108 protein-coding genes and 4 pseudogenes (1 of these 112 running past the window's edge) are annotated in these 115,343 nt (G+C 40.7%); 75 read left to right on the top strand and 37 right to left on the bottom strand.

Features of this window, described 5'->3' with window-relative positions; all coding sequences use genetic code 11:
* From ACMN7X_RS11880 to ACMN7X_RS11870, 3 genes are all read left to right on the top strand, one after another.
* Nucleotides 1–552 carry the 3' portion of a response regulator transcription factor gene (locus ACMN7X_RS11880; protein ID WP_418747678.1) on the top strand. Its footprint begins 117 nt before the window's first position, so only the last 552 of its 669 coding nucleotides appear in the window; its start codon lies beyond the left edge, outside the window; it ends in the stop codon at nt 550–552.
* 2 nt (nt 553–554) lie between these two features.
* Nucleotides 555–1,979, top strand: a complete 1,425-nt coding sequence (locus ACMN7X_RS11875; RefSeq protein ID WP_418747677.1) for an ATP-binding protein — start codon at nt 555–557, stop codon at nt 1,977–1,979.
* 210 nt (nt 1,980–2,189) lie between these two features.
* Nucleotides 2,190–3,356 carry a cation diffusion facilitator family transporter gene (locus ACMN7X_RS11870; protein WP_418747676.1) on the top strand — a complete coding sequence of 389 codons (1,167 nt, stop codon included), beginning with the start codon at nt 2,190–2,192 and terminating at the stop codon, nt 3,354–3,356.
* Nucleotides 3,357–3,422: 66 nt separating this feature from the next.
* Here the strand turns inward: ACMN7X_RS11870 and ACMN7X_RS11865 are convergent, their stop codons facing one another.
* Both ACMN7X_RS11865 and ACMN7X_RS11860 read right to left on the bottom strand, forming a co-directional pair.
* Nucleotides 3,423–4,229 carry an ABC transporter permease gene (locus tag ACMN7X_RS11865; RefSeq protein ID WP_418747675.1) on the bottom strand — a complete coding sequence of 269 codons (807 nt, stop codon included), beginning with the start codon at nt 4,227–4,229 and terminating at the stop codon, nt 3,423–3,425.
* Complete coding sequence (locus ACMN7X_RS11860) at nt 4,222–4,983, bottom strand: ABC transporter ATP-binding protein (protein ID WP_418747674.1); 762 nt, start codon at nt 4,981–4,983, stop codon at nt 4,222–4,224. The genes ACMN7X_RS11865 and ACMN7X_RS11860 overlap by 8 nt, the downstream gene beginning before the upstream one ends.
* Before the next feature lie 97 nt (nt 4,984–5,080).
* Between ACMN7X_RS11860 and ACMN7X_RS11855 the strand changes: the two genes are divergently transcribed.
* From ACMN7X_RS11855 to ACMN7X_RS11810, 10 genes are all read left to right on the top strand, one after another.
* On the top strand, nt 5,081–5,842 hold the full coding sequence (locus tag ACMN7X_RS11855) for a SurA N-terminal domain-containing protein (protein ID WP_418747673.1): 762 nt from the start codon (nt 5,081–5,083) through the stop codon (nt 5,840–5,842).
* A 4-nt stretch (nt 5,843–5,846) separates the two neighbouring features.
* Nucleotides 5,847–6,530, top strand: a complete 684-nt coding sequence (gene sfsA, locus ACMN7X_RS11850; protein ID WP_418747672.1) for a DNA/RNA nuclease SfsA — start codon at nt 5,847–5,849, stop codon at nt 6,528–6,530.
* A gap of 28 nt (nt 6,531–6,558) precedes the next feature.
* Entirely contained in the window at nt 6,559–7,599 is a 1,041-nt protein-coding gene (locus ACMN7X_RS11845; protein ID WP_418747671.1) for an SPFH domain-containing protein, read from the top strand.
* Between the two features lie 14 nt (nt 7,600–7,613).
* Nucleotides 7,614–9,827 (top strand): DNA helicase PcrA, encoded by a 2,214-nt coding sequence (gene pcrA, locus ACMN7X_RS11840; RefSeq protein WP_418747670.1) that lies wholly within the window; start codon nt 7,614–7,616, stop codon nt 9,825–9,827.
* 91 nt (nt 9,828–9,918) lie between these two features.
* Nucleotides 9,919–10,260: a DUF4366 domain-containing protein gene (locus ACMN7X_RS11835; protein ID WP_418747669.1), complete on the top strand. Its 342-nt coding sequence runs from the start codon at nt 9,919–9,921 to the stop codon at nt 10,258–10,260.
* Between the two features lie 91 nt (nt 10,261–10,351).
* A complete protein-coding gene (rlmD, locus tag ACMN7X_RS11830) occupies nt 10,352–11,770 on the top strand; it encodes a 23S rRNA (uracil(1939)-C(5))-methyltransferase RlmD (protein ID WP_418747668.1) in 1,419 nt (472 codons plus the stop codon).
* A gap of 338 nt (nt 11,771–12,108) precedes the next feature.
* The gene (locus ACMN7X_RS11825; RefSeq protein WP_418747667.1) at nt 12,109–12,927 is read left to right on the top strand and encodes a MerR family transcriptional regulator; all 819 of its coding nucleotides are present in this window, start codon (nt 12,109–12,111) and stop codon (nt 12,925–12,927) included.
* Between the two features lie 47 nt (nt 12,928–12,974).
* On the top strand, nt 12,975–13,946 hold the full coding sequence (locus tag ACMN7X_RS11820; RefSeq protein WP_418747666.1) for a serine hydrolase domain-containing protein: 972 nt from the start codon (nt 12,975–12,977) through the stop codon (nt 13,944–13,946).
* Between the two features lie 128 nt (nt 13,947–14,074).
* Nucleotides 14,075–14,893: a MerR family transcriptional regulator gene (locus tag ACMN7X_RS11815; RefSeq protein WP_418747665.1), complete on the top strand. Its 819-nt coding sequence runs from the start codon at nt 14,075–14,077 to the stop codon at nt 14,891–14,893.
* 80 nt (nt 14,894–14,973) lie between these two features.
* Nucleotides 14,974–15,582 (top strand): BtrH N-terminal domain-containing protein, encoded by a 609-nt coding sequence (locus ACMN7X_RS11810; RefSeq protein WP_418747664.1) that lies wholly within the window; start codon nt 14,974–14,976, stop codon nt 15,580–15,582.
* Between the two features lie 51 nt (nt 15,583–15,633).
* Here ACMN7X_RS11810 and ACMN7X_RS11805 read toward each other — a convergent pair whose 3' ends face one another.
* Together ACMN7X_RS11805 and ACMN7X_RS11800 are read right to left on the bottom strand one after the other, a co-directional pair.
* Nucleotides 15,634–15,966: a type II toxin-antitoxin system RelE/ParE family toxin gene (locus tag ACMN7X_RS11805; RefSeq protein ID WP_418747663.1), complete on the bottom strand. Its 333-nt coding sequence runs from the start codon at nt 15,964–15,966 to the stop codon at nt 15,634–15,636.
* Complete coding sequence (locus tag ACMN7X_RS11800) at nt 15,963–16,268, bottom strand: type II toxin-antitoxin system RelB/DinJ family antitoxin (protein ID WP_418747662.1); 306 nt, start codon at nt 16,266–16,268, stop codon at nt 15,963–15,965. Before ACMN7X_RS11800 ends, ACMN7X_RS11805 begins: the two co-directional genes overlap by 4 nt.
* 47 nt (nt 16,269–16,315) lie before the next feature.
* On the opposite strand from ACMN7X_RS11800, the gene ACMN7X_RS11795 reads away from it, so the two are divergent.
* The 18 genes and pseudogenes from ACMN7X_RS11795 to ACMN7X_RS11710 all read left to right on the top strand — a co-directional run bounded on the left by ACMN7X_RS11795 (nt 16,316) and on the right by ACMN7X_RS11710 (nt 32,654).
* Nucleotides 16,316–16,438, top strand: coding sequence for a hypothetical protein (locus ACMN7X_RS11795; RefSeq protein ID WP_418747661.1), 123 nt, complete (start codon nt 16,316–16,318; stop codon nt 16,436–16,438).
* A gap of 24 nt (nt 16,439–16,462) precedes the next feature.
* Nucleotides 16,463–16,639 carry a hypothetical protein gene (locus tag ACMN7X_RS11790; protein WP_418747660.1) on the top strand — a complete coding sequence of 59 codons (177 nt, stop codon included), beginning with the start codon at nt 16,463–16,465 and terminating at the stop codon, nt 16,637–16,639.
* A complete protein-coding gene (locus ACMN7X_RS11785) occupies nt 16,627–16,788 on the top strand; it encodes a hypothetical protein (protein ID WP_418747659.1) in 162 nt (53 codons plus the stop codon). The genes ACMN7X_RS11790 and ACMN7X_RS11785 overlap by 13 nt, the downstream gene beginning before the upstream one ends.
* Complete coding sequence (locus ACMN7X_RS11780) at nt 16,789–17,220, top strand: recombinase family protein (RefSeq protein WP_418747658.1); 432 nt, start codon at nt 16,789–16,791, stop codon at nt 17,218–17,220.
* A pseudogene (locus ACMN7X_RS11775) lies at nt 17,207–18,778 on the top strand (recombinase family protein). The gene ACMN7X_RS11780 and the pseudogene ACMN7X_RS11775 overlap by 14 nt, the downstream one beginning before the upstream one ends.
* Before the next feature lie 137 nt (nt 18,779–18,915).
* Nucleotides 18,916–19,137 (top strand): helix-turn-helix domain-containing protein, encoded by a 222-nt coding sequence (locus ACMN7X_RS11770; protein ID WP_418747657.1) that lies wholly within the window; start codon nt 18,916–18,918, stop codon nt 19,135–19,137.
* 39 nt (nt 19,138–19,176) lie between these two features.
* Nucleotides 19,177–19,593 (top strand): hypothetical protein, encoded by a 417-nt coding sequence (locus ACMN7X_RS11765; protein WP_418747656.1) that lies wholly within the window; start codon nt 19,177–19,179, stop codon nt 19,591–19,593.
* Between the two features lie 11 nt (nt 19,594–19,604).
* Nucleotides 19,605–20,222 (top strand): hypothetical protein, encoded by a 618-nt coding sequence (locus tag ACMN7X_RS11760; RefSeq protein ID WP_418747655.1) that lies wholly within the window; start codon nt 19,605–19,607, stop codon nt 20,220–20,222.
* Between the two features lie 92 nt (nt 20,223–20,314).
* A complete protein-coding gene (locus tag ACMN7X_RS11755) occupies nt 20,315–22,306 on the top strand; it encodes an ATP-dependent nuclease (RefSeq protein WP_418747654.1) in 1,992 nt (663 codons plus the stop codon).
* 1 nt (nt 22,307) lies between these two features.
* Complete coding sequence (locus ACMN7X_RS11750) at nt 22,308–24,074, top strand: UvrD-helicase domain-containing protein (RefSeq protein WP_418747653.1); 1,767 nt, start codon at nt 22,308–22,310, stop codon at nt 24,072–24,074.
* A gap of 146 nt (nt 24,075–24,220) precedes the next feature.
* Nucleotides 24,221–24,458 (top strand): annotated as a pseudogene (locus tag ACMN7X_RS11745) (23S rRNA (uracil-5-)-methyltransferase RumA); the annotation flags it as partial.
* A gap of 144 nt (nt 24,459–24,602) precedes the next feature.
* The gene (locus tag ACMN7X_RS11740; protein WP_418747652.1) at nt 24,603–25,679 is read left to right on the top strand and encodes a PDDEXK nuclease domain-containing protein; all 1,077 of its coding nucleotides are present in this window, start codon (nt 24,603–24,605) and stop codon (nt 25,677–25,679) included.
* Nucleotides 25,676–25,954, top strand: coding sequence for a RhuM family protein (gene rhuM / locus ACMN7X_RS11735; protein ID WP_418747651.1), 279 nt, complete (start codon nt 25,676–25,678; stop codon nt 25,952–25,954). Before ACMN7X_RS11740 ends, rhuM (ACMN7X_RS11735) begins: the two co-directional genes overlap by 4 nt.
* A 39-nt stretch (nt 25,955–25,993) precedes the next feature.
* The gene (locus tag ACMN7X_RS11730) at nt 25,994–26,194 is read left to right on the top strand and encodes a hypothetical protein (RefSeq protein WP_418747650.1); all 201 of its coding nucleotides are present in this window, start codon (nt 25,994–25,996) and stop codon (nt 26,192–26,194) included.
* A gap of 32 nt (nt 26,195–26,226) precedes the next feature.
* Nucleotides 26,227–26,613 (top strand): annotated as a pseudogene (locus ACMN7X_RS11725) (KilA-N domain-containing protein); the annotation flags it as partial.
* Nucleotide 26,614: 1 nt separating this feature from the next.
* Nucleotides 26,615–26,926 (top strand): annotated as a pseudogene (gene rhuM, locus ACMN7X_RS11720) (RhuM family protein); the annotation flags it as partial.
* A gap of 120 nt (nt 26,927–27,046) precedes the next feature.
* Nucleotides 27,047–27,466, top strand: a complete 420-nt coding sequence (locus ACMN7X_RS11715) for a hypothetical protein (protein WP_418747649.1) — start codon at nt 27,047–27,049, stop codon at nt 27,464–27,466.
* Between the two features lies 1 nt (nt 27,467).
* Nucleotides 27,468–32,654 (top strand): DUF4132 domain-containing protein, encoded by a 5,187-nt coding sequence (locus ACMN7X_RS11710; protein ID WP_418747648.1) that lies wholly within the window; start codon nt 27,468–27,470, stop codon nt 32,652–32,654.
* Between the two features lie 50 nt (nt 32,655–32,704).
* Here the strand turns inward: ACMN7X_RS11710 and ACMN7X_RS11705 are convergent, their stop codons facing one another.
* Genes ACMN7X_RS11705 through ACMN7X_RS11695 form a run of 3 tightly spaced genes read right to left on the bottom strand, consistent with a single transcriptional unit; the run spans nt 32,705 to nt 35,907 of the window.
* Nucleotides 32,705–33,853 (bottom strand): ABC transporter permease, encoded by a 1,149-nt coding sequence (locus ACMN7X_RS11705; protein ID WP_418747647.1) that lies wholly within the window; start codon nt 33,851–33,853, stop codon nt 32,705–32,707.
* Nucleotides 33,840–34,964: an ABC transporter permease gene (locus tag ACMN7X_RS11700; RefSeq protein ID WP_418747646.1), complete on the bottom strand. Its 1,125-nt coding sequence runs from the start codon at nt 34,962–34,964 to the stop codon at nt 33,840–33,842. The genes ACMN7X_RS11705 and ACMN7X_RS11700 overlap by 14 nt, the downstream gene beginning before the upstream one ends.
* Before the next feature lie 13 nt (nt 34,965–34,977).
* Nucleotides 34,978–35,907, bottom strand: coding sequence for an ATP-binding cassette domain-containing protein (locus tag ACMN7X_RS11695; RefSeq protein ID WP_418747645.1), 930 nt, complete (start codon nt 35,905–35,907; stop codon nt 34,978–34,980).
* A 209-nt stretch (nt 35,908–36,116) separates the two neighbouring features.
* On the opposite strand from ACMN7X_RS11695, the gene ACMN7X_RS11690 reads away from it, so the two are divergent.
* The 5 genes from ACMN7X_RS11690 (at nt 36,117) to tsf (ending at nt 40,741) form a co-directional block, all read left to right on the top strand.
* On the top strand, nt 36,117–37,223 hold the full coding sequence (locus ACMN7X_RS11690; protein ID WP_418747644.1) for a sensor histidine kinase: 1,107 nt from the start codon (nt 36,117–36,119) through the stop codon (nt 37,221–37,223).
* Between the two features lie 13 nt (nt 37,224–37,236).
* Complete coding sequence (locus tag ACMN7X_RS11685; protein ID WP_418747643.1) at nt 37,237–37,857, top strand: response regulator; 621 nt, start codon at nt 37,237–37,239, stop codon at nt 37,855–37,857.
* A 146-nt stretch (nt 37,858–38,003) separates the two neighbouring features.
* Nucleotides 38,004–38,774, top strand: coding sequence for a GTP-sensing pleiotropic transcriptional regulator CodY (codY, locus tag ACMN7X_RS11680; protein ID WP_418747642.1), 771 nt, complete (start codon nt 38,004–38,006; stop codon nt 38,772–38,774).
* A 169-nt stretch (nt 38,775–38,943) separates the two neighbouring features.
* Nucleotides 38,944–39,672, top strand: a complete 729-nt coding sequence (gene rpsB, locus ACMN7X_RS11675) for a 30S ribosomal protein S2 (RefSeq protein WP_418747641.1) — start codon at nt 38,944–38,946, stop codon at nt 39,670–39,672.
* A 127-nt stretch (nt 39,673–39,799) separates the two neighbouring features.
* On the top strand, nt 39,800–40,741 hold the full coding sequence (tsf, locus tag ACMN7X_RS11670; RefSeq protein WP_418747640.1) for a translation elongation factor Ts: 942 nt from the start codon (nt 39,800–39,802) through the stop codon (nt 40,739–40,741).
* 139 nt (nt 40,742–40,880) lie between these two features.
* On the opposite strand, the gene ACMN7X_RS11665 is transcribed toward tsf, so the two are convergent.
* From ACMN7X_RS11665 to ACMN7X_RS11655, 3 genes are read right to left on the bottom strand one after another with little or no spacing between them, the layout of a single operon-like run.
* Nucleotides 40,881–42,206, bottom strand: coding sequence for a GHKL domain-containing protein (locus ACMN7X_RS11665; RefSeq protein ID WP_418747639.1), 1,326 nt, complete (start codon nt 42,204–42,206; stop codon nt 40,881–40,883).
* Nucleotides 42,203–42,484: a LytTR family transcriptional regulator DNA-binding domain-containing protein gene (locus ACMN7X_RS11660; protein WP_418747638.1), complete on the bottom strand. Its 282-nt coding sequence runs from the start codon at nt 42,482–42,484 to the stop codon at nt 42,203–42,205. Before ACMN7X_RS11660 ends, ACMN7X_RS11665 begins: the two co-directional genes overlap by 4 nt.
* Nucleotides 42,474–42,872 (bottom strand): LytR/AlgR family response regulator transcription factor, encoded by a 399-nt coding sequence (locus tag ACMN7X_RS11655; protein ID WP_418747637.1) that lies wholly within the window; start codon nt 42,870–42,872, stop codon nt 42,474–42,476. Before ACMN7X_RS11655 ends, ACMN7X_RS11660 begins: the two co-directional genes overlap by 11 nt.
* A gap of 227 nt (nt 42,873–43,099) precedes the next feature.
* On the opposite strand from ACMN7X_RS11655, the gene ACMN7X_RS11650 reads away from it, so the two are divergent.
* Together ACMN7X_RS11650 and bsh are read left to right on the top strand one after the other, a co-directional pair.
* Nucleotides 43,100–44,086, top strand: a complete 987-nt coding sequence (locus ACMN7X_RS11650) for a diaminopimelate dehydrogenase (RefSeq protein ID WP_418747636.1) — start codon at nt 43,100–43,102, stop codon at nt 44,084–44,086.
* A gap of 13 nt (nt 44,087–44,099) precedes the next feature.
* Complete coding sequence (gene bsh, locus ACMN7X_RS11645) at nt 44,100–45,074, top strand: choloylglycine hydrolase (protein ID WP_418747635.1); 975 nt, start codon at nt 44,100–44,102, stop codon at nt 45,072–45,074.
* Between the two features lie 93 nt (nt 45,075–45,167).
* On the opposite strand, the gene ACMN7X_RS11640 is transcribed toward bsh, so the two are convergent.
* Nucleotides 45,168–46,589 carry an amidophosphoribosyltransferase gene (locus tag ACMN7X_RS11640; RefSeq protein WP_418747634.1) on the bottom strand — a complete coding sequence of 474 codons (1,422 nt, stop codon included), beginning with the start codon at nt 46,587–46,589 and terminating at the stop codon, nt 45,168–45,170.
* A 250-nt stretch (nt 46,590–46,839) separates the two neighbouring features.
* Here ACMN7X_RS11640 and ACMN7X_RS11635 point away from each other — a divergent pair, with 250 nt between their 5' ends.
* The 37 genes from ACMN7X_RS11635 (at nt 46,840) to ACMN7X_RS11455 (ending at nt 84,015) form a co-directional block, all read left to right on the top strand.
* Nucleotides 46,840–47,259 carry a hypothetical protein gene (locus tag ACMN7X_RS11635; protein WP_418747633.1) on the top strand — a complete coding sequence of 140 codons (420 nt, stop codon included), beginning with the start codon at nt 46,840–46,842 and terminating at the stop codon, nt 47,257–47,259.
* Complete coding sequence (locus ACMN7X_RS11630) at nt 47,259–48,395, top strand: hypothetical protein (RefSeq protein ID WP_418747632.1); 1,137 nt, start codon at nt 47,259–47,261, stop codon at nt 48,393–48,395. The genes ACMN7X_RS11635 and ACMN7X_RS11630 overlap by 1 nt, the downstream gene beginning before the upstream one ends.
* A 39-nt stretch (nt 48,396–48,434) precedes the next feature.
* Complete coding sequence (cdaA, locus tag ACMN7X_RS11625; RefSeq protein ID WP_418747631.1) at nt 48,435–49,316, top strand: diadenylate cyclase CdaA; 882 nt, start codon at nt 48,435–48,437, stop codon at nt 49,314–49,316.
* Nucleotides 49,294–50,523 carry a YbbR-like domain-containing protein gene (locus ACMN7X_RS11620; protein ID WP_418747630.1) on the top strand — a complete coding sequence of 410 codons (1,230 nt, stop codon included), beginning with the start codon at nt 49,294–49,296 and terminating at the stop codon, nt 50,521–50,523. Before cdaA ends, ACMN7X_RS11620 begins: the two co-directional genes overlap by 23 nt.
* A gap of 96 nt (nt 50,524–50,619) precedes the next feature.
* Nucleotides 50,620–50,883: an HPr family phosphocarrier protein gene (locus ACMN7X_RS11615; RefSeq protein ID WP_418747629.1), complete on the top strand. Its 264-nt coding sequence runs from the start codon at nt 50,620–50,622 to the stop codon at nt 50,881–50,883.
* Between the two features lie 114 nt (nt 50,884–50,997).
* The gene (gene leuA, locus ACMN7X_RS11610) at nt 50,998–52,674 is read left to right on the top strand and encodes a 2-isopropylmalate synthase (RefSeq protein ID WP_418747628.1); all 1,677 of its coding nucleotides are present in this window, start codon (nt 50,998–51,000) and stop codon (nt 52,672–52,674) included.
* 3 nt (nt 52,675–52,677) lie between these two features.
* On the top strand, nt 52,678–53,208 hold the full coding sequence (locus ACMN7X_RS11605) for a GNAT family N-acetyltransferase (protein WP_418747627.1): 531 nt from the start codon (nt 52,678–52,680) through the stop codon (nt 53,206–53,208).
* Between the two features lie 103 nt (nt 53,209–53,311).
* Entirely contained in the window at nt 53,312–55,474 is a 2,163-nt protein-coding gene (locus ACMN7X_RS11600) for an SH3 domain-containing protein (protein WP_418747626.1), read from the top strand.
* A gap of 203 nt (nt 55,475–55,677) precedes the next feature.
* Nucleotides 55,678–56,412, top strand: coding sequence for a CpsB/CapC family capsule biosynthesis tyrosine phosphatase (locus ACMN7X_RS11595; RefSeq protein WP_418747625.1), 735 nt, complete (start codon nt 55,678–55,680; stop codon nt 56,410–56,412).
* 18 nt (nt 56,413–56,430) lie between these two features.
* Nucleotides 56,431–57,138 carry a CpsD/CapB family tyrosine-protein kinase gene (locus ACMN7X_RS11590; RefSeq protein ID WP_418747624.1) on the top strand — a complete coding sequence of 236 codons (708 nt, stop codon included), beginning with the start codon at nt 56,431–56,433 and terminating at the stop codon, nt 57,136–57,138.
* Between the two features lie 14 nt (nt 57,139–57,152).
* Complete coding sequence (locus tag ACMN7X_RS11585; protein WP_418747623.1) at nt 57,153–57,881, top strand: YveK family protein; 729 nt, start codon at nt 57,153–57,155, stop codon at nt 57,879–57,881.
* Nucleotides 57,882–58,655, top strand: a complete 774-nt coding sequence (gene srtB / locus ACMN7X_RS11580) for a class B sortase (protein ID WP_418747622.1) — start codon at nt 57,882–57,884, stop codon at nt 58,653–58,655.
* Complete coding sequence (locus ACMN7X_RS11575; RefSeq protein WP_418747621.1) at nt 58,645–59,652, top strand: LCP family protein; 1,008 nt, start codon at nt 58,645–58,647, stop codon at nt 59,650–59,652. Before srtB ends, ACMN7X_RS11575 begins: the two co-directional genes overlap by 11 nt.
* Before the next feature lie 66 nt (nt 59,653–59,718).
* The gene (locus ACMN7X_RS11570) at nt 59,719–60,315 is read left to right on the top strand and encodes a hypothetical protein (protein ID WP_418747620.1); all 597 of its coding nucleotides are present in this window, start codon (nt 59,719–59,721) and stop codon (nt 60,313–60,315) included.
* A gap of 92 nt (nt 60,316–60,407) precedes the next feature.
* Nucleotides 60,408–61,859, top strand: coding sequence for a sugar transferase (locus ACMN7X_RS11565; protein WP_418747619.1), 1,452 nt, complete (start codon nt 60,408–60,410; stop codon nt 61,857–61,859).
* Between the two features lie 150 nt (nt 61,860–62,009).
* A complete protein-coding gene (locus ACMN7X_RS11560; protein ID WP_418747618.1) occupies nt 62,010–63,260 on the top strand; it encodes a nucleotide sugar dehydrogenase in 1,251 nt (416 codons plus the stop codon).
* A 16-nt stretch (nt 63,261–63,276) separates the two neighbouring features.
* Nucleotides 63,277–64,065, top strand: a complete 789-nt coding sequence (locus ACMN7X_RS11555; protein WP_418747617.1) for a WecB/TagA/CpsF family glycosyltransferase — start codon at nt 63,277–63,279, stop codon at nt 64,063–64,065.
* Between the two features lie 12 nt (nt 64,066–64,077).
* The gene (locus ACMN7X_RS11550; RefSeq protein ID WP_418747616.1) at nt 64,078–64,755 is read left to right on the top strand and encodes a glycosyltransferase; all 678 of its coding nucleotides are present in this window, start codon (nt 64,078–64,080) and stop codon (nt 64,753–64,755) included.
* A gap of 248 nt (nt 64,756–65,003) precedes the next feature.
* Nucleotides 65,004–65,270, top strand: coding sequence for a hypothetical protein (locus ACMN7X_RS11545; RefSeq protein WP_418747615.1), 267 nt, complete (start codon nt 65,004–65,006; stop codon nt 65,268–65,270).
* 15 nt (nt 65,271–65,285) lie between these two features.
* A complete protein-coding gene (locus tag ACMN7X_RS11540) occupies nt 65,286–65,804 on the top strand; it encodes a glycosyltransferase (RefSeq protein WP_418747614.1) in 519 nt (172 codons plus the stop codon).
* Nucleotides 65,805–65,817: 13 nt separating this feature from the next.
* The gene (locus ACMN7X_RS11535) at nt 65,818–66,723 is read left to right on the top strand and encodes a hypothetical protein (RefSeq protein ID WP_418747613.1); all 906 of its coding nucleotides are present in this window, start codon (nt 65,818–65,820) and stop codon (nt 66,721–66,723) included.
* A gap of 14 nt (nt 66,724–66,737) precedes the next feature.
* On the top strand, nt 66,738–68,090 hold the full coding sequence (locus ACMN7X_RS11530; protein WP_418747612.1) for a hypothetical protein: 1,353 nt from the start codon (nt 66,738–66,740) through the stop codon (nt 68,088–68,090).
* Complete coding sequence (locus ACMN7X_RS11525) at nt 68,087–69,331, top strand: glycosyltransferase family 4 protein (protein ID WP_418747611.1); 1,245 nt, start codon at nt 68,087–68,089, stop codon at nt 69,329–69,331. The genes ACMN7X_RS11530 and ACMN7X_RS11525 overlap by 4 nt, the downstream gene beginning before the upstream one ends.
* Before the next feature lie 1,173 nt (nt 69,332–70,504).
* On the top strand, nt 70,505–71,626 hold the full coding sequence (locus tag ACMN7X_RS11520) for a glycosyltransferase family 4 protein (protein ID WP_418747610.1): 1,122 nt from the start codon (nt 70,505–70,507) through the stop codon (nt 71,624–71,626).
* Nucleotides 71,619–72,458, top strand: a complete 840-nt coding sequence (locus tag ACMN7X_RS11515) for a glycosyltransferase family 2 protein (RefSeq protein WP_418747609.1) — start codon at nt 71,619–71,621, stop codon at nt 72,456–72,458. The genes ACMN7X_RS11520 and ACMN7X_RS11515 overlap by 8 nt, the downstream gene beginning before the upstream one ends.
* A gap of 11 nt (nt 72,459–72,469) precedes the next feature.
* Nucleotides 72,470–73,048, top strand: coding sequence for an acyltransferase (locus tag ACMN7X_RS11510; protein WP_418747608.1), 579 nt, complete (start codon nt 72,470–72,472; stop codon nt 73,046–73,048).
* A 103-nt stretch (nt 73,049–73,151) separates the two neighbouring features.
* On the top strand, nt 73,152–74,396 hold the full coding sequence (locus ACMN7X_RS11505; RefSeq protein WP_418747607.1) for a hypothetical protein: 1,245 nt from the start codon (nt 73,152–73,154) through the stop codon (nt 74,394–74,396).
* 14 nt (nt 74,397–74,410) lie between these two features.
* On the top strand, nt 74,411–75,376 hold the full coding sequence (locus ACMN7X_RS11500; RefSeq protein WP_418747606.1) for a hypothetical protein: 966 nt from the start codon (nt 74,411–74,413) through the stop codon (nt 75,374–75,376).
* Between the two features lie 35 nt (nt 75,377–75,411).
* Nucleotides 75,412–76,908, top strand: coding sequence for a polysaccharide biosynthesis C-terminal domain-containing protein (locus tag ACMN7X_RS11495; protein WP_418747605.1), 1,497 nt, complete (start codon nt 75,412–75,414; stop codon nt 76,906–76,908).
* An 845-nt stretch (nt 76,909–77,753) separates the two neighbouring features.
* Nucleotides 77,754–78,623: a hypothetical protein gene (locus ACMN7X_RS11490; protein WP_418747604.1), complete on the top strand. Its 870-nt coding sequence runs from the start codon at nt 77,754–77,756 to the stop codon at nt 78,621–78,623.
* Between the two features lie 137 nt (nt 78,624–78,760).
* Complete coding sequence (locus tag ACMN7X_RS11485; RefSeq protein WP_418747603.1) at nt 78,761–79,120, top strand: transposase; 360 nt, start codon at nt 78,761–78,763, stop codon at nt 79,118–79,120.
* Between the two features lie 282 nt (nt 79,121–79,402).
* Complete coding sequence (locus ACMN7X_RS11480) at nt 79,403–80,317, top strand: hypothetical protein (RefSeq protein WP_418747602.1); 915 nt, start codon at nt 79,403–79,405, stop codon at nt 80,315–80,317.
* An 18-nt stretch (nt 80,318–80,335) separates the two neighbouring features.
* The gene (locus ACMN7X_RS11475; protein WP_418747601.1) at nt 80,336–81,358 is read left to right on the top strand and encodes a hypothetical protein; all 1,023 of its coding nucleotides are present in this window, start codon (nt 80,336–80,338) and stop codon (nt 81,356–81,358) included.
* 104 nt (nt 81,359–81,462) lie between these two features.
* Nucleotides 81,463–82,182 (top strand): hypothetical protein, encoded by a 720-nt coding sequence (locus ACMN7X_RS11470; RefSeq protein ID WP_418747600.1) that lies wholly within the window; start codon nt 81,463–81,465, stop codon nt 82,180–82,182.
* 635 nt (nt 82,183–82,817) lie between these two features.
* On the top strand, nt 82,818–83,669 hold the full coding sequence (locus tag ACMN7X_RS11465; RefSeq protein WP_418747599.1) for a DUF2806 domain-containing protein: 852 nt from the start codon (nt 82,818–82,820) through the stop codon (nt 83,667–83,669).
* A gap of 32 nt (nt 83,670–83,701) precedes the next feature.
* Nucleotides 83,702–83,923, top strand: a complete 222-nt coding sequence (locus ACMN7X_RS11460; protein ID WP_418747685.1) for a hypothetical protein — start codon at nt 83,702–83,704, stop codon at nt 83,921–83,923.
* A complete protein-coding gene (locus ACMN7X_RS11455) occupies nt 83,869–84,015 on the top strand; it encodes a cupin domain-containing protein (RefSeq protein WP_418747598.1) in 147 nt (48 codons plus the stop codon). The genes ACMN7X_RS11460 and ACMN7X_RS11455 overlap by 55 nt, the downstream gene beginning before the upstream one ends.
* A gap of 132 nt (nt 84,016–84,147) precedes the next feature.
* Here ACMN7X_RS11455 and istB read toward each other — a convergent pair whose 3' ends face one another.
* From istB to ACMN7X_RS11325, 26 genes are all read right to left on the bottom strand, one after another.
* Nucleotides 84,148–84,969 (bottom strand): IS21-like element helper ATPase IstB, encoded by an 822-nt coding sequence (gene istB / locus ACMN7X_RS11450; protein WP_418747597.1) that lies wholly within the window; start codon nt 84,967–84,969, stop codon nt 84,148–84,150.
* On the bottom strand, nt 84,966–85,430 hold the full coding sequence (locus ACMN7X_RS11445; protein WP_418747596.1) for a hypothetical protein: 465 nt from the start codon (nt 85,428–85,430) through the stop codon (nt 84,966–84,968). Before ACMN7X_RS11445 ends, istB begins: the two co-directional genes overlap by 4 nt.
* A 90-nt stretch (nt 85,431–85,520) precedes the next feature.
* A complete protein-coding gene (gene tnpC / locus ACMN7X_RS11440) occupies nt 85,521–87,131 on the bottom strand; it encodes an IS66 family transposase (protein ID WP_418747595.1) in 1,611 nt (536 codons plus the stop codon).
* A gap of 278 nt (nt 87,132–87,409) precedes the next feature.
* The gene (tnpB, locus tag ACMN7X_RS11435; protein ID WP_418747594.1) at nt 87,410–87,769 is read right to left on the bottom strand and encodes an IS66 family insertion sequence element accessory protein TnpB; all 360 of its coding nucleotides are present in this window, start codon (nt 87,767–87,769) and stop codon (nt 87,410–87,412) included.
* Complete coding sequence (gene tnpA, locus ACMN7X_RS11430) at nt 87,759–88,127, bottom strand: IS66 family insertion sequence element accessory protein TnpA (RefSeq protein WP_418747593.1); 369 nt, start codon at nt 88,125–88,127, stop codon at nt 87,759–87,761. Before tnpA ends, tnpB begins: the two co-directional genes overlap by 11 nt.
* A gap of 453 nt (nt 88,128–88,580) precedes the next feature.
* Nucleotides 88,581–90,014 carry a hypothetical protein gene (locus tag ACMN7X_RS11425; protein WP_418747592.1) on the bottom strand — a complete coding sequence of 478 codons (1,434 nt, stop codon included), beginning with the start codon at nt 90,012–90,014 and terminating at the stop codon, nt 88,581–88,583.
* A gap of 25 nt (nt 90,015–90,039) precedes the next feature.
* A complete protein-coding gene (locus ACMN7X_RS11420) occupies nt 90,040–91,299 on the bottom strand; it encodes a lipopolysaccharide biosynthesis protein (protein WP_418747591.1) in 1,260 nt (419 codons plus the stop codon).
* 16 nt (nt 91,300–91,315) lie between these two features.
* Nucleotides 91,316–93,364, bottom strand: coding sequence for a hypothetical protein (locus tag ACMN7X_RS11415; RefSeq protein WP_418747590.1), 2,049 nt, complete (start codon nt 93,362–93,364; stop codon nt 91,316–91,318).
* Nucleotides 93,351–94,292, bottom strand: a complete 942-nt coding sequence (locus tag ACMN7X_RS11410; protein ID WP_418747589.1) for a glycosyltransferase family 2 protein — start codon at nt 94,290–94,292, stop codon at nt 93,351–93,353. The genes ACMN7X_RS11415 and ACMN7X_RS11410 overlap by 14 nt, the downstream gene beginning before the upstream one ends.
* Before the next feature lie 12 nt (nt 94,293–94,304).
* On the bottom strand, nt 94,305–95,546 hold the full coding sequence (locus ACMN7X_RS11405) for a polysaccharide pyruvyl transferase family protein (RefSeq protein ID WP_418747588.1): 1,242 nt from the start codon (nt 95,544–95,546) through the stop codon (nt 94,305–94,307).
* Between the two features lie 26 nt (nt 95,547–95,572).
* Nucleotides 95,573–96,637, bottom strand: a complete 1,065-nt coding sequence (locus tag ACMN7X_RS11400) for an N-acetylneuraminate synthase family protein (protein WP_418747587.1) — start codon at nt 96,635–96,637, stop codon at nt 95,573–95,575.
* 3 nt (nt 96,638–96,640) lie between these two features.
* Nucleotides 96,641–98,290, bottom strand: a complete 1,650-nt coding sequence (locus tag ACMN7X_RS11395) for a cytidylyltransferase domain-containing protein (RefSeq protein ID WP_418747586.1) — start codon at nt 98,288–98,290, stop codon at nt 96,641–96,643.
* A gap of 8 nt (nt 98,291–98,298) precedes the next feature.
* The gene (locus ACMN7X_RS11390; RefSeq protein WP_418747585.1) at nt 98,299–100,065 is read right to left on the bottom strand and encodes a thiamine pyrophosphate-binding protein; all 1,767 of its coding nucleotides are present in this window, start codon (nt 100,063–100,065) and stop codon (nt 98,299–98,301) included.
* A 15-nt stretch (nt 100,066–100,080) separates the two neighbouring features.
* Nucleotides 100,081–100,950, bottom strand: coding sequence for an NAD-dependent epimerase/dehydratase family protein (locus tag ACMN7X_RS11385; protein ID WP_418747584.1), 870 nt, complete (start codon nt 100,948–100,950; stop codon nt 100,081–100,083).
* Between the two features lie 2 nt (nt 100,951–100,952).
* Nucleotides 100,953–102,290 carry a lipopolysaccharide biosynthesis protein RfbH gene (rfbH, locus tag ACMN7X_RS11380; RefSeq protein WP_418747583.1) on the bottom strand — a complete coding sequence of 446 codons (1,338 nt, stop codon included), beginning with the start codon at nt 102,288–102,290 and terminating at the stop codon, nt 100,953–100,955.
* A complete protein-coding gene (gene rfbG, locus ACMN7X_RS11375) occupies nt 102,283–103,377 on the bottom strand; it encodes a CDP-glucose 4,6-dehydratase (RefSeq protein WP_418747582.1) in 1,095 nt (364 codons plus the stop codon). The genes rfbH and rfbG overlap by 8 nt, the downstream gene beginning before the upstream one ends.
* Nucleotides 103,352–104,131 (bottom strand): glucose-1-phosphate cytidylyltransferase, encoded by a 780-nt coding sequence (gene rfbF, locus ACMN7X_RS11370; protein ID WP_418462917.1) that lies wholly within the window; start codon nt 104,129–104,131, stop codon nt 103,352–103,354. The genes rfbG and rfbF overlap by 26 nt, the downstream gene beginning before the upstream one ends.
* A 30-nt stretch (nt 104,132–104,161) precedes the next feature.
* Nucleotides 104,162–107,014 carry a GBS Bsp-like repeat-containing protein gene (locus ACMN7X_RS11365; RefSeq protein WP_418747581.1) on the bottom strand — a complete coding sequence of 951 codons (2,853 nt, stop codon included), beginning with the start codon at nt 107,012–107,014 and terminating at the stop codon, nt 104,162–104,164.
* A 25-nt stretch (nt 107,015–107,039) separates the two neighbouring features.
* On the bottom strand, nt 107,040–107,882 hold the full coding sequence (gene rfbD, locus ACMN7X_RS11360) for a dTDP-4-dehydrorhamnose reductase (protein WP_418747580.1): 843 nt from the start codon (nt 107,880–107,882) through the stop codon (nt 107,040–107,042).
* Nucleotides 107,879–108,901 (bottom strand): dTDP-glucose 4,6-dehydratase, encoded by a 1,023-nt coding sequence (gene rfbB / locus ACMN7X_RS11355; protein ID WP_418747579.1) that lies wholly within the window; start codon nt 108,899–108,901, stop codon nt 107,879–107,881. The genes rfbD and rfbB overlap by 4 nt, the downstream gene beginning before the upstream one ends.
* A gap of 3 nt (nt 108,902–108,904) precedes the next feature.
* The gene (gene rfbC / locus ACMN7X_RS11350; protein WP_418747578.1) at nt 108,905–109,480 is read right to left on the bottom strand and encodes a dTDP-4-dehydrorhamnose 3,5-epimerase; all 576 of its coding nucleotides are present in this window, start codon (nt 109,478–109,480) and stop codon (nt 108,905–108,907) included.
* Entirely contained in the window at nt 109,461–110,372 is a 912-nt protein-coding gene (rfbA, locus tag ACMN7X_RS11345; protein ID WP_418747577.1) for a glucose-1-phosphate thymidylyltransferase RfbA, read from the bottom strand. Before rfbA ends, rfbC begins: the two co-directional genes overlap by 20 nt.
* 37 nt (nt 110,373–110,409) lie before the next feature.
* A complete protein-coding gene (locus ACMN7X_RS11340) occupies nt 110,410–112,011 on the bottom strand; it encodes a glycosyltransferase family 2 protein (protein WP_418747576.1) in 1,602 nt (533 codons plus the stop codon).
* Nucleotides 112,012–112,027: 16 nt separating this feature from the next.
* Complete coding sequence (locus ACMN7X_RS11335) at nt 112,028–112,966, bottom strand: glycosyltransferase family 2 protein (RefSeq protein WP_418747575.1); 939 nt, start codon at nt 112,964–112,966, stop codon at nt 112,028–112,030.
* 3 nt (nt 112,967–112,969) lie between these two features.
* A complete protein-coding gene (locus ACMN7X_RS11330; protein ID WP_418747574.1) occupies nt 112,970–113,731 on the bottom strand; it encodes a glycosyltransferase family 2 protein in 762 nt (253 codons plus the stop codon).
* A 20-nt stretch (nt 113,732–113,751) separates the two neighbouring features.
* Complete coding sequence (locus ACMN7X_RS11325) at nt 113,752–115,155, bottom strand: sugar transferase (protein ID WP_418747573.1); 1,404 nt, start codon at nt 115,153–115,155, stop codon at nt 113,752–113,754.
* Nucleotides 115,156–115,343 lie beyond the last annotated feature (188 nt).

Raw genomic sequence — 115,343 nt, 5'->3', positions numbered from 1 at the left:
TCCGAAGAAAAGCCGGATTTGATATTGTTGGATATTATGCTGCCGAAGGAAAATGGTCTTTCAATTTTGAAAAAATTGAAGGATTCCATGGTCACAAAAGATATCCCGGTCATTATGGTGACGGCCAGGGGGTCGGAATTTGATAAAGTAACAGGGCTTGATATGGGAGCGGATGATTATATTGCGAAACCTTTCGGCATGATGGAATTTGTTGCCAGAGTCCGGGCCGTATTGCGGCGGAGTCGTCAAAAAGAAAGCCATTCTGAGCTTTTATATAAAAATCTGAAGATTTGTACGGAAAGACATCAGGTCTTTCTGAATGAAAAAGAGATCCTATTGACGTTAAAAGAATATGAGCTTTTGAAATATTTAATAGAGAACAGGGACATTGTTGTGACGAGAGATCAGATTCTCAGCCGGGTATGGGGATATGATTTTGACGGTGAAACTCGGACAGTGGATGTGCATATACGGACACTCCGGCTGAAACTGGGGGATTGGGGCAAATATATTGAAACAGTCCGCGGCGTCGGCTATCGCATCGGAGGCTGAAAATGAAGAAAAAAATCATTCGAAATACCGTGGCTATTGTTTCGGCGGCGGTTATCTTGACATTTTTGGCGGTCACTTTTCTGATGTATACCCATTCGGTGAAATTGTTGAAGTTTGGGACGGAAAATGAAGCCGAAACATTAAAGGCGGCGATTGATGCGGAGGGAATGGATTTTATGGAAAATGAAACATTTTCTCAAAACGGCCGCCGGATCACGATTGTTGACCGGGATGGCGAGGTGCTGTATGATTCGGCGGCCGATGCCGGCTCTATGGGGAATCATAAGGAACGCCCGGAAATATCTCAGGCACTTTATCAGTCAACAGGGGCGTCTCTTCGGGATTCGGATACATTGGATAAAAAGGTTTACTATTATGCGGTAACCCTGAAGGACGGAAATATTCTCCGTGTCAGCAGTTCCATGGACAGTATTTATCAGCTGATGTTTTCCATGGCGCCGTTTATGCTGTTGCTTGTGGCAGCGATTATCGGTATCTCCATCGCTGTTATATATATTGAAACAGAGAGAATGGTTCGGCCGATTAACGAAATTAATCTGGATAAACCAATGGATGAACCAATCTATGAAGAATTTATACCATTGCTTACCCGGATGGACCATCAGAATGAGCGGATTCGAATCCAACTGGAGGAATTAAAGCAGGCTGAGGGAATCCGCCGGGAATTTTCGGCCAATGTTTCCCATGAATTGAAAACACCGCTTATGGCCATTTCCGGGTATGCGGAGATCATCAGCCATAATATGGTAAAAAAAGAAGATATCCCGGAATTTGCGGGCCGTATATATAAAGAAGCAACCCGAATGACGACTTTAATTGAAGATATTATTAAACTGTCCCGGTTGGATGAACAGTCAGAAATCATGCCTTTTGAAGAAGTAGATTTAAACCGGGTGACAAAAGAGGTGGCGGACAGCCTTCAGACAGTGGCGCGCCGGAGAAAAATAAGCATGACCATTGACGGGGATGTGCCGGAGATCCAGGGCGTCCGACAGGTCATTTATGAAATGATTTATAACCTCTGTGATAATGCCCTGAAATATAACCGGGACGGCGGTTCCGTTCATATACTTTTGGAGCCGTCGCCGAGGGAAGGATACAGCGTCCGATGGTCGATTCGGGACACGGGAATCGGCGTGCCGGAAGAGGAAAAAGAGCGCATATTTGAGCGCTTTTACCGGGTGGATAAGAGCCATTCCAGAGAAACCGGCGGCACCGGCCTTGGCCTGGCTATCGTTAAACACGGCGCTAACCTTCATCATGCGCTGGTGACCGTGGACAGCAAGCTTGGCGAGGGCACCTGTATTATGGTGGAGTTTTCCAATAACCTTCCGGGCCTGACCAATAACCGCCGGCCTGTTTCTGTGGCAGATGGTAGGAAGATTTTCGGAAATTTACGAGCATAGCGGCTGCTGCGGAGCACTGTTTGAGCGCAGCGAGTTTGCGGAGCAGCTGCCAATAGGCGGCGGAGTAAATTTCCGAAAATCGACGTATCTGTATAGAAACAGGCGGGCAGCGCATAGAAACAGGCCCGCGATGCATAGTTAGCTTTGACTTTTGCATAAGATATAGAGTATAATCGATCGTATATATACGGATGCGGGAGGGACCTGTAGTTGACGGAATTATTGGTAAAATGGTTTATCAGGGATAAAGAGAATGTTAATGATGTGAAGGTCCGACAATCCTATGGCAGATTGTCGGGCCTTGTCGGCATTTGCTGCAATGTGATTTTGTTTGCGTTGAAGTTATTTGCCGGGCTGGCCACGGGGGCTGTGTCCATCATGGCGGATGCCTTTAATAATCTGTCGGATGCGGCGTCCTCCGTTGTGACGCTGATCGGATTTTATATGGCGGGGAAACCGGCGGATTTGGATCATCCTTACGGCCACGGGCGGATTGAATATTTGTCCGGGCTGTTTATTGCGGCGGCCATTTTAATGACCGGGGTGGAATTGATGAAATCCTCCATAGAAAAGATTCTCCATCCGGAGGCGCCGGATTTCAGTGTCGTATCTATTATTATTTTGATCGTTTCAATCCTGGTGAAAATGTGGATGTCCCGCTTTAATCGGAAGCTTGGAAAGCGGATTCAGTCTGAGGCGATGAAGGCGACGGCAGCGGACAGTCTGAGCGATTGCATTTCCACCTCTGCCGTACTCATCGGTGTGTTCATTGCCATGGCCACAGGAAAAAATCCGGATGGCTGGATTGGCGCGCTGGTTGCCCTGTTTGTATGTTTTGCCGGTTTCAGCGCGGCAAGAGATACGATACAGCCATTGCTTGGGCAGGCGCCGGACCCGGAGCTGGTGAAAAAGATCAGAGAGAGGGTGCTGCGGGAGGGGAAAATTCTCGGCGTCCATGATCTGGTTGTCCATGATTACGGCCCGGGGCGGCGGATGATTTCGCTTCATGCGGAGGTATCTTATAAGGAAGATATTCTGGAGGCCCATGATTTGATTGATAACATCGAGAGAGATCTGATGAAGGAATTTCAGTGCAGCGCTACGATTCATATGGACCCGGTGGTGACCGATGATGAGGAAATGAATCAGATTAAGAAAATGGTGGAGGATATGGTGACGGCTGAAAATGCGGACTGGAAAATCCATGATTTTCGGATGGTTCGGGGAAATTCCCACACAAATCTTATTTTTGATCTTGTTGTAATGCCGGAGGATCTGAAGCGAAAGCAGGAGATTGAACGGCGCATGAAAGAAAAAATCCATGATGCCGATGCCAGACTTTATGCCGTTGTTACTGTTGAGCAGAGCTTTATATAACAGATAGGCAATGATAATTTACTTTTTTACCGCATCACTGCTATGCAGACAGTGATGCGGTCTTTTTTATTCTGTATGATGTTTTAAATAAATCTTCTGAATTAAATTCAGCAGTCCGTAGAGGGCGGTGGCAATGATGCATAAAAGCACGATAGACATCAGTACCCAGTCCAGCTTGAATACCTGGCTGCCATAGACGATCAGATATCCGAGTCCGGCGTTTGCGGAGAGAAATTCTCCGATGATAACGCCAACCAGACAGAGGCCGATGTTTACCTTCATGTTGCTTATGATATCCGGAATACTTCCGGGGATGATGACCTTTCGAAGCATATCTTTCCGGCCGCCGCCGAGGGTTTTTATGAGCAGCAGTTTATCCGGATCCATTTGGATGAAACTGGTTGTCAGGTTGATCACTGTACCGAAGATTGCCAGTGAAACGGCACAGACAATGATGGTCTTCATATTGTTGCCCAGCCATACAATAAAAATGGGCGCCAGGGCTGTTTTCGGCAGACTGTTCAATGTGATCAAATAAGGCTCGAGAACCGATGAAATGCTTCGGTTCCACCACAGAAGGACAGAGAGTAAAATACCGGCTGTCAGGACAATAAAAAAACTTAAAAATGTCTCAAACAGGGTGATGCCGATGTGATAGAATACAGTTCCGTCGGCAGCCATAAGAATAAAGGTTTTTATAATTCTTGAAGGGCTGCTGAATATAAAATCGTTGAGAATACCCAGATGGGTGGTTCCCTCCCAGAGGGCGACAAAGGCAGTGCATATAAAGATCTGCCAAAAAATAATATGGCGTTTCCGGCGTTTAAAATCTTCAATGAAAGCCTGCTGCAGAGCGCTGGTGGATTCAGGCATTTAAATCACCCCACAATCGATTAAAATAATCCTGAAATTCTTTGGCGGATCGGGCTTTCAGAGGTGTTTTTTCGTCAACTGACAGGTGAATCGGCACAATTTCCCGGACAGCTGCGGGCCTGTCGGTCAGAACGACAATCCGGTCGCAGAAGCTGATGGCTTCGGAGATATCATGGGTCACAAGGATGGCGCTTTTATGCTTTTTCCTTAAAATGGTATAGATATCTTCGGATACATTCAGCCGTGTCTGATAATCCAGCGCGGAAAATGGTTCATCCAACAGCAAAAGGCCCGGATTCAGAGCAAGCGTCCGGATCAGTGCGGCGCGCTGGCGCATACCGCCCGACAACTGGGAAGGTCTGGCGTCCTTAAAATGTTCAAGCCCGTAATCTTTAAACATCTGGTGCACAGCTTTGATACGGGCCGGAGAAAGTTGATGATTAATTTCAAGTCCCAGCATGGCATTTTCATAGATGGTCCGCCATTCCAGAAGGTGGTCTTTTTGCAGCATATAACCAATGGGCATGGAGTGATCCCTGCATAATGCGTCGTGAACTTTGATCTCTCCGGATTCCGGTGAGATTAATCCGAAAATCAGAGAGAGAATTGTTGACTTTCCGCATCCGCTTGGACCGATAATACCCAGAAATTCGTTAAAATCAACCTGGAAGGACAGACCGTCCAATGCCTTTGTTTCACCGGATAGTGTGTGGTAAGAATAACTTACATTGCGTACATCCAGCAAAGGTTTCATAGAATCCTCCTTCAAAATAAAGGTATATTCTTATAGTATGCAGGATTGAAAAAATGTGGTATACTGTTAAAGAATGTAAATTAGAAAGGAGACAAACATGGCTAAAAATAAGAAAAAAAGCAATACAGGTTTAATCGTATTACTTATTATATGCGGAATTGTTATTGGTGTGATCGCAGCTGTGATTGTGATGACACTGCTGAATAAGAATAATGTTGGGACGAAGGAGACGGAGCCGTCCACAAAGCTGGAAACAGTGGCGGAAACTCAACCGGCAGGCGAAACCTTTGATGATTCGACGCCGAATGATCCAATCCCGACAGATGAGATGAATATTGCCGTTATTAAGGTGAACGATCAGGAGGTCACTATGAAAGAGGTGAATATTTATCTCTATCAGTTGAGAGATTTCTATACATCCCAGTATGGTGAGTCTCCGTGGAATACGGAGATGGAGGATGGAAGAAAGCTTCATGAGTATGCCAAAGAAGAGCTTTATAACGGGCTGGTTCGGACGGAGATTCTGAACAGTAAGGCCGGAGAATACGGTGTATCCTTGACGGATGAAGAAAAACAGCAATGCGCGGATGAGGCGAAGGCTTATATTGAGGAACTGGGAGCAGCCATTTCCCAGGATTTTGCTCTGACTGAAGAGGGCGTTCGGATCATGAAGGAAAAACAGGCGCTTTCAACCAAAGTATATAATGCGGCGCTGGAAAGAATTGCCGAGACGGCTGAGGATACTTCGGATGAAGCTTTGGCCAGAAGCTTTGAAGAGATGTATGAATCATGGAAAGGTGAATATACCATTATAAATGACCCGATTTGGGACAATATCGTGATCGGTTCGGTTGGTTAAGACGATGAAGTATGAAGCGATGACAGAAGGACGGTTTGTCCGCCGCCGCAATCGATTTATTGCGGAGGTTATGATAAACGGCATGACGGAGGCCGTCCATGTGCGGAATACAGGCCGGTTGAGAGAGTTATTTATAACGGATGCGAGAGTATTGTTAGAACCGGCGTCGAACCCGGAGCGCAAGACCCGGTATTCTCTTGTATGCGTTGAAAAAAACGGGCAGTGGGTGAATGTGGACTCAACTGCGCCAAATCAGATTGTTGAGGAGATGGTCCGGGCGGGCCGTCTCTTTTCTGATATTACTTATGTGAAGCGGGAAAAGACTTTTGGAAAATCCAGGTTTGATCTGTATGTGGAACACGGCGGACAGAAGCATTATATAGAAGTTAAGGGAGTGACCCTGGAGGTTGACGGTGCAGCCCGGTTTCCGGATGCTCCAACGGAGAGGGGAATAAAACATATCCATGAGCTGATGGAAGCGCGGAGACAGGGATATCTGGCCAGTATTATTTTTATCATTCAGATGAAAGGGATTAAGGTATTTGAACCGAATCGGGCGACGCATCCGGCTTTTGCCGAAGCGCTTTTAGAAGCCGCCGGGGCGGGTGTGGAGATTCTGGCTTTTGACTGTATGGTTACCGAAAATTCTCTGGAGGGGGATTTGCCTGTGCCGGTACGGTTAGAATAATTCAATAAAAAAAGATAAGGAGAACGCTATGGGACTGGGAAAATTATTTAAGGGACAGTGTTTATCAAGTATTAATTATCGGGCGACGGAAGCCTGGGAACTTGCGCAGGTATTTGACCGGGAAGGCCGCCGGATCATGCATGAATCTGTGCTGACGGTGCAGCCGGGGCAGGAGGCAGTGCTTGTCAATGAAGGGGTATTGACGGATATTTTTGAACCGGGCAGATATGAACTTTCAACAGAAAATATGCCGATTACCACGTCGTTAAAAGAGTGGAAATACGGTTTTGATGAAACATTTGTTGTGGAGACTATTTTTGTCAATAAAAATGATATTGTGGATATTCCATGGGGGACCAGCGGAAAGCTGACGATCCCGGATCAGACATTCGGCATGGTGAATCTGGGGGCCAACGGAAAGTATTCTTTTGCCATCACAGATTCGGCGGCATTTATCAATAAATTAATGGGGACCAAACGCCGCTATACGGTAGAGGACCTGAAAGGCTTTCTCACCTCCCATATTTCCATGATATTCAAGGAGATCGTAACCGGGATGCCGATGAATTTCTTTGATATTCAGGGATACTGCGGAGAGGCGTCAGAGCTTATGAAACAGAAGCTCGGTGAATTTTTGGCAGACTACGGCATTACGGTGAAGGCTATGAATGTTCAGATCGCTTTGCCGGAGGCCGTTTTGAAAGCAATTGATGAGCGGGCCACCATGGGGGCTATGGGCGGTATGCAGGCTTACGCGTTTAAAAAGCAGGTGGATGCCCAGACAGAAGCAATGGTTTCTATGGCAAAGAATCCAAACGGCGGTATGAACAGTATGGCCGGAATGGGGATGCAGATGGCTGCCGGCATGGCAATGGCCGGACAGATGGGTAATATGATGAATTCCATGGGACAGGTTCCTATGGGAAATATGGCTCAGGCCGGGGCAAATGCAGCTCAGCCGGGAGCACAGGCTGGCGGTGCTGCACGGCCGAAATTCTGCTCTCAGTGCGGCAGCCCGATTTCTGCGAATGATAAGTTTTGTTCCAATTGCGGCGCAAAACTGGGATAGGAAGGTTATTTTAAATGAGTATTTATGAAACATTAAATCCAATGCAGCAGGAGGCCGTTTATCACACGGAGGGACCTTTGCTTATACTGGCCGGCGCCGGTTCAGGGAAAACCCGTGTGCTGACCCATCGTATTGCCTATTTAATTGATGAAAAAAAAGTAAATCCGTGGAATATTCTGGCAATCACCTTTACAAATAAGGCCGCCGGGGAAATGCGGGAGAGGGTGGACGATATTGTCGGTTTCGGCTCCGAGCAGATTTGGGTGAGTACCTTCCATTCGGCCTGTGTGCGTATACTGCGGCGTTTTGCCGACCATTTAGGCTATGAACGCAATTTCGTTATTTACGATACGGATGATCAGAAAAGTGTAGTTAAGGAAATTTGCAAGCGTCTGAATATTGACACGAAGATTTATAAAGAGCGGACGATCATGTCCGCGATTTCTTCCGCTAAAAATGAAATGATCAATGCGAAGGAATATGCCATGAATTCGGCCGGAGATTTTGCTAAAAAAAGAATTGCCGATGTGTATGACGAGTATGAGAAGGTTCTCTATAAAAATAATGCGATGGATTTTGATGACCTGCTTGTAAAGACGGTGGAAGTTCTTAGAAATAATGAAGATGTCCTGAATTATTATCAGGAGCGGTTCAAATACATAATGGTGGATGAGTATCAGGATACAAACACGGTTCAGTTCCGCCTGGTTAGTCTGCTGGCAGGAAAATATCGGAATCTCTGCGTTGTCGGGGATGACGACCAGTCTATTTATAAGTTTCGCGGGGCCAATATTTATAATATCCTGAATTTTGAGAAGGAGTTTCCGGATGCAAAAGTTATTAAACTGGAGCAGAATTACCGCTCAACTCAGACAATCCTGGATGCGGCCAACTCGGTGATCCGCCACAATAAGGGGCGTAAGGAGAAAACCCTTTGGACGGCCAATGAAGTCGGCGAGAAAATTGCCTTTCATCAATATCTGAATGAATATGACGAGGCTTATCAGGTGGTGGATGAGATTGCGCGGAATGTATCCCGGGGTAAGGCCCATTATAATGACTATGCGATTCTTTATCGAACCAATGCCCAGTCCCGTGTGCTGGAAGAAAAATTTGTGGCCCGGAGTATTCCTTATAAGATCGTGGGCGGCGTCAACTTCTATCAGCGCCGGGAGATCAAAGACATTCTGGCCTATTTGAAAACGATTGATAATGGCCGGGATGATCTGGCTGTTCGAAGGATCATCAATGTGCCGAAACGGGGGATTGGTCTGACCACGATGAATCGCGCTCTGGAATATGGTGAGGCGAGGGAAATGAGCCTTTTTGACGCCCTGGAATGTTGCGAGGATATACCGAAAATCGGGAAGGCTGCGGAGAAGATCAAGGGCTTTGTGAATATGATTGAAGTGTTCCGGGCCCAGAGTGAATATATCACCCTTGCGGAGCTTTTGACGAATATTCTGGAAGAGACGGGGTATATTAAGGAACTGGAAGCGGAAGACTCGGAGGTAGCCCAGGGGCGTATCGAGAATATCGATGAATTGATGAACAAAATTGTCGCCTATGAGGAGGAGGAAGAAGAACCGACATTGAGCGGTTTCCTTGAAAATGTGGCCCTTGTTTCAGATATCGACAGTTTAAATGAAGCGGAAGATTATGTGATGCTGATGACGCTCCACAGCGCCAAGGGCCTGGAATTCCCTTATGTTTATATGTGCGGTATGGAGGACGGATTATTTCCGAGCTATATGACGATCGTCAATGATGACCCGGAGGAGATCGAGGAGGAACGGCGTCTCTGCTATGTGGGAATTACCAGGGCTAAAAAGAAACTGACCATGACATTTGCAAAAAGCCGTATGGTTCGGGGGTCTACCCAGTTTAATATGATCTCGCGTTTTGTTCGGGAAATCACGCCGGAACTTTTTGATTTGGGCGCTAAGCCGGAAAAAAAGAAACAGGAGTCGCATATTCAGCGGCCTTCGGATTTTTCCAGGAAACAGGCGGCAAAGAAAGTAACTTCTTACGGAAAAGCCTTTGAGGTGAATAAAGCGTCCGCGCTGGATTATACGGTGGGAGATATGGTGCGGCATGTGAAATTTGGCGTTGGAACAGTCATCAACATTGTGGATGGCGGCAGGGATTATGAAGTGACAGTGGACTTTGAAAAATCCGGTGTTAAAAAAATGTTCGCCAGTTTTGCAAAGTTAAAATTGATGGATTAAACGGACTAAATTTACCAAATTTATGATGGTAATTTCAGAGGAATAGTGGTATACTATATGTAAATATTTTTTTGAAAGGACGGAATGGAAAATGAATCGTATAGAAGACATTGTAAGTGCAGTTAAACTTGAAGAATTAAAGAATATGGTAAAGGTTGGCGATCTTCTCCAGAAAAAAGAGGAAGAAGAAAAGAAAAAATGTATCTGCAAATGGGGGATCGCTCTGATCGGAGCAGTTATTCTCGCAGTGGTTGCTTTTGCAGTGTATAAATATCTCTCCAAAGACAACATGGATGATTTTGATGACTTTGATGATTTCGATGATGACTTTGAAGATGATTTCGAAGATTTTGAGGACGAGGCCGAAGACTTTGTCGATGAAGAAGAAAAGGCTGAAGAACCTGTTGAAGAAGCGGCAGAGGATGCAGAATAATAATTAATTGATACCAGCAAAATGGGGGATGTTGAATCCAGATTCAGCATCCCTTTTTTACTTCATAAATTAAAAAAGGATATGTGAAATCATGAAAAAGGGTGAGATTTTCGAAGGGATCATTGAAAATATTGAATTCCCGAATAAGGGAATTGTGTGGGTGAAAGACGAAGCAGCGGAGGAAATGGTTCGAGTTATCGTTAAAAACGGTATGCCGGGACAGAGAGTTCGGTTTCAGATTAATAAAAAGAGGAAAAATCGCTGCGAAGGGCGGCTTTTAGAAGTGCTTCAAAAATCGGAAAAAGAAACACGGCAGCCGGTGTGCGAAGAATTTCCGGCCTGCGGCGGCTGTATGTATCAGACAATGTCCTATAAAGATCAGCTTGCGATGAAGGCCGGACAGGTTCGTGCCCTGATTGAGGACGCATTGATCCAGGGCGGACAGGTGAAGCCGGATGCTCCAAATGAGGCGGATTATATATTTGAAGGGATACAGGGCAGCCCCCTGGAATTTGGTTATCGCAACAAAATGGAATTTTCCTTTGGGGATGCCGTCAAGGATGGACCGTTAACACTCGGATTGCATAAAAAGGGCAGTACCTATGATGTATTGACGACGGCGGACTGCAAAATTGTCCATGAAGATTTTACAAAAATTCTTACCTGTGTTCTGGAATACTGTCAGGAAAACAACCTCAGTTATTATCGGAAAATGAGCCATCAGGGTTATCTTCGGCATTTGCTCGTGCGCCGGGCCCAGACAACGGGGGAAATCCTTGTCAATCTGGTGACCTCCGGTCAGACGGAGCATGAATTTGGCGAGCTGGTTCATCGCCTTTTAAACCTGGATTTGGAGGGTCATATCACAGGAATCCTTCATATTATCAATGATTCCCTTGCCGATGTGGTTCAGAGCGATGAAACCCGAATTCTCTATGGAAAAGATTATTTTTATGAGACGATTCTCGGATTAAAATTTAAGATCACGCCCTTTTCCTTCTTTCAAACTAATTCCCTCGGCGCGGAAGTCCTTTATTCGGCGGCACGAAATTACATTGGCAGCACAAAGGATATGACCGTGTTTGATCTGTACAGCGGCACCGGGACAATTGCCCAGATTCTTGCGGATGTGTCTAAAAAAGTCATTGGCGTGGAAATTGTTGAGGAGGCCGTGGAGGCCGCCAGAGAAAACGCCGTGCTCAATCATCTGGATAACTGCGAATTTATTGCCGGTGATGTTCTGAAAGTTCTTGATGATGTGGAAGAAAAACCGGATTTCATTGTCCTTGACCCGCCAAGAGACGGTATCCATCCGAAAGCGCTGGAGAAAATTATTCATTATCAGGTGCCCAAGATGGTCTATATTTCCTGCAAGCCGTCCAGCCTTGCCAGAGATCTGGAGGCTTTGCTCGCCGGCGGTTACCGGGTGGAGCGGGTGCAGTGCGTGGACATGTTCCCGGCGACCGTTCATGTTGAGACGGTCGTGTTGATGTCACGGGTAGAGAAATAAAGAACTGAAAAAGTGTAGAAAACAAGGGATTTCCGGGAGTTGGGACTGTTTGGATGGCAGTTTCAATTCCCGGATTTTTTGCGTTTGGGAAGTCTGTGGGAACTGGTCTACTGTAAAAAATGGCGGAGAGTTGTGGAGACAGGATAGATATCGGGTATGTTGTGGAGACAAGATTGATAAAAGGGGTGTCGAGTTGACAGGATTGTTAAATCAGATAAAGCTTGCAATTCTTTTTATATTCGATTAATATGCTACTACCTTGAAACTAAGCATGAAAAGTGCCGTTGACTTTTCCCCTGGGGCAAAGTTTATACTGGTACCAGAAGGAGGTCTGTTATATGTTGACGATTGGAGAATTTTCGAGTATATGCCGGGTATCTACAAAAACGCTTCGATACTACGCGGAAATAGGATTGATACTTCCAGAAGAAACTAATCCGGAAAATGGTTATCGGTATTATTCTATTAAACAGTTGGAGACGATGCTGTTTATTAATCGGCTGAAAGCATATCATTTTTCTTTGGAAGAGATTAAGGCAATTCTTGAGCCGGAGGAGGTAATGGATGACAAGCTATATGCGGCTCTTAATAAAAAGAAAAAAGAGATTTCAATGCAAGTGATGATGTATAGAAATACGTTGGAGCAGATAGATGCTGATATGTCTGCCTTAAGAAAGGGAAAGTCGATCATGTCGTATATGGAGGATATTGGCATAGAACTGGTGGAGGTGCCAAAGATGTATCTTCTGTCCATCCGAAAGATGATTCAGGAACAGGATTTTCCTGATGAGTATGGGTATTGTTTTGGGAAGCTGTTTAAGAAAATGAAGGAAAAGTGCCTTACAGAATCTGCTCCGCCAATGGTTTTGTTCCATAGTGATGAATATAGTCCATTTGGGTTGGATACAGAATTTGCTGTTCCAGTCAAAGAGTATGCAACGGGAACAAGGGACTTTTCTCCCGGACTTTGTCTGAAAACCGTTGTGCATGGTTCCTATTCGCAGCTCTCTTCTGTTTATGCGAAGCAAATTGAGTGGGCAGAAAAAGAAGGGTACGAAAATTGTAATGCACTTTATGAAGTTTATGTAACAAGTCTTTCGGAGGTTTTGCAGGAGAGCGAACTCATTACAGAGGTTTACTATCCAGTAAAAAAATAAGAAGGAAATAAATGCGTTCGCAAATTTACTAAAGTAAAGGAGATACTATGGATCAGAAAAGCATTAGGGAACTTGAACATAAGATCAACACTGATTATGGAAATACCACAGGTGTGGTGGTATTAAAAGAAGGAAAATTGGTATATGAAAAATATTTCAAGGGATGTACAAGAGAAAGCCAGGTTCATGTTTATTCTGTAACGAAAAGTATTATTTCAATACTGATTGGGATTGCAGTAGATAAAGGTTATATCCAAAGTATTGATCAGAAAGTGCTGGATTTTTTCCCGGAATACATAGTAAAGAAGAGAGAAAATACTATTCAAAATATCACAGTCAAGGATATGCTGACAATGACAGCGCCTTATAAGTATCGTTTTTTTCCTCCGTATGTGAAATATTTCACTAGTGAGGATTGGGTGAAATTCTCTCTGGACCTGCTAGGGGGCCGGGGAAAGATCGGAACATTTCGATACGCGCCTCTGATTGGTCCGGATATTCTTTCAGGAATATTAGTAAAAGCAACAGGGCAGTCGGTATTTGAGTTTGCAGATGAAAATTTATTTTCCCCATTAGAAATTCATATAAAAGGGGATTTGGTGTTCGAAAACAAGGAAGAACAACTGGCATTTAATGAATCTATAGATACCAGTGGATGGGTCAGAGATTCCTTGGGGATTCATACAGCAGGCTGGGGACTTACGCTTTCCCCTATGGATATGGCAAAAATTGGTCAGCTATATTTGAATAAAGGTCTATGGAGCGGAAAACAAATTGTATCAGAAAAGTGGGTGGAAGAAAGTACGAGAGAGCATAGCCGATGGAAGAACCATGATTTACCGTATGGATATTTATGGTGGGTGAATGAAGGTGGTTATGCAGCGATGGGGGATGGAGGAAATATCATTTATGTGAATACAAGAGATAAAATAGTTGTGGCATCCGCTGCACTTTTTATTCCAAAGGCGAAGGATAGGATAGATTTAGTCAAAACAGATATAGAGCCAATATTTAGATAGCCTGAATGCGGAATTTCCAGTTGACTTTATGCCAACGGCGGATTTATAGTGTCACCTACCAAAGTACGGGAGCCGCTTGACTCTCGTATAATGTGAAGGTTTATAATGAAGAACAGGAGGTGGTTCCTTTGTTGAAAATAGGAGAATTTTCAGTCCTGTCTCAAATCAGCATCTATATGTTGAGGCATTATGATGAAATTGGCCTGTTGATTCCAGAGCAGGTAGATGAGTTTACGGGGTACAGATATTACAGTGAACGGCAATTGCCAATTGCAGGGAAGATACAGGCATTGAAAAGCATGGGCCTGAGTCTGAATTTGATTAAGGAGATATTAACAAAATATGCGGACAACGCAGGGTTAAAAACCTATCTTGAGCTTCAGGCCATAGAGCAGAAAGAAAAGATAGAGCATATGCAGAAGCAATTGAATCTGCTTGAAACAACGATAGCCAATCTGAACCATGCTTCGGATATCCCGCTGTATAGCGTAGCACTCAAAAGAATCCCTGCTCATTATGTGATCAGTGTGAGGGGAATTATCGAAACGCCTGACAAGGAAGCAGGGCTTTGGGAAAGGCTGGCGCAGGAAAGAAAAAGACAAAAAATCCAATTTGCGAATCCGGCGTGGAATATCGCAGTTTTCCATGATGAGGGATTTCAGGAGAAGGATTTAGATGTAGAGATTCAACAAGCGGTCATTGGAAAATACTGTGATACAGATATTATGAAGTACAAAAAGGTTGAAGAAATCACTGACGCATCACTCACATTCAAAGGAAGGTATGAGTTACTGCCGCAGGCAAATGAGGAAATCATTCGCTGGATTGGGGATAACCGGTATAAGTTGGATGGAAACCATTTTAATATATACCATATATCGCCGGAGACAGAGCAGTTGGAAGATGAGATGGTTACAGAGGTATGTTTCCCGGTCCGCCTAATTTGATACCGGAATTTTTCTGGATAGGCTCTTGACTCTCAGACTATGCGAGGGCTTATAGTGGAGGTCGCAAAGGAGGCTGGAGAATGAAAAGATTGGAATTACCGCATCAAATGGCTGACTATTTATGTCCGGTGAATGGATTATGCGATGTTTACGAATGGAAAACCGGAAGCCGGATACCGGAAGAACTTATTTTTTATGCAAAGGCAGGTTTTCAGATGATCTCCCAGAAACGGGCTGATGTACCTAAAATGATTTTCTTAGGCCAGGGCAGCATTGGAAAACGGGAATATGAATTCTGGAAAGAGCTTATCGGATATGAAATAATATCTGGAGAGGGGAAATGCTTCCGTACAACCTGGAGCGAAATATGTGAGTTGTTGGATCAGGAGATACCGACAATACTTTTTGGCCTTGATATGTTTTATCTGCCGTATCAACAGAAATTTTATCAGAAACAGCACATACCGGGACACGTAGTTTTGATGGTTGGGTACGATGATAAGAATGCATATATCCACGATAATTCCAAAGAAGGAATTCAGGCGGTTCCGGTTTCAAATCTTGAACAGGCATGGGCAAAAAGTTATATTGGCATCAGCAGGAAAAATACATATTTTGGAATTAAGATGAAATCACCGGAAACAAACATTTCGCGGATTGTACAAAAGGGAATGGCAAAATTTCGATAAATTTTAGCACAGAAAAGGAACAGCGGTGAATGGCTGTTCCTTTTCTGTGAGTTAGTCTGTTTCGGCATTTATGATTCCCTCTACATCCCGGCTACCGTAAAAAATACGGATTACGGTGACTATGAGGGTGTCGTCATCAACGGTGTAATAAACAACGAAATTGTCTACGGGGAGACGGTGCATTTTCATGCTCCGCCACGGCTCCCATTCTACACGAGCATACCGCGAGGGCATGAAATCAAGCGAACGTATTTCTTTTCGTATGCGGTTAACTTGCCCTTCAGCGGTTTCTGGTACGAGAAGGGTAAAGGCAATGTAGGCGTAGAGTTCTCTCAGGTCATCAAGCGCCGCTGGAGAATAAATGACGGAATAAGTGGCGCTCATATGCCAAACTCCCGTGCAAGCTCAGCGTCCACTTCATCTGCTGTGTAGGTTTTGCCAGACTGTATGGATTCTACGCCTTTCATCAGTTCAGCATCTAACTGCGCACGGCTCATGCCGCCGATGGCGGTTGGTTTCTCTGATGGGAGACGGAGGTCAAAAGGAATTCCTTTCTTTAGTACGATCTGACTGTAGAGCATTTGAATCGCACTGGATGGGGAAATGCCGAGCTGGGAAAGGATGCTTTCCGCATTCTCTTTTAGGCCTGTATCAATACGGGCATAAACGGCTGATGTATTTGCCATGTGTATCACTCTCCTTTTTTCTTTATTATACCCAGAAGGAGAGATAAATGCAAGCGATTGCAAGCAAAAAGAGAAAATTTTTAATAAAACAATTGGAGGTGAGGGATTCCTATCCTCCGTTCGGATATGATAATGTGGATGGGAAGATGGTCATTGTGCCGGAACAGTAGCTGGAGACGCAGATTGAAAAGAACATGGAGCAGAGGCAGGTGCTGACAAACCTTATGGCAGGCGACTATCTGGAACCTGCTCTTTTTAATAAGGAAAATAATGCCCTGGCTGCGGAAGTCGAAACACTGCGGCAGGAAAAAGACAGCCTGATCCGTTCCGTCAATGGAGATATGCAAAGGCAGAGGAATTGCAGAAGCTGATCCGCTTTGTATCGAAGGGAACCATGCTGACAGAATTTGATGATGGAGCTTTCCTCGAATATGTGGATAAGGTTATGGCCCTTTCAAGGAATGAGGCTGTCTTTGAATTGGAATGCGGGCTGTGCCTGAGGGAAAGGCTGGTGGACTAAATGAGACACATACTATACGGATACAAAATCGAGAATGGCATAGCTGTTATAGATGAGGAAGAAGCGGCAATGGTACGGAAATTCTTTGACTATTATATTTCCGGTCTGGCGCTTATGTCAGCGGCGAAAAAGGTGAGACTGAATCTTTATCATGGCAGCGCCAGGCGGATACTGCGGAATGAAAAATATCTCGGAGATGATTATTATCCGGCAATCATTGACCGGGAGACTTTTGATAAGGCAGAGGAAGTGCGGATGAGCCGTGCAAAGGCGCTTGGACGTGTAAGAGAACTGGAAACAAAAACGGAAGCAGAATTTCCGACAAGGTTTGCCATTCCTGCAGTAAAACAAATCTATGATGATCCTTTTGAACAGGCAGCTTATGCTTACAGCCTGATAGAGAGTGAGGTGGGAACAGATGGAGCTAAGTAAGAATATTACAGTAATCCCTGCGCGGAAAAGGGTGGGCAACACGGTGACGGCCGAAGCAAAGCCCAAATTGAAGGTAGCCGCCTACTGCCGTGTTTCCACGGACAGCGATGAACAGGCAAGCAGCTATGAGGTCCAGGTGGAGCATTACACGCAGTTTATTCAGAAAAATCCGGAGTGGGAGTTGGCAGGCATATTCGCAGATGATGGAATCAGTGGCTGTAATACGAAAAAGCGCAGTGAATTTAATCGCATGATTGAGGACTACATGGCGGGAAAGATCGATATGATCATTACGAAATCTATCAGCCGTTTTGCAAGAAACACGCTGGACTGCCTGAAATATATACGGGAATTGAAGGAAAAGAACATTCCGGTTTTCTTTGAGAAAGAGAACATCAACACGATGGATTCCAAAGGCGAGGTGCTGCTGACCATCATGGCGAGCCTTGCCCAACAGGAAAGCCAGTCATTAAGTCAGAACATCAAGCTGGGCTTGCAGTACCGATACCAGAATGGAGAGGTGCAGGTGAATCATAATTGCTTCCTCGGATACACGAAGGATGAGGAAGGGCATCTGATTATTGAACCGACCGAGGCGGAGGTGGTAAAGTGAATTTACCGGGAGTATTTGGAAGGTGGCAGTCTGCTCCAGATTGCGTGAGGACTTGAGGCAGACGGTATCCTGACGGCGGCGGGCAAAGCAAAATGGCGTCCGACCACTCTGCAAAAAATCCTGCGGAATGAGAAGTACATCGGGGATGCGCTTTTATAGAAAACCTATACGGTGGATTTCCTCAATAAAAAGCGGGTACAGAATAACGGTATTGTTCCACAGTATTATGTGGAGAACAGCCATGAGCCTATCATTTCCCGTGACCTTTATATGCAGGTGCAGGAGGAGATGGTGCGGCGGGCAAATCTCCACAGCGGGGCGAAACGAAAGAAGCGGGTGTACAGCAGTAAGTACGCTTTATCCAGTATTGTCTATTGCCCAAAGTGCGGTGACATTTACCGGAGAATTGCATGGAATAATCGCGGAAAGCATTCCACAGTTTGGCGATGCTGTACCCGTGTGGAGCATGGCCCTGGAAGGTGCGATGCGCCGACCATCCAGGAATCAGACCTGCAGGCGGCAGTGGTAAAAGCCATCAACCTTGCACTTGGCAATCGGGACAGCATGATGACAGCACTGCAGGGAAATATTGAGGCGGTCATCCGGCAGGAAGATGAAACCTCGGCGGAGGGAATCAATGCCAGGTTGGAGGAACTGCAAAAGGAGCTGCTGAGATTGGCAAATTCCAAAAAGGATTATAACAGCGTGGCAGATGAGATAGACCGCCTGCGGGAACTGAAACAGAAGGCACTGACAGAGAGTGCTGAGCGGGAAGGATTGAAAAAGCGGATTGCTGAGATGCGGGAATTTTTAACCAGTCAGACTACGGAGGTGTCAGAATATGACGAGCAACTTGTGCGGAAGTTGATTGAAAAGGTCATGGTCTACGATCAGAGATTTGAGGTGGAATTCAAATCAGGGATGACGGTAGATGTGGAAAAATAGGTGTGTGTTGGTATCCTGCGAGTTCAAACGAACTTGTAGGATGTATTTTTTGTGGGGAAATATATATAGAATAAAGGAATGATAGATTGTATTTAGCAACCATGTGGTTTATAATGGAAATGTATGGAGGAGTGAAAATGACAACATCTGATATGATTCGGGAACTTTGTGAAAAAATGAATATCAGTATTTCAGAACTTGCCCGGAGAATTGGGCAGTCACCACAGAATTTTAATAAGAAGTTACAGCGTGGGACTGTCAGTGTGGAGGAAATGATCGCTATTGCAGATGTACTTGGGGTTACGTTTGAGCAGAGTTTTACATTAGCAAATGGATACAAGATATATCTGGAAAATTGAAATGATGTGTGCAAATGAAGTGTTTAAAGGAGAACAGATATGCAACGGAGGAAAAAGAAAAAATATTATAGCAAGACAAGATCTATGAAGTTGAATTCAAATAAATATATAAACAAAAGAAAAACCTGTTACTTAGAAATACAAGTTCCGGAAATACAGGGGAATACAATAACTTGTACAGCATCCGTTGTTGAGATTGGAGTTCCAAAAAGAATAAACGGGAAATGCGTGAGAAAGATTGGCGCATATAGAATTATTAGTAAAAGCAAGGCTCCAGAATGGGAGGTAGTAAGAATAACTTCTCCCTTTAAAACACCGAATAGTTTGATTAACTCAAAAATATTAGTTACAGATGGCAAAAAAGTTGTAAGGGGAACGATTGTAAAGGCAAGTATAGTTGGAGGAGGAGCTACAAGTCCTGCAACTGGAGATGGATTGCCACCCGTAGATGAGTGAAAGGAGTTATCATGGTGGAAATTGTTAAAGAAGTTCTTGAATTGTTAGAACAGTATTTTGTGTATATTTATCCAGGTTTTGTTACTATCCTGACACATCATTTTGCCAAGGCCAGAGGAACTAAATTAAATAAGTCAACACTTGGTATTAGCGTGGTTGTCAGTTATGTATATATATTGCTATATAAATTCTTTTTCAAAACAGCTGTATCTCAATTTTCAAATAAAGACTATGTAATCTTACTGATAGTTTCTATTTTACTACCGGTTATATGGCATTGGATTAGTAGATCATATTTTGCGGAAAAGGTATTAAATAAAATAGGATTTAATACAACTTTGGAGGATACGGTATGGGATTATATACAATACAGAGATAAAGAAAAAAAGGGTATAGTACTGAAGGTGTTTTTAGACGATAAAGATATTATGTATGAAGGCAGTCTAAGATATCGGGAATCTGATCCGGAAAAAGAACAAGCGATATGTTTAAGTGGATATAGAAGATATGTCAAGGAAAATGGAAGATATATTCCAAAGCAGGATTATAATAATGATAATTCCAGATGGGTTTTAATAAATGTAAAAGAAATTACTCGCTCAGAAATAAAGTATGCATCAGAAAAATAAAGGGAGATAGTACGTTGATACTTTGACAATATTTATAGAGCGATATTATGAATGCGCAATCAATTATTTGAATTATAGGTAGGGAGAACGGTATGTATCTAAAGAAACTTATAATTAAAAATTTCAGAATCTTTGATGAAACAGGTATAGAACTTATTTTTAATAAGGGCGTGAATGCAATTATTGGAGAAAATAATTCTGGTAAATCCTCTGTAATAGATGTACTTAGGATTGTTTATTCAACCGTGACATACAGAAAAGATATATTTTTTTCAAAGTCGGATTTTCATGTTAGTGAAGATGGAACAGTGGCGGATTACGCTCAATTTGATATGTATTTGGAAGATGTACCTCGTAGAATGATAGAAATATGGAATCCGCAAAGTGAGAGTGGGGTGGGAGGGGATTTTCATATTAAGTTCGAAAAATATATCGCTCCCAATGGAGCTGAAAAGGTTCGGTCAGTTTATTGGGGATTTGGGACAGAAGGAAATCAATTATCTTCAGATACATTTGAGGCAATAGATGTAGTTTTCTTGGGGGCACTACGAGATTCGGAAAGTGAGATGAAACCTTCAAGAAACAGTAAACTGGCACAATTACTTAGAAATTTGGTTCCGGAAGAAGCGGTCAGGGCAGAATTAGTTCAGATTTTGAATAATGCTAATAATGACTTATTGGAAAAAGAACAGCTAAAAAAGACGAGAAATACAATAAATCAAAATCTTGCAAGAATTGAACAGGAGTTTTTAAATCAGCAGATTGATATTGGCTTAGTAGAACCGAGATTTGATTCAATCGCATCTTCCTTACGTGCATGGGTTAAACCTAAATGGATATTAATAAATAAGGAAGATTCCGTTTATGAAAAAGCACATTCATATTTTCAAAGCCACATGGATTTGAAGAAAATACAAGATAGCGCAAAAGGTGTATATTTTGAAATTTCTATTTTGGACAGCGAAACTGAGATTGACACGGAAGTAGCAAATAGAGTTCGTGAAATTGCGAATAAATCTTTTGAACTATATCAGAATGGTTTGGGATATAATAATTTGTTATTTATGTCAGCAGTACTGGGTGATATGGCTATTGAGAAGGGGGGAGTTTATCAGAATCTTCTGTTAGTTGAGGAACCAGAAGCTCATCTTCATCCGCAACTACAGGAATTGGTACATAATTTTTTATCAGATGCGAATAAAAATGATGGAAATATCCAGATTATTTACACATCGCATTCTCCCACGCTGGCCTCCAAAATGGATATAGAAAATATTAATTTGTTATACGATTATGGACATAAGAAATATTGCCTTCCCTTCTCTCAAACAAACTTAACAGAGGAGAATAAAAAATATTTACAGAGGTACTTAGATGTCACAAAGTCACAAATGTTTTTTGCACGAGGAATTTTATTTGTAGAAGGAATTAGCGAAGCAATTTTACTTCCTGCGATGGCAAAGGCATTGGATCGGCCTCTTGAAAAGTATGCAGTAGAATTGGTCAATGTAGATAGTGTTGCATTTACACCATTTGTCAAGCTTTTATCATCTGATAAAGTAAAGACCTGTTTTTCAAAAGTGTCTATTGTTACGGATGATGACAGATGCGCTAAAAAGAATGAAGAAGATTATATTGACAAAAATTTTGATTATGATGATATCAGTAGTACAGTTGTCGTAAATCTGCAAAATGGAAAACCTTCGGATAGATGTAACGATTTGACGGCATTATGCACTGGCGCGGGGATTAACATATTTACAGCATTTAAAACATTAGAGTATGCATTATGCTGTAGTGAGGATAATGTTTATCATATGATAGAAGCGTTAAAAACATGTTATACTGATCTGGGACCCAAGCTGGAAACAAAGGTTGGATCGTTGTCCCAATTAAGCGAAAAAGCAGCATGTGTGTGGTTATTTATAAGAACTAGAGATAAATGTAAAGGAGCAGTTGCACAATATATAAGTCAAGTAATTAATGATCAACATGAATTAAGAAAAAAAGGAGAACAAATTCAGAGGGAGTTCATTATCCCGGATTATTTGAAAAATGCAATTTATAGTGTGACGGAGCAATAGCATGGTAGAAAAAATAACGGAAGAGCAAAAAGAATTCTTGGACGCGGAGGGTAGGGTGGTAATAAAGGCTTGCCCAGGGAGCGGGAAGACATATACTGTTGCGCAGAAATTATTGTCTTATGTGGATCACTGGAAGGATTACCACAGCGGTGTTGCAGTATTATCATTTACGAATGTAGCAAGTAATGAAATATTTGAAAAAGTACAATCAATTCACGGTAGTTTGGGTAAACTAGGATATCCGCATTTTATTGGGACAGTGGATAGCTTTATTGATGAATTTATCGTGCTGCGTTATGGTCATTTACATACTGTTGGTAAAGTGCGTCCAAGAATTGCACTGTCTGATAATTGGAAGATACCGTACAAATATTGGCGGTCAGAATGTCATAAGAATGGGTGTGTAGATAATATAGAACAATTTTATTATGGAGTTGATAAAAATCTTTATAAAGGAAACGAGCAGGTAAATTGTGACCGAAGAAAAGCGAGGATGCTTCCATGCCAGCAATATAAGAAGATGTTGTCAGACAGGGGGATTGTTTTTCAGAATGAGACTGCATTATTCGCATATCAGATATTAAAGAAGTATCCGGAAGTAGCAGCTGCTATAGCGGAAAGGTTTCCGGTAATTATTATTGACGAAGTTCAAGATACATCGATAAATCAGATGGCAGTTTTTGAATTGCTAAGTGATGCAAGAATGAAATCAATGTTTTTAGTGGGAGATCCAGATCAGTCGATATATGAATGGAGAAATGCAAATCCAGAGTGTATGCTCCAGAAATTAGACGATCCAAATTGGAAAACTATAGAATTGACGGGGAATTTTAGAAGCTCACAGAATATCTGTAATGTTACTTCATTTTTTTCTGCCAGTTTGCAGGGGAATGGTAGTAATAATGCAATAGGTGATTGGAAGGACGAAACGGAAAAACCAGTTTTGTTATTGACAAGGAAAAATTCAGAGGATGAAATTATCAATTATTTTCTTGATAAGTGCATCAAGATGGGGATAGAGATATTGCCCAAGAACGTTGCGGTTTTAACTAGAGGGAGAATATATTCTGATACAGATATATCAGGTTTATGGAAAAGTAAAGAAATAGAATTATTTGCTAAAGCGGCATATGAGTGGAAGTTTGGATCAAGGAAGAAGGCATACCAAGAGGCATCAAAGGCATCATATAATATGATTTTCAATGAAGATGCAGATGAGTATGTGATGAGCCAGAAAATTCGGGAGTGTACCGATGAAAATACATGGAAAGATTATGTATCAGATATCTTGATAGATATGCCCGATATTGAAACAGAAATTGGAGAGTGGGTAAAAAACTTTTCAGCTGTCTTTTGTTCAGTGTGTGGCAGATATGGTTACGAAATATCAATAGATAAGAAATTGAAGGATATTTTCAAGATAAAGCAGAGTGATAAAAAGTCACCAAATTTTAAACAAATACCATTAAGAAAATATTTTGAGAAGAGAACAGAAGATAAATATACCCGTTCCTCAATTCATGGAGTAAAGGGGGAATCTTATGATGCCGTATTAATTTATGTCAAAAGCCGTACAGGGAGTACAATTACACCAAAATTACTTATGGAAGGGCCTCTTGACCAGGAATTAATGCGTTTGGCATATGTGGCAATGACTAGACCTAGAAGATTGCTTATGCTTGCTATGCCGGAAACCAAGGGAATAAGGAATTGTGGAAGATTTCCAGAGGAATTGTGGAATTATGAAGTTTTAGAAAGCAGTTCATAAACTGTATTTTATTATTTGCATTTGAAAGTTTATAAGATACCACTAGGAATAGATATGTTTCCGCAAACGGACAAAGCACTAAAAATGCCTTTGATGTGTTTCCGAGAACGGACAGAGCATTAGACGTACTTCCTGTCCTCTCGTGCCATGTTGAGACGGTAGTGCTTTTGTCCCAACAAAAACCGGATGACAGGATTATGTGTTAAAGGAGCATGGACTGAAGGCTTCTAATCGATATATTTCACAGGTAAAAAGAAAATGTGGAATAGAGGTTGGGGAGAATTATAATTTGCCGAAGTCGGAAGATAGTAAGCAACCACAATGTCCGGAAGAGAAGGAAAAGCGATACGAGATGCGTTGGAGCATTTTAAAATGATACAGTAAGGAAGGTGTAAACGAAAGATGGCAAATAATATAAATATGCGTCGAGTACAGGTGCGAATTCAAGAAATGTTTCAAGGTGAAATTGACATGACAGACTTTCCAAATGATGCTAACATTGTTGAGAATAGATAAAGGAGAGCATATATGGATAAACGAAAGCACATGGGAAAAGATAAAGAAGGGGTAATTTTACCGGTTGCTCCAAATCTTTCTGAAATGAGTGATAGTTATTTGCAATTTATAGAAGAAATCAAAAAAGAAATTCGGAAACAGAGAGTTTCTGTTGTAATGAATGCCAATACAAGTATGATTTGTCTGTACTGGAATATTGGTAAAGCTGTCTTGGAAAAGCAAGAGAAAGAAGGATGGGGCACAAAGGTTATTGATCGTATGTCAAAGGACTTGAAAACAGCTTTTCCAGAAATGTCCGGTTTTTCTCCACGTAACATTAAGTATATGCGTAAATTTGCTGAGTGTTGGCTGGATTATGAAATTGTGCAACGGGTCGTTGCACAAATACCGTGGCGGACAAATATTACTTTAATGGATAAATTAAAAACTCAAGAAGAACGTATATGGTATGCCAGTAAAACAATAGAGAATGGTTGGAGTAAAACAATACTTGAGTTACAGATACAAAGCAGATTAATGGAACGTACTGGAAAAACAGTCAACAATTTTCCTACGGCACTGCCACCGCTTGATTCTGATATGGCGAACCAAATATTCAAAGATCCTTATCTGTTTGATTTTTTGGGAACTGATATGCCAAGACGTGAAGTGGAAATAGAACAGAAATTAACAGAGCATATTCAAAGCTTCCTGTTAGAATTAGGACAGGGATTTGCATTTGTTGGCCGACAGGTTCATTTAGAGGTTGGAGGGCAGGATTTTTATTTAGATCTTTTGTTTTATCACTTAAAATTACGTTGCTATGTTGTGATAGAGTTGAAAGCCTGCGATTTTGAACCGGGATTTATTAGCCAGTTAAATATGTATCAGAATATAGTAAATGATATATTGTGCCATCCTGATGATAAACCAACAATCGGACTTTTGTTGGTTAAGGGTAAGAATAAAACTGTAGTAGAATATTCTTTGTCTGGTTATCAGAACCCTATTGGTGTTGCAGAATGGCAAAATCAACTTACACAGTCTTTGCCGGAGGAATTGCAGAGTAGTTTGCCTTCTATTGAGGAAATAGAAAGAGAATTGGAATGACAGCAAAATTGGAGGAAGTGGTTGTTGCAAAAATTGCAACAACCACTCAGCATGGTGTAATCAAAGGGAAAACACAGACATCTGAGACTAAATATTATAACTTTGATGTGATTATATCGGTTGGATATAGAGTAAATTCAAAAAAGGCCACTCAATTCAGAATATGGGCGACAAAAATTCTGAAAGAATATATGCAAAAAGGTTTTGCACTGGATGACGAAAGATTGAAGCAGGGGGAACTGCTTTTGGTAAAGATTATTTCAGAGAACTTTTAGAAAGAGTTTGTTCTATTCGAGCGAGAGAATGTTTTTACTATGGATGAATTTGAAAAAAGCGTTAATGCATTTCTTGAATTTAGACAATATAAAAATCTCAGAGATAATGGGAAAATATCGCATAAACAAGCACTTGAAAAGGCTTATGGTGAGTATGATATTTTTAATAGAACTCAGCCGATTGAATCTGATTTTGATAAGGCAGTAAAGAAAATGATAGAAACAAACAAAGAGAAGTGAAAGAATTGTAAATTGGTCAGACAGTCTCTCACTATCGAAATGAAGATGACCAAAGATTTGTGATTCAAAACTGGATGCGAAATCGTAACATAATAGAATTTTTAGGTGTTGGGGAAGAATTGCACAATCCAGATTTTAACCGTGTGCAATTCGAGGCGGTTAAAAATGAGGCAGGGTTGAACCGGTTTGTTATGACACCGACAAAGTGGATTACACAGATGAATGCCATTGGCATTGTTTCAAAAGCGGGACGTTATGGTGGAACATATGCTCATAGTGATATTGCTATGTCTTTTGCAACTTGGATTTCACCCGAATTCCAGTTGTATATTATGAAAGATTATAGGAGATTAAAGACAGATGAGAACAGTCGGTTATCTTTGAAGTGGAATTTAAACAGAGAAATTTCCAAACTGAATTTACTGGAAAGAGTTATTAGATCGTATAAGAGATATTCGTTCATCTGAAAAGGTTATGTATCGGCAGGTGCTTGATTTATATGCGACAAGTATTGATTACGATCAAAAGAGTAGTGAATCTATTGCGCTTTTTAAAATGGTGCAAAACAAATTGCACTATGCAGCACATGGGCATACAGCAGCAGAGGTTATATATGAACGTGCCGATGCAAGTCAGCCCTTTATGGGGTTGAAGAGTTTTTCTGGGGATTTCCCTGTATTAAAAGATATAAGTGTTGCGAAGAATTATCTTAATGATAAGGAATTAAAAATATTCACAACACAGTGAAGAAAAACAGTAGAAATTAGCAGAAAAATGTGTTTCTATCTATATTATAAACAATAATAATCATGTTAAAATTCGGCCGCTCAATGAAAAGGCAGGTGAAAAGATATGAAAATTCAGATAAATTTGAAATCAATGGGAAAGAGAAGGCAGTCAGTAAAACCTGTGTGTTACGAAATTCAGGGCCGGCCTTCTACGGTTCGGGAGTTGATTTGCGCGGTTACGGAGGCAGGCGTGCAGGAATATAATCAACGAATGGAAGCCTCAGATCTTTTATCTTATATGACGAAGGATGAAATTGATGACCGGGCTGCGGCAGGAAAGGTTTCTTTTGGTGTGAACTATGGGGAGCATAAGGCGGATTTACGGAAGGCACAGGAAAATGCGCTGCAATGCTTTGAGGACGGGATTTACCGGATTTTTCTGGATGAGAAATCTCTGGAGGATTTGGATGAGATAATTTCGATAGGGGAAGATAGTGTATTTACATTTGTCAGATTAACGATGCTGGCGGGGAGGATGTGGTAAAATGGCGGAATTTGATTATAACACAAGGCGGGTGATCTCTGATCGGCGGAAGGAAGAGCTGAACCGGCGGATTGAAAAGTTTGCAGGGCGGGACCGGGAGCTGGCCCGGGAGGTGGCAGAGAAAAACGGCGGAGAAAAGACGGCGCAGGTCATCAGAAGTTTTTATGACGGGGATTGTACGCCGTCCGGATGGTTTCGGAAAAAAGGATTGCTGCCGGGTTCCCGGGTACATAAAGGTCTTTTGGACGCATTTGTTCCAAAAGTTTATCAGGATTCCTATTTTTATATTATTGACAAGCTGAATCAGTTTCCCTTTTCCTATGGTTGGAACCGGAGAACGGTGCGGACAGCAGGATATGGTCCTCAGGGACGCCTTGTTTTTTCTCTTTTAACAACTTATGAAAAATTGTTCTATTTGGGCGATCGGCTGGAGGATTATATTTACCGGCGGATGGATGAGGAAAAACGGGATTACATCAAGCATGAATGGAGCTTTAACAGTAATTTCAGCCTGATCTACGCTGCCGAGATCGACCGCGGCAATCGGGCAGTTATTGAGGCGCTCCGGGATCTGATTCTCAGCGAAAATAACACGGATTATCTGGACCGGGAGATGATTCTGGGGATTCTCCGATCGGATAACCGGGAATTACAGAAGCTGTTGGGAGATCTTCTTTTAGCTGCCCGGCTTCAGGAAGGATTGAGGCAGGTAATCTGTGAGACCATGGATGAGGGAACGAAGGAAGCCTTTTTGATACTTCTGCAGGTGATCGAAGAGCATGATCTGATTCGTTATTCATCAGTGAAGCGGGCGGTTTCCACCTGGATCGGAATTTTTGACGAGAAAAGTGTGGACCGGGTCAATGGAAAGCTTTTGAGTATGATGAGCCGATGTCTGAGAGATCAGGCCTTCTGCCGGGAACAGTTGAAGACAAATGATTCCATTGCCATCAGCGCAGCTTTGTGGGCGCTGGGCTTTGAAGAAGCGGAGCGGGCGATTGAAGCGATGACGGAATTGATCGACCATGGAACAAAAAATCAGAAGCTGACGGCTTCCTTCTATAATCAAAATCTGTTTCAGGACAGCTACAAAATCCGTATGGCACGAAAGGCAGTATTGGAATATACGGATGATCTGGAGCTGGTGGCAGCCTTTATGCCTGCTTATACCGTGCGGCTGGGCGGCTGGATCCGGGGACTGTTATATGAGGACCGGGTAACGCCGAGAAATGTTGCTGAGCCGCAAAAGCCGGTGCTGACAGATTATTTTGAAAATCGCCAGGATGCGGAGCAGCAGTATGAGAAGTTTTGGAAAATTTATGGACGGCTGCCGAAAAAGGGACTTGTCTATGCCCCTTGTATTTTCCCGTGGTATCGGGTGGAGCTTGCGCCTTCCGATGTGATCCGGCAGCTGGCTTTCACAGCCTACATCCTTCAGGATGAGGAAAAGATAACGCAGATGGCAGGCCTTCTGGGTGAAATATCCGGCAGCAGTTATGACAGAGGTTATCTTGTTAATCTGCTGTTGTATCATCCGGCAAATGAAACCCAGCGCAGGCTTTTGATCGGCTATATGGGAAATGCGGAGGAATCCACGTCCCAGAAAGCCATCGCGATGGTGAAGTGTTTGTCCCTTGGACCGGAGGATTACCGGCAGATGGAGGATATGCTGCGGTTTAAACGGAGTCATCTGCGCAGTGAGCTTCTGGAACTTCTTATGAAGCAGAAGGATGCGGAGATGGAGGAATGTCTGAAGCGGCTTTTGGCAGATAAGAGGGAGGAAAAGCGGAGCGCCGGGCTGGATCTTTTGCTTCGGTTATCTAAACAGAAAGAGAAAGCCGATTTTTATTGCCGGGTGCGGATGCTGGCTGCAATGATAGAGACGCCAACAGATAAGGAAAAGGTGTTGCTGGGAGAAATTCTGGGCCGGCAGACGGTGGAAATATCGGAGCAGAAGGGATTCGGGCTCTACGATCCGGAAGCGCCGGAAGATATTCCTGAATCTGTGGAAGGACGGGATGCGGCGCTTCGCTGTTTGACGTTGTCAGAAAAAGAACTGATTCAGAAGATGAAAAAGCTGGATGAGCTGATTGAAGAAAATAAGCATTATGAGTATGAATCGATATCCGGTGAAAAGCGGCTGTTGGGAAACGACTATATGAAGCTGAAAAATCAGGTGAAGGCAGATGAGGATAAGAGCAGTCAGGCAAGATACATGGGCTATGTGTTGGATAACTATCCGCTGGCGGATAAGCTTCGGGCCTTCTATGAGAAGGAGATTGGTGATTACGGTACTTTTATTGGATGGGAAGCCCGGCTGCTTTTGGCAAACGGAGAATTATATGAGAATGGCCGGACATTTTATAAAGCCATTTTTGGCCGGATGCCCTTTGAACCGGCACCCCTGGATTTATGTTATGTAAGTCAGATCAGGAGTATTCGCCTGAATTACCGCTATGAATTTCTGGACAGGAAATTCCTGTTTGAGGCGGGTATACAGGCTGTGGCGGCGCTGACAAAGGTGATCAATAAAGAGAACAAGAATTTAACCTATCATTACACTGGTTGGAACGGCAGCCGTTTTGAACGCAGAACTTCCGTTGGCAGCCTCCCGTTTATTGACCGTTTTCTGGAGGGAGTTGGCTATTGGGAGAATGACGATGAATTTGTCAGAGCATTTTATACTGCGTGGCGGTTTGAATCAGCGTGCAGAGAAGAGCGGGAAAAAGCACAGTTTATTCCCGATGTCAACGGTTATAACAGCCTGAGTGTATGGCCTCTGACACCGATTGCGCCATATTGGTTTTTAAAAGCTTACCATCTGCAATTGATTTCGAGAGATATTCTTTTTAAGAGCATTTTGAATTATTTTAACAGAAAGGATTGCCTGCGGGCTTTGTGTGAGCTGGTAAAGGGTGAGTATGGAAAAACCGGAAACCGCGCTTTATGGAGAATGTTTTTCGGAATGGAGCTTTCAGAGAAAATTCTGAATCAGGGGGAGACGCTTGTAGGACCGGATACATGGTGCGGCAGGCTGGTGCGTGAGCTGTATGATGCACTCATACCGCTGATGGTGGATACAGAGCTTCGCCGCGGAGAAGCTGAGACGGTATTCTCCGCAGATATCAGCGGGATCACTTACATGCAGGGTGTGGAAACGCTGGTTCGGATTTTAATGGCTCTTGGCAAGGATACACTGGGGCGGGAAGCTTATTATTATTGGTATTATGCGCCGGGCCGTGGGAAGAGGGAGGTGCTGAGCCGCCTTTTGAAAGCCTGCTATCCGGCCGGTGATGATAACGGACAAAAGCTGAAGGCAGCGCTCGCGGGAACCAATATCAAGGCAGACCGGTTGGTGGAAGTGGCGATGTATGCACCTCAATGGATTGATATCATACAGGAATATCTGGGTTGGAAAGGGCTCAAAAGCGGATGCTATTATTTTATGGCCCATATGAACGAGCGGTTTGAAGATCAGAAGATTGCCATGATTGCCAAATATACGCCTTTGTCGGCAGAGGAGTTGCAGGATGGTGCGTTTGATATTGACTGGTTTGAGGAAGCTTACGGGCTTTTGGGCGAGAAAAATTTCGGCCTTCTTTATAAGGCGGCAAAATATATTTCGGACGGCCAGAAACATTCCCGCGCAAGAAAGTACGCGGATGCGGCTGCGGGAAAGGTGACACTGGAAGAGCTGCGCGAGCAGATCACTGCCAAAAGGAATAAAGACTTGTTGATGAGTTATGGATTGGTACCATTTGGGGATGACAGAGAGGCAGATCTGCTGAACCGGTATCAATTTATTCAAAAATATGCCAAAGAGGCCCGGCAGTTTGGGGCCCAGAGACGGGCCAGCGAGTCAAAGGCGGCTGAGATTGCATTGGTCAATATGAGTGTTCATGCGGGATTTGCCGATGTGACCCGGCTGACCTTAAATATGGAGAGCCGGCTTGCGAAGGAATTTGCCCCATATATGATGTGGAATAGGGCAGATGGTATGGAAGATGTGGAGCTTTGTCTGGCGGTGGATGAAACAGGAAAAAGCGAAATCCTGTGCCGCAGGGGAGAGAAACGCCTGAAATCCATACCTGCAGCTTTTAAGAAACATCCATATGTCCTGGAGATTAAGGAAGCAAATAAGAAGCTGAAGGAACAGTATGTCCGGGCGAAAAAGCTGATGGAGGAATCCATGGAAAGCGGTGCGGCATTTACGGCAGCCGAAGTCGCAGGACTGCTTGAAAATCCGGTGGTTTGTGCAATTTTGAAACCTCTGGTTTTTATCAGCGGGGAGACGATTGGATTTTTTGAGCAGGAGGAGGCCGGAATGTATCTGAAAGCCTGGGATGAAACTGCTGTTTTATTGGAGGCCGGGCAGGAGATCCGCATTGCCCATCCGCTGGATTTATACCGGGCAAAAGTATGGCACCGGTATCAGAAGTATTTGTTTGATCATCAGATTCGTCAGCCCTTTAAACAGGTATTCCGGGAGTTATATGTAAAACTGCCGGAGGAACTGGGGCAGACGGCGTCCCGAATGTTTGCCGGAAATCAGATTCAGCCGAAAAAGACGGTTGGTTGTCTGAAGGGCCGACGCTGGATCGCGGATTATGAGGAAGGCTTGCAGAAGATTTATTATAAGGAAAATATTATTGCCAGAATCTATGCTCTGGCGGATTGGTTTTCTCCGAGTGATGTGGAGGCCCCTACTTTAGAATGGGTGGAATTTTCCGATCGGAAGACATTTCGGGCTCTGACCATCGAAGAGGTGCCGGAACTGATCTACAGCGAGGTCATGCGGGATGTGGATATGGCCGTAAGTGTAGCCCATGCAGGAGGTGTGGATCCGGAGACCAGCCATTCCACCATTGAGATGCGTCGCGCGATCGTGGAATTCAATCTGCCGCTGTTTAAGCTGACCAATGTCACTTTGAAGGAAAGCCATGCGCTGATTCAGGGAACCCGGGGAAACTACAGCGTTCATCTGGGAAGCGGTGTCGTGCATCAGGAAGGCGGTGCGATGATCCATATTCTTCCTGTACACAGTCAGCAGCGAGGCAAGCTGTTTTTGCCTTTTGTAGATGAGGACCCGAAGACGGCGGAAATCATGTCGAAAATTGTGCTGTTGGCGGAGGACCCAAAAATCAGAGATCCGTTTATCTTAGATCAGATAACAGCGCTAGATGTATAAAATCATATAAAAAGGGAGAGTTTCGGATAAAGCTCTCCCTTTTTATAATATTATATCGTCTGTTTCCTCTTGGATATGGCCATGGCGATGCACAGAAAAGCCAGCGCAAAGACGCATTGGATGCCAATGGCCTGAAGGATCTCAGTTCGGACTTCTCCGGTGATGCTTCCGAACTGGGCAAGCATATCGTTTGTTTTTTCATACCAGTAGACCGGCAGAAAATGTGCGACGGTCTTTACGTTGACATTCATGTATTCCAATGGGACGAAGACACCGCAGAGGAAACACATGCCGAGGGAAATCGTGTTGACGATGCCTGACAGCATATCCTGGTTGGCTGTGACGATGCCTACCAGATAGGAAATGCTCAGCGCGACAAGGAGCATGGTCAATGAGTTAAGGATATAGTAGATAAATCCGGGGTGACCAATGAGTGTTTTGTGGTACAGGAGCAGTGAGACAACGATGGTAATGCCCCAGAGTGCAAAGGCGATCGTTGCCGCTGCCAGCAGGCTTTCCATATTTTGACGGTGTGCGGATACGGAAGAGGCGCACATGCGTTTTGGCAGATCCCCTTTGCGGAAAGCGGATACAATATTTCCCATGACATAGCAGAGAATTGCCAGGAATAAATACGGAATATAGCGATAATAGTAAACAAAGGCGGGCGTTATACCGGCTGTCCCCGTATTGTCGAGGAGAGTGATATCGGCCGAGGCCGGCGTTTTCGCGGCGTTTGCCGCTTCCTCCTCAGAAAATCCGGCCGCCTGATAGGTGCGGACATTATTCAGAAAGCTGTTGATCTGCTGGTCCACATAGAAGGACGTATAGGACCCCGGAATTTTTGTCACGGGAAGCTTTTGCCCTTCTAAAATGCAGTTATCAAAAAAGTCCGATGGAATGTGGATAATGTATTCGACATCCCGGTAAAATAATTTCTCCTGCAGGGCCGCCGTATTGTCATCGAGCATGGTCACCTGATGAAAATGTTCCAGATAGGATTTCAGGCCTTGAGACAATTTGCCGCCGCTTTTATCGACAATGCCGATCTTAAGACTTTCAGCGTGATAGTTGTCCGGGAGTTCTTTGCCGGCGGCTCCCTGAAATAACATGGTGACGCTGAAAAAAATAACCAGATAGATCAGGATAAGAACTTTATTCTGTTTGACGATTTTCATATATCCTTTATATACTGTCATAACGTTCCCTCCTCACCAGGCAAAATGAAGCAAAAATAAGGACGACACACATAATAGAAAGTGTGATAAGATTTCTTGTGTAACGGGCTGTATCGTTATAAACATTGATACAGTAAAAAGCGTCGGAAATGAGCGCGGCCGGATTAATACGGTTGATGACAGGCACATGCTGTTCAACGATGTTTTTCATCGTATTGTTCATCAGGCCGGCAAGAAAGCTGCAGGACATAGATATCGCGAGAAGAATTCCGACTTTTATGCCTTCACCCATGCGCCCGATACTTCCGATAAAGATTCCCATGGCAACACCGATCATACCGCCGATCATGCTGACGAGCAGCATATCCGGGAATTGTCCGTTAAAATTCAGGTGCAGGATATAGCGCATGTAAATAAGTAAAACAAGGAGATTGAAAAAATGCAGCAAAAAGGACGAGAGCATTTCTGAAACGATCAATGTTAACTTATGGGTTGGTGTGACACAGCGTCTTGCGGCCAGCGCCGTCAGATTGGCCTGGAGAGTGATTGCCGAGCCAAAGCCGATAAAGGCGCCGTACAGGCAGGCCATGGCAATGAGGGCATAGAAAAACTGGGCGTTGCCGTCCGTTGTTTTTCCGCCGAGAGAAACCTGCTGAACGAGTTCAGTGTATTCGGACATTTGCTCAATTGCCGCTTCCATTCCCTCGGGATGGGTGAGAGCAACCGTTGTCAGCGTTTTTTTGCCGTTTTCATAGCTTTCAAGCAGGGACTGGAGGATACTTTCTTCAAGTCCGTTTCCGCTGACCGTCAGCGACGGGGCTTCATTTACGACAAAAATCCCGGAGATTTTATGAGAATTCAGTGCCTCCGCAGCTTCCGTCTGCGACATTTCTTTCAGTTGTATCAGCGGTTCCTCGCTGTCAGATATGCTTTTTAAAAAATCCATGAATACAGTGTCGGCATCTTCCCCGGCGACAACAGCCGCAGGAACAGCTTCAAAATCCGCCTCATCTATCTGGCCGAATGCGAAGTAAAATAATGTTCCCAGGATTAATGGAAAAAAGAGGGACCAGAAAATAGCATTAAAATTTTTTATTTTGACAAGGATGTCATATTTGATCAGATGCAGCAATTTAAATTCCTCCTTAATCACGCAATTGTTTTCCGGTGATTTCAAGAAATACATCATTCAATGTCGGAAGTTCGGAAAAGACCCGGCCAAAAGGAATGTGTTGTTCCTGAAGATAATTTAAAATGCGGACGAGATTATGTTCCGCCCCGGTACACCGCAGAGTCAACACCTGTTCTTCATAGTGAAGGTCAAATACATGAGGAATCCGGCGGATGGCCTGCAAGTGCTGTTCTTCCAGGGCGACGGCTTCGATCGTGATGGTTTCACCGGTTTTAATCATGTTTTTCAGTTCTTCCTTCGTGCCGACGGCAATGCTCCGCCCGTGGTCGATAATGGCAATGCGGGTGCAGATCTGTTCCACTTCTTCCATATAGTGGGAGGTGTAGATGATGGTCGAGCCCTGACGGTTCAGTTCCTGAATACCTTCCAGAATTTTATTCCGGCTTTGAGGATCAACGGCCACCGTCGGCTCATCCAGGATAATAAGCTTTGGCTTATGAGCGATACCGCAGGCAATATTCAGACGGCGCAGCAGACCGCCGGACAGCTTTTTCGGCCGGACTTTTATATAGTCCTCCAAACCGGTGAATTCAATAGCTTCCTGAACACACTGTTTTCTTTTAACTTTATCTTTAATATAAAGACCGCAGAAGTAATCGATATTTTCGTAGACAGTCAGCTCATCAAAAACGGCGACATTTTGAAGAACAATGCCGATCTGTTGTTTGATGTGATAACTGTCCGGGTGCATTTCCTCTCCCATGATGCGGATAGAGCCCTTATCATACTTAAGAAGTGCGAGCATACAGTTGATGGCCGTGGTTTTGCCGGAGCCGTTTGGACCGAGCAGACCAAAGATTTCGCCCTCATGAATGGTCAGATTCAGATGGTCCAGGGCAACAAGGCTTCCATAGCGCTTTACTACATTTTTTATTTCAATCATAGTTAAATGCCTCCTTTATTATATTCATACGGGTTGCCCGAATGGGTATGAGTTTAGTATACGTCCCGGGAGGAGTTTTCGAAAGTGTCCTTCGTCATATTTTCCATGTGACAAATGTCATAATTGTCGGCGGACTCTTTACCGGCAAAAGGTTTTTATACTATAATATATAATAAGATCAGAAAAGGAGAGCCCTGTCAGGGCAGCATATGAAATACTTTCAGGATACAGGAATACTATTATTTTACGGGCTGTTTGCCCTGCTCTATGAGGAAGTGAGTCTGAACTTTGTCTTTGGATTTTTGTGCGGACTTATTCTGCTGGGGCTTGCTTATATTACAGATAATTTCAGGTTTCATCTGGCTGCGGGGATAGGCTTCGCGGTTTTGGCGTGGATTTTCCCGACATTTTTATTTTTTATGCCGCTGACCGTATATATTTTTATGCGTGAGCGGCAGTACATACTTGTCGGGACCGCCATTGGGCTGGAGTTGTATTATGTCCTGCGCATTGGAGAAATGTCTTCTGTTTTACTTTGTTTTTGCGGCTTTGGCAGTCTGCTTGCCGTGCTGCTGGAAAGGCGGACGGAGCAGTATGAGATACTGGAAAGCTGTTTTAAAGAGAGCCAGGATGACAGCCGGGAGCGGAATTTTCTTCTTAAGGAGAAAAATAAGGCTCTGCTGGAAAAGCAGGAGTATGAGCTCTATGCGGCAACCCTCAGAGAACGGAACAGGATTGCCAGGGAAATCCATGACAATGTGGGCCATGTATTGTCTCGTTCCATACTTCTTGTGGGGGCTATGAAGACAATGGAGCATGCGGAACCGATGCAAGTGATGCTGGAAAATCTGGATGTCTCGCTGAATTCGGCCATGGACAGTATTCGGAGCAGCGTCCATGACCTTCATGATGAGGCGCTGAATCTCAGAGAAGCCGTGGACGGGCTGATCAAGGATTTTGAATTTTGTCCGATAGAGCTTCATTATGATATGGGAAATGATCTGCCAAAGGAAATCAAATATTGTTTTATCGGCGTTGTGAAAGAGGCACTGGCGAATGTGATGAAGCACAGTAATGCCACTCATGTTGTGATCATCATGCGGGAGCATCCGGCGCTGTACCAATTGTGCATTGAAGACAATGGAACCCCGGCTTTTCCGGCGGCAAAGCGGACAGAGAACAGCGAAGCGGCCGGTCTCATACAGGGGATTGGACTGGCAAATATGCGGGAACGGGTGAGAAATTTGAAGGGTACTTTTCAGATCATGGAGCAGCAGGGATTTAAAATTTTCATAACGATCCCTAAAGAATTGTGAGGAGGCGGAAGAGATGAACATTATTATTGTGGATGACGACTGTCTTGTATCCGGGGCGTTAAAGACGATTTTAGAGGTTAATGGGGATATACAGGTGACGGCTGTCGGAGCCGATGGCCGGGAAGCTATAGAGTTATACCGTAAGTACCGGCCGGATGTCCTGCTGATGGATATTCGGATGAAGGAAATGAATGGCCTGGATGCGGCCGGAGAGATTCTCAGAGAATTTCCTGATGCAAAAATTCTGCTGCTCACGACATTTTCCGATGATGAATATATCATAAAGGCGCTGCGGCTTGGGGCCAAGGGGTATCTTTTGAAACAGGATTATGCCAGTATTCTTCCGGCGCTGCGGGCTGTGGATTCCGGTCAGATCGTATTTGGACATGAAATCGTAAGAAAACTCCCGGATCTTATTCAGAAGAAAACGCCGCTGGATTATTCGGAATATGAAATAAATGACAGGGAATATGAAATTATTCAATGGATCGCCGAGGGGTTGAGTAATAAGGAGATCGCGGCAAAAATGTTTTTGAGCGAAGGGACTGTGCGCAATTATCTCAGTTCAATTTTGGATAAATTGTCCCTCAGGGACCGGACACAGATCGCTGTTTTTTTCTATCAGCATAGGTAGAAGAATCTTCATCCGGAATTCATTGCCTTTTTGAATTGTTTTCGAATTACTTTGTTTGTTTATAAAAATTTGAAAAATGGTTGTTTCGTCTCAACAATTGTGTTAAAATAAGAATCAGATGGTAAATATGAAAAAGGAGGATGGATATGAGCGTTGAATTGTTAGACAAAACTAGAAAGATTAATAAGCTTCTGCATAATAATAATTCCAATATGGTTGTTTTCAATGATATTTGTGAAGTGTTGAGCGATATATTGGACTCAAATATTCTTGTGATCAGCAAGAAAGGTAAGATTCTGGGAATAAAGAATCGGGTCGGGCAGCCGTGCATTCACCAGTTGATCAGTGACAGTGTTGGCGGGCATATCGATCCTATGCTGAATGAGCGTCTGCTCAGCGTTCTTTCGACAAAGGAAAATGTTAATTTATTAACACTTGGATTTTCGTGTGACAATGTATCAACCTATGAAGCCATTATTACGCCGATTGATATTGCCGGCGAACGGCTGGGAACATTATTTATTTATCGAAATGATAATTCCTATCAGATTGATGACATTATTTTGAGTGAATATGGAACGACGGTCGTCGGCCTTGAGATGCTGCGTTCCGTTAATGAGGAAAGTGCGGAAGAATCGAGAAAACTTCAGGTTGTGAAATCGGCTATCAGCACATTGTCGTTTTCCGAGCTGGAGGCCATTACCCATATTTTCGATGAGCTGGACGGCAGCGAGGGTATACTCGTGGCCAGTAAGATCGCTGACCGGGTGGGGATTACCCGTTCCGTTATCGTTAACGCCCTGCGGAAATTTGAGAGCGCCGGAGTTATTGAATCCCGTTCCTCCGGTATGAAAGGTACCTATATTAAGGTCATTAACGACGCCGTATTTGATGAATTGAAGAAAATAAAGAATTAATATTAAAAAGACATAAAATATGGATATAAAAGGCTTGCTTAATGCGAGCCTTTTGTGTTATAATCCTATTTTGTAAAAATATGACACGTGGGTCGATTTTTGGGCAGGTGCCGGCAGGTCGCCCGGAAAGATGAAGTCCACGGATGTAAAAACCAATGGAGGTATGATTATGAGCGTTATTTCTATGAAACAGTTGCTGGAAGCAGGCGTGCATTTCGGACATCAGACAAGAAGATGGAACCCTAAGATGGCTGAGTACATCTACACAGAGAGAAATGGTATTTATATCATTGACTTACAGAAATCTGTAGGTATGGTGGATGATGCTTACAATGCTATTAAAGATATCGTTGCAGACGGCGGTACAATTCTTTTTGTCGGAACAAAGAAACAGGCCCAGGATGCGATCCGTATGGAAGCAGAACGCTGCGGTATGTTCTATGTTAATCAGAGATGGCTTGGCGGTATGCTGACAAACTTCAAAACAATTCAGAGCCGTATCACAAGATTGAAACAGATTGAAGCTATGGCAGAAGACGGTACATTTGATGTATTGCCTAAGAAAGAAGTTATCGCACTGAAGAAAGAATGGGAAAAACTTGAGAAAAACCTTGGCGGTATCAAGAATATGAAGAGAATCCCGGATGCAATCTTTGTTGTAGACCCTAAAAAGGAAAGAATCTGCGTACAGGAAGCTCATGTATTAGGTATTCCGCTGATCGGTATTGCCGATACAAACTGTGATCCGGAAGAACTGGATTATGTGATCCCGGGTAACGATGATGCGATCCGTGCGGTTAAATTAATCGTTTCCAAGATGGCAGATGCAGTTATCGAAGCAAACCAGGGTGTTCAGATGGACGATGCTGAAGAAGCAGCAGAGGAAGTTGCTGAATAATCAGAGCTTACGACTTAAAGTGCTGTCTCAAAATTAGTTTTAATCTTGAGACAGCTTTTTTAAGCAAACAAAATACGTAAAGAATTAAGAAATTAAAAATAAAGAATAATTTATGGAGGAATGAATCATGGCAATTACAGCAGCAATGGTAAAAGAATTAAGAGAACTCACCGGAGCAGGTATGATGGATTGTAAAAAGGCTCTGAACGAAACAAACGGAGATAAAGAGAAAGCCGTTGAATTCCTGAGAGAAAAAGGTCTTGCAGCTATCGCTAAAAAAGCAAACAGAATTGCAGCAGAAGGCCTTGTTGCTACAATCCTTTCGGATGATCATAAAACTGGCGCAATTGTGGAAGTTAACAGTGAAACAGACTTCGTTGCAAAGAATGCAGAATTCCAGGCATATGTTGAAAGAGTAGCGGCTCAGGCATTGGCTACAAATGCTAAAACGATTGAAGAATTCATGGCTGAACCATGGATTGACGATGCAAGCTTAACCGTAGAGCAGGCATTATCCCAGAAAATCGCTATCATCGGCGAAAAATTAAGCATCCGCCGTTTTGAAAAAGTTGTCAGCGAAGATGGTGTTCTCACAACATACATCCATGCCGGCGGAAAAATCGGTGTTCTTGTTGAATTAACAACAGATTCCGCAGATGATGCAGTGCTTGAATGCGGTAAAAACATTGCTATGCAGGTAGCAGCTCTGAAACCTCAGTATACAGACCGCTCCGAAGTTGATGCGGGCTACATTGCTCATGAAAAAGAAATCCTTCTTGCTCAGATTATGAACGACCCGAAAGAATCCAAGAAACCGGAAAAGGTTATCGATGGCATTGTTACAGGCCGTATCAATAAAGAGCTTAAGGAGATCTGCCTTGTTGACCAGGTATATGTAAAGGCTGAGGACGGAAAACAGTCCGTAGGCAAATATGTTGAGTCCGTAGCAAAGGCTGCAGGAACAAAGGTTGCTGTTAAGAAATTTGTACGTTTCGAAACAGGCGAAGGCATGGAAAAGAAAGAAGAAAACTTTGCTGAAGAAGTTGCAAAACAGATGGGTGGAAACTAGGTGAATCAAGTCCGCAGGACGCAGATGAACCGTATGTTGGAACCTGATTTTATAATTTAGTTTTTGTTAAAAAAGAGACATCATTGCTTAGATGTATTTTTGAGCATTGATGTCTTTTTTATAGAGAGGTTTAATCATTTTATTCCCGGTTTTGCTTTTCGGCCCGAAGCATGACATTGGCGCGGAAGACGCCGTCTTCATGCAAAAACCGACTGTAGCCGCCGTTTTTATCCGCAATACGGCGGACGGACTGGATGCCGATGCCTTCGCCTTTGCGTTTGGAGGACAGAAATACTCCGTTTTTTTCCCAGATAACCCCGTCAAAGGTATTTTCCACCGTTAACAGCAGCATATGTCCGGAATGGAGACAGGCTCGCACTTTGATCTGCCGTCTTGAGGGTTCCGTCCGCAGACTGGCCTCCAGTGCGTTTTCCAGCAGGTTTGACAATACGGAACAAAGGTCGATTTTCGGTACCGGAAGTTCAGCGGGCAGGTCAAGCTCGAAGGAAAAAGGAATTCCATGCTTGCGGTACAGCATCCCATAATGGCTTGCCACAGCGTCCACAAGTGCATTGTCACACAGTTCCAGCTCGGTATCCGGGATACTGTCCTGCACATCAGAGAGATATTTTTCAAGGTTTTCACAGTTTTTCTGTGCAGCCAGATTTTGAAGGGCGTTAAAATGATGGCGCATGTCGTGGCGTGCTTCACGGGTTTCCGAAATGGCGCTGCGCAGGCTGTCATATCGGGTCTGCTGCATGGCGAGAAACTGGTTTTCCTGTCGGAGCCGGTCATTTTTGTTCAGGCCGGCAGCCATGAGGTAGAACATGGCATATAAGAGCAGAAGTAAAAACAGCAGCGAGAAGCCGATGACAATATATCCCTCTATCATGCGGCCGCCATACATCAGTTCCGGGTAGACGGGAATCATAAACAGATTCAATCCGGTGAACAGCAGCGGGAAGATCCAAAAAACATACCATGTCTGGGCAAAGGTATTATCTTCTAACAATTCCCGTACCGCATGGGTGGCGGGCCGCCAGGACATAATGGTAAGAAGCCAGCACATCAGATTATAGAGCAGAGCCGCACGAAGAGAAAGCCAGGGAGAGCCGCTTCCCGGAGCAAGAATCAGGTTTAAAGCCCTTGCGACGCTTCCAAGGCAGGAATAAACGCCGCATACGGCCAGGAAGACACTGATAGATTTCCACTTTTTTATGTGCAGTGAGCGGACATAAACAACTCCTGCTATGGCGGCAGCGATGAAAAACAGCCATGTGGTCTTAACGGAAAGAAGATAGCACAGGCCGCCTCCTGCGAGGGCAAGCAGGACGATAAATGGCGTTATTATGGCCGCAAGCCGGACGGGACGCATCCGCAGATGTTGTTTCATCGGCAGATAGGCAATCATCATCCAGGGCAGGAGAATCATGAATTCCAGTACCGGACAGAGAAAATCTATCATATTCCCGGCCCCCTTTTGAACAAAAAGTCGCCGAAGGCAAGCCGGGCGGCTTTGGAAAGGGCACGGCTGACCGGCAGTTTTTTCCCGTTTTTCATGATAAAGTCGGAACCGTCAAAATCCTCTACATATTTCAGGTTGACAATAATGCCCCGATTGCACGGAAAGAAGCAGTCATCTGAGAGAGATTCCGTAAATTCACGGAAAGTTTGGCGGATGACCGTATTTTTTCCGTCTGCTGTGTAGATATATATTTGGTGCCGATAATGTTCAGCGTACATAATTTCGGAAAAGCGAAGGCAGACGGTTTATGATCTCATCAAATAAATCCGACAGTTCTTTATCCGAATAGGGCTTTACAAGATAGTGAACCGCCCGGACGCGAAAACCATCCAAAGCATGGTCCATGGAGGAAGTAGTAAATACCAACAGACAGTCTTTATCAAATTGGCGGAGCGCCTTTGCCGTATCTATTCCGTTTTCATTTTCCATATAAATATCAAGGAAGACCAAATTAAACCGATTTTTTCCGGCGGCGGAAAGAAATTCAGAACCGGATTCAAATTCTGAAATTTCAGCCTGAAGGGCGAGGCGGGCCAATTGGTTCTGCAGCCGCACTCGCAGCGTTTCACGCTCCGGCGCAAAATCGTCTACAATAGCAATTCGCATAGAAAAGCCTCCTTTGCATGTGAACTATATATTAATCTAAGATTATACCAAAAAAAATCATTTTTTTCAGGTACAACTTATGACATATTTTTGCAATTTGTGACATGTTTGCGGGAAATCGAGGATGATGCGTATAAATTCATGGTGAATAGCTTGCATAAAGGGTAAAGCCCGCTTATAATAAATTACGAAAAAACGGGAATATATATATAGGAGTGATTTATAAAATGAGTATAAGGATTGGTATTTTAGGTTACGGCAATCTGGGCCGGGGTGTGGAATGTGCTGTTCGGCAGAACCCGGATATGGAGTTAAAGGCCGTATTTACAAGAAGAGACCCGAAACAGCTTACAATTCTCACTGAGGGCGCGGCAGTCTGTTCCGTGGAGAGGGTGAATGAGTGGAAGGATAAGCTGGATGTAATGATACTCTGCGGCGGCAGTGCAACGGATCTGCCGGTGCAGACACCGGAATATGCCAGGCTGTTTAATGTGATCGACAGTTTTGATACTCATGCCAGGATCCCGGAACATTTTGCCAATGTGGATACTTCGGCAAAAGCGGGAAATCATGTGGCAATTATTTCTGTCGGCTGGGACCCGGGAATGTTTTCATTAAACCGGATGTATGCGAATGCCATTTTGCCGGAGGGCAGGGATTATACCTTCTGGGGACGGGGCGTCAGCCAGGGACATTCGGATGCCATTCGCCGGATTGATGGTGTAAAGGATGCAAAGCAGTATACAATTCCTGTGGAAAGCGCATTGGCTTCGGTTCGGGCCGGAGAAAATCCGGAGCTGACAACACGCCAGAAGCATACAAGAGAGTGTTTTGTTGTGCTGGAGGAAGGCGCGGATGCTGCGCGGGTTGAGGCGGAAATTAAAAATATGCCGAATTATTTTGCGGATTATGACACAACCGTACATTTTATCAGCGAAGAAGAACTGAAAAGTGAGCACAGCCGGATCCCTCACGGCGGTTTTGTGCTTCGAAGCGGTGTGACCGGCTGGGAAAAGGAGAACAGCCACCTTATCGAATACAGCTTAAAACTGGATTCAAATCCTGAGTTTACAGCCAGCGTGCTTGCGGCCTATGCCCGTGCGGCTTACCGGCTGGCTTCCGAGGGACAGAGCGGCTGCAGGACGGTATTTGATATTGCTCCGGCTTATTTAAGCCCGAAGAGCGGTGAAGAACTGCGGGCTTCCATGTTGTAAGGAGATGTAAAATATGTGTACAGCGGTAACCTATAAAACAAAGGCGCATTATTTTGGAAGAAATCTGGATTTGACCTATTCCTATCATGAGACAGTCACGGTGACGCCGAGAAATTATCCCTTTCGATTTCGGAAAGTAAATGCCTTGCTGAACCATTATGCGATGATCGGTATGGCTTATGTGCTGGACGAGTATCCACTGTATTATGATGCGACAAATGAAAAGGGCCTGAGTATGGCAGGCTTGAATTTCCCGGGGAACGCATGTTATAAGCCGGAGACTCAGGGCGTGGATAATGTGGCGACCTTTGAGCTTATTCCGTGGATTCTGGCCCAATGCGGCGATGTGGGAGAAGCCAGGGCTTTGCTGGAACATATAAATATCTGGGATGAAAATTTCAGTGCCGGGCTGCCGGCCGCGACGCTTCACTGGATGATTTCAGACAGGGAGCAGAGTATTGTTGTGGAGGCTGTAAGCGACGGCATTAAAATTTATGATGATCCCGTGGGAGTTTTGACAAACAATCCGCCCTTTGATTTCCAGATGTTATATTTAGATAATTTTATGAATATCACTGCGGAACAGGCAGTGAACCGTTTTTCTGAAAAACTGGATCTGAAACCTTACAGCCTGGGCATGGGCGCCCTGGGGCTTCCGGGGGATTTATCCTCTTCTTCCAGATTTGTGAAAGCCGCATTTACAAAAATGAATTCGGTTTCCGGAGATTCGGAGATGGAGAGTGTCAGCCAGTTTTTCCATATTCTGGGCGCTGTGGAGCAGCAGCGGGGCTGCGTGAAGGATGAAAAAGGACAATATGAAGTGACGGTCTACAGCTCCTGCTGCAATACGGACAGAGGAATCTATTATTATACAACCTATGAAAATCGTCAGATTACGGGAGTGGATATGCACAGGGAAGATCTGGCGGGCAACCGGTTGATTTCTTATCCATTGCTCCAGGAACAGCAGATAAACATGCAAAATTAAATTGTGGCGGTAAAAAGGCAGGCCATTCACCGTGTCAGCGGGGGATGGCCTGTTTTATAATTTTCAGGCAGACGGACAGCCTGCTTTTTAATTTTATTTTTTTCCGTTCCAACAATAGGTGCAGATTTTTTCCCGATCAATGCCGATGGCTTCCAGCAGACCGTCAAGAGACTGATATCCGAGGGAATCAAAGCCCATTTTTTCACAGATGGAATGGAGCAGACACTTGCCCCTTTCTGTGGAAGCGTCGGCATATTCATCCAGATGGGTCTGCCCTTCATCACCTTCCAGCTCCTGGATGGTGCTTCTTGCAATCAGGTCCATATCGGAACCGTTGCTGGAGAAATTCAGATATTTGCAGCTGTACATGATCGGCGGACAGGCCGAGCGGATATGTACTTCCGCCGCATTGGAATCATAAAGGAATTCGACGGTTTCTCTCAACTGGGTTCCCCGGACAATGGAGTCGTCAACAAATAAAAGCTTTTTCCCTTCGATTAATTCCTGAACCGGAATCTGTTTCATCTTGGCAACCTGATTACGGATATTCTGATTGGCCGGCATAAAGGAACGCGGCCAGGTTGGCGTATATTTTACAAATGGGCGTGCAAAGGTTTTTCCGCTTTGTTTGGAGTAACCGATGGCGTGGGGAATTCCCGAGTCGGGAACACCGGCCACATAGTCCACATCCGGCAGTGTTCCGGCTTTCATTTCATCGCGGGCCATGATCTCACCGTTGCGGTAACGCATCACTTCGACGTTCACACCTTCATAATTGGAATTCGGATAGCCGTAATAGCTCCAGAGAAAGGCGCAGATCTTCATATCCTTTCCGGCCGGCGCCAGAGTTTCAAAATGGTCAGAATCCATAAATACGATTTCCTGCGGCCCGAGCTCATAAGCGTTTTCATATCCGAGCTTTGTATAGGCAAAGGATTCAAAAGAGACACAGTGTCCGTTTTCATTTTTTCCGATTAATACGGGAAGACGGCCGAACCTGTCTCTGGCGGCGATAATACCATCCGGCGTCAGGATTAAAATCGTTGCGGAGCCGTCGATCAAATCCTGTGCGTGGCGGATACCGGAAACTAAATCTTCTTTCTGATTGATCAGAGCCGCGATCAATTCAGTGCTGTTGACCTTGCCCGAACTCATCGCCATAAATTGATGGCCGTGATCTGAAAAATACTGTTTGATAAGGTCATCAGCGTTATTGATAATGCCGACCATAGTAATCGCATACAGCCCCAGATGGGAGCGTACTAAAAGCGGCTGGGGGTCGGAATCACTGATGCAGCCGATGCCGGAGCAGCCGTGAAAGTCGTACAGATCTTTCTCAAATTTTGTTCGAAAAGGTGTGTTTTCAATGTTATGAATCTGACGCTGGAACCCCTGCCCGGTATCATAGATGATCATACCACCTCTTCGGGTTCCCAGATGCGAGTGATAGTCAACTCCAAAAAAAACGTCAAGGACACAGTCCTGCTTTGAAGTGACGCCAAAAAAACCGCCCATGGTTTTATCCTCCTTTATAATTCATGTCGTATTTTATTGTATATGAAAATCCGGGTTTATACAATTATGTAAGATAGAAAAAGTTTTTGGATATTCAGGGGAAATTTTGTTAAAAATTCAGATACAAATAATCTGCTGAGGATATGGGGTGACTTTTATTTTTTTTTGTGCTATAATATTTCAATAATGCCGTTTTATGCTTAGAGAAAAGTGAGAGGCGGAAAAAAACAGGAAAATGTGAGGTGTTCATATGCTCAATAAAGATAAAATTCGTATTATGAGCCGTTGTGCCATGTACGAAAAGGGCCAGGGCAAAGAGGATCTGGCGATTAACCGGTATTTTCAGGGCGATTATGTCCGGCTCAACACATTAAAGACATTAATTGGAGTGACGATAGGATTTATCCTTTGTCTGGGCCTTTATATAGTGATGAAAGCAGAGTATTATATGGAAAACATTGTGGGGATGGATTTCCTGGAGCTGGCCAAAAGCATATTAAAATATTATGTTATTGTTCTGATCGTGTTTGCGGTGATCAGCATCCTGTTTTACGGATGGAAATATGCGGATACTCAGAAGCGGGTGCGCTGGTATTATAAAGATCTGAAGAGTCTGGATGAGATAAATGACGGATACAACAAAAACAATTCAACGGAGGACAATAGATAATGACAAGTTTGTTAGTGTTAAAAGAAAAAGTTGTGGGCTTTTATAAGAATTTTGAATATCCGGTGCAGATGATTGGAAAATTCATCCTGGCTATTCTGGCATTTAATTATATTAATAATGACCTTGGATATTTTGAGGCATTAACGGGGACTGTACCGATGTTATTTTTATCGGTCATATGCGCTGTGGTGCCGGTATCCATATTTGTATTGATTTTTGCACTGGTTGTTCTGCTGCATTTGTTTAAGTTGTCGATGGTGCTGTCGGCCGTTGCTTTGGTTGTATTTTTGCTGTTTTATTTTATTTATTTAAAATTCGCCCCGGATCAGGGAATTCTTATTGTACTTTATCCGGTTCTGGCCCAGTTTAACCTGCATTATATGATTCCGTTGGTTGGCGCGATGGCATTTAATCCCTTTGCGGCCCTTCCGATCGCCTTCGGTGTTATTTTTATGAAAGTTGTGGGATATCTGCAGGAGGCTGCCAGTCTGGGGGATCCGGGAACGGATGTCAAAGAGATTATGACAAGCTATCAGTACATTTTTGATAAGCTGCTTGCCGATAAAGAGATGGTAGCTTATATCATTGTGTTTACACTGGTTATTCTTATTGTTTACGGCATCTCACGTCTGGCTATCGATTATTCATGGTATATTGCCATCGGTGTCGGAACGCTGGTGAATGTGATCGGGCTGGCCATGCAGTCTTCCGGGATTGAGGGAATGAGTGTGGCGATGGTTGTTGTCGGATCGGTGATCGGAGGACTTCTGGCGGCAATTGCCCAGTTTATGGGATGTACGTTGGATTATGCCCGGAAAGAATCGCTTCAGTTTGAGGACGATGATTATTACTACTATGTAAAAGCCGTTCCGAAGATTCAGATTACCCAGGCGGAGCGCACTGTGAAAACCTACGGTAAAAAAACGAAAACAAAGAAAGCAAAAAAATCGAAAAAAGGTTCCGGGAGAAAGGAAGACTTTGTGGATAGGATGGAATCAGAGAGGATTTCTGAGCCGGAATCAACGGCTTATGAAACACCCGTACCGTCAAAGAGCATCCCGCCGCAGAAACCGGTCAGCGATTTTGATGAGTTGTCTTTTGACGGATTTGATTTTGATGAATTAGACCAGAAGTAGAAATTATTCTGTTAAAAATATTGAAAAAGGAGGTGCAGCATGGGAGCGATAACAAATTGGATCAGCCGTATGGTGTCATTTATACCGGCTATACGGTGGAACAATGTACTGGAAATTCTGATCATCAGTGTGTTGATCTATTATATATTGATCTGGATCCGGGATACACGGGCCTGGACATTGCTTAAAGGAATTTTTGTCATTTTTGCTTTTGTGCTGTTTGCCTATGTTTTTCAGATGGATACGATTCTTTGGCTGTTCCAGAATTTAATCAGTGTGGCCATTATTTCCATATTTGTATTATTTCAGCCGGAGCTTCGGCGTGCTCTCGAACAGCTTGGACGGAAGAATATTTTGGCATCGTTTTTGAATTTCAGCGGCAATGCCGCGGCAAATGAGCAGGAGGCAAAGACGGCTGAAAAGACGAAAACAGAGATTATCAAGGCCTGCATGGAGATGTCCAAAGCCCGTACCGGCGCCCTGATTGTCATTGAGCAGGATGTTCAGCTCAGCGAATATGAGCGTACCGGTATTTTTCTGGATTCTCTTGTGAGCAGCCAGTTGTTAATTAATATATTTGAACATAATACGCCGCTGCACGACGGCGCTGTGTTTGTGCGCGATAATCGCATTGTGGCGGCGACATGCTATCTGCCGCTGTCAGATAACATGCTTCTCAGCAAGGAGCTTGGAACCCGTCACCGTGCCGGGGTGGGAATCAGCGAAGTATCTGACAGTATTACATTGATTGTATCTGAAGAAACAGGAATGATTTCCATTGCTCATGACGGAATGCTTTTCCGGGGCCTGAGCCAGGAGGAGCTTCGTGAGCAGCTCAGCACTCTGATGAAGAATCAGGATGCGCCAAAACGCAGCCGATGGAGGAGAATCATCAAAAATGAGAAAAAAGCTAACGAATAATCTGGGCATGAAAATAATATCTTTAATGTTGGCGTTTGTCTTCTGGCTTGTTGTTATTACAATGGAGGACCCGGAGCAGACGAAGCCGCTGGAGCTCCCGGTAACGAAAATCAATGAAGAATTAATTCGTGAAAACGATAAAACCTATGAAGTCATTGAGGGCAATACGGTAACGATCACTGTCCGCGCCCGTCAGTCTGTGTTAAAGGATATGACGGCAAAGGATTTTGAGGCGGTGGCCGATTTTGCCAATTTATCATTTACCGGCGCTGTACCGATTGAGATCACGGTGCTTCGGAATTCGAATCAGGTGACGATCGAGAAGGGCGCCAATACGATGATGCGGGTCAGCATTGAAGATTTATCCAGTGTGGATAAGATGGTGGCAACCAAGGCCGAGGGAACGGTGATTACCGGCAAAGCTTTGGGAAGCGTCAGTGTGGAACCGAATATCATTCGTATCGAAGGGGCGAAGACGACCATCGATCGGATTTCCAGTGTTTATGCGATCGTCAATGTATCGGGAATTTCGAATGACTGTTCCTTTGTTGTGGAGCCGGTACTTTATGATTCCAATGGAAACAAGATTGACAGTACAGATATCACCTTCAGCGAGGACAGCTTAAAGGTGAATGTCACTCTGCTTGACACAAAAACAGTCCCGGTGAAATGGAATATTAATGTAAGTCCGGCGGAAGGCTACGGCATTGAATCTTCGGACTATTCTCCGGCGGAGGTGGAAATTGCGGGCAGCCAGGATGTTCTGGATATGATCAATGAAATTACTCTGGAGGATTATGTGGCAGAAGATATTTCTGAAAATGTGGAAGCCGAGATGGATCTGGAGGAGATCGTAAAGGGCCTGGGGGCCGTGCTTGTTCATCCGGAGACGGATAAGACAGCCAAACTGGCCGTTAAGGTGTCGGAGTACAGCCGTTTAGGAGCAAGTATTAATTTCGATTCCATAGAGCTGGTTGGAAAATCCGATGAATATACGTATTCTGTCATTGGAGATTCTTCCATTCCGTATACATTGTATGGTATGGATACAACATTTGAGACGCTGGACCGTTCCAAAATGGAATTCAGTCTGGATGTGACGGGCCTTGAGCCCGGGATACATACCGTGAATCTGGCTATGACGGCAAACCAGCAGGTTTCGCTGGCATCCGAAGTTCCGGTAAAAATTAAAATAGATTCTAAGTAAAAAAACAGTTGCCATCCTGCCTAAAAAGTGGTAACATTTTATTTGTTCCGATTTTTAAACGAAAGACTGGGCAATAAGACGGGGAGAGAGAACATTATGATATGCGATAAAATTAAGATCACAAATCCTTCAGGGCTACACCTACGACCAGCCGGAATTTTCTGCAAAGAAGCGATGAGATTTAAATCACAGATTACATTTGGGGCAAAGGGAAGCATAGCAAATGCGAAAAGCGTGCTAAGTGTTCTCGGTGCCTGTGTTAAATGTGGAGATGTCATTGAACTATGCTGCGACGGCGAGGATGAGGAGTTGGCTTTGGAAGCTATGCGAGGAGTCATCGAAACCGGCCTGGGCGAATAGTTTGATCATTTATATGTCTAAGTGTGTTTAAAGGGTATTGCTTCTGCGATACTCTTTTTTTTAAGAATTAAGGTGTACCCTGTATTTATTATTTAATTAGTAGGAGGAAGAAAAATGTTAAATTATCAGAGATATAAGAGAGTACCTGTATTGGATTATAAGGAACGGCAGTGGCCGAATAAGGAAATTCAGAAAGCGCCAATCTGGTGCAGTGTGGATTTAAGAGACGGCAATCAGGCGCTGATCGAGCCGATGATCGTTGAAGAAAAACTGGAATTTTTCAATATGCTTGTCAAATTAGGTTTTAAAGAGATTGAGATCGGTTTTCCGTCTGCTTCCCAGCTGGAATATGATTTCCTTCGAACACTGGTGGATCGTAAAATGATCCCGGATGATGTGCGCGTGCAGATTTTGTGCCAGTGCCGTCAGCATTTGATCGACAAGTCCTTTGAAGCAATCAAGGGTATTAAAAACGTTGTCTTCCATATTTATAATTCTACATCCACCCTTCAGAGAGATGTGGTATTCCATATGAGCAGAGAAGAGATTAAGCAGATTGCCATTGATGGAACAAAGATGGTTAAAGAGGGTGCGAAGAACTTTGATGGAAATCTCTGGCTGGAATATTCTCCGGAGAGCTTCACCGGGACAGAGATGGATTTTGCCCTGGAAGTATGCGAAGCGGTCAAGGAAGTATGGCAGCCGACCGTTGAACGGCCGATTATCTTTAACCTCCCTGCAACGGTGGAAATGAATACGCCGAATGTCTATGCGGATCAGATTGAATGGATGAGCACCCATTTTACAGAGAGGGACAAAATTATCTTAAGTATCCATCCGCACAATGACAGAGGCTGCGGCGTGGCGGCAACGGAACTGGCTTTGCTGGCCGGAGCGGAACGTGTTGAAGGAACATTATTCGGCAATGGTGAGCGTACCGGCAATGTGGATATTTTAAATGTTGCCTACAATATGTTTTCTCAGGGAATCGACCCGGAATTGAATATTGAAAATGTCAATGAAATTATCGAGGTAACGGAGCGCTGCACAAAGATGGGTATTCCGCCGAGACATCCATATGCCGGGAAACTGGTATTTACCGCCTTTTCCGGTTCTCATCAGGATGCCATCAGTAAAGGCATGCAGGCACTCCATGAGAGAAACTCAAAGTTTTGGGAGGTGCCGTATCTGCCGATCGACCCATCCGATGTGGGCCGCGAATATGAACCGCTGGTACGGATCAACAGTCAGTCCGGCAAGGGCGGCGTAGCCTTTGTTCTGGAACAGTATTATGGATTTAAGCTTCCGAAAGAGATGCATAAAGAACTGGCGGATAGAATTCAGGCCATGTCTGAGGTTCAGGGCGAAGTATCGCCGGAACAGATCATGGATACCTTCCGGAATATGTATATCGATGCCAAAGAGCCGCTGCATTTCCGTAAAGCGAGAATCGAAGATATCAGCGATGATCAGGGTGAATACGATACAAAAGTTATCCTCACTTATACGGATCACGGCGAAGAGAAGATTATCGAAGGCTTTGGCAATGGACCGATTGATGCGGTGAAGCATGGTCTCTGCCAGCAGTCCGGTTTCCGCACGAAGCTGACGATGTATCACGAGCATGCGCTGACTTTGGGTTCCGACTCCCAGGCGGCCAGCTATATTCAGCTGGTGAATTCCGATACAGGGGCTGCCGCTTATGGCGTAGGTATCAGTTCTAATATTAACCGTTCTTCTTTCCGGGCTATTTTCAGTGCGCTGAACCGTCTGTTCTATCCGGAAGCATAGGTTTTGGAATACAGGAAAAGTTCTATGGAAAATGTGATGATTGAAACGCCTCGTCTGATCCTTCGGGAATTTGTCCCGGAGGATCTGGCGGGGCTGTATTCTTTATATGAAGAAAGTGATACGAGATTCCTGGAGCCGTTGTCAGAAAATCGAGAGGAAGAACTGGAAAAGCTGAAAAGCTATATTCATTATATATATGGTTTCTATGGCTTTGGATTATGGGCAGTCTGCCTGAAAGAAAGCGGACGCCTGATCGGCCGGTGCGGTCTTCAGGTGGAATTCATCGGGGAACAGGGCGATTACGAGTTGGGCTATATGATTTCAGGAAAATATCAGAGAATGGGATATGGAAGAGAAGCGGTGCGGGCGATTCTGAGCTATGCCGGAGAGGAACTGGAAGCGCCGAGAGTGATTCTTCGGATTGACAGGGAAAATACCGCATCCCGCCGCTTTGCAGAAGAGATAGGTTTCCATTTATCGCCGCGGAAACTGGAGGCAGAGCCGAATGTTCTTTTATATATTTACGACTTGTGAATAAAAAGTTAATAAAATATTACAAAAACACTTCAAATTTTGTGCGAAGTATGTTAGAATATAGAAGATATTTTATAATTATGATTATTGGAAGGGACATGTTATGAATAAGAAGCTTATCCTTTTTTTAACTTCATTGTCATTGGCAGTAACGCCGATAGGGGCTTTTGCCAGTGAATATAGTGGGCCGGATGCTTCCATAGAAGCATTGGGAGAACGGGCGAATCTTCAGGCGGCTACCGGTGAATACCGCACATGGAAACAGTATGACAGCCGCTGGGCGAGCCAGCTTTTAGGTTCCAGCCCGGACACGATGTCGGAATCCGGATGTCTGGTTACAGCGATTGCCACATTGATGGTACATTCCGGCTGTGCCGATGAGAATGGGGTTGACCCGGGAAAATTATGTACATATTTAAGTAATAACGGAGGTTTCACATCGAATGGCGAGCTCTATTGGGGCAAGGTCAATGGCGCGGTTGACGGTTTTAAACTGGCCAACTGGAGTGTGGCGCTTTCGGGAAGCCGCTATGATAAAGTGGCACAGATTAAGAGCTATCTGGATAATGGATATTACCTGGTTGCATCGGTTGGTTACGGCGCTCATTGGGTTGCCATTAATTCTGTTGACGATAGCGGCAATGTCAATATTTTTGACCCGGCTTATTCCTATACAAAATTGTTCGGGAATTATTCGGACGCCGGCGTCACCCGTATTGCCGTGTTCTCAGGAAACGGCGGCGGCAGCGGTATCATTGATGTGCCGTCAAGCAATAATCCGGTGCTGGAAAACTATAATGCCACAGGAAAAGTCAATGTCGGCGCTTCCTATTTGAATGTACGGAATGGCGTGGGTACAGATAAGGGATATCTGACGGACAGCTCGGGAAACCGGATCACTCTGCAGAATAACGAATCGGTGACTATTACCGGTAAGGGCAATGACAGTTCGGGCAATCTCTGGTATCGAGTTGCCATCAACGGGCTGACGGGTTATGTCTTTGGCGCTTATATTGATATTACCGGCGGCAGTATCAATACGCCGTCAGAATATCCGGAAAAAACGGCGAAGGTCAATGCCAGCTATGTCAATGTCCGCAGCGGAGCGGGAACAAACTATTCCGTAGTTACGGTGGCCTCTCAAAATCAGGAGATTACCGTGATCGGCGAGGAAAATGACAGCGCAGGCGCTAAATGGTATAAGATTAAGATTAACAATACAACGGGCTTTATGCATTCCGATTATGTCACAATGGAACAGGAGAACACGGATCCTCCGACAACCTATCCGGAAAAGGCGGCGAAGGTCAATGCAAGTTCCGTTAATGTCCGCAATGGCGCCGGAACAAATAACGGCGTTGTGGCAACGCTGGCTTTGAATACATCCATCACTGTGATCGGCGAGGATAAGGATGGCAGCGGAGCAACCTGGTATAAGATTAAATTTGATGGCGGCGAAGGCTTCATGCATTCCGATTATGTCACCATCAGCGATGATAATAATAATCCTGGAGGCAGCACCGGCGGCACGACAACTGAGCCGCGCACAGGCACAGTCAATGGCGACTATGTCAATGTCCGTACAGGGGCCGGAACAAACCACAGCCGTGTTACAAGCCTGAACAGCGGAGCGGCGGTAACGATTGTCGGCGAAGAAAAAGACGGCAGCGGATCGACCTGGTATAAGATAAATTATGCGGGCGGTTCGGGATATATGATTTCCGATTATGTTACAATTAATGGCGGCAGCACCGGCGGCAATAATCCGGGCGGCAGCACCGGCGGTTACGAAAAGAAATCCGGCACGGTCAATGCAAACTCCGTGAATGTCCGCAGCGCAGCGGGAACCGGAAACAGTATTGTGGGCAACCTTTCCTCCGGAACAGCAGTAACGATTGTCGGCGAGGGCAAGGACAGCAGCGGAGCAACCTGGTATAAGATTGAGTACAACGGCGGTTCCGGCTACATGCACTCCGATTACATCACTGTTGGCGGCGGCAATACCGACGGCGGCAACACCGGAAGCAGCGGCACCGGAAACTATCCGATGGAAGGCATTGAGGGCAAAGAAGGCGTTATCAACGCCGCGCTCGTTAATATCCGGGTGGGCGCAGGCTCTGACCAGGAGGTTATGACGACCCTGAAATCCGGCGTGTCCGTTCTTATTGAAGGGGCTGAGCGGGATGCCAGCGGCATTATCTGGTACAAAGTAGCATTTGCCGGAACAAGCGGCTATATGATGGCTGAGTTTGTTTCGATTCAGTAGAATAAAAGATAGAAAAGAAAGAGAACTTCTTGAGGATTCAGGAGGTTCTTCTTTTATGACTATGATAGATAACAGTTATGTACTGAAAAAAATACTGTCAAATGCTGCATAATCGGAAAAAGGCTTTGACAAAAATCTTAAAGCATGTAGAATATATCATGTATGGGTTAAAGATAAGTTATATTTAAAACGAGGTTTTAAGAATGAGTATTCAAGGTTTTACAGACATTCACTGTCATATTATTCCGTCCGTGGATGATGGCGCTCAGAGTATGGAGATTGCTCAGGAGATGATTCGTCTGGCACATGCCGGAGATACTCGAAGGATTATAGCTACGCCCCATTATGGGACAAGCCGGGCAAAAGCTTCCGGAGGGATTATTACTGCGAGGTTTCGCGAGCTGCTCCGCTGGACTGCCGATAATTATCCGGATATGGAGCTGTTTCTCGGGCAGGAGCTGACCTATAATCATGGACTTGAAAATCAGATAGAGCAGGGAAGAGCTTTTACCATGGCGGGAAGTCATTATGTCCTGGTTGAGTTTCAGCCGGAAGATGATTACAGCCGTATCCGGCAGGGACTTCAATCGGTGCAGATGGCAGGATATTGGCCGATTCTTGCCCATGCAGAACGATGTCGGAAGTTGGCGTCACATATTGAGCATGTGGAAGAACTGGTACATATGGGAATATATATCCAGGTGAATGCCCGGAGTGTCACCGGCAGAAACGGCTGGCAGTGCCGGAGCTGTACCAGGAAACTTTTAAAGCGGGAGCTGGTGCATTTTGTGGCCAGCGACGGGCATGACACAAAAAGACGGACTCCGGTGCTTATGAATGCAATGAACCATATAGCCAGGCGTTACGGAAAAAGTTATGCACTCCATTTGGGTGTTGACAATCCGGAAAAAGTTATTTCAGATACATTTATAGATTAATAAGGGGAAGAAAAAATTATGCAGAGTATACAAATCAAAATACCGGCTTTGGATCGGCGAACTGATGAGGCTTATAAGACGCTTCGGACAAATCTACAGTTTTGCGGCAAAGATATTCGCAGTATTGTTATTACAAGCTGCACACCGTCCGAAGGAAAGTCTGAAATCAGCCTCCACCTGGCAAAATCTTTGTCTGAATCGGGAAAAAGAGTATTGTTTATCGATGCGGATCTGAGAAAATCAGTGATTATCTCAAGATGTCAGGTCAGCCAGACGGTAAAGGGGCTGAGTCATTATCTGTCAGGGCAGAGTTCTTTTGCGGACATCGTTTATTCGACAAGTGTGCATAATCTGCATATGATTTTTGCCGGACCGGTTCCGCCAAATCCAACGGAACTTTTGGGAACAAATAATTTTAAGCTTGCCATAGAAAAATTAAAGACAGTATATGATTATATTATTGTCGATACGCCGCCTCTGGGAAGCGTTATTGACGGGGCTGTGGTCGCCAATGAGTGCGACGGTTCAATTTTGATCATCGGGGCAAATGAAATCAGCCGGCGTTTTGCCAAAAAAGTGGTTGAACAGCTGAAGCTCGCAGATTGTCCGGTACTTGGTGTTATTTTAAATAAAGTTGATTCAAAACAAAATGGATATGGCCGTTATTATGGCAAGTACTATGGTAAATATTACGGAGAAAACGCAGAAAAATATCTTGAAGAGTAGGAAGGGGGAAGCATATGTATCAGGATAACAGAGATGATGACATGGAAATTGATCTGGTGGAAGTCTTTCATTTGATGCTTAAGCGATGGTGGCTGATTTTAATTTCGGCGATCGTTTTTGCGGCAGCAGCCTTTGGATATACAAAAGTTTTGGTTACACCTCAGTATGAAGCAACCTCGATGATTTATATTTTGTCGAAAACGACGAGCATTTCTTCCTCGCTGGATTTACAGCTGAGCAAACAGCTCACCGTTGACTTCGAAATTTTAGCGACAAGCCGGCCGGTAGTGGAGAAAGTTATTGACGAATTGGACCTGGATACGAATTATGAAACACTGGTTCAAAGCATCCGGGTGACAAATCCGGCGGATTCCTCGATTTTGAAAATTTTTGCCCAAAATCCGGATCCGAAGCTTGCCTGCGATATATCTAATGCCATGGCCGACGCTACCGCGGAACAGATTGCCGAAGTTATGGTGACGGATAAACCGAGCACCGTGGAAAATGCGGTGATTCCGGAATATCCGGTGAGTCCGAATGTGAAAAAGAATACTTTGCTGGCTGGATTGGTCGGAGCCTTTTTGGTGATGGCCATTATTATGATCGGCTATTTGATGGATGACCGCATTAAAACAGAAGAAGATGTTATGAAATATCTGGAATTAAATACACTGGCATCTATTCCATTAAATAAGGGAGAAAAACCATCCAAAAAGAAAAAGGGTGGAAAGAAGGCAGCCTAAATGAAAAACAGTTTAAGAAAAATATTGTACATACTTTGTATTTTGGGCGCCGGATTATGTATCGGTTTTCTTGCATATTATTATTCTCGGCTTCAGGAAAATAAGAAGATTTATGAGAATCTGCAGAGTCAACCGGAAACGGAGAGCTTAGGCGGATCCGTTGATACTTTGGCAGAATCTATTGAAAACTCGACAAAATCCGCAGAGAGCCGGAAAAAACCGGAAATCCCTGTGGATTTTTCGGAATTACAGCAGATAAATCCGGAAATATATGCCTGGATTGAAATTCCGGGAACGGAGGTGAACTATCCGATTGTTCAGAGTGCATCGGACAATTCCTATTATCTCAATCATACCATCGAGGGAATTTCCGGGTATCCGGGGTCGATTTATAGCGAAGGAATTAATTCCAGGGATTTTCAGGATTATAATACACTTATATACGGTCATGACATGGAGGACGGTTCTATGTTCGGAGGCTTATATAAGTTTGCCGATGCCGAATATTTAAAGGCTCATGGAACCCTGTTTATATATACGCCGGAGCAAAAATTTACTTATCGGATATTTATGGCGGTGACTTATGATGACAGGCATATTATGGGAAGCTTTGACTTTTCGGATAAAAAAGACAGAGAAGCTTATTTGACTTCCATTGGCAATACTGATTCGGAAGTTTCGGCAGATGACCGGATAATTACATTGAGTACGTGCATTGCCGGCCAGCCATCCAATCGATTTTTGGTAGAGGCGGTTTTAATCAATGAAGAATAAAAAAATATTTATGATCTTTGCTGCAGTTATTGCGATTGGGGTGATTGCCGTCGCTTTTTTCTCCTTTCTAAAGGCAAGAAATGTTCCGACGGTCACTCGGAATAATGCAGAAAATTCTGAGAGTGATACACCCCAGCAGAATGAAGGGATGACATTGTCCGGCAAAAAGATCTCATGGCGGGGCAAAGAATATGTTTATAATACAGACATTCGCAACATCCTCTTTTTGGGCATTGATAAACATGAAGAGATGCAGGCCCAGGAATATGCCGGCCGCGGCGGTCAGGCGGACTGTATTATTCTTCTGTCTTTAAATACAAAAGATAAAACGGCCACAATGCTGAACATATCCAGAGAATCCATGACAGATATAGACATCTATGATATGTCGGGCAAGTTTGTGGAAACTCAGGAAGCTCAGCTGGCTTTACAGTATGCTTACGGGGATGGAGAAAAGAGGAGCTGCTGGCTGATGAAAAAAGCGGTGGCGAATCTTTTGAAAGACATTCCGATCCACGGCTATATGGCGCTGAATATTGATGGAATTTCAGTGATCAATGATGTTCTCGGCGGGGTGGAGATCACTGTGCCGGAAGATTATACATTTATCGATGAAGCTTTTACTCAGGGGGCAACGCTGACATTAACCGGCAGTCAGGCAGAAAAATATGTCCGTTACAGAGATATCAACGTAACCGGAAGCAATGAGGGACGTATGGAGCGGCAGAACCAGTTCTTAAAAGCGATGGTTCAGATTATGAAAGAAAAGAACCAGGAGGACTCCGACTTCATTGATACGTTGTTCTCCGTCGGAAAACCCTATATGGCGACGGATCTGACGGCAGAACAGATGGAAAAATATGCATCTTATACGCTGAATGATGCATATATAAAGATTCCGGGAGAGACGCAGGCAGGAGAAAATCATGATGAATTTATTGTGGATGAAGAAGAAATGGTGGATGTATTGGTAAAAATACTTTGCATACAAACCTGAGTGTGTTACAATAACAATATATTTAGATAAGTTATAAATAAAATAATAAGCGAGGAGTGAGATGATATGAAAAAAATCAAACAGCTGGCCGGCTTTTGCGCAGCGGCAGTACTTGCAATGAGCATGAGCCTTGGAGCCTTTGCAGCGCCGAGTCCATCAGCAATTGGAATTGTCATCAGCGGTAAAACAGAAGATGCTAACGGTGATGAGTTTCAGGTTACCCTGGAAGAGGTCACGGATGATGAGGCGAAGGAAAAACTTGAGGATGCAGATTATCTGAAAGAAATTATCGGCGATGACTATATTGAAGGTATGTCGGTTGCCGATATGAAGGATGTTTTGGTACCTGAGGGTACTCCGATGCCTGTGACGATCGAGTTTGAAGTTAACGGTGTGAATAAAGATACAAAAGTTGTTGTTCTCCATTATAATGGAACAGAATGGGAAAAGGTAGAAGTCAATGCGGTAGCCTACCGCTCTGTTACCGCGACATTTAGCAGTTTATCACCGGTGGCCTTTATTTTGGATGAATTCGATGAAACCGCGGTTGTCGGAACAACTTCGCCAAAGACAGGAATGTCTCCATTGGTAATCATGGCAGCTTTTGGGGCAGTCATCTGTGTTGCCGGGATTATTGCGCTTGGCAAGAAGGAAAGAGCATAATTTATTGAAGTAAACCGAAGGACTGTATATGGAAACCTATATGGTCCTTTTTATTCGAGAAATACGCGAGAACACGAAATTGGGGATAAGAGATGTATAGGAAAAGCGCTCAGGGATGGATAAAACATCTGGATTTTATTATTTTAGATATTATATGTCTTCATATAGCCTTTGTTATAGCCTATGCCATTCGACATGGAGTGTGGAATCCTTACGTGATTCCAATCTATCGAAATATTGCGTTTGTCATGACAATTATAGATATTTTAGTGATCATCTTCTTCGAAACCTTTAAAAACGTGTTGAAGCGAGGTTATTATAAAGAGTTTGCCATGACGGTGAAACATGCCTGCCTTGTGGAATTATTGATCATATTCTATTTATTTGCTATACAGGGCGGCAGGGAGTATTCCCGGACAACCATGATTATGTGGGGCGTTATCTATGGTGTGATAACTTATGTCATTCGTATTTTGTGGAAATTATATCTGAATAAAAAGCGCAATGTCGGCGGAAAACGTTCGCTTATCATTATTACTTCAGAGAATATGGTTGATAAGGTGATTAAAAATTTTAGGAATCGCAATTATGAAGGCTTTCAGCTAACCGGCATTGCAGTCGTCGATAAGGATTTAAGAGGCAAAGTTATCGATGGCGTGCCGATTGTGGCGAACAGGGAAAGCGTGATTGATTATGTCTGCCGGGAATGGGTAGACGAGGTTTTTATTAACCTTCCGAAATCAGAGCCATACCCCGAGATGCTGATAAAACAGTTTGCCCAGATGGGTGTTGTTGTACATATGAAGCTTGCAAAGACATCCAGTATTACAGGTCAAAAACAGTTTGTTGAACGGTTGGGAAACTATACGGTTTTAACAACGAGTATCAATTATGTCAGTATCCGACAGGTCTTTTTGAAGCGGGCCTTGGATATTCTGGGGGGCCTGGTTGGCTGCCTGATCACAGGCATCTTATGCGTAATTATAGGACCGATCATTTATATGAAGTCTCCGGGACCGATATTTTTCACCCAAATTCGGGTTGGCAAAAACGGCAAGAAATTTAAGATGTATAAATTCCGAAGCATGTATATGGATGCGGAGGAACGCAAAAAAGAGTTGATGGCTGAGAACCGGGTGCAGGACGGCATGATGTTTAAGCTGGACTGGGATCCGCGAATTATCGGAAGCCGTCGGCTGCCGGACGGCACAGTCAAAAAAGGCATTGGCAACTTTATTCGGGACTGGAGTCTGGATGAATTTCCACAGTTTATCAATGTACTTCTGGGAGATATGAGCCTGGTGGGCACCCGTCCTCCGACAGTGGATGAATGGGAAAAATACAATCTCCATCATCGGGCCCGATTGGCCGCCAAACCGGGGGTTACCGGCATGTGGCAGGTCAGCGGCCGGAGCAATATCACGGATTTTGAAGAGGTTGTCAAGCTGGACACCCAGTATATTACCGGGTGGAGCATGGGCCTGGATATAAGAATCCTCTTCAAAACAGTGGGCGTTGTCTTTAAACGGGAAGGATCGATGTAGGAAATATAGGTTTCTGAATATTGGAAGTAATTCGCTGTGGAGATTGCAGATGGATATCTGGTATTCACAGCGTTTTTATAGATTAGAGGATTATACTGATAATAATATTTAAAACTTACGGTTTGAATTCGGATAAGAGAGGAATACAGAATGAAAAAGAAACTTCAGATTGCTGTTGCGGGTACTGGCTATGTTGGCCTATCTATTGCCACATTGCTTTCTCAGTATCATAAAGTTTTTGCTGTGGATATTGTACCTGAAAAGGTTGAGAAGATTAATAATAGAAAATCCCCAATTCAAGATGAGTATATTGAGAAATATTTGGCAGAAAAGGATTTGGATTTAACCGCAACGCTGGACGCAAAGAAAGCGTACAGCAATGCGGACTTTGTTATAATTGCGGCACCGACCAATTACGATTCTGCAACACAGCATTTTGAGACGAGTGCTGTGGAGGCGGTTATCAAGCTAGTTATGGAGTATAATCCAGACGCAATTATGGTTATTAAGTCTACAATTCCGGTTGGATACACAGCTTCGATAAGGAAAAAAACAGGTAGTAAAAATATTATCTTCAGTCCCGAATTTTTGCGTGAATCAAAAGCATTATATGATAATTTGTATCCATCCCGGATAATTGTGGGAACGGATATGAATGATGAACGACTGGTGAAAGCGGCTCATACATTTGCGAGCCTGCTTCAGAAAGGTGCAATCAAAGAGAACATTGACACCCTGTTTATGGGCTTTACTGAGGCAGAAGCAGTTAAGCTGTTTGCCAATACCTATTTGGCTCTTCGCGTGTCATATTTTAATGAACTCGACACCTATGCGGAGATGAAGGGACTGAACACAAAACAGATTATTGACGGTGTGTGTCTTGATCCTCGCATCGGTTCTCATTACAACAATCCGAGTTTCGGTTACGGTGGCTACTGCCTTCCGAAAGACACGAAGCAGCTGCTGGCAAACTATGCTGATGTTCCACAGAATATGATGTCTGCAATTGTAGAGAGCAACAGAACCCGTAAAGACTTCATTGCTGACCGCGTGTTGAAAATGGCTGGTTACTACGGATATGAGGGGGATAACCAGTATAGCAGGAGTAAGGAAAGGCCTGCTACAGTTGGTGTCTATCGTCTGACCATGAAGAGTAATAGTGATAATTTCCGTCAATCTAGTATCCAAGGTGTTATGAAGAGAATTAAGGCGAAGGGCGCGACAGTAGTGATTTATGAGCCGACGTTGGAAGATGGCACTACGTTTTTTGGAAGCTTGATTGTCAATAACTTGGAGACGTTCAAAGCAATGACGGATTCTATCATTGCTAACCGATATGATAGTTGCTTGGACGATGTAAAAGATAGAGTTTATACGCGGGATATTTTCCAGCGTGATTGATTTGGAGGTATCCGAAGTGGAGAGAGCACCATACAACAAGAATTTTAAGAGAAAAGTAGATACTACACAGATACCCACCTGCAATATTTTAGGAGTCGAGATAGCTGCCATTGACATGGCTTGGTTGTTAGATTTTACAGAGAAAAATCTCAAAGATTTATCAGGGGACTATGGTTGTGTTTCGAATGTACATACCACTATCACTGCGAGCCAAGATATGGATTATCTCAAGGTCCAAAATGGTGGAGTTATAGCAATTCCAGATGGTGGTCCATTATCCACAGTGGGGAGAAAACGTGGTTATAAAAATATGAAAAGAACCACGGGGCCTTCGTATATGGGGGAGATTTTCAAGATGTCGGTGAAGCATGGCTGGAAGCACTATTTCTACGGAGGGACTGAAGAGTGTCTGAAAAAGTTATATAATGCCTTGCAGAAAAATTACCCAGGCATCGAAGTTGCCGGAATGTACAGTCCACCGTTTCGTCCACTGACGGAAGGAGAGGACAGGGCTGTTATAAAACGCATTAATGAGACTGTTCCAGATTTTGTATGGATAGGACTTGGGGCACCGAAGCAAGAAAACTGGATGGCTGCTCATCAGGGAAAAGTAAATGGATTTATGGTAGGTGTCGGTGCTGGATTTGACTTTCATGCAGGAATCATTAATCGGGCTCCGGAGTGGCTGCAGAATCACAATTTGGAATGGGCATATCGGTTGATGCAAGATCCGAGGAGATTGTTTAGCAGATACTGGCATACGAATTTTAAGTTTATATGGAATGTAATGATGAAAGGAAAATAAGAGGTAGTAGCTGTGGATAAAACGGAAAAACAAAAAATTTTGATTGTACATAACTATTACCAGATTCCTGGCGGAGAAGATATTGTTGTGGCAAATGAGAAGAGAATGCTGGAGAAACATGGCCACAGGGTAATTCTATACAGCAGAAATAATTCTGAGTTAAAGGAAATGAGTAAACTGCAAAAGTTGCTCCTACCAATAACTACGGTGTTCAATCCAAGAACATATAGGGAGATAAAAAAGATTGTCCAGGAACAGGGGGTAGACATTGTCCATGTTCACAATACACTGAACCTGATTAGCCCATCGGTATATTACGCGGCTTTGAAGTGCAAGGTTCCTGTTGTACAGACTATTCATAACTTCCGTATGCTCTGCCCAGGAGCCACATTTTATCGAGATGGCCATATTTGTGAAGATTGTGTTCAACATGGTTTGATGTGCGCGGTAAAACACAGTTGCTATAGGGGCAGTAAATTGCAGACTTTGGCTTGCGTAATTAGTACTAAATTTCATCGTTTAACCGGAATATACGGGAAAATAAATTACATCTGTTTGACTGAGTTCAATAAGAAGAAGCTACTTCAATTAAATAGTTCAGGGAAAAAGAAAGTGATTGATTCGGATAGGGTTTTCATTAAACCCAATTTTACATTCGATACTGCTCTCAATATTCGGAGGAGAGTATAGAGAATATTAGCTTTTCATCGGAAGAGTAGAAAAAATCAAAGGACTGGATATCCTGCTTGATACTTTTCGTAGGGATGCCAGAGATAGAACTTGTAGTTGCAGGAACAGGATTGCAGTTAGATGAATACAAAGGTAAGGTTGCTCAAAATATACACTTTACTGGGCTTCTGAACAAAATAGAACTATTAGATGATTTGATGAAAGCAAAGGCAGTAATTGTTCTATCTCAATAGTATGAGACATTTGGCATGACCGTAGCAGAATCATATACATCACACAGACCAGTCATTGCGGGCAATATCGGAAATATTGGAGCCTTGGTAGATGAGGAAATAGCGGAATTGTGTTTTGATTATAACTCGGCAGAAGCGTTGAAAAACGCATTACTTAGATTTGGGAGCATGAGTATGGAAGCAATGGAAGAAAACACTTACAGGAAATATGAGGTTGAGTTTATGCTGGAGAGAAACTATTCTGTTCTAAAGAGGATATATGACACTATTACTAATGGATAAATAAGGAGACAAGAGATGGGATTTATATATGTTGGCAGATTGGATGAAATAAAAGGAATAAAACTCTTATTTCAGGCTTGGAAGCTGATGGGTGATGACGCACCGGAACTGAAAGTATGTGGCACAGGTCCGCTGGAGGATTGGTGTAAGGAATATGTCGATAAAAATCATTTGTCTACAGTGACTATGTTTGGATTTGTTCCTAATTCGAGAGCTAAAGAATTGATTGCAAATAGCGAAGCCATTATATTGCCGACACAGTGGTATGAAGGTTTCCCGATGATAATATTGGAGGCATTTTCGGTGGGGACATCGGTTATTACTTCTGATATGGGAAATGCAGGAGATGTTGTGCAAGAGGGAGTTACAGGCTATAAGTTTAAGGCTGATTCAGCAGAGAGTTTAATTGATTCTCTAAAAAAGTGCATGGCATTTCCTATAAATGGTGGAAAAATTAAGAAGCACTACGAACAAAAGTATAGCGAAGAAGCTAACTATGCCACGCTTAAGCATATATACGGCCTAGTTGTGTAGAGGAGAGATTATTTTGACAGGTTCAGGAATACTGCAGCAGGCAATTGATGTAAAAAAGAGTTCCAAAAAGGCGGCTACCCATTTCGCCCTATGCAATGGCAATAAGATACGCTACCTGATTGATTTACACGGAGGGAAGAGGAGACTCAGCGGAAATATAGCTACATATTCAAGGAAACTTGGATTACTGATGAAGATGATAAATTTCCTGCCATTTGGTGTGCTTGAGGTTGGAAAGCTGGGGTACTTTGCCGAAGCAAGATTGCATCCGGAAATTGAGCGACAGAAAGAAACTACCAGGACAGCTTCATGGAATGTGATTGTTGGCACTTATGACGAGAAACAGAAACTAGTCTTACAGTGCTTTAATAAGAGTGGCGAGGCGGTTTTTGTAAAAATCGGTAATCAGATAACGGCGCCCGAGATGGAAACAGAAATTCATTTCTTAAGTGAGGGCAGGCTTTATCAGAATTTTGACTTGCCCGTGTTATTGGGTAGTAGTATGATGAGTGAAATAAATTCGTTCAATATCCAGATAACAAAGGAGTTTCATGGAGAGAAGGTGGAGCCTGTTCTTACAGATGACATCATCAAAATATATAAGGAACTTTCGACTGAAAAGAAAGAAATAAAAGGAGTTGTTTATGAAAGATCCCACGGAGATTTCACACCGTGGAATTTGAAAAAGCGAAATGGTAGATATACGTTATTTGATTGGGAACATACCGGGTTCAGGTCGATTGGATATGACCTGATGCATTATGTAATGACCATAGAGATCGCATTGAATGGCAGGAGCTTATTGTATGCTTATGAATCTGGCATTAAGAAAATACAGAGGTACATTCCAGATTTTAAGGTTGAGAGAGATGTTATTATTGCTGAATACAAGGAAACGATTAAGGAATTGAAATATTAAACAAAGGGGTAGCTATGAGAGCAGATATTCTTTTTGTAGAATCCTTTTACAAAGAGCTGGAACAACAGAATATAAAATATTGCATCCTTAGAAATGCTGATGAAGTTGAACAGGGTGATGCCCACGATATAGATATGACAGTGGAGGATGGCTGCTTACAGATAGTAGAGAAAATACTTTTGTCTGTGGCACAGAAAACGGGTTGGAAGTTGCATATTAAGACGGGAGATGCAAAGGATAAATATAATATCAAATGCTACCACCTCTTTAAAGTCGTAAGTGATGCAAAGGGGGCTGATACAATCCAGATTGTTCATTTTGATATTTTCCCGACCTTCACTTGGAATGGCTATGTGATGATTGACAATGCTATTCTCATTCATGGGATTGATGAGTCAAACATCTATCATCGAGCAGATCCGGCTGTGGAGGCGGTCACAAAACTTTTTATTCGTTTGTTGCACAATGGATATATTAAGACGAAATATAAGAAATATATCAAGGAGACATTTGATAATAACGATGAGGCTGTCCGTACTCTACTTCGAAAGTTTTTGTCAGTCTCTATAGCAGAGTATGTCATAGAAGCCGTAAGAAAAGAAAAATGGCTTGAGCTGGAGGAAAATAGAAGTAAGCTTGTTGGTGATCTGAAAAAACACTCGAAAAAGAATCGAATTGGTCAGAAAAAGTATCTTGTTAAGAGGGCAGTCAGCAAAGCTGGAATTATGGTTGCTTTTGAAGGTACAGATGGTAGCGGGAAGAGCACAATCATTAATGAACTTCCGTCTGTACTAAGAAATTCTTTTCCAGAAGACATGCAGGACTATTATCATTGGAGACCAGGATTTATAAAGAAAGAAAACCGTTCAGAAGATGGGCAGGCGATTGTGGTAACGGAGCCTCATGCTAAAAAGCCATATGGTAAGGTCAAGTCTTTGATAAAGTTCATGTTTTTTAATATGGACTATATACTAGGGTATTGCTGTAAGGTCCGATGGCAGATAGCAAAAGGGCATTTGGTTATTTTTGATCGATATTATTACGATTATTACATGGATAAAATCAGGTATCGGCTATCTATCAGCGATGAGGTGTTGGTTTTTTTTGGACATCTTATTCCAAAGCCGGATGTAACATTCTTGTTAATAGGAGATGCGCACGTCCTCTATGAGCGTAAAAAAGAGATAACTGTGGAAGAAATACAAGAGCAGATTGATAAGTTGATGAGCAATCAGACCCGCTTCAATAACCCGAAGGTGATAGATGTAAATCTGCCTGTGGATAAGGTAGTGCTAGATGTATCTGAAGAAATATTAAGCTCTTGTGCTAAGAAATATTGCTTAAGAAACATTGGGGGAGTACTATGAAAATCTTACTTAGTGCTTATGCATGTGAGCCCAATAAAGGTTCTGAACCAGGAGTTGGCTGGGGGTGGGCTGTAGAACTCGCCCAGTATCATCAAGTGTGGGTTGTTACAAGAGATAATAACAGGCCTGTGATAGAGGCTTATTTGAAGAGTAAGCCGGAATTTCAGAATGAAAATATGAATTTCATTTATGTGGGATTACCAAAAGCACTCACATTTTGGAAAAAGGGAAATCGGGGAATTAGACTTTATTACACTCTATGGCAGCAGAAAGCAGCAAAAGTAGCATCAAAATGGAACGAGAGAATACAGTTCGATTTGGTTCAGCATGTTACGTTTGTCTCGTATACACAGGTAACATATATGTACAAGTTGAATATACCTTTGATTTGGGGACCGGTTTCCGGTGGTGAGAATATTCCTCCTGGAATCAAAATTGAGATGTCTGTGAAGGAAAAAATGACGGAAGCTGTAAGGAAGATGTCGCAGCAGATGGCTTTAATGATGCCTTCCATAAGAAAGACAATGAAAACCGCAAAATATATTCTTGTTGCGACAGATGAAACAAAGGGGAAAATTCCCCAGAAGTATCAGTGCAAAACCCAGATAGTTCCTGCTATAGGACTTGAGACAATACCGGATTTTGCAACGACTAAGAAAAATAGCGATAAAGTCCGGATCATTATGGCTGGACGCCTGATATATTGGAAAGCATTTGACATTGGGCTAAAGGCGTTCTTGTGTATTGCAGATCAATTTCCAAATGCAGAGTTGCATATTTTGGGTGAAGGGAATAAAAAGGAGGAACTTAAGAAAATCGCTGGTGCGTATCTGGGAAAGCAAGTTTTTTTTGAGCCTCCAGTTCCTCATGACCGGATATTTGAGTTTTACAGTGAGTATGATGTTTTTTTAAATACTACACTTCGAGATTCAGGGTGTATGACAATGATGGAAGCAATGTCTGTCGGGCTACCGTGTATTGCAATTGCGACGGGTGGTCCGGAGGTGCTGTTGACTTGCAATTCTGAAGGTAAGATAGCACCGTGTAGTTATGAAGGATGTATTGAAAAAATTGCGGATTGTTTAGGTGAGATTATAGAAAATCCTGCTTATAGAGAATCAATTTCGATTACACAAATTAATTTTTTAAGGAGTAGGTTATTGATGGAAAAGAAAATGGAGTTATTGAATGAAATATATAACACTGTATCAAGAACTTCCGTGACTGACGTGGGGGTATAGCAGAGTAATATTGCGGACTCCCTATAGTTTGATAGCGTAATTTATAATGAGTATCGAGAGAAAAGAATTGGTATCAGTATGCGTGTGAACCCAATTCGGGTTCAGAACCCTTACTTGGCTGGAGGTGGTGATAGAGAACGCAAAAGGCATGAGGTGTGGGTAATTATGCGAGTCCATAATGTCTGCTTGATAGATGGAGAGTTACCGTCAATGGAAATCTATATAATATACATTTTGTATATGTCGGATTGAACAAACACACATATTCTGGAAAGAGGACATCGAGTTGTGAAACTATTTTACATGTTGTGGCACAGGAAAGCTACAGAAATCACAGAAAAATTGAACCTTAAAGTCCGTTTTGATGTAATATACCATGTAATAGTTGGGGTTTATACACAGCCAACATATATGTATAAATTGGCTATCACTCTTGTGAGGGAAAATCTTGGCGGGGCGAACGGATGCCCACAATAAAAGAAAGGAAAATAGATTTTAAAAGCCAGATTTATGAAGCCGTTTGTAACATATAAGTCAGCTTGACTGGATTTTCACCTTACCCAGAAGTGACGTGAAGAAGGCAAATTCGATTATTGTCATTACTGAAGAAATACGGAAATGCTTTTTTAAAATATCAGAATAAGATTACTGTGATGCAGTTGTTGGGTACTGACGAAGGATTTATGACTGGAAGATAATCGGATTGAAAGGTTTTGATATCAAAATTGCTGTATTCAAAATTTTCCTTGATAAGTATGATAATGTAGAACTTTATTTGGGAGGAATGGGAACCTGAAATCTGAACTGAAAAAGGGCTGTGGAGAACTGTTGGATACAAAGATTCTTTTGAAATGTATGTTACGTGATTCAGACGGTTTAGCGCTTCTGGAAGTTATTAGTGCTGGACTACTACTGCGTATTGATGTTGAGGGCCAAAAAGTTCTAACAGATAGCAAGTGTATTTTTAAGGTGTATTCATATGAGTATATCCATTTAGTCGCCTCGTTTTGTGATGGGTTAGCGAAAATGGTATATAATTAAAAACCTAAACATGAAATGGGGAAGAATCCAAAGAGAAAAGTTGTATCTCAGTGTATATATGGACATAAATTTGGGAAAGTTGGAAAACTTTAACGTTTGATTACATAGTAAAGAAGTAGAGGAGTATGTAAGTTGAAAATTACTATATTACGGGTTGGATTGGCAATTCAAGAAAAAGAGGGGACTTACAATGTACAGGAAATCGGCTTATCAAAGGCATTATGTAATTTGGGATATGAAGCAGATGTAGTATATTTCCTTGATTCAATAGAAAGGCTTTTATGTAGTTGTAAGAATTCAAATGTTAAATATTTGCCTTGCAAATCCATAGGGCATCAGATAATAATCAAAAAAAGCGTGCTTTCGGAAATTGATAGTGATGCCATGATTATTTTCTGTGACAACAAACTCTCCTCAAATATAGTGATTCGCTGGTGTAATGATCGCAGGATACCTTATATGTGTTATTTTGGTCTATATAAAACTGATTCAAGCAGAGTCCTCAATAAAATAATTGGGGGATTGATCACAAGGCTTAATCGTAGAGAACTGAAAAACAGTATAAATGTAACCAAAACAAATGCGGTAAAAAATATACTGGAGGCAAATGATGTTCCTGTTAAAGGGGTTATTCCGGTAGGATTAGATGAAGAACTTCTGAGGAAGGAGGAAGATATAGGTGTAATAGTAGATGTTAGGAAAAAATTGGGTATTAACCTAGAAAGTAAGGTTCTCTTATTTGTAGGCCGACTTACAGAAGTAAAGAATCCTCTACTTGCAATAGAAATTATTGAGCGATTTATTGAATGCGGTGAGGATTTCACTCTGATTTTAATTGGCAATGGGAGATTGAAGGCACAGGTGCTGAAAAGAATCGATAATAGTAAATGTAAAGATCATATCATTTATATTGAACAGGTTCCGTATGAATTGATGTTTCAATATTATATGACGGCAGATTGCTTTTTGAATTTCAGTAATATTGAAATCTTTGGCATGGCGATTTTGGAAAGTTTGTATTATGGATGTAGAGTCATTGCTTATAAAGCTCCAGGGCCATTGGACATAATAGAACATGGAAAGAATGGGCTTTTGCTATCAAATTATGATGTTGATAACTGGTGTGAGAGCATAAAGCAAGCTATGCAGACAGATAGTTTGATTTTGGAAGGAAAAAGAACGGTGAGAGAGAAATATATGTGGAATCAAATTGCTAAAGCGTTTGTAGAACTGCTGGAGGAACAAAATGAATAATAGCTTTGAAAAGACGGTAGTGGTTGCAATGACATGTTTTAACAGAGCAGATAAAACGGTAAATTGTATAGAATCGCTTGTAAATGGAAACCCGGCAATTGATTTTTCCTTTGTGGTTGTGGATGATAATAGTTCTGATGATACTGTGGACAGGCTAAAAATGCTTTCTAAAGGAATCAATATCCATATAATAGAAACGCAAGGTAATCTGTATTATTCCAGAGGAATGAAAAAGGCACTGGATTATATTCTTGAAAGTAATTTAAAAGCAGAAAAGGATTATCTTCTGCTAGTAAATGATGATGTTGATTTTTATCGGAATGCTATTGAGAGTTTAATCCAACAGAGCAATGAGGGAATAGTTGTTGTTGGGGCAACATGTGATTCAAGCGGAAAACAAAGCTATGGGGCTGTAAAATACCTAAAAAAAGGTGCGCTTAGTACCCGAAAAGTATGTACTGGAGAAACAATACAAGCGGATACGTTTAATGCCAATTGTGTACTGATTCCAATTGAAGCATTCATATGTATTGGCTCATTTGATGAACATTATATACACTGCTTGGGTGACTATGATTATGGTTTTAAATTTTCAAGATCTGGATACATCATTCAATCATCAAAGGATTATGTTGGCATTTGTGATAATAACAGTATTGAAGGGACATGGATAGATTCAAGTCTTGGGGTTGTGGAGCGATTAAAACTGAAGGAAACCCCCAAAGGACTTCCAACAAAAATATGGTGGTACTATGTTAATAAACATTTTGGCATAGTAGCTGCGATAGAACATTCTATTAGTCCGTTTATAAGAATTATATTTAGAAAGTAATAGGAAAGATTATGAAGCGATTAATAAAAAGGATTGTTTTTTTGTTTTATTTAATTATAAATAAATTTGAATTAAAACGGCATAAGGTCAGTTATGGTAAAAATTTAGTAGTCCGAGGGAGGCTACTTATTCAGGGCTCTGGCTTAATTACTGTGGGAGATAATACTCGAATCAAGTCAGGCATTAAGTATAATCCAATCGGCGGGGATGGCATATCAATACTAGCGGTAAAAGAGTCGGGGGAAATTATAATTGGCAAAAATGTCGGAATATCTAATTCGACGCTTGTTGCTCATAATCAAATTATAATTGAGGATAATGTTCTTATTGGTGGTAATGTAAAAATTTATGATACTGATTTTCATTCCATGAATTTTAATGAAAGAATGGCTGGATACGAAGGAACAAAGACAGCACCGGTGAAAATTGAGAAGGGCGCATTCATCGGAGCACATACAATTATATTAAAAGGTGTAACTATTGGGACTTACAGCATTATTGGAGCAGGTTCCGTAGTGACAAAGTCTGTTCCATCACATCAAGTTTGGGCGGGAAATCCAGCTAAATTTATTAAGAGCATTAGTGAATAGACTGTATATCCGCAAGAAAGAGAAACTGATAGAACAATGATAATGTTGAGCCAACTTACAGAAAGATGTGAGTGTCGTTGAAAATTAGAGGAGGGACCATTTCATGAATTTGGGACTAACTAAGGTATCAAAAACAGGGCTTATACAGTACATACTTATATACTTAATACTTCAGTATGCAGGTGGGAGAGTGTTTGCGGCTATTGGTAGCGACCGAGGTTATTTAATAACAATAGTATTATGCGGAATATTTGGAGTATTATGGAGGAATTATATTTTGGCAAATAATTCTCATACTGTATTTGTCGTAGCATTAGGTTTGCTATGTTTGATGACAATCGTGTTATCATTTGGTGGGTTGAGCGTTGGCACAACACTGTCGTTATTAAGTAGATTTATTTTAGTGTATTTGGCGATTGTTATCAATGAAGATAAATTTGTGTACAGAATTGTTAGGTTAATTTATTACATGGCTATTATTAGTCTAATAGAATATATATTTATTTCTTTTGTGGGGGCTGACACAGCAGTTGAGTTGGTCTTTTCACGTTTATACGAAATCCCTTCTGGGCATGGCTGGTTAATGAGTAGTTATGGACTGTTTATATTTGCCTTTAACTTTGTGGATCCAACACGCAATTCGTATATGTATGGAGAGGCGGGAGAATATCAAGCTGTCCTTGTGATGGCAGCGTATCTTTTGTTAACAAACAGCTGGAGGTTTGAACAAAAAGAACTGAGAAAGTATTTGATAGTATTTTTTATTACACTCATTACTGTGCAATCAACAACAGGGTATTTCGCACTTATATTACTTGTTGTGTTGGTTTTGTTCGAAAAAAGGGATGTAACAAATGCATATATAAAAAGAATTGTAGCAATCTTAGTTACTGTTGCTGGTATTTATTCTATCTTTTTTGCCAGGAGCGACAGCTTGGTGTACACCAGATTTTTAAATAAGTTTATATCTGGCAATCAAATTGATTTTGCGGTGTATACCGGAGCAGATAGAGTTGATTCAATACTATCATATGGAACATTACTTACAAAGGATTTCTTTAATACTTTTATAGGCATGGGATACAGCGGAATTGTGTCTAGACTAGGTGACTTCACGTGCGCCGGAATAATTAATTCACTGCTGATGTTCGGCATAATACCTAATGTTTTTATATACTATAATCTCATAAAAAACAATGCCGGATTTACAAAAAAAAGAATTGAAACGATAATTGCGGTTGCATTAATGGTAAACATGGGACTTTCACAGCCGGATCTGTTTGCAATAACTTCTATAGTGATACTTTGCTATCCGTGGATTTCAAATTTATATATAGGACGATTATGATTTGGAGGAGTAAAATGAAGCACATTATTAATTTGGGGCTTTCTAAAATAAAGAATAAGACTATATATCAGAAACATAAAATGTCAAATGTAAATCATACTATTCCGTATGGGGAAAAATATGGAAGCAAAATACTCATGTATTCTCAAGAAATCTCACCTTTTATTCAAGAGAAAATTAAAAGCGGTGTTCCGTTTTTTTTAGGAAGATTTGGTTCTACTGAGCTGTTTGCTACGAGCACCTACGAATTTGAACTAAAATTAAAACAGCCTGCTGCGTTAGAGCAACTTTGCAGGTGGTCGGGCTTTTTCCCAGAGGAAATCGAGTTAGGAGAACAATTTGCTAATATAATGTTAAGGTCGATGAGAAATATAGACGTTCTTGGAGTCTGGTACACGCAATTTGAGGATTATTATATAAAACACTATTTATCTAGTCAATCAGTTATAACATATCTATCTGATATTGAACCTTGGAGTGTTCTGACTAATCCTTGGTCGAAAGCATTGGAAGGTAAAAAGGTTCTTGTGATTCATCCCTTTGAAAACACAATAAAAAGGCAGTATGACTTCAAAAGAAAGGGAATTTTTCCGGGCTGTGATGTGCTACCCGACTTTGAACTAAAAACTTTAAAAGCAGTTCAGACCATAGCGGGAATGAAGGATGATAGATTTGAAACATGGTTTGATGCATTAAATTACATGTATGAAAAAGCAATGTCAATGGATTTTGACCTGGCGATTTTGGGGTGTGGCGCATATGGTTTTCCTCTAGCTTCAATGTTAAAGGATGCAGGCAAACAGGCAGTTCATTTGGGTGGAGTAACTCAGATTTTATTTGGTATTAAAGGGAAACGATGGGATACCGAAAAGCATTATCAATATATTAAGGATCTTTACAACGAGAGTTGGACATACCCCGATGATGATGAAACTCCCAAAGCAGCGGGCATTGTTGAAAATGGCTGCTATTGGAAATAGTAAGAATTTAATGTACATTTAAAGGAGATAACGACGTGGATAAAAATAGACAACGAAAATTAATGCTTAATTCTATAACGTCTTTTTTGAATCAGATAATTACCTTGGTTTGCGGATTTATTCTCCCAAAGATGATTTTAAGTTCATTTGGTTCAAGTATTAATGGCCTTGTAACGTCAATAAATCAATTTCTTAATGTTATCACCTTTTTGGATTTAGGTGTGGGGGCTGTTGTTACTTCGGAACTATATAGACCGCTTGCCGAAAAAGATAGTGATAAAATTAGTGCGATATTTGTTGCGGCACAGAGCTTTTTTAGAAAGATAGCTTTAATCTTCATAGTTTATATTTCAGTTTTACTTTTTGTCTACCCTACTTATGTTACTGCGGATTACGGATTTTGGTTTGTATCATCATTAATATTGTCTATATCAATTACCCTGTTTTCCCAGTATTACTTCGGAATTGTATATCAGTTATTATTAAATGCGGATCAGTCAACTTATATTGTTATGGTCGTACAGAGTGTAACATTGGTGATTAATACTATTGCAAGTATAGTTTTAATAAAGGTCGGCATGTCTATTCAGATTGTCAAACTGTCAACATCTGTAATTTTTCTTGCAAGACCGATAATATTGGGTGCATATGTTAAACGAAAATATCAAATTAATAGGAGAATACAATACACAGGTAATCCAATAAAACAGAAATGGAATGGTCTAGCACAGCATGCGGCATCCGTTGTGTTAAATAATACAGATACTATTGTATTGACAATGTTTTCTACCTTAGAAAATGTTTCAGTATATGGCGTATATAATCTGGTTGTAAATGGTATGAGAACCCTATGTTCTTCTTTTACTGCCGGAATTTCCGCTTTATTTGGAAATATGATTGCAAGAAATGAAAATGAGTTGCTGAATCAAACATTTGACCATTTTGAATGGCTTATACATACTGCAATTACATTGTTGTTTACTATATGTGCTATATTAATAGTACCATTTGTTCAGGTATACACATTAGGGATAGAGGATGCCAATTATATAGCTCCGTTATTTGGTGTGATGATTGTATTGGCACAAGGTATTTATTGTATAAGATTACCTTATAATATGATGGTTCTTGCAGCGGGGCATTATAAAGAAACACAGTTAAGCTCAATTATAGAGATGATGATTAATATTGTCATATCAATTATTATGGTTAATAAATATGGATTGGTCGGCGTGGCAATTGGAACTCTGGCAGCCATGTTGTATAGAACGATTTATTTGGCTTGGTATCTTTCGCATAATATTATAAATCGAAAGATTATCCTTTTTATAAAACACGTTTTAATAGATCTTCTTTCAATAATTTGTATTGTTTTTGCAACTAGATGGATTTGTTTGGGTGTTTTGTCATATTTTAATTGGATAATCATGGCGATAAAAGTCGGAATAATAAGTTTAGTAATATCTCTGCTAATCAATATTATTTTTTATAGAGATAATACAATTCAGATGATAAATAAATATAAAAAATAAGACAATATAAAACCGTAGAATCTAGACATATACTTGGCCATGGCGGGGGTAAAAATGGTTCAAAGGCTAAGGGAGTGTGCAAGATTATGATATTTTTAAATAACCGGAGGTGGTGGAATAGTTAGTCAACAAATGATATAAAAGTAATTTGCGCAATATTTGTGATGTGTTCCTACCTGTTTTCATGTATGTCATGGCTAGGTTTTATAAGTGTAGGCGTTTTCCTTATGCTTTTTGGATATGGGTATCTTTTATCAGTGTGCTATGTCTTGGTAACTGTTATATTCTATTTGAGTTTTACGTAATTTGAAAAATAACGAAGACAGATAAAGGTCTGTTTTTTCCCTGTCAGTTTACTGACCTTTACCTTTTATAATCGGTGTAGTGACAAAACAAAAAACATTTTGGTTTAATTCATCAGTTGGACTTGGTTTGAAGGTACTAGGTGCTGTTTGTAATTGCAATTGTCTGAAATTAAATTCAAAAAGTGAATATATGATTTATTGTGTTGCAATTGCGATAGTTCTTGCATTTACGGCTTTTACTTCAAGAAGATTAATTACAGACATGATCTTTAGTGGCCTATTTTCTTTTTGACATCTACATTCGTTATATCATTTGAGTTGGGAAGCCTGGTGTAAGAAAAGATAGGTAAAATATCATATGAAATTTACTTGATATATTCCACTGTAATATCTGTAATTAAACAAATGCTGATAAATAATATCGTTGCAACTACCTTAATCATAATGCTTTCTGTTGGGTTGGCATATATGTTTAACAGAAAACTTTTTTCTCTTTTAGAAGATAATAATATACTGTTATTTTGTTAGGGGGTATAATTAGTGTTTGATATATGGAATGAAAAACAAGAGCTGGCAGAGGCAGCATATCAACAGAAAAATTATAAGATAAAATCTGTTGATTCGAGGGGGAGAGGGGGATACTGCGTAATATATTGTTCTTCTAACAATATCTGGTATCCGAATGAAGAGGGTGCATTCAGAGATGCTATTATTGCTAAGGATCGTTATGAGTGGGATAGAATTAAATGCTCACATGCCTCGAGGGAGATTTATGTGAGGGATATTTTCAAATCATGGTATGTAACAGGAATTAATGCTGAAATTAATTCTATTGATAAATTGGGGGAGCTATTGCTCACATTGGCCAGAGGATTACCGATTATTACAGTCGGGTCTTCATCTGGTGGATATTTGGCAACAATTCTTTCATACATATTGGATGCAGAGTATGCTATTGTTTTTTCAGCGCAGTTCGAACTGAGGAATAAATGGGCCTATTCAGTGAATCCATTTTTACAGAAAAATAATGATGTCGAAGAAAGATCAAAGTATTATGATTTGAGACCATGGCTGGAAAAGTCAACAGTTCCTGTCTATTATGTTGTACCGTATTTTTTTGATCAAGATAGATATTCATTCAACCATATCAATGGTGTGAATTGTATACACCCCATTATGTTTAACAGTAGGCATCATGGAGTTGTAATGCCGAAGTGCTGTCTGACGGAGTTTATTTCACTTCCGCAAGAAAAATTGGCTGATATCTCGAACAGATGTATAGGTAAGAAACTATCACCGTTCGGGTTCTCTGTTAGGCAGGTTGGCGTTATGAAGACGGTCAAAGGATATATGAAACAGGGATTTAGTAAGGTAAAAAGGGAAATAAAACGATTGAGGAGTCGTTATTAAACGGCCAAGAGGAAAGGATCCGAAATGGAACTGTTAAAATCGAGCATGTGAAAGTTTGGATCTGTTGACAAGTTAACGATATTCCACCTCTTGTATAGTATAATTATTATAATACATATAGGAGGCGTTTTTTTATAATGGGAAAACAGACTACACAGATTCAAATGGTTATTTTGGACTTAGATTCTATGATTACGGAAAATCATCTTTTGAGCCAGATTAAAAACCGTGTAAATTTTGATTTTATATATGAAGTAGCTGCTCCGTATTATTCGAATGTCGGCAGAAAGTCCGTTGATTCTGTTATCCTGATAAAAATGTTATTAATAGGCTATCTTTATGGGATAAAATCCGAACGACGATTGGAAGAGGAAATATCGCTTAATCTTGCGTATCGATGGTTTTGTGATATTGATCTCATGCAGTGGGTGCTAGATTATTCTCCATTCAGTCAAAGCAGAAGAAGAATCGAATGTATCATGGAATCGCCGTTATGAATCAACAGAAGCTGTGGAACGATCCACGATGCAATGTATGGAAGAACTTGATTCAGAACTGTCCGCCCTGCCTGGCTATAAAGAGCAGGACAGATTCTGATTGTGGTTATATCCATCAAAATGTAAAAAAGTGCTTAGATATCTTCACGAAATGACAATAGATACTTAGCATGGTATTATTACAGGAGTGGATTGTTATCCTGGCGGGTAAAGGTAATTCGATATTATATTAAAATATTTAAAGGAGCAGCCCTGCAAAGAATACGATAAAGGTGGGATTATGTGATACCTATATATTTAGATATTGTAAAGGAAGCTAAAAGTGCAATTAATAAAAATATATGGTATATGTTTGAATTGTTGGAAACGTGTTGTGAAGATTTGAGTTATGAGGAAATTTTAAGCGATATTTTTCCTAAATATATAATAGATACAAATTTTGAAAAGTGCGTGAGGGCGGTAAAGGTACTTCATAATATGACTGTAGATAACTATGATAGAGATGCGTTGACATCTTTTTACGAGTTGACATTATATCATACAATTCTGTGGTGGATTGATGTAGCGGATGATGTTCCGTTGGATGAAATACCGAGAAATTTGTGCATCGATAAACAAGGGATAAATATGTATGATTATCTGAATAATGTAGATAATTATTTAGATTTCATGTTTCAGGACTGGGATTTTCTATCTGTAGAAGAAATATATTCAATATATAGAACAAAACCTCAAGTATTAGAAAATTTTTTGCATATAGATATAGAACGATATATTGAATTAATGCCAATAGATATACAAGAAGAATATAATAAACAAATAGAAAGGCAACTAAGGGCGATGGATAAAAGAAATATGACGGTGAATATAAGTGGTGGACAAATTAATATTGCAAAAGATAATGCAACAATATATGCTACACAAAATAGTGGGCTGGGCGGAAGTGAACTTGACACTATTATACAAGGAATAGAAGATAATTTATCAGGTTTAAAGAAAGAGGATGCCGATGAAATTCAAGATGTGCTGGAGCAAGTAAAAGATGAATTAACTAAGATAGAGCCGAAGAAAAGTCGCTTACAGAACTGTATCAAAATTATTGCTCCTATGATTACTATCGCGAATGGTATCCCGGGATTAGCTGCTAATTTGCAGAAATTTCAGGATTTTATCATTCAGTATATAAGTAAATTGTAAAAATAGTAGAGGTACTTTATGAGAAAAGACAGTGAACTGTTTTTGAGAAAATGTTTACAATACAAAGATGAAACAGGAAAAAAGGTATTTGAGTTAGATATTACCTGTTTTCCTGAAATCCCAAATTTAGAAGTAGAAATAGAAGACATTTTTGACGAATTAAAAAGTAAGAAATGTATATCTAAGAAAAGTAAAATTTTAGGGCAAACAATTAAAGTATATCTTACTTTAGATGGAATAACTTATTTTAAGAATGAAAATACGAGAAAAAAACAAGGAGATATTTTTATTTTTAGTGGTAAGCAAATAAACATTGCAACAGATAATGGGAAAGTGGATGCAAAGCAATATGAAAATGTTACAAAGGATAGTCCTAAAACAATTGTAATTGAAGATAATAAGAATACAAGTTCAGCCGTCCCTGCTAGTTCGGAGAATAAATTACTTTGGCTCTTTATAATAGGGCTATTTGTTCTTACGGATATATATTTAGATTGTCGCTTTCAAGTGCAGTTGGGATTAGCCATTGCCTCAATAGTGATAGAAGTTACTACCTATTTGGTATATTACAATAGTAAAAAAACGCAGGTAATATATGGTAAAAATATAAAAGAAATGCTGTATTTTAACATGTTTTCAATTTTGTGTATTCTGCTATTGATTGGAGTTATCAATAACCCAATATATACATCAAAAATAGATTTAGATAGTTTTAATCAGAGTATTGATAGTGAAGGAATAGGTGTGGATTTTTTAAATTTTCAATGTACGAATTATGCGTTGTTTCAAGTGGTAGGAATGTTATTCCTTGCGTTGTTATTGTTCCGCATAATTTGTTCCAATATTTATATTATTGTGGTAACTAATATTTCTACAGGTAGAAGAGGAAAATGGTTTTGGGATAGTTTATTTAAATTGACGTATAAAAGAGGAATAAAATGGAAAAGGCAAGTGGCAGCAGATGTATTTATTTTAGTTACTGGCGTTCTATCAGTAGCTGGAATCATACCTTACATAATAAATGTATTATATAGAATGTAAATATTATTCGTATGCGGTAAATAGGTTCTTTGGAAGTTAAATAGAGTTCACAAATTGATTAAAATATAGTATAATACAAGAAACGAAAACGAGGAGGGGAATAAGTGAAAATATTGATTGACGATATTAAGCTGAACCTTCTCTTAGAACAAAAGAAGCAGTTTATTGGAAGAAAAGTCGCGTGGGATAGCGTTCTTTCTGCATTTTCCTTTCTTATTTCTGTGTTACTTGCCTCATATAGTGATTTTCTAGGAATATCAGGAACTGTATTTAAAACTGTTTTTGTGTTACTAGGAATAGGATTTTCTGCTAAGAGTATTTTTGATATTGTGAAGAGTTCGAAAAATAATTACAATTTTACGGATTTGTTGAAGGATATTAATAAATTGAATGAAATTGTACATGGCCATTCCATTGTTGTGATAAAAGACACATTTAATAGATTCTCTAACAGATTTTTGGTATATGAAGACAATCGATGGAATTGCAATTTTTTTGTAAATTATAAAGATAATCCCAATAATGAAGCATTTATTATAAATCATATTTCTAGTGAACTAAAAATTGAGGTAGATGATATTAAACTTTCTTTTATAGCACAGAAAATACATGAGAAGTATTCGGAGACTGCGAAAGAAAGGAAAGTGTATAGCCATAAGTTTTATTTGGCTACAATTAGCAATTTTCCGGAAGATATGGAAAAAGATTCTTTTGAATTTGATGGTCGCTTGTATCATTGGAAGAGTATTGCTGAATTGGAACGGAATAAGGATGTTCAAAGGAAAAATCTTGATATATTGAATTATATAAAAGAATTATTTTAAACTCACAGGTGCTTCTGTATAAAACGGAGCAAGATTGCCATCTGCATTGATTTTTTTCCTGCCATCGTAATGCACTGGATTGCTACACAAAGGAGATTATAGATAAATGGGAAAGAAAAAACAAGTATTTCAAATTATAATCTTTATTGTCCTGTGTTGTGGTCAAGCATTTTTGTAATGCTTGTGGGACTATGAGGCGGTGTGAAATTATTTCTGTAAATATGTAACTGAAAGGTTCTTCCATGATAAAATATAATTCATAGGAGAGCCTTTTATTATGGCAAGACAAAAGAAACGTATATGGTAAATAGCGAGTACCGTGCTGATTGTTGTTTTGTGAGATAATCACTCAAAAAAATCTAAGTTTTTTTAGGAGGGATTATCCTATGGATAAAGTTACTCACAAGGTCCGTTGTGAGCGATGGACTCGTATTATCAACGAATGCCTAGCCAGTGGAATGAAAAAACCACTTGGTGCAGATTAGTTATCTGCAGAGAAGTTCAAGTGATGAAAATATTTACACAGATTATTTTATATAGTAGGTGATTTATAGGATTGCCTGTTGTATATACAATTCTTTTAAAGATAAATTGCAAACTGTATTGTTGCCAACAAAAGATATAGAGGTGTTTGAATGGATTCATTGGTAAATTTTGACGGATTAGGAGATGTAATAGTTAACTTAACGAATAAACTTGCGGATGGTGTTGGATGGATTGCTAATAAAGATACTCTCAAGAAATTAGCGATTAATACATATATTAAAGAGATACAGGAAAAAGATTATGATCCAGTAATAAAAGCAGCATTAATCAGTAACGCCAAGCAGATTATCAAAGGATACTGTAATCAAAATGATATTGTAAAAATCGCTATTCAATCCTTGCAGAATACATCAGAACCAGAAAAAGTTGAAGATGATTGGTTGGGAAAGTTTATGGATAAAGCTAAGTTTGTGGCCTCGAAAGAATTTCAGTGGATTTGGGGGAGGATTTTAGCAAAAGAATGTAATAAACCTGGAAGTATCCCTTTTGCTTTACTATATACTTTGGAAAAAATGGATAAAGAGGATGCAGAGGCTTTTACTGCTTTGTGTAGGATATCAGTACAATTAGAGGGGGAGTATTCCCCTGTTATAATTGGTTCAAAATTTGATGAATACAAATCATTAATAGGGCTTACTTTTGACAAGCTTGTAAGTCTGAACTCCCTAGGGCTGATTGAGATGAATTTAAGTGCTATTTCCTCGGGATACGCACTTACGGCTGAAGAATTTCCGGCAAAGGTTATTTACTATGATAAAGTATATGAGCTTTCCGAAGAGAATCAAATAAGTGTAGGTAATGTGATTTTTACAAAATCAGGACAGGCATTGTGTCAATCAATAGATGTAGATAGGATAGAAGGATATTGGGAAGCATATTGTTTGCCGTTTTGGGAGGAGAGTAAGAAAAAAAGAAGCATTTTGGTAGCAGAAAGTCAGTGAGTCAGAATAATTTGAAAGGAGGGCGAGGTGATATGGCGCAGGGTTTATTTGCAAATTCATTTATCGGCTCTCCTCGTATTATTTATACGCCGTCATCTTTTGCCTGTTTCGCTCTTATCCATTTGCAGGAAACGGGTACACTGCAGGCGACGTATCCCCATAAAAGTGAAAGAAGCGGCTTAAGTTCTTTTCCTTTTTTATGGTTGTTGATGGCGAAGGACGACTCACTTATGATGGAGAGGTATATGACTTGAGAAAAGGTGACTGTGTGTTCATCGATTGTAAGATGTGTTTTGTCAATAGAAATTCCTCAAAATCGGAAGAAAAATTCCCCACTTTCGGATAGGAAATTCCCCATTTTCCGAAAGAGACATTATAGTGCATATTTCCGGGCTCTGCCCAGTCCCGCCCCTTGTTGAGAAGGCAGGAAAGCAGTCTCTTCTGCTTTCGCTAAACAGGGTGATCCGTGTCGCTTGTATTAAGGGTTGCCCGGATGCTTCGCATCCGGCGTACTGCCCCTTGACACCGCTCCCGCTCCGGGTTGACGTGCCGTTTGCTTCATGAGTGCATGTTCCATTCGGTAGCTATGGCCTTCAAAGAGGATTAGATGCCCATGGTGCACAAGACGGTCGATCATCGCTGCGGCCATCTGGTCATCTGTAAAAATACTTCCCCACTTGGAAAACTCCAAGTTGGTCGTCAGCAAAAGGCTTTTGCTTTCATAGCTGTCGGATATCACTCGGAACAGAAGCTGTGAGCCGTCCCGGTCAACCGGAACATAGCCCCATTCATCGAGGATTAGTAGATCCAGACTGTTCAGTTCGCTGCGCAGCCGCTCCAAAGTGCCGTTTTTCCGGGCCTCAGCAAGTTTGAGCACAAGCTCGGTTACCGTATAAAATCGTACCTTATAGCCTTTCATGCAGGCACTGACTCCGGCCGCAATCGCCATATGAGTCTTACCGATACCTACAGGACCGTAGAGAACAAGATTATTTTTCTCTTCTATGAAACAGACACCCTCCAGTTCTTCCCTGGACAAAGCTGGCGGCAGTTTAACGCAGCGGTATTCATAGCCTTCGAAGGTCTTATAGGTAGGAAAACGTGCTCGTTTGACCAGACGGTCCCGTTTATTCTCTTCCCGGCGGGTGATTTCCTGCCGGAGCGCGGCGGCAAGGTACTCGATCTGCTTCGGCGTGCCGCCCTGTTTGATTAAGTCCGGAATCGCCGAAGTCAGGAACAAGGACTTACAACAGGTAAGGATGCTGTCTTCGAGTTCTGCGCGTGTAGATGCCGGAATCATGATGCAACGGCCTCCTTTCCGTCATCCTTGACCGGAAGGAATGTCCTGTCATAAATCTCAAGTGACGGCCCTGGCTCTGGCGGTGTATCGATGCCATAGCCGGTTATACGGGCTGCGAGGATTGCTGTATCGGATTTATTCACACTGTTACTCTTGACAGCCAGTTCCAATGCGTCTACAGCTGCCTGATAACCGTACTGTTTCGTCAGATTGCTGAGCATGCGGACACAGGACTTGCGGCCTGCACGGGGTTGATTGTCAATATACTCCCGGATCAATTCCGGCGCATCCTTGCGGAAACCGCTGTTCTCCCAGGCACCGATATTTCTTGAGAGCATTTCGAGGGATGTGCTGTAATCACTGAGGTCTGTCCGCGTATCACCGTACTGACGCATATGGCGTACAAGGAGTTCGCCATTCGGCTCCAGAATATCAATGTAATGGGCGCGGATGCCAACCATAACCCTCTTATTGTGGTTTTCCGGTATACGGTAAATCATGGGTACCGTTGATTTTATAGGCCGCCATTGCTGGCGACCAAATAACCATATTTATTTTACCCGGCATATTTCCGGCAGCTTTGCAGACCACGGCAGAAGTTCATCTATGAACGACCGGTCCGTATCATCCTGATGCTCCTTCAGTTCTTCCAGAAGGAATTCCAGATAACGGAACGGGTTCAGGCGATTCGCCTTTGCAGTTTCTGTGATGCTGTAGATGATCGCGCTGGATCTTGCTCCATCGATGGTATCGATGAGTTTCCACGCATGTTTATGAAGGCAGAAACTACGGAGTGCACCTTCGGTAGCATTGTTATCCAAAGGCACTTCCCCGTCCTCTAAAAACATCCGTAATGCCTTTTCGTGGTTCAGACTGTAGTCGATACCAGCCAATGTCTTGCCGGAAAGCAGAGTCCCTCTCTGCCTGACCTCTTTGATCCACGCGAAATAAGCCTCTACCAGAGGTTTTATGGTAAGCTGTCTTCGCTCCTTCCGTTCATCCGGTTTCAGATCGGATAATTCATTATCCAGATGATAGATCGCTGCGATCCTGGTCAATGCCTGATGTGCGATGGTCTCCGAAGCCTGGCCTTTCTGATCTTTCGGCATAGCTTTGAGTGCTTCCGCATATCGCCGCCGGGCGTGCGACCAGCAGGCTGAGAAGGAAAGCTCTTTGTGTTCGCGATCCAGTTTCCCGTATGCGGAATGGGCATCTGTTACCACGAGGCCTTCGAAGCCTTTCAGAAACTTCTCCGGATGCTCATGGCTGCGGGTCTTCTGATAATCATACAGGATGATAGGTGTGTTTTTGTAATATTTGCCGGTCCTGTACACCCACATGTAACTGTTGCTGTTTGCCGGACGCCCATCCTTTGAAACTTTTACAGGAGTCTCATCGGCCTGGAGTACATGATACTTCAGAAGCTGCTCATGGAGCCTGTCGTATACGATGCCCAGATATCTGTCGGCCAGCTGGATCATCCAGTTCGCCATTACCTGGCGTGATATATGGATATCGTTTCGCTGGAATTCCTGACTGATCCGGTAGAGCGGGAGCCCGTTGGTGTATTTTGCATTCATAATGCTGGCACCGAGTGATGACGTTACAATACTGTTGCGTAACAGACTTTTGGGCCGGTCAGCTTTTACGATCGTCTGATTATCCTTACCGGCATAAACTGCCACATGATGGACTTCCACAGTATAGACAGCGGGCTGCACTCTTACTCGTTTGTATATCTCATCCGGCAGCTGCTTCCAGCCATTCGGACCAAAGATCCCTGTAAGCTTCTCTTCTGAGATCGTATGGGTGATGAGTTCTTCTGGGAGCCCCTTCAGATCAGCGTCGCGTTTTCCGGATCGTTTAGCCTTCTTTTTCGGAAGGACCTGTTCTTCCGTGGGCTCGACAACGTACAGAGTTTCAGTGAGAGCTTCCGCTTCGTTAAAGATCATGTCCAGGGTCAGCTGCCCGTCTATGACGGAAAGCTTTTCGGATGAACGCCCATAACGGTGGTTCTTCGCATCCGCAAGCTGCTCTAAGAGCTTTTCGAAGTTCTGGTTCAGCTGCGCCATCTGATCCTGCATGGAAAGAAGTATTGTGATCAGCATCTCTTTGCTGCATGTATTCAGTTGTTCTTCTGTATATTTTGCCAAGCTGACCACCTCCTGTGATTACTGTCTTGATTATACAGCATCTGTTGAAAAAAAGCCAATCAGTGAAATGTCAGGACTCGGCATTTTTACCAATGAATTTTTAGGTGAAAACTCGAAAAAAACTCAGTTTTTTCAGAGTTTCCCGTGAGATTATCCACAATATCCTGTTCCAAGAAAAATTTATCCTGAAAAGTTTTTGGATAAGGGCATAGGATGTGGACAAGTCTCCGCCTCCCGGCCAGCTGCCAGAAGAATCACTTTTTTATTTTCTCTGTTCTGCACAATGGTCAACAAAGCTCTGTCGGGGACGTTTCCCTGATAGGATTTTTGGCGATGATCTCAAGTCCCTGCATCAGCATCCCGTATTGTTCCGGAGTGATCGCAAGAGCCTCAGACGTTGTCCGTGGCCAGCTGAAACTGCCGATGTTCAGGCGCTTATAGAGGAGCAAGAAACCATCTCCTTCCCAAACCAGACCTTTTATGCGATCTGTTCTTCGGCCACAGAACAGAAACAAGATGTTCTTTTGAAAAGGATCCAGATCAAACTGAAATTTGATGATGTTTGCAAGACCATCAATACCTTTGCGTAAATCCGAGTACCCCGTTGCGATAAAGATTCGTTTGAAACCTGCTGCATCATTGAGCATGGAAGAAACCTCCAAGCTGCTTCAATAATTCGGGAGATGCTGAATTAGATATCTCCAGCGATATATCCTGCTTCCTGATGATTACGTCTGGACGGAAGCTGTCGCTAATTCCTGAAGCAGTGACAGTTGGTTTGAGTTCGACAAACGCGACTGACGGTTCGGATGCCTGAATAGCAGGTTTCATCTGTTTCTGCTCAATGTAAGCTTCGTTGCGGAGTATCCGCTGCCAGTAATAAAACGATTTTTCTGAAATGCGGTTTTCTTTGCACCATGCTTTTCTGGTCATGCCACTGGCTAAGCAGTTGTTGATGATAGTCGTCCACTGTTCACAGCGGATCTGATGTGTTGATTTATCCATGAGATAATCCTCCTCTAAAAAACTTAGTTTTTTCAGAGTTGATTATCTCAGAAACTAGAAAAACTGGCACGGTACCTATGATTTACCGTATACTTAAAGTCATACTCATAGCCACCGCGCATAATAAAGAAATGATTCTCCTTTTCATTGACGTTTCCTCCATATTTACTGTTTCTATAAGAGTAACTATACTCTTTTCCCAATACGAAAACAAGCTTATTTTTTATCTTGCTCCAATACTAATATTGATTTATATCTTTTACTAAGAATATACTCCTCTTAAAGAACATAGAATATATCAACAGTATATTTAAGAGGGTAATTTATGCATCTCTCTATTTATTATTATTATTATTGCCGCAATTGGAAAGTAATATTTTCATCTAATACCAACACTAATACCTAAATATCATCGATCCAATAATTTTAGTTGCTGCAAGCTATTATTGTTTATTAGGTCTTTCTCCTTTCCAGCCCTCGCACTGCCAATATAACCATCGGAATCATACAATGCATCACATATCTCGATTTTAATTCATAAAAAATCAAAACTAAAAATGTACCGAACATTAGATAGATAAGCATACGATATCTCTCTCTGCCTTTGCCATCCATGTTCCTCATACCTAAAATCATAAAGAAAAATAACGCCAAATACTGTGCCCGACAAAATGAATTTATAAACTGTCTTCCCCGTTGTTCATCATACATTAAATAACGAGTAACTGGTGTTTCATACTCAAATTTGTCTGTAACAATAGTTGCATCCGGTCCAAAACCATATCTTTGTGCCTGATATGTTCCCTGAGACCATTCCCAAAATATTTTTCTTCCAAAGAGTTTTACATTCTGTTCTATATTTCGGCTAATCAAAAGATTATAAAAATCAGAAAAATACTTTGGCCCATCTGCAATTTCGTTATGCATAAAGCCAAATTCCTCTTCATTAATTCCCATCCAAAAAAGCGACCATATTGACCCATCGGTTGACTCCTCAAGCCGAAAATGATTATCTACTATCTCATCACAGCCTTTGGGAATAGCCCAAGCAATGATAACAAATACACATAATATTAACATTTTTTTGCAATGCGCCAAAAATAATTCTTTTTTAAAGCGAAAAATATAATCTATTACAATTGCTGCCACAAATAAAAACGCCAACACACGCAAACTACAAGCAATTCCCAAGGCAACAGACATTATGATCATATTTTTCCAATTTTTTTCTTTTGTATAAAAATAAACTGCTGCTGTACACAAAAATAGAACGGGCAAATCGAAATATACATGATTACAATACATAAACAGCGGCAAATACGTCGCTACCAAAATAAAAATAATTTTAGGATATTTATAATCAAAATTCTTACCAATCTTACTCAGTAAATGGGCAGTTGATAAATAGAGAATAACATTAATCACTCTAAAGGATAGTATATTTTTAGGTAAAAATACTCCTAAAACACCATAAAACATAGAAACTTTTATATTTTTTATGGTCATTTGAAGATACTCCGAAGCTAAGATCCCATCAATATCCCCTCGTGAAAAAAACATAGCTCCTTCAGTCACATAAGCCATATCAGAAAACGGCTTTAAAGGAACCAACAAAACATATAATATCCCTATGATTCCAAAAACAATCCATAACACGAAGTAATTCATGTGATTTTCAATCTTTTGAGCATGTTTGTGCAAAAAATAATAACACATTACTATAAAAACCAATAATATTATATCCATAACTGAATTCCATGTGAAATATGGATAATCTGCCATATGATATTTAGCTTTTACAACCAATGCGCCACAAAAAATAATTATACAAAAAACTATCCAAAATTTGATTACAAAAAAATCTATTACTTTTATAATTTTATCCATTATTCTCCCATCATTGACTCTCTTATCATTTTTTCGCAGCTTGGTGAATTTTCAAAATAACTATCAATGTAAATATTAACGTTGTTATTAGCATCAAAGCCAAATATAAGTAGCAAGCTCCATCTATGGCAAATCGTTGAACAGATATTGGTGACAAGACAGCTGCTAAAATAGCCGCTACACCATAACCTAAAATAATACTTTTTTGATCTCTCATTATTGTTAAAACAATCACCATGAACGAAGCCAATGCTAAGACTCCGCCTCCCGCTAATAATACCAACATATTTGCTTTGTAATTCGATAAATCTGTATTATATAAAATTGATAACACCGGAATTCCTAAAAGATAACCGCCAACAAGCGCCGCAACTGTAATCACAACAATATATCCACACTGCTGAAATACTCGCTTGACAAACTGCCGGACTTTTCTGTCGCTCCATTCCATTGCCATTTTCGTCAATATTGGCTGAAAAATAAATGTACTTAACAGGCCAATTACAAATACCGGCATAGAAATAAATCCATAACAGGCCTGAACTTCCTCTCCCAATTGGGCATCAATGGCATATTTAGGCGCATTTCCTATGTAAAACGACAAAAAATTACTTATGCACAACGGAAAACATTCCCACAATAAATTCCTAATATTAATTGGCTTTATCTCACTGTTCTCTCCTCGAAATTCTCCATATGTCCTCATAATCATTGCAACACATGACAATATACTGATAACAACTGTCAAAATTAATGTTGTTAATAAATTTCTGACAACAAACAGTCCTGCGATAAAAACCAAAATAGTAATGCTTATGCGAATAGTCATTACTTTGGCGCCAATGTCTAGCCGTCCCTTTTGTTGATACCGGCCAATATATACATCTTCTACCGCATCGATTAATTTTAAAATGCACATAAAAAAGATAACAGCAGCTTTATCAAAAGAATATTCCTGGACACTTACAACATAAACAATATAGCCAATCGTTACCAAAAACATTGCCAAAGCGGAAATGTATCTGGCCCACCGATATTCCCTGAAATTATACTGTTCATTTATATCCGTTGCCTGAAAAGGCCGAATCCCATATTTACCAATTGTTAAAAACAAATTTGCGCTGGCATATGCAATTGTAAAAACACCTGCATCATACAATCCTAATGTCCGCGTTAAAACCATTAAAATTATGACCGATTGAAAGGCGTTTAGCATGCCGCCACAAGTATTCCATAAAAAAGCTTTTCTTTGAATATTATCTATTTGATTTTGCTTATCACTCACTCGTCTTCTCTTCTCTCTATTTTAATCGATGAACATCTATCTCCCAACCTCTATAATATAATTGGAACTCCTCTATAATATTATACTGTTTCAAATATTCTTCTATTTCAAATAGTGGGTTATACGGAAAAGTCAATAAAAATATTTCTTCATATTCATGATAAGGGATTCCATTTCCATCCATTAAAACCTGAATATTCACGGTATCCATCCGAGTATCGACAGTAATTTCCCCACTGCTATCATCATAGTATAAGTTTTTATCATACCATCTTCCAAACAACGAAACCCATGTCATATCTGTCACTGCTTCATAGATGGGCGCTATAAGGATAAGTTTATTATCATCATAATTTATCTCTCGCAATACCTGCTGAAATGCTTCCTCGAAATATGAAAACTGCCGATTATATATGGCGCTCTGGGTCATTTCAAGATAGGGAACTAAACCTGGATGTGTCTCCTCTGTTCTTATCTCATTATTCTCCCCCCGGACAAATGTTCTTGTCGTTATTATTTTTGTTTTTCCTATATCAATTTGATTGCAGGCCATTAAAGTTATGGGGTCAATCGTATAAAAACTTTGTATCAACATTAAAACTGACACAATTCCACATATCCAGGCTTGTATGGTCTTTCTTTCAATACAAGTAATAGCTACAGCAAAAAAAATTATCAAGCATGGTATGAAAGGCATTATATACCTTATATGACAATATGTAATATATATATACTGAAAAACAACAAAACAGCCAGAGGCCATTATAATTGGCAAAAATTCTACAATCTTTCGCCAAAAAACACCTCTATTTCCTGAAATTAATCTTTTAATTATAAATAACAAAGCAATAAAAATACAGAGACATAATAACCAATTAAAATTTAAAATAAATAACTCCTTAGTCTTAATAGCAATATTCGCCGGATGAATTCCTACTTTATCCATTCCCGAACTGCTCATACTCAAACTGTCTTTTCCTTGCCGCCATAACATGCCAGCTCTCTGGAACACCAAAAACCATATTGCCGGCATTATAAAAGAAATCAGCCTTTTTATCTCTTCCACACAAAAAAATAGACATTTCTTTTCTTTTATACTTTCGCATAATTTAATTAGAAACCACCCTGATGCAAGGCCAAATAATAATAAAATGCCCGTTTCCTTACTAAAAACCAAACACATAGAAGCGTATGCAAGAACAATATTTTTCTTGTATAAAAACGCCCAAAGAACAATTACAAAAAAACATGTCATAGGTAAATCTAAATTTATTTCATAGATAATTCCAAGACACAAAGGGTTAAATGCCAGAATTGAAGTCAATAATCCTATTACCAAATAAGATAACTTAGGAAATAAATTTTCAATAATTTTATAAAAGCAACTTATTGCAATAGCCCATAATATTAAATTGATTATTCTTATACCAGTCATCCCATATGGAGTTATAAAAACTCCTATTAATCCCAAAACCGAATATGCCAGACATTGATGCCCTCCTAATCTTAACAAATTCAGAGAATCAAAAGAGAAATTCCAACTCTTTGCTAGCTGTAAATAATGGTAATAGATATCCGTATCCAGCCTTGGCCATATATCTAGGGTCTCAACTGATAAAAAAACAAATAAAACAAGAACTACATATAATAACCAATGTTTTTTTATATTTTCCCACTTTATTATGCTATATTTTATACTAGCCAACGTTCTTATTGTCAAAATCAATACTGGAATATTAAATGCCAACAAACCGCACATAATTATCATCTTATAATCTTTTACTGTTGTATTACTAATAATCGATAAATCCCAAAAAAACGCAAAAACACCATATAAAGGTAGTAATTGCAAATTTCTATCTCTGGATGGCTTCTCAATTTGAGACATAGCAAAAGCCAATAAAGATATCAGCAATCCCAAAGCCACACCAAAGCGACTTTTATATGGCTGGTTTGTAGAATAAAAAATAAAATCTAGCAGAAATATAGCAATTGTAAAAAAATATAACCATTGCCAATAACTTATTTTTAATTTCGTTATCGTTAACTCTTTATTTATCTCCAAAATTAATCCTTTCCTTCTCCACTACAATAGGCCTCTTATTCACCTTTGTTAATACTACACTTAGATATTCTCCCAAAAGACCTGTAAAAAACAATTGCAATGTTCCCAAAAAAGCTAACCCTCTCACACTACATCTTCTTTCGGCTAATGAGTCCGGATAACGTAAAATTTCTTGCACTATACTAATCCACCAAAATATCAACGTGAAAAAGGATGACAAACATCCAATAATAGTCATCAACCTTATCGGCATCTTAGATGTGTAAATTAAAGAGGATATAGCAAAATCAAAATTTCTCCATAAATTATAACTGGATTTTCCATGTTTACGCTCACGCTGCGTATAGGGAACTAGTTTCACCTCATATCCTAATTCAGCTATAATATGCCGAATAGACATTTCATACTCTCCCATATCTTTTATCTGTTGATAGACAGATGCATCTATTGCCCCAAAACCTGTCATATGCTCATACTGGGGAATTTCCGAAAAATGTTTTATTATTTTATAATAAACACTTCTTAGATAAACCTTTAGTCTATCCTCTTCACTTTTTTCTTTTTGGCCCATAACAATTTTATACCCTTGCTCCCAGTACTTCAAAAATACCGGTATCATTTCTGGAGGTGTCTGCAAATCACTGGCAATGGAAATAATAACATCACCGCTTGCGCTAAAACAACAGTTTTTTCCAGAACGGGCCGGGCCAAAATTTCTTGTATTCAAAATAACTTTTACTTTTGTATCCTTTCCGGCTAATTCCCTGAGTAAATCCTGAGTATGATCCTTCGAATCATTATCCTCAAATATTATTTCATAATCATATTCTGGCATTGTTGACATAATTTTTGTTAATTTTTCGTAAACATCATAAATGTTTTCTTCTTCATTATAACAAGGCACACATAGACTAATTTTTTTGCTCATAACACATTCCCCTTATCTTGGTAAATTATCATGCCAACACATAAAATAGTTATCATGACCTATCTCTTTAAAGAACTCTTTTGCTTCAGGCATAGCTGCTGGTGCACATACAAAGCAAAGTACTGTAGGCTTCCCATACAGCCATTCTTTTCCTGTTGAACTTACACCACAAAAAACTATTCTCTTTGTCTTATCAATAACCCCAACAATTTTTGCATTTGGATAATTCTTCTCAATGTATCTATGAATCATATCTGCAGACTGAGTAATTCCCCATAAACAATATTCAAACGCGTCTTCTTTATTATATTTTTCATCCAATAAATCTTTTGCATCTCCAATAGCTTCAAAATAATCCGTACGAGATGTATCTCCCTCATAGAATTGACTGATTTCAAACATGTCTTTATATTTATTATAAGCATCCATAACTCTTTTTGAAGCATTATTAAGCATTTTGTGTTTGAATTCTTCATATTCAACAGGCTCTGGATTCCAGTTGATTTCATCGAACTCATCTTTAGAATAGATATGCATCAATTTACTCACAATTGCAAATCGATAGGAGAGCTGATCTTTTGCCAATATGACCGGTATTCCCATAGCCGCACAAGGTAAGGCTGCATGTAATCGTGTAGTAATTATTAAACGTGCTTTATCCCTGTACTCACCATACACTTCTTTAGCTTTTGCTTCTGTGCCATCTGGACATTCATCTGACATATATACATGATTTCCAAAAACACATTCTTTCTTAATTTCCCTTGGAATTTTCTTAACAAAACTTTCTGGTACATCAACACAAAACACTTTACTTGGAACATTATCTGAACTAAATTTTCTCTTAGGAAATGTGGCTGTCATACAACCATTTAAATAGCAAATAATATTGTATTTTCTCAATACTTCCATCGTAAACTGGTCTCGGCAACCAATTGGCTGGAATTTTTTCAAATACTCTACCTCTTCTGAATCCAAATGATCTGACAAAATTGCCATGCCTAAAAACACAGGAATTATGCGATCCGAGTATTGAGTAATCACAGCATCATGAGAATACCCATGTAAAGGAAAAGAAATCGGTAAGACTACATAGTCTCCATCATATGTAGCCAACTCATTAAATGGAATACGTACCACTTCGTTGTAATCAATTCCCATATAACGGTATAAATTTTCAATTGCCAATAGTTGAATATCATCCCCTATTGTGCATCTCCCATTTCTGGTCATGACTATATTTGCAAATTTCATCACTTTGTCTCCTTAATATTTATCATTTATCTAAAATCTTTCTCAGTCAAAATTGTATCTTCTTCCAGTCTCCTAGAGGCGGTCTTTCCCACAATTTCATCAATTCTTCCCGGAGTTATACCAGTTCCCGGGCGCTTAAATGTCAACATACTGCGTTCTATTCTTTGTCCCGGCTCTATGGCACAAGTAGTCACTATCGATCGCCTTGCATTCATACGTGCCGTTTTCTCAGTATCCAAACATTTTAATTCCTTTTCTCCTTTTATTTTTTGAATAAACTCCAATCCTGCCTTTATCTTTCTTAAATCTTCCGGATTCATTGCATGATAATGATCATTTCCTGGTAATGTTTTATCCAAAGTAAAATGTTTTTCAATTACTTTCGCACCAAATAAGTACGCCGTTTTAATAACATCCATACACTCATCTGGTTTAGTATGGTCAGAATACCCTATAATGGCTTCCGGATACGTCTCTGCCAAGGATTGTATCTTTAATAAATTTGCATGTTCATAAGGAGTAGGATATTCCAAAACACAGTGCAACAATGTTAAAACATTATTATTATTTTCTGAAATAACCGAAACTGCCGCATCAATCTCATCTTTATTGGATGCACCAACAGACAGTAATATTGGCTTTCCTTTTTTGCTCATATACTCAATAAACGGTATATTAGACAAATCCGATGAAGATATTTTATAGCTTGGCATTAAATCTTCTAAATAATCCGCAGACTGAAAATCAAACGGCGTTGATAAGAAGTCCACATGTAATTCTTTTGCATATTTAGATAATTCTATATATTCTTTTTCTCCAAACAGATCATACTTTTTAAATAATTCAAACTGGGACGTTGTTGTTTCTTCCGATGTATCCCAATATGACGGTGAATTCTTAGCAGCCAAAGTCTCCGCTTTATAAGTTTGAAATTTCACGGCATCAATACCCGCATCTACTGCTTCTTTCACCATTAATTTTGCCGCATCCATCAGCGATATATGCTCTTTCTTAGCAATATCATAATAATTTACTCCAATTTCTGCAATCAAATAGTATCCCTGATTTTTAATCTTTTGGTACATATTCATTTTTTATTCCCCCAAAATCAATTTTTTAACTCGATACACGCCATTTTCTAAATCTAATTTCCCCATCTCATTCTTTATCTGAACTCGAATCTGTGGACAATTGATTAACCATAATATGGTTTGATAAATTGTTTTATCGTCTAATTCCTTTCCCAGACCCAGATTAATGAAACCATTAGATAAATAGCCAAATTCATGTGTCAATTCTCTTTCATTTTGTGCCATTATAATCGTAGGGACTGTCATATATGCTAACTCATACATTGTTCTTCCCTGAGAAGCTATCGCCAGATCTGCTTGACTCATATATATACTTAATGTTTTCACATCCTGCATTAACGTATATGATATATTATTTGCATTTTCAGCAATTAATTTTTTAACTTTTTCTTTATCAGTATTTCCCGCTCCTATAATAACCGTAACATGGAAAAAATAGTCTTTGGGAAAACTATTAAAAATCGAAATAATTTTTTCAGTCAAATGACTTGGGTCAGTCCCTCCAAAAGACACCAATACTTCCTGTACAGATCTTTCAACATTTTTTTTCTTGCGGACGTTCAAAAACTCTTCTCTCAAACAATAATAATCACTTCCCCAATAAAAATTATTTCTTTGATTCTGGCAACCATATAAATCGTTAATAACCGCATCGGCGTAAACTGCGCCTTCTCCTAAATCCTCCAAATTTACTACACGTACCCCACATCGGGTCAATTCTCTCATATATTCTAAAGAAGTATTCAAAATATCATTAACAACTATATCCGCATTTTCCAACTCTACATGATATATAATATCTTCATCATTTTTAATTATAATATAAGGATATCCGCTTGCCTCTATGCGTTGAATAGCAATATCTGACTTCTCAGATATAACAAAGCATACTTCATGTTCAAATAAAATATCTGCCAACTGCAGCCCTCGATAAATATGGCCCATGCCAATTTCACTGTAACCATCTAAGCGAATTAGTATTTTCTTCTTACTAAGCTCTTTTTCAGCAATCAGCCAATCATATTCATTGATAATCTCCAGGCCTTCATTTTGGGCAATTTGAAAAACATATACGCTTTTTCCGATACGACTCCCGTTATTAAGGTTTTCTCGATTACAAATAACAAAAGTCCCTGTTTCCACTAAATAATCAGGCAATAATTTTCTGTTTCTTCTTTCTGTATACTTCGGAATATAAGCAGTTCCTCGCCTTTCCCACGCCAAATGCGGTTGGTTAATAGCACTTAATATCGTGTCATATGACATAGTCATGAACATATCCAACCCACTGTCAATTGTTTCAGATTTTATCAAAGGAGAGGTCGGCTGTAACGTTACTATGATATCATATTTCATTTGTTTATCATTCTCAACATCTAAAACAGCCTTACAGATAATGGGATCCAGAGTAACTTCCGGATTATCATCATTCTGCATTACTGAACTATGAATAGCCGGAATTGAATAATAATCACATACATGTAACATTGCATCATCATTCGTAACGACAACAATATCCGCTTTCCATTTACATCGCTTGGCTGCTTCAATAACATAAGAAATTAATGGTTTTCCAGACAGTATTCTTAAATTTTTTTTAACAATTGCATATTGCCCTCCCATATCTGGAATGACAAACAAAATATTTTTCATATGTTCACCTACTTAAACTGACATTCCTCATATATATCTTCGGCCAAAAATGGGTAAAGATCATCTAATGGCGGAGATATTATAGAACCATCCTCTGCCTGTTTACTCATAATTCTCGGTTCGATAGCTTGGTCGTAATCCTGCATAATTTCACATAAGGCATACCCTTCAATTTGATAAAAATCTTTTAGCTTTTCCGGTAATTCCGCATGATTTCTAATTTTTATATATGGAAATCCATACGCTATTGCAATTTTCTCAAAATTTGGCAGGCCAACTCCCGTCTCCGGAGAACAACCTGTATATCGTCCATTAAAAAAGTTCTTCTGTGTACGCACAATCGCCCGATAGCCACCATTATTACAAACAAATATTTTGACTGGCAAATTATATTGGATTATTGTCTGCAATTCTTGTAAATTCATTTGAATGCTGCCATCACCCGTAATTAAAGTAATTTCTTTTCCCGAACCAACAGCTGCTCCAATAGAGGCCGGCAAATCATATCCCATGGAACCACAATTCATATTATTAATAATCCTTTGTTTCGATGTTTCAACACCCATCTGTAATATTTGTCCTGCGATACTGCTATTGCCTAGTACAACTATTGCCTCATCATCCAAAATTTTTCTAAGTTCTTTATTAAAATAATATGGATTCACTGCATCACTTTTTTCAAACTTTTCCAAATACACCGGAAAACGCTCTTTCAGCTTTTTACAATAATCAAGCCATCCGCACGTATCTTTATAAGCACCTGAAATACAGTCGTTTAGTGTTCTAATCACTTTAACAATGTCTTCATTAATAGCGACATCTATAGACAATGTAGGTTTTTTCAATTCTTCATTGTCTACATCTACAACCATTTTCCTGGCCTTCGGTGCAAATGCCTGATAATTAAACCCAATCTGACGAAATGCCATACGACAGCCCATACCTATGATTAAATCTGCATTCTGGACAATAAAATTTCCTGCGCGCCCCCCATTTACCCCAAAATTACCAAAATAATATGGATGATTTGTATTAACTACATCTGCGTTATAAGTTGCCGTCAAAACCGGAATTTTCATTTTATCCATAAGCTCATAGAATTCATCTACACAATGGCTGCTCCGCAAAGCAGACCCTGTTAAAACAACCGGTCTCTTCGCCTTTGATATTTCTTTTAAGAAAAGATTCGGATTCCATTCTGACTCATCATTATTAACTTCAAATATTCTAACCGCCTCATCATCCAGATAGCCACCCTGAATATTTAGCGGAACATCAACCCAACATGGGCCCCTTCGCCCTGTATCTGCTATATGTATAGCCTTTTCAATCTCATAAACTGCATTCTCTGGTTTCGAAACCATGACTGCATACTTAGTAAGATTTTTTACAGTGCCAACGATATTGTGTTCCTGCTCCCCCAAAAATCTAAGATTCAAACCTGTGCTTTGAATCGAATTTTCATATTTTACCTGCCCAGATATAACAAGTATAGGATAATTATCCTGAAAAGCCCCTAATACACCTGTAAGTGCGTTTGTTCCTCCCGGCCCCGAAGTAACACAGACCGCTGCCATTTTCCCCGTAGCACGTACATATCCCTCGGCAGCCATTGAGCAAGCTTGCTCATGATTCATATACTTAACTTCCAGTCCTTCATGATGCCCAAAAGCATCATTTAAAAACATAGCTCCGCCACCAACAACTGAAAATACTGTTGTAATTCCATGCTTTACAAGTGTATCCGCAATAATATCGGCAATTCTTTTCTTCATAACTTTTCCCTTCCATTATTGATATAATAAATCTATTTTATTAATTTGGTTCTTTATCAAGTCATACCATTTATATAATCTTTGAATAGACATATCCACAATTGTACATTCAAAGTTAAATTCTTTTCGCAACCGCTCATTTGATGCTGTATATTCTATGCCCATTCCTTCACTTCCTATATATATAGGCAAATTTTTCCCAGATACAGCATTAATTTTCTCTGCCAATTCTTTTAGTTCATATCCTTTTCCAGACACAGCATTATAATTATTATAAGATGGTTTGTTCTCAATCGCCCATTCAACAATCTTACACAAATCAACTATATCCAAATAATCCATACAGCGATTTTGTCGAATCGTTATTGGAAGATTATAGATAGATTTACATATTGCATTAGAAATAAAACGACGTTTCCAATCTTCATTCTCACCAAATATACCAAAAAGCCTAAAATTATAAACATTCGGTACCGAATTTATCATTTCAGACATCAAATATAAACACAATCCATATGTATCTTCAGGTATTCTCCGTCCAAAATCTATTTCTTTTATATTTTTTATACTCAATTTCCTGTCGTATTCAGCACCCGAACCAAAATATATCATTTTATCATACAAATCATTATACTTTATAAGATTAGCAAACATCCGAAGCCTTAATTCCATATAATTATCCGGACAGCCTCGAACATCCAAACAATTGACAACACAATCAACACTGTGCTGTCTTAAATAAGATTTTAATTCGCACTCATTTAAAACATTAAGTACAGAACTGGATGGTGCCAATACCTCATAATCTTTATCTTGCAAATTTTTACATATATTGCTTCCTGTAAAGCCAGATGCTCCCAACACTAAAATCTTTTTTTTACTCATCTTTATTTCACAGCTTCCTTGATAGTACGCGCCATATAATCAATCATCTCATCCGTCATACCCGGATATACTCCTACCCAAAATGTATCTTTCATAATTCGATCTGTATTCGTAAGTTCTCCTACAACCCGATAGCCCTCACCTGATTTTCTCATTTCATCAAAACATGGATGCTTAATCAGATTTCCTGCAAAAAGCATACGTGTCTGAACCCCATGATTTTCGACATACTGAACGATTTTATTTCTGTCCACACCTTCTTTACATGTAATCAAAAATCCAAACCAGCTTGGATTCGAGTCTGGACAGGCTACAGGCAAAATTAATTTATCTTCAACAGACACCAATGCCTTTCTCAATCTTTCAAAATTATGTCGACGCCGTTCTACAAAGGAAGGGAATTTTTCCAACTGGGCGCAACCGATAGCGGCTTGCATATCCGTAGCCTTAAGGTTATAACCAAAATGAGAATATACATATTTATGGTCATATCCCAATGGCAACTCACCATACTGTTTATCAAAACGATGCCCGCATAGGTTATCCTGCCCCGAGGCGCATACGCAATCACGTCCCCAATCGCGGAAGGAGCGAATGCATTTATTTAATAATGGATTATTGGTATAAACTGCTCCACCTTCACCCATAGTCATATGATGTGGAGGATAGAAGCTGGAGGTGCCAATGTCACCAATAGTACCCGTGAATTTTTCTTCTCCGTTAATTGTGTACTTCGAACCCAAAGCATCACAATTATCCTCAATCAACCAAAGATTATGCTTATCACAAAACTCTCGAACCGCTTTTAAATCAAATGGATTCCCCAAAGTGTGAGCAATCATGACCGCCTTTGTCTTATTTGAATAAGCTTCTTCAAGCATATTCACATCGATGTTATATTGTGGAATAGTCACATCAACAAATACAGGCACTGCTCCATACTGAATAATAGGCGTTACAGTCGTTGGAAAACCAGCCGCTACAGTAATAATCTCATCACCACGTTCAATTTTTCTTTCGCCTAAAAGCGGAGATGTCAATGCCATAAAGGCATTGAGATTCGCAGATGAGCCCGAGTTCACTAATGAACAATATTTCACTCCAAGATACTCACCTAATTGCTTTTCGAATTGACTCGTATAGCGTCCTGATGTTAACCAGAATTCTAAGGAACTATCCACTAAATTTACCATTTCAGAACTGTCATAAACCCTGGACGCATAAGAAATTCTATCTCCCTCTTTAAATTCCTTTTTCACATTATGAAACGTATCACAGTATTCTTTAACCAGATTTAAAATTTCTTCTTTGGCCTGTTTTTCTGTTTTATTCTCAAACACAATTTTCTCCTCCACCTAAAAATTCTTTTATCTGTTCATCCATACACTTCGAAATATTCTGTCCAGCCAAATAATCTTTTGCCCATTCTACTGTATACCTAACAGCATCTTCAACATGCCATCTTGGTTGCCATCCAAACACATTTTTTAATTTGGAACAATCTAATTTCAAAAAATTCGCCTCATGGGGGCCTCCCAGAAAACGGTTTTCCCAGGTTTGACCTTCGCCCCAGAATTTGCAGAACATATCAACCAAATTTCCGGTTGTAACGCAATCACAATCGTCTGGGCCAACATTATAGAACCCTGCATATCGTTTATCTTCATATTGTTTCCGCACAATCATTAAATAAGCGGCTAATGGTTCCAACACATGCTGATAAGGGCGTGTTGAATGTGGATTTCGAACAATAATAGTCTCACCCTTTTCCGCGGCTCGCATACAATCCGGTATAATACGGTCATTCGCAAAATCACCGCCACCAATTACGTTTCCTGCCCTTGCCGTTGATACAGCCACATCCATTTCATTAAAAAATGAATTTATATAACTGTGTGTAACAAGTTCTGAACAGGATTTACTGTTGCTATATGGATCGTATCCATCTAAAGGATCGTTCTCTCTGTATCCCCATTCCCATTCATTGTTGTGATATACTTTATCCGTTGTCACATTTAAGAATGATTTAACGCAAGAATTTAGTCTTACACACTCGCAAATGTTTACTGTGCCTATTACATTAGTTTCATATGTATAGACCGGATTCTTATATGAATCCCGCACAATTGGCTGTGCAGCCAAATGCATTACTATTTCAGGATGATATTCCCTAAAAGCATTCTTTAAGTGTTCTAAATCCCGAATGTCGCCAATAACAGATTTCATCTGATGTTCTAAATGAAGCAATTCAAATAAACTTGGTTTAGTTGGTGAATCTAATGCATACCCAACAACATTAGCTCCCGCATTTATCAACATTTTGCACAACCATGTCCCTTTAAAACCTGTATGTCCGGTTATCAACACCGTTTTTCCTTTAAAGAATCCCATATTCATTGCATTATTCCCACACTTTCCAAGGGGCATTTCCGGAATACCACATCTTCTCTAAACATTCTTTTTCACGTTGGGTATCCATACACTTCCAAAAGCCATTGTGTTTATACGCATTAAGCTGTCCATCTCTTGCTAATCGCTGCAAAGGCTCCTTTTCAAATACAGTATCGTCCCCATCAATATAATCAAAGACTTCTGGATCCAGCACCATATATCCAGCATTAATTCTGCTGCCATCAGCATGTGATTTCTCACGAAATGCCTTAATATCCATATTATCTTTATCAATATCCAATACCCCAAATCGCTGTCCCACATGAACCGCTGTTAAAGTAGCTATCTGTTTTTTTGATTCATGGAATTTAATTAGCGCATTGATATCTATATCCGATACACCATCTCCATATGTCATAAGAAAAGATTCATTTCCTATATACGGCTTAATTCGCTTAATTCTGCCACCTGTCATAGTTTTTAATCCAGTATCCACTAAGGTTACTTTCCATGGTTCCGAAACATTATTATGTACAATCATTTTATTTTCATGTCCAAAGTCAAACGTTACATCCCCATTATAAAGATAGTAATCAGCAAAATATTCTTTTATCATATGCTGTTTATAACCACAGCATATGATAAATTCATTATGACCATAGTGACTGTATTCCTTCATAATATGCCACAATATCGGCTTTTCGCCAATTTCAATCATTGGCTTTGGTTTTAAATGGCTTTCTTCGCTAATTCTTGTTCCAAATCCACCCGCTAATATAACTACTTTCATTGTTGTACCTCACTATTTTACTTTTGCACCCTAATTAACATATTGAATTGCACCATCTATATAATGCTCGACACCAGCCATATCCTCATAATACAAATGGACATTATACTTACCTACATCATATCTATGATTATTTTTACTAACTACTAAAGACGCTGTATTTCCATTACGATTTGCAATATACCAATTCAAATCATCTTGGCCGCCCTTTTCTGACCATACAGGTACTCTGACATTTTTTATGCTATACAGTGCATGCACATCATTCACTGTTATCGTGAAACTTCCATTGCCATTATCTACAATAGATAATTTACCCCGTTCAGCTTTACTCTCATCCATCTGAACTTGTGTAGTTATTCCCTGAATAAAATGCAAAGCACCACTTGGCTCCTCAACATATGAATGTACCTGATACTGCCCTGTTGTATATTTATGATTTCCAGACTTTACATCGACTTTCCACTTACTGCGGTTAACTTTATCTGCTACATACCACACCAAATCATCCTGTCCATCTTTATCTGACCACACAGGCACATATACTTTTCCGATGCTATATGACGGTCTCAAATTAGTAATTTCTACGGTAAAATTCCCATTCACATCATCTTTATTAGTAATCGACACAGCCGGTTTCAGATTTTTATCAATTGCTACATCATGAACCATAGATGAAATAAAATGTACTGCACCTGAAGGCTCCGCATAATATAAATGTATATTATATTTCCCTTGATCTAACTTATGATTACCCACATCCACAGAAGTGTTCCATACATTTCCCTGCTTTTTTGCTTCATACCAAATTAAATCATCCTGCCCATTCTTATTAGACCATATCGGTATGTATACTTTTGAAATCTCATATGGAGCATTAACATCCTTAATCTGAACAGTAAAATCTCCACTGGCCTGCTTATTAACTACGGCAAGCGTCCCCTTTTCCTTTTTTTGATCACTCACTGTAATTTCTGTAGAAGTAGATTTTACGCCATGCATCGCCCCATTCGCGTCACATACATATACATGAATTTGGTATTTCCCCGAATCATACCTGTGCTCTGAGCCCTTTACATTAACAACCCATTTGCTTCCGCTTTTCTGTGCTTCGTACCATACTAAATCATCCTGATCATTTTCCTCAGACCATACAGGCACTAACACTTTATTAATTCTATATGGAACGGACAAATTTGATATTTCTATTGTAAAATTGCCATTCTCTGAGTCTTTATTAGTAATCTCAACATCCACTCCAACACTATGATCTACGATGGCTTCAGCATTTGTTGTCTTAATGAGGTGATTGACCCCACCCTGTTCGATATAATATAAATGCATATTATATGTACCATCATCCATATTATGGTCTCTAAAATCGACTGTGATATGCCATGTATTTTCACTCTTCTGAGCCTCATACCACACCAAATCATCCTGCCCATTTTTAGCAGACCACACAGGCACATATATTTTTTCAATCACATATGGAGCCTTTACTCCTGTTATCTCAATATCAAATTGCCCATCTGTTGTCGGTGTGACCGAAATTTCTCCGCTTTCTTTGTTGTATTGTAAGCCATAATATTCTACAATAGCTTGGGCATCTCTTCTTCCCATCTCATCAACCTTTGCGGAATCTCTTAAAAATGATAAATCTCCCGGATTATCCATATAGGCATGCTCAATAAGCAATGACGGAATTCCCATCATTGTACCATGCCGGTTTATTGCATAATAGTCCCAAGTATTGCCATCATCATATGAACCGCCATCGCTGCCATAATCTCTTGTACGTATACCTCGATTTCCAAGCCCCATTTCCGAAAGTTTTCTCATAACGACTTCAGCAAGGCCTTTAGACTCCAGATAATAATCCGAATACTTTGAAATATAAATTTCTGTACCATTGGCAGCATACTGGTAGCTTCCGCTTCCCATTGCATTATTATGAAGACTAATCAACAAATCTGCATGTAAATTTGCAGCACGTGTCACTCTGGCCTCCAGGCACTCCATTCCGTCACTCTCTTCCGGACACTCACTCCATTCACGGTTAATGTAGACCTCAACACCATCATATTTTTCAAGCTCTGCTTTCATAGCCAATGCAATACGCCAGTTTAAATCTGTTTCCCAAACCCCATTAATCCAATCCCGGGTATTACATCCCGGATCATGTCCCGGATCAAGGACTATAACAAATTTTCCATCATTGCCATATATTCCCGTAAACTGACTAATGGAAAACAGGCTAATTCCATTATCTACCGAATTTCCGATGTCAACACTATAGACTGAATAAGCCAAAATATCCGAAAATGCAGACAAATCATATTCTTCCACACCATTCTCGGTTTCAAGAATCAAAGATGTAAAAGCATATCTATCTGCTTCATTCTGATTATAATCAATCTCAAAAATCAAGGCATTTTCTTCGATAGCAGTAAAATCATACGCTATCTCTGCACCTTTATCCTCAGCGTTTCCCCGTAACGTAGCCTTCGTAACTTTTTGACAGTTATTCAGCAAAATCTGAATTGTCTGTCTATCACCGGCAAATATATCTTTAGATTTTATAGAAACATCCACGATTTCGTATGCGATATCTTCTTCCGTCTCTGTCTCCATTACCTCATTCGCTTCATCTGTCTGCGCCGTTTCAATCGATTCTCCTGCCCCTTCTGTCATACCGATAGTCTCTTCCGTTCCGGTCTCTTCTGATTCTATTTTACCAGCAGTTTCCCCTGACTCTGGAGTTTCCTCACTCTCTATTGAAATAGTCTCCTCTTCTGCAAATACCGATAATGGAGTAATAGAATTTACAACCATTGCTGCACACAGTAACAACATGCAACCACTTTTTATCCTCTGCTTCAAGTCACACTACACCCTTTCACGCTAATTACTGTAATATTTCCAGATACCGCCTTAACGCATCCTGCCATTCCGGCAGCATTTTAAATCCGGCATTAATCAACTTTTCTTTTGACATCCGGCTGTTAAACGGCCGTGCCGCCTTTGCCGGATATTCCGCTGTTGTCAGCGGCGTTACTTTAACATCCAACCCGGCCTGTCTAAATATTTCGCAGGCAAATTCATACCAACTGCAAAGGCCATCATTGGTTACATGATAAGCGCCATATTTATCCGTCTGAATCATATCAATAACCAGCCTTGCCAGATCATAGGTATATGTTGGCGAACCGATCTGATCCGATACAACGCCGACAGCGCCTCTCTCTTTGCCAAGCCGGAGCATTGTTTTAATAAAGTTATTGCCGTTCACACCAAACACCCATGAAATACGAAGGATAAAATGTTTCTGAACCAGCTCCTGCACGGCCAATTCTCCTTCATATTTTGTCTGTCCGTAAACATTTAACGGCTGCTTTTCATCATCTTCCTTCCAGAAATTTTCTCCCTGTCCATTGAAGATGTAATCCGTTGAAAAATACATCATCGGAATATCCATCGTCTTACATACTTCCGCAATATTCCGGGTGCCGTCTACATTAATTTTTCGGCACAATTCCTGATTATCCTCCGCCGCATCCACTGCCGTATAGGCCGCACAGTGAATCAGAGCATCCGGCTTATAATCTTCTATAACCTGTTTTACCTGTCCGGCATCCGTGATATCCATATTATCCACATCTGTGCCAAACATTTCAAGTCCACGACTTTCGCCCTCGCGAACCACATCATACCCAAGCTGCCCTTTGACGCCTGTCACTAATAATTTCATAATCTGTCTCCATACATTTTTTCAAAATACTTGGTGTACTCGCCGCTGATAATATTCTGCCACCATTCTTTGTTATTCAGATACCATTCGATTGTCTGGGCAATTCCCGTATCGAAATTGTATTTTGGCTTCCATCCAAGCTCTGTTTCCAGCTTTGTTGGATCAATGGCATACCGCATATCGTGTCCCGGACGGTCTTTCACATATTTAATCAAGCTCTCCGGTTTATCCAGGGCTTTCAGGATGGTTTTTACAACTTCAAGATTCGTACGCTCGTTATGTCCGCCCACATTGTAAACCTCTCCAATGCGTCCGTTTCTTAAAATCAAATCGATCGCCGCGCAATGGTCTTCCACATGCAGCCAGTCACGAACATTTTCACCTGTCCCGTATACCGGAAGTTCCTCATCCGCCAATGCTCTGGATATCATTAACGGAATTAATTTTTCCGGAAAATGATATGGCCCATAGTTATTGGAACAGCGGCTCACAGTTACAGGCAGACCAAAAGTGCGATGATAAGCCAGAACAAATAAGTCCGCGCTTGCCTTCGAACTGCTGTAAGGACTGGACGTATGCAGCGGTGTTTTTTCCGTAAAGAATAAGTCTGGGCGGTCTAACGGCAAATCGCCATACACTTCATCCGTAGACACCTGATGGTAACGTTTTACGCCGAATTCTTTAGACGCATCCAAGAGTGTTGTCGTTCCCAGAACATTCGTAATTACAAAAATCTCAGGATTTTCAATACTCCGGTCTACATGGGATTCCGCCGCGAAATTGACAACCGCATCAAATTTCTCTTTTTCAAATAAATCGAAAACAAACTTCCGGTCTGCAATATCTCCTTTAACAAACTTATAATTCGGTTTATTTTCTACCGGTTTTAAAGTTTCAAGATTACCCGCATAGGTTAATAAATCCAAATTGACGATCATATCCTCCGGGTATTTATTTACCATATAATGGACAAAATTTCCTCCAATAAATCCGGCGCCGCCGGTAACTAATATCTTCATCGTTTATTTTTCTCCTTCATACACAAAATTCACATCACTGTCAGTCAGCAGCGGGCCGTTCATATCTTTCTCTGATAAAATCGGATCCAGCCCCTTCAATAAGCTACCCCAATCCACGCCTATTTCCGGGTCATCATATCGAATTCCCCGGTCATGTTCTTTTGAATAGAGATTATCGACTTTATATTCAAATTCCACATCATCTGTCAATGTCAAAAATCCATGGGCAAAGCCTCTCGGAATATAAAACTGCCGTTTGTTCTCCGCACTCAGTTCCGCGCTCACCCACTGTTTGTAGGTTGGCGAACCTTTTCTCAGATCAACAGCCACATCAATGACAGTTCCCCGTGTACAGCGTACCAGTTTTGCCTGGGACATTGGGTTGTTCTGGAAATGAAGTCCCCGGAGCGTCCCCTTTTTGGCGGACATCGATTGATTATCCTGGACAAATACATTGTCGATTCCAATTGCTTCATATTTGGCTGTACTGTAAGTTTCCATAAACCAGCCTCTGTTATCCCCAAAACAATCCGGCTCTATAATCTTTACCCCCGGAATCTTAGTTTCTATGACCTTCATAATTCAACTCCTCTTTTTCCAAAAACTTTCCATCTAATACATCTCTTAAATAAGCACCATACTGGTTTTTCTTATAAATTTCATAAATCTCCTCAAGCTGCTCTTTTGAAATCCAGCCTTTAAGATAAGCAATCTCTTCAAGGCATCCGATTTTTCGATGCTGGTGAGTTTCCACTGTCCGTACAAAGTTTGTTGCATCCACCAGCGATTCATGAGTTCCTGTATCCAGCCATGTAAAGCCCTGGCCAAGAAGGGTTACTTCCAGCTCTCCATTTTCCAGATAAATGCGATTCAAATCTGTAATTTCCAGTTCCCCTCTTTCAGATGGCTTCAAACTTTTAGCATATTCAACTACCCTGTTATCATAAAAATAAAGGCCCGTCACACAGTAATTTGACTTTGGATGCTTCGGTTTTTCCTCAATAGAGATGGCCTTCCCGTCTGCATCAAATTCCACAATTCCAAACCGCTCCGGGTCATCCACATAATATCCAAACACGGTCGCACCGCTCGTTTTTGCTGCTGCCGCTTTTAATCGTTTTTCCAGGCCATGGCCATGGAAAATATTATCTCCGAGAATCATCGCAACAGAATCATTGCCGATAAACTCTTCTCCGATAATAAACGCCTGAGCAAGTCCATCCGGACTTGGCTGTATCGCGTAAGAAATCTCTATACCCAACTCATGTCCGTCCCCTAAAAGCGATTCAAATCTCGGCGTGTCATCCGGCGTGGATATAATCAAAATTTCACGAATTCCTGCCCGCATTAATACGGCCAGCGGATAATAAATCATCGGCTTATCATAAATAGGCAATAACTGTTTTGATGTTACTTTTGTTAATGGATATAAACGTGTGCCGCTGCCCCCAGCCAATATGATTCCCTTCATAACTATGTACCTCCACTTGTTTTTCGTTTTAATACCTTTATTTTTTTAAAGAAAAATCCCATTTATACAATGTAAGATTCGGATTATATGCTGGATCTCCATCGGAAATATATTTTCCCCATTTACTTCGAAACAAATCAATCTCCTGATTGAAGCGTTTCATTTTTTTATAATTATCATCCGCGCCACGCGTTTTAGACTCATAATGATATGCTTCTGCAAATGGGGTATAAACAATCCGTAACCCTTTATTTACAATTTTCAGACAAAAATCGACATCATTAAATGCAACTTTGTAAGAAGTGTCCATGCCGCCCACTGCCTCATATATTCCTTTTTTTACAAGCATACACGCAGCTGTTACCGCACTATAATTTTGGCAGCAATTAATCCTCCCCATATATCCGTTTATATTTCCATCACAATTTAAAAAAGCATGGCCCGCTATTCCACCATATCCAACAATAATTCCCGCATGCTGAATAGTTCTATCTGAATAATACAATTTGGCTCCTACAGCGCCAACATCCTTCCTGCTGCATACACCAACCATTTCAGCCAATACATTCTCCCCAATGAGTTCGACATCATTGTTCAGCAGCAACACATACCTCCCTTTAGCATTTTTTACTGCGTAATTATTGATGGTCGAATAATTAAATTCTTTCTTCCAATGTAAAACTCTGACATTCTCAAAAGTTTTTAACAAATACTTATAATACTCAAAAGTTTTTCCTTCTACACTATTGTTCTCAACAATTATTATTTCATAATTTTTATATTTCTGCTTCTGTATTACGGAATTCAGGCATTTTTTCAAATCCCCTATATGGTCCATATTCGGTATGATGATACTCACCATCGGCTCTGACAGCAATTTATATCGAACCCGAAAGGTTCCCTCCACAATTCCGTTAGATATACTTATATTATACCCCATTCGTATCAAATGGTCTCTAATAATACCTTTAATTATTGTATTTTCTTTGGTGCATTCCTGCATATCATGATACAGCACAATTGGAATATGGTCAATATTTGCACCAATTTCTATCAGCTGGAAAATAATTTCATATATATTCGCCTTATCCTGCTGCTGTACTCTAATAAAATCAAGCTGTTTTCGCCTAATCAAAACGACATTGCCAATATAATTATAACTTAATAATAAATCATAATTAAAATCTGGTTTAAACACCGGTCGGCTATACTCAATATCATGGTCGCAATATATGATATCTGCTGCAGGATTTTCTCTTATTCTTTGATAGAATTCATATAGGGCATCTATTTCAAAATCAACATTGCCCTGCACCAGTAATATATACTCGCCGCCTCCTGCATACATATTCGAATAAATTCCTCTTGGTTTATATATCTGTTTATCCAACTTGCTGATTGTCTTTTTCGATATATTATCTTCCAAAAAAATAATGTCAATATTCCTGTTGAGTTTATGGATTTCTCTTATATTCCATGACCCTTTACGCTTAAATACTCCGTTTTTTTTATACCAGGTTGAATATCTCGGCTCAGGAATAAACTTTCTTTGCACTCTATGCATCGCCCCCGAAAATCCTTCTCTTTTTAAATAAAAAAATAATTTCAGAACAGTCCAAATTATTTTTTGTTTAATCATTAATATCTCTTTCATATCAGCACCAAATAATCTGCATAACTTTCCTTATCCATCCATATTTTAAAACATTATATTTAATAAAAAAAATAATTTTATCTTTTTTCCTTTTTTGCAGCAAACAACTATATTCAAATAGCAGTCTTTTTTCTTTTTTGTTATTTTCCATATATTTTCCATATAATTTTAAAAAATATTCCGTCTGAACTGCAGATAAACCTATGTCTTCTCTAAATTTTTTTCTTCCACGTTTAAAACGCTGCCACATATAAGCGACACTTTGGGCATCCACAGCCCCTACTGAATTACTTTCATGCTGCCGATAACTTATTGTGCTTTTATTTAATATGACCGCTTTTCCAAACACAGCGGCAATCAGGGCCGCAAAATGGTCATGCATTAAAATTTTATTCGAATTCTTTACCTTCTTCAGCATTTCGCACAACGTCTTATTCATCAAAACAGTACAGCCTGTCACATTATTTTGTATCAATAAATTATTCAAAACAATTTTATCCGGCAAATTCATATATTTTAAAAATGAATCTGCCATAATATTGCCTTTTGAATTAACTACTCGCAAATCTGTACTCACTAATATCGGATATTTTTTTCCTAGCTTTCTTTCCAACTGTCGCATACAACGAAATGTTGTCTCAATTTTATCTTTATCCCATATGTCATCCTGGTCGCAAAACATTGCATACTCATGCTTTACGTCTTTCAATAATCTGATAAAATTGCCTTTAGCGCTACCAAAGGGAAATTCATTTATACTCAACGTAATTCTATCAGGATATTTCATTACATATGTTCGTAAAATTTTTTGAGTATCATCGCTTGAACAATCGTCTCTCACAATTAAATGCCAATTTGTATATGATTGCCTCAAAATAGAATTCAGTTGTTCCTCTAAATACTCTCCGCCATTATATGTGGCCAGCAAAATATCGATCATATCCTAAAACCGCCATTTCCACTTTTTAAAATATATCATCATTGACTTTAAAAAAGATAACACCCCACTTAGCGAATGCATATTATCCCTCTTCCAATCATGATATACATATCCTTCAGGATAAAATATCAACTTTTGATACTTTCTTGCCCGCCGTGACAAATCAGCATCCTCATAATACATAAAAAATCTATTATCAAAACCTTTTAATTTTTTAAACAATTGTGTCCGTATCATGAAAAAACATCCGGTACATGAATCTATCTCTGTCGCAGTTTCTAATTTTTCCATCTTCCGAGTATATTCATCTCTAAAATGTTTAAATGGCTTGAATTTGCTAACAATAACGTACCTAATTGATGGATCCCGCTTTGGCAAATATTGTTCTGTTCCATCTCGATTTAATACTTTAGGAGTAATCATCCCAACGTCATCATTTTCTTCCATATACGACACCAGCTTAGAAATAATATCTTCCCCGAAAACGATATCTGGATTAATCACCAAATGATACTTTGATTTAATCTCTCTCAAGACTTTATTATGACCATATCCAAAGCCACCATTATAGCTATTTTCTATGATACTAACTTCGGGAAATACTGACTTTATCAACGGGACAGTGCCGTCCGTAGAACAATTATCCGAAACAATCAATTTGAAATTTTTAATTTTTGTCTCTTTCAGTATTGATTCAATACATTCTTTAATGCATGTTGCATTATTGTATGTCACTATGCATGCTGTTACCGATATATTATCCATAATATCTCTGCTTCCTAAAATCATACTTCATTGTTATGATTAATAATTTTCTTATCTTCAGAATATTGCATAAATCCTATGTCGTCATCCTTATTAAAAGCCTCAGTACTGTCCCCCTTGAAAAGAACAATTAATGTTTGCAATATTAACTTTATATCTTTCCATACACTATAATTTTCAATATACATTAAATCTAAAATCAACTTATCCCTTGGTGAAGTATTATACTTTCCGGCAATTTGAGCATATCCAGTTAAACCTGCTTTCACTCGAAGGCGATATTCAAACTCAGGCAGTTCTGCTGTATAGCTATATACATTTTCAAGCATTTCCGGGCGGGGGCCGACAACACTCATTTCCCCTTTAAGTATATTAATTAGTTGCGGAAATTCATCAATTCTAAACTTTCTCAATATTTTACCTGTCTTCGTAATCCGACTATCTCCGGCTGTCGAAGAGTAATTCGTAACATTCTCCTTCATTGTTCTGAATTTATAAACCTCAAACACTTTGCCGTTTTTGGTTGCCCGTTTCTGTTTAAATAATATTTTTCCTCCATCCTCAAATTTAATGCAAATTGCACTGACAAGCCATATTGGACTACTTATAATCAGCCCAGCAATTGATATTACAACATCCATCATTCGTTTAATAAAACGCTGTTCTATGGATAATTCCTCTACTGTCGCCTGAATTAATGAAACATCATCCAACACAACATGCTGTGCATTAAATGCAACCACATCTGGGACTTCTGGATTAAAATAGATATTTCTTGAATGCCTGTAGCAAAATTCAAATATTTCCGTTCTATCTTTCACTGGAACATCATACATAAATATCGTATGGCTCTTTAAAATCGTATCAAATAAATCCTTTGCACGATAATCCAGAACATATTTAATTTCATATTGCTTTTTATACTTAGAAACAACTTTACATATCTGCTCCAATGAGTTCTCAGACGAAGTTATAACACAACATATCTCTGGCCTATTCATCCGAAAATAAAAATAATTCCCTAAATATGTCATTAAAACAATTAATACGATCTGCAAACCAACCACAATTATAAGCAAACCGGCATTCTCGAATTTTAAAGTTGCGTTATTGTCCGGGTTGGTATTCATAACCGACAACTGGACATACGTAACTATATCTGTAATAAAAACAGCCAATCCTAATGAATAAATAATAGGTTTACTCTTTCTTCTGCCGATATCAAATCGCCCATAAGCAGCTGTCATGCCTATCCCCACTGCACAAAAAGTCAAAAGTGTTACCGCCAAAGTCCTGGATGGCCTGGATAAAGGAGGATTGGGGATTGAAAAAAGTCCAACAAAAATCCACAGTAAACATACATACAATGCTGTTTTCCACAAAAAGAAAAAAGTTCTTTGAAATTTCTTCACTAACCATTTCATTTTTATTTGCCCATTCCCCAAAAAAGTATTTTTCGCAAAAAAATTAACTTTGCCGTAATAATTGTAATAATTATAACATTTTTTAATCCTAATGTCTATAAAACGCCAATTTATGCCCTACAAAAACAGGGCCGAAACTAAAATCCGACCCTGTTTTTCTTCTAATCCAATGTAAATGGTGCAATCGA

Source organism: Frisingicoccus sp. (assembly GCF_048388605.1).
Classification (GTDB): Bacteria; Bacillota; Clostridia; order Lachnospirales; family Lachnospiraceae; genus Frisingicoccus.
Note: the sequence above shows the minus strand (reverse complement) of the source record. Positions and strands in the feature narration are given on the sequence as shown.

Bases quoted from the DNA above. Each gene is read 5' to 3' on its own strand.
- ACMN7X_RS11875 (WP_418747677.1), top strand. From the start codon at position 555: ATGAAGAAAAAAATCATTCGAAATACCGTGGCTATTGTTTCGGCGGCG.
- ACMN7X_RS11865 (WP_418747675.1), bottom strand. From the start codon at position 4,229: ATGCCTGAATCCACCAGCGCTCTGCAGCAGGCTTTCATTGAAGATTTT.
- ACMN7X_RS11860 (WP_418747674.1), bottom strand. From the start codon at position 4,983: ATGAAACCTTTGCTGGATGTACGCAATGTAAGTTATTCTTACCACACA.
- ACMN7X_RS11855 (WP_418747673.1), top strand. From the start codon at position 5,081: ATGGCTAAAAATAAGAAAAAAAGCAATACAGGTTTAATCGTATTACTT.
- sfsA (WP_418747672.1), top strand. From the start codon at position 5,847: ATGAAGTATGAAGCGATGACAGAAGGACGGTTTGTCCGCCGCCGCAAT.
- ACMN7X_RS11845 (WP_418747671.1), top strand. From the start codon at position 6,559: ATGGGACTGGGAAAATTATTTAAGGGACAGTGTTTATCAAGTATTAAT.
- pcrA (WP_418747670.1), top strand. From the start codon at position 7,614: ATGAGTATTTATGAAACATTAAATCCAATGCAGCAGGAGGCCGTTTAT.
- ACMN7X_RS11835 (WP_418747669.1), top strand. From the start codon at position 9,919: ATGAATCGTATAGAAGACATTGTAAGTGCAGTTAAACTTGAAGAATTA.
- rlmD (WP_418747668.1), top strand. From the start codon at position 10,352: ATGAAAAAGGGTGAGATTTTCGAAGGGATCATTGAAAATATTGAATTC.
- ACMN7X_RS11825 (WP_418747667.1), top strand. From the start codon at position 12,109: ATGTTGACGATTGGAGAATTTTCGAGTATATGCCGGGTATCTACAAAA.
- ACMN7X_RS11820 (WP_418747666.1), top strand. From the start codon at position 12,975: ATGGATCAGAAAAGCATTAGGGAACTTGAACATAAGATCAACACTGAT.
- ACMN7X_RS11810 (WP_418747664.1), top strand. From the start codon at position 14,974: ATGAAAAGATTGGAATTACCGCATCAAATGGCTGACTATTTATGTCCG.
- ACMN7X_RS11805 (WP_418747663.1), bottom strand. From the start codon at position 15,966: ATGAGCGCCACTTATTCCGTCATTTATTCTCCAGCGGCGCTTGATGAC.
- ACMN7X_RS11800 (WP_418747662.1), bottom strand. From the start codon at position 16,268: ATGGCAAATACATCAGCCGTTTATGCCCGTATTGATACAGGCCTAAAA.
- ACMN7X_RS11795 (WP_418747661.1), top strand. From the start codon at position 16,316: ATGCAAGCGATTGCAAGCAAAAAGAGAAAATTTTTAATAAAACAATTG.
- ACMN7X_RS11790 (WP_418747660.1), top strand. From the start codon at position 16,463: ATGGAGCAGAGGCAGGTGCTGACAAACCTTATGGCAGGCGACTATCTG.
- ACMN7X_RS11780 (WP_418747658.1), top strand. From the start codon at position 16,789: ATGAGACACATACTATACGGATACAAAATCGAGAATGGCATAGCTGTT.
- ACMN7X_RS11770 (WP_418747657.1), top strand. From the start codon at position 18,916: ATGACAACATCTGATATGATTCGGGAACTTTGTGAAAAAATGAATATC.
- ACMN7X_RS11765 (WP_418747656.1), top strand. From the start codon at position 19,177: ATGCAACGGAGGAAAAAGAAAAAATATTATAGCAAGACAAGATCTATG.
- ACMN7X_RS11760 (WP_418747655.1), top strand. From the start codon at position 19,605: ATGGTGGAAATTGTTAAAGAAGTTCTTGAATTGTTAGAACAGTATTTT.
- ACMN7X_RS11755 (WP_418747654.1), top strand. From the start codon at position 20,315: ATGTATCTAAAGAAACTTATAATTAAAAATTTCAGAATCTTTGATGAA.
- ACMN7X_RS11750 (WP_418747653.1), top strand. From the start codon at position 22,308: ATGGTAGAAAAAATAACGGAAGAGCAAAAAGAATTCTTGGACGCGGAG.
- ACMN7X_RS11740 (WP_418747652.1), top strand. From the start codon at position 24,603: ATGGATAAACGAAAGCACATGGGAAAAGATAAAGAAGGGGTAATTTTA.
- rhuM (WP_418747651.1), top strand. From the start codon at position 25,676: ATGACAGCAAAATTGGAGGAAGTGGTTGTTGCAAAAATTGCAACAACC.
- ACMN7X_RS11730 (WP_418747650.1), top strand. From the start codon at position 25,994: ATGGATGAATTTGAAAAAAGCGTTAATGCATTTCTTGAATTTAGACAA.
- ACMN7X_RS11715 (WP_418747649.1), top strand. From the start codon at position 27,047: ATGAAAATTCAGATAAATTTGAAATCAATGGGAAAGAGAAGGCAGTCA.
- ACMN7X_RS11710 (WP_418747648.1), top strand. From the start codon at position 27,468: ATGGCGGAATTTGATTATAACACAAGGCGGGTGATCTCTGATCGGCGG.
- ACMN7X_RS11705 (WP_418747647.1), bottom strand. From the start codon at position 33,853: ATGACAGTATATAAAGGATATATGAAAATCGTCAAACAGAATAAAGTT.
- ACMN7X_RS11695 (WP_418747645.1), bottom strand. From the start codon at position 35,907: ATGATTGAAATAAAAAATGTAGTAAAGCGCTATGGAAGCCTTGTTGCC.
- ACMN7X_RS11690 (WP_418747644.1), top strand. From the start codon at position 36,117: ATGAAATACTTTCAGGATACAGGAATACTATTATTTTACGGGCTGTTT.
- ACMN7X_RS11685 (WP_418747643.1), top strand. From the start codon at position 37,237: ATGAACATTATTATTGTGGATGACGACTGTCTTGTATCCGGGGCGTTA.
- codY (WP_418747642.1), top strand. From the start codon at position 38,004: ATGAGCGTTGAATTGTTAGACAAAACTAGAAAGATTAATAAGCTTCTG.
- rpsB (WP_418747641.1), top strand. From the start codon at position 38,944: ATGAGCGTTATTTCTATGAAACAGTTGCTGGAAGCAGGCGTGCATTTC.
- tsf (WP_418747640.1), top strand. From the start codon at position 39,800: ATGGCAATTACAGCAGCAATGGTAAAAGAATTAAGAGAACTCACCGGA.
- ACMN7X_RS11665 (WP_418747639.1), bottom strand. From the start codon at position 42,206: ATGATAGATTTTCTCTGTCCGGTACTGGAATTCATGATTCTCCTGCCC.
- ACMN7X_RS11660 (WP_418747638.1), bottom strand. From the start codon at position 42,484: ATGTACGCTGAACATTATCGGCACCAAATATATATCTACACAGCAGAC.
- ACMN7X_RS11655 (WP_418747637.1), bottom strand. From the start codon at position 42,872: ATGCGAATTGCTATTGTAGACGATTTTGCGCCGGAGCGTGAAACGCTG.
- ACMN7X_RS11650 (WP_418747636.1), top strand. From the start codon at position 43,100: ATGAGTATAAGGATTGGTATTTTAGGTTACGGCAATCTGGGCCGGGGT.
- bsh (WP_418747635.1), top strand. From the start codon at position 44,100: ATGTGTACAGCGGTAACCTATAAAACAAAGGCGCATTATTTTGGAAGA.
- ACMN7X_RS11640 (WP_418747634.1), bottom strand. From the start codon at position 46,589: ATGGGCGGTTTTTTTGGCGTCACTTCAAAGCAGGACTGTGTCCTTGAC.
- ACMN7X_RS11635 (WP_418747633.1), top strand. From the start codon at position 46,840: ATGCTCAATAAAGATAAAATTCGTATTATGAGCCGTTGTGCCATGTAC.
- ACMN7X_RS11630 (WP_418747632.1), top strand. From the start codon at position 47,259: ATGACAAGTTTGTTAGTGTTAAAAGAAAAAGTTGTGGGCTTTTATAAG.
- cdaA (WP_418747631.1), top strand. From the start codon at position 48,435: ATGGGAGCGATAACAAATTGGATCAGCCGTATGGTGTCATTTATACCG.
- ACMN7X_RS11620 (WP_418747630.1), top strand. From the start codon at position 49,294: ATGAGAAAAAAGCTAACGAATAATCTGGGCATGAAAATAATATCTTTA.
- ACMN7X_RS11615 (WP_418747629.1), top strand. From the start codon at position 50,620: ATGATATGCGATAAAATTAAGATCACAAATCCTTCAGGGCTACACCTA.
- leuA (WP_418747628.1), top strand. From the start codon at position 50,998: ATGTTAAATTATCAGAGATATAAGAGAGTACCTGTATTGGATTATAAG.
- ACMN7X_RS11600 (WP_418747626.1), top strand. From the start codon at position 53,312: ATGAATAAGAAGCTTATCCTTTTTTTAACTTCATTGTCATTGGCAGTA.
- ACMN7X_RS11595 (WP_418747625.1), top strand. From the start codon at position 55,678: ATGAGTATTCAAGGTTTTACAGACATTCACTGTCATATTATTCCGTCC.
- ACMN7X_RS11590 (WP_418747624.1), top strand. From the start codon at position 56,431: ATGCAGAGTATACAAATCAAAATACCGGCTTTGGATCGGCGAACTGAT.
- ACMN7X_RS11585 (WP_418747623.1), top strand. From the start codon at position 57,153: ATGTATCAGGATAACAGAGATGATGACATGGAAATTGATCTGGTGGAA.
- srtB (WP_418747622.1), top strand. From the start codon at position 57,882: ATGAAAAACAGTTTAAGAAAAATATTGTACATACTTTGTATTTTGGGC.
- ACMN7X_RS11575 (WP_418747621.1), top strand. From the start codon at position 58,645: ATGAAGAATAAAAAAATATTTATGATCTTTGCTGCAGTTATTGCGATT.
- ACMN7X_RS11570 (WP_418747620.1), top strand. From the start codon at position 59,719: ATGAAAAAAATCAAACAGCTGGCCGGCTTTTGCGCAGCGGCAGTACTT.
- ACMN7X_RS11565 (WP_418747619.1), top strand. From the start codon at position 60,408: ATGTATAGGAAAAGCGCTCAGGGATGGATAAAACATCTGGATTTTATT.
- ACMN7X_RS11560 (WP_418747618.1), top strand. From the start codon at position 62,010: ATGAAAAAGAAACTTCAGATTGCTGTTGCGGGTACTGGCTATGTTGGC.
- ACMN7X_RS11545 (WP_418747615.1), top strand. From the start codon at position 65,004: ATGACCGTAGCAGAATCATATACATCACACAGACCAGTCATTGCGGGC.
- ACMN7X_RS11540 (WP_418747614.1), top strand. From the start codon at position 65,286: ATGGGATTTATATATGTTGGCAGATTGGATGAAATAAAAGGAATAAAA.
- ACMN7X_RS11530 (WP_418747612.1), top strand. From the start codon at position 66,738: ATGAGAGCAGATATTCTTTTTGTAGAATCCTTTTACAAAGAGCTGGAA.
- ACMN7X_RS11525 (WP_418747611.1), top strand. From the start codon at position 68,087: ATGAAAATCTTACTTAGTGCTTATGCATGTGAGCCCAATAAAGGTTCT.
- ACMN7X_RS11515 (WP_418747609.1), top strand. From the start codon at position 71,619: ATGAATAATAGCTTTGAAAAGACGGTAGTGGTTGCAATGACATGTTTT.
- ACMN7X_RS11510 (WP_418747608.1), top strand. From the start codon at position 72,470: ATGAAGCGATTAATAAAAAGGATTGTTTTTTTGTTTTATTTAATTATA.
- ACMN7X_RS11505 (WP_418747607.1), top strand. From the start codon at position 73,152: ATGAATTTGGGACTAACTAAGGTATCAAAAACAGGGCTTATACAGTAC.
- ACMN7X_RS11500 (WP_418747606.1), top strand. From the start codon at position 74,411: ATGAAGCACATTATTAATTTGGGGCTTTCTAAAATAAAGAATAAGACT.
- ACMN7X_RS11485 (WP_418747603.1), top strand. From the start codon at position 78,761: ATGGGAAAACAGACTACACAGATTCAAATGGTTATTTTGGACTTAGAT.
- ACMN7X_RS11475 (WP_418747601.1), top strand. From the start codon at position 80,336: ATGAGAAAAGACAGTGAACTGTTTTTGAGAAAATGTTTACAATACAAA.
- ACMN7X_RS11465 (WP_418747599.1), top strand. From the start codon at position 82,818: ATGGATTCATTGGTAAATTTTGACGGATTAGGAGATGTAATAGTTAAC.
- ACMN7X_RS11460 (WP_418747685.1), top strand. From the start codon at position 83,702: ATGGCGCAGGGTTTATTTGCAAATTCATTTATCGGCTCTCCTCGTATT.
- ACMN7X_RS11455 (WP_418747598.1), top strand. From the start codon at position 83,869: ATGGTTGTTGATGGCGAAGGACGACTCACTTATGATGGAGAGGTATAT.
- istB (WP_418747597.1), bottom strand. From the start codon at position 84,969: ATGATTCCGGCATCTACACGCGCAGAACTCGAAGACAGCATCCTTACC.
- ACMN7X_RS11445 (WP_418747596.1), bottom strand. From the start codon at position 85,430: ATGGTTGGCATCCGCGCCCATTACATTGATATTCTGGAGCCGAATGGC.
- tnpB (WP_418747594.1), bottom strand. From the start codon at position 87,769: ATGCTCAATGATGCAGCAGGTTTCAAACGAATCTTTATCGCAACGGGG.
- tnpA (WP_418747593.1), bottom strand. From the start codon at position 88,127: ATGGATAAATCAACACATCAGATCCGCTGTGAACAGTGGACGACTATC.
- ACMN7X_RS11425 (WP_418747592.1), bottom strand. From the start codon at position 90,014: ATGGATAAAATTATAAAAGTAATAGATTTTTTTGTAATCAAATTTTGG.
- ACMN7X_RS11410 (WP_418747589.1), bottom strand. From the start codon at position 94,292: ATGAGCAAAAAAATTAGTCTATGTGTGCCTTGTTATAATGAAGAAGAA.
- ACMN7X_RS11405 (WP_418747588.1), bottom strand. From the start codon at position 95,546: ATGAAATTTGCAAATATAGTCATGACCAGAAATGGGAGATGCACAATA.
- ACMN7X_RS11400 (WP_418747587.1), bottom strand. From the start codon at position 96,637: ATGAATATGTACCAAAAGATTAAAAATCAGGGATACTATTTGATTGCA.
- ACMN7X_RS11395 (WP_418747586.1), bottom strand. From the start codon at position 98,290: ATGAAAAATATTTTGTTTGTCATTCCAGATATGGGAGGGCAATATGCA.
- ACMN7X_RS11390 (WP_418747585.1), bottom strand. From the start codon at position 100,065: ATGAAGAAAAGAATTGCCGATATTATTGCGGATACACTTGTAAAGCAT.
- ACMN7X_RS11385 (WP_418747584.1), bottom strand. From the start codon at position 100,950: ATGAGTAAAAAAAAGATTTTAGTGTTGGGAGCATCTGGCTTTACAGGA.
- rfbG (WP_418747582.1), bottom strand. From the start codon at position 103,377: ATGCCCCTTGGAAAGTGTGGGAATAATGCAATGAATATGGGATTCTTT.
- rfbF (WP_418462917.1), bottom strand. From the start codon at position 104,131: ATGAAAGTAGTTATATTAGCGGGTGGATTTGGAACAAGAATTAGCGAA.
- rfbD (WP_418747580.1), bottom strand. From the start codon at position 107,882: ATGAAATTATTAGTGACAGGCGTCAAAGGGCAGCTTGGGTATGATGTG.
- rfbB (WP_418747579.1), bottom strand. From the start codon at position 108,901: ATGAAGATATTAGTTACCGGCGGCGCCGGATTTATTGGAGGAAATTTT.
- rfbC (WP_418747578.1), bottom strand. From the start codon at position 109,480: ATGAAGGTCATAGAAACTAAGATTCCGGGGGTAAAGATTATAGAGCCG.
- rfbA (WP_418747577.1), bottom strand. From the start codon at position 110,372: ATGAAGGGAATCATATTGGCTGGGGGCAGCGGCACACGTTTATATCCA.
- ACMN7X_RS11340 (WP_418747576.1), bottom strand. From the start codon at position 112,011: ATGATTAAACAAAAAATAATTTGGACTGTTCTGAAATTATTTTTTTAT.
- ACMN7X_RS11335 (WP_418747575.1), bottom strand. From the start codon at position 112,966: ATGATCGATATTTTGCTGGCCACATATAATGGCGGAGAGTATTTAGAG.
- ACMN7X_RS11330 (WP_418747574.1), bottom strand. From the start codon at position 113,731: ATGGATAATATATCGGTAACAGCATGCATAGTGACATACAATAATGCA.
- ACMN7X_RS11325 (WP_418747573.1), bottom strand. From the start codon at position 115,155: ATGAAATGGTTAGTGAAGAAATTTCAAAGAACTTTTTTCTTTTTGTGG.